Origin of the sequence: Pantoea sp. X85, assembly GCF_029623675.1 — a bacterium.
GTDB classification, from domain to species: domain Bacteria; phylum Pseudomonadota; class Gammaproteobacteria; order Enterobacterales; family Enterobacteriaceae; genus Pantoea; species Pantoea leporis.
The window spans coordinates 2,360,283-2,475,625 of the sequence record NZ_CP121108.1 but is presented as its reverse complement, the minus strand read 5'-3'; the positions used below and the strand labels follow the sequence as shown (position 1 = coordinate 2,475,625).

General features: G+C 54.7%; 103 protein-coding genes, 1 tRNA gene and 2 pseudogenes (2 of these 106 cut by a window edge). 68 read left to right on the top strand and 38 right to left on the bottom strand.

Annotation, left to right across the window (positions count from 1 at the left end; genetic code table 11):
* The 37 genes and pseudogenes from phoH to P6287_RS11345 form a co-directional block, all read left to right on the top strand.
* Positions 1 to 583, top strand: partial view of a phosphate starvation-inducible protein PhoH gene (phoH, locus tag P6287_RS11525; protein WP_101764056.1) — the 3' portion only. It extends 206 nt beyond the left edge of the window; 583 of the gene's 789 nt are visible here — the last part of the coding sequence; its start codon lies beyond the left edge, outside the window; it ends in the stop codon at positions 581 to 583.
* 368 nt (positions 584 to 951) lie between these two features.
* Complete coding sequence (gene tssB, locus P6287_RS11520) at positions 952 to 1,449, top strand: type VI secretion system contractile sheath small subunit (RefSeq protein ID WP_101764057.1); 498 nt, start codon at positions 952 to 954, stop codon at positions 1,447 to 1,449.
* A gap of 29 nt (positions 1,450 to 1,478) precedes the next feature.
* Positions 1,479 to 3,026 (top strand): type VI secretion system contractile sheath large subunit, encoded by a 1,548-nt coding sequence (gene tssC / locus P6287_RS11515; protein WP_154157405.1) that lies wholly within the window; start codon positions 1,479 to 1,481, stop codon positions 3,024 to 3,026.
* A gap of 15 nt (positions 3,027 to 3,041) precedes the next feature.
* Positions 3,042 to 4,378 (top strand): annotated as a pseudogene (gene tssK, locus P6287_RS11510) (type VI secretion system baseplate subunit TssK).
* Complete coding sequence (gene tssL, locus P6287_RS11505) at positions 4,375 to 5,028, top strand: type VI secretion system protein TssL, short form (protein ID WP_192411618.1); 654 nt, start codon at positions 4,375 to 4,377, stop codon at positions 5,026 to 5,028. Before tssK ends, tssL begins: the two are co-directional and overlap by 4 nt.
* Positions 5,025 to 6,686 carry an OmpA family protein gene (locus P6287_RS11500; RefSeq protein ID WP_277973735.1) on the top strand — a complete coding sequence of 554 codons (1,662 nt, stop codon included), beginning with the start codon at positions 5,025 to 5,027 and terminating at the stop codon, positions 6,684 to 6,686. The genes tssL and P6287_RS11500 overlap by 4 nt, the downstream gene beginning before the upstream one ends.
* Positions 6,687 to 6,690: 4 nt before the next feature.
* Positions 6,691 to 7,182, top strand: coding sequence for a type VI secretion system effector Hcp (gene hcp / locus P6287_RS11495; protein ID WP_064741351.1), 492 nt, complete (start codon positions 6,691 to 6,693; stop codon positions 7,180 to 7,182).
* Positions 7,183 to 7,565: 383 nt separating this feature from the next.
* Positions 7,566 to 10,169, top strand: a complete 2,604-nt coding sequence (tssH, locus tag P6287_RS11490) for a type VI secretion system ATPase TssH (RefSeq protein WP_277973734.1) — start codon at positions 7,566 to 7,568, stop codon at positions 10,167 to 10,169.
* A 35-nt stretch (positions 10,170 to 10,204) separates the two neighbouring features.
* Positions 10,205 to 10,642: an inner membrane protein YiaA gene (gene yiaA / locus P6287_RS11485; protein ID WP_277973733.1), complete on the top strand. Its 438-nt coding sequence runs from the start codon at positions 10,205 to 10,207 to the stop codon at positions 10,640 to 10,642.
* Positions 10,643 to 10,727: 85 nt separating this feature from the next.
* The gene (locus P6287_RS11480; RefSeq protein WP_277973732.1) at positions 10,728 to 11,276 is read left to right on the top strand and encodes a type IV secretion protein Rhs; all 549 of its coding nucleotides are present in this window, start codon (positions 10,728 to 10,730) and stop codon (positions 11,274 to 11,276) included.
* Complete coding sequence (locus tag P6287_RS11475) at positions 11,270 to 11,719, top strand: putative T6SS immunity periplasmic lipoprotein (RefSeq protein WP_277973731.1); 450 nt, start codon at positions 11,270 to 11,272, stop codon at positions 11,717 to 11,719. The genes P6287_RS11480 and P6287_RS11475 overlap by 7 nt, the downstream gene beginning before the upstream one ends.
* Positions 11,720 to 12,276: 557 nt before the next feature.
* Entirely contained in the window at positions 12,277 to 12,726 is a 450-nt protein-coding gene (locus P6287_RS11470; RefSeq protein ID WP_347343275.1) for a putative T6SS immunity periplasmic lipoprotein, read from the top strand.
* Positions 12,727 to 12,884: 158 nt separating this feature from the next.
* Positions 12,885 to 15,746 carry a type VI secretion system Vgr family protein gene (vgrG, locus tag P6287_RS11465; protein WP_277973729.1) on the top strand — a complete coding sequence of 954 codons (2,862 nt, stop codon included), beginning with the start codon at positions 12,885 to 12,887 and terminating at the stop codon, positions 15,744 to 15,746.
* Positions 15,743 to 16,183, top strand: coding sequence for a hypothetical protein (locus P6287_RS11460; protein WP_192411626.1), 441 nt, complete (start codon positions 15,743 to 15,745; stop codon positions 16,181 to 16,183). Before vgrG (P6287_RS11465) ends, P6287_RS11460 begins: the two co-directional genes overlap by 4 nt.
* Before the next feature lie 27 nt (positions 16,184 to 16,210).
* A complete protein-coding gene (locus P6287_RS11455; RefSeq protein ID WP_277973728.1) occupies positions 16,211 to 18,238 on the top strand; it encodes a lipase family protein in 2,028 nt (675 codons plus the stop codon).
* Positions 18,231 to 18,989: a hypothetical protein gene (locus P6287_RS11450; RefSeq protein WP_192411628.1), complete on the top strand. Its 759-nt coding sequence runs from the start codon at positions 18,231 to 18,233 to the stop codon at positions 18,987 to 18,989. Before P6287_RS11455 ends, P6287_RS11450 begins: the two co-directional genes overlap by 8 nt.
* 171 nt (positions 18,990 to 19,160) lie before the next feature.
* Positions 19,161 to 19,571, top strand: coding sequence for a hypothetical protein (locus P6287_RS11445; protein ID WP_277973727.1), 411 nt, complete (start codon positions 19,161 to 19,163; stop codon positions 19,569 to 19,571).
* A gap of 10 nt (positions 19,572 to 19,581) precedes the next feature.
* Positions 19,582 to 19,776 carry a hypothetical protein gene (locus tag P6287_RS11440; protein ID WP_277973726.1) on the top strand — a complete coding sequence of 65 codons (195 nt, stop codon included), beginning with the start codon at positions 19,582 to 19,584 and terminating at the stop codon, positions 19,774 to 19,776.
* A gap of 365 nt (positions 19,777 to 20,141) precedes the next feature.
* The gene (locus P6287_RS11435) at positions 20,142 to 20,408 is read left to right on the top strand and encodes a PAAR domain-containing protein (RefSeq protein ID WP_192411631.1); all 267 of its coding nucleotides are present in this window, start codon (positions 20,142 to 20,144) and stop codon (positions 20,406 to 20,408) included.
* 6 nt (positions 20,409 to 20,414) lie between these two features.
* Positions 20,415 to 21,563, top strand: coding sequence for a type VI secretion protein (locus P6287_RS11430; RefSeq protein ID WP_277973725.1), 1,149 nt, complete (start codon positions 20,415 to 20,417; stop codon positions 21,561 to 21,563).
* On the top strand, positions 21,547 to 24,936 hold the full coding sequence (locus tag P6287_RS11425; protein ID WP_277973724.1) for an ImcF-related family protein: 3,390 nt from the start codon (positions 21,547 to 21,549) through the stop codon (positions 24,934 to 24,936). The genes P6287_RS11430 and P6287_RS11425 overlap by 17 nt, the downstream gene beginning before the upstream one ends.
* Entirely contained in the window at positions 24,933 to 26,516 is a 1,584-nt protein-coding gene (gene tssA, locus P6287_RS11420) for a type VI secretion system protein TssA (protein ID WP_277974929.1), read from the top strand. Before P6287_RS11425 ends, tssA begins: the two co-directional genes overlap by 4 nt.
* 17 nt (positions 26,517 to 26,533) lie before the next feature.
* The gene (locus P6287_RS11415) at positions 26,534 to 27,244 is read left to right on the top strand and encodes a hypothetical protein (RefSeq protein WP_192411634.1); all 711 of its coding nucleotides are present in this window, start codon (positions 26,534 to 26,536) and stop codon (positions 27,242 to 27,244) included.
* A 727-nt stretch (positions 27,245 to 27,971) separates the two neighbouring features.
* On the top strand, positions 27,972 to 28,283 hold the full coding sequence (locus P6287_RS11410; protein WP_277973723.1) for a hypothetical protein: 312 nt from the start codon (positions 27,972 to 27,974) through the stop codon (positions 28,281 to 28,283).
* Between the two features lie 166 nt (positions 28,284 to 28,449).
* On the top strand, positions 28,450 to 31,179 hold the full coding sequence (vgrG, locus tag P6287_RS11405; RefSeq protein WP_277973722.1) for a type VI secretion system Vgr family protein: 2,730 nt from the start codon (positions 28,450 to 28,452) through the stop codon (positions 31,177 to 31,179).
* Entirely contained in the window at positions 31,176 to 33,020 is a 1,845-nt protein-coding gene (locus tag P6287_RS11400) for a phospholipase D-like domain-containing protein (RefSeq protein ID WP_277973721.1), read from the top strand. Before vgrG (P6287_RS11405) ends, P6287_RS11400 begins: the two co-directional genes overlap by 4 nt.
* 2 nt (positions 33,021 to 33,022) lie before the next feature.
* Positions 33,023 to 34,303, top strand: a complete 1,281-nt coding sequence (locus tag P6287_RS11395; protein ID WP_192411638.1) for a DUF6396 domain-containing protein — start codon at positions 33,023 to 33,025, stop codon at positions 34,301 to 34,303.
* Between the two features lie 101 nt (positions 34,304 to 34,404).
* Positions 34,405 to 34,542: a hypothetical protein gene (locus tag P6287_RS11390; protein WP_192411639.1), complete on the top strand. Its 138-nt coding sequence runs from the start codon at positions 34,405 to 34,407 to the stop codon at positions 34,540 to 34,542.
* Positions 34,539 to 36,401, top strand: coding sequence for a phospholipase D-like domain-containing protein (locus tag P6287_RS11385; protein WP_277973720.1), 1,863 nt, complete (start codon positions 34,539 to 34,541; stop codon positions 36,399 to 36,401). The genes P6287_RS11390 and P6287_RS11385 overlap by 4 nt, the downstream gene beginning before the upstream one ends.
* A gap of 86 nt (positions 36,402 to 36,487) precedes the next feature.
* The gene (locus tag P6287_RS11380; protein ID WP_277973719.1) at positions 36,488 to 37,684 is read left to right on the top strand and encodes a DUF6396 domain-containing protein; all 1,197 of its coding nucleotides are present in this window, start codon (positions 36,488 to 36,490) and stop codon (positions 37,682 to 37,684) included.
* 76 nt (positions 37,685 to 37,760) lie between these two features.
* Positions 37,761 to 38,024, top strand: a complete 264-nt coding sequence (locus P6287_RS11375) for a PAAR domain-containing protein (protein WP_277973718.1) — start codon at positions 37,761 to 37,763, stop codon at positions 38,022 to 38,024.
* A 2-nt stretch (positions 38,025 to 38,026) separates the two neighbouring features.
* The gene (locus P6287_RS11370; RefSeq protein ID WP_277973717.1) at positions 38,027 to 39,262 is read left to right on the top strand and encodes a hypothetical protein; all 1,236 of its coding nucleotides are present in this window, start codon (positions 38,027 to 38,029) and stop codon (positions 39,260 to 39,262) included.
* Positions 39,263 to 39,284: 22 nt separating this feature from the next.
* Positions 39,285 to 41,048, top strand: coding sequence for a type VI secretion system baseplate subunit TssF (tssF, locus tag P6287_RS11365; RefSeq protein ID WP_277973716.1), 1,764 nt, complete (start codon positions 39,285 to 39,287; stop codon positions 41,046 to 41,048).
* A complete protein-coding gene (gene tssG / locus P6287_RS11360) occupies positions 41,003 to 42,100 on the top strand; it encodes a type VI secretion system baseplate subunit TssG (protein WP_277973715.1) in 1,098 nt (365 codons plus the stop codon). The genes tssF and tssG overlap by 46 nt, the downstream gene beginning before the upstream one ends.
* Complete coding sequence (tssJ, locus tag P6287_RS11355) at positions 42,075 to 42,608, top strand: type VI secretion system lipoprotein TssJ (protein WP_192411648.1); 534 nt, start codon at positions 42,075 to 42,077, stop codon at positions 42,606 to 42,608. Before tssG ends, tssJ begins: the two co-directional genes overlap by 26 nt.
* A 2-nt stretch (positions 42,609 to 42,610) precedes the next feature.
* Positions 42,611 to 43,051: a type VI secretion system baseplate subunit TssE gene (gene tssE, locus P6287_RS11350; RefSeq protein WP_192411649.1), complete on the top strand. Its 441-nt coding sequence runs from the start codon at positions 42,611 to 42,613 to the stop codon at positions 43,049 to 43,051.
* 36 nt (positions 43,052 to 43,087) lie between these two features.
* A complete protein-coding gene (locus tag P6287_RS11345) occupies positions 43,088 to 44,437 on the top strand; it encodes a VasL domain-containing protein (RefSeq protein WP_277973714.1) in 1,350 nt (449 codons plus the stop codon).
* 117 nt (positions 44,438 to 44,554) lie between these two features.
* Here P6287_RS11345 and P6287_RS11340 read toward each other — a convergent pair.
* A tRNA-Ser gene (locus tag P6287_RS11340) sits at positions 44,555 to 44,642 on the bottom strand.
* A 244-nt stretch (positions 44,643 to 44,886) separates the two neighbouring features.
* Here P6287_RS11340 and phoA point away from each other — a divergent pair.
* The gene (gene phoA, locus P6287_RS11335) at positions 44,887 to 46,293 is read left to right on the top strand and encodes an alkaline phosphatase (protein ID WP_277973713.1); all 1,407 of its coding nucleotides are present in this window, start codon (positions 44,887 to 44,889) and stop codon (positions 46,291 to 46,293) included.
* Positions 46,294 to 46,331: 38 nt separating this feature from the next.
* Here the strand turns inward: phoA and gap are convergent, their stop codons facing one another.
* Both gap and P6287_RS11325 read right to left on the bottom strand, forming a co-directional pair.
* Entirely contained in the window at positions 46,332 to 47,342 is a 1,011-nt protein-coding gene (gene gap / locus P6287_RS11330; RefSeq protein WP_101764088.1) for a type I glyceraldehyde-3-phosphate dehydrogenase, read from the bottom strand.
* A gap of 78 nt (positions 47,343 to 47,420) precedes the next feature.
* On the bottom strand, positions 47,421 to 48,401 hold the full coding sequence (locus tag P6287_RS11325; protein WP_277973712.1) for a helix-turn-helix domain-containing protein: 981 nt from the start codon (positions 48,399 to 48,401) through the stop codon (positions 47,421 to 47,423).
* A gap of 244 nt (positions 48,402 to 48,645) precedes the next feature.
* On the opposite strand from P6287_RS11325, the pseudogene P6287_RS11320 reads away from it, so the two are divergent.
* Both P6287_RS11320 and P6287_RS11315 read left to right on the top strand, forming a co-directional pair.
* Positions 48,646 to 48,762 (top strand): annotated as a pseudogene (locus tag P6287_RS11320) (Bcr/CflA family drug resistance efflux transporter); the annotation flags it as partial.
* A gap of 222 nt (positions 48,763 to 48,984) precedes the next feature.
* Positions 48,985 to 49,263, top strand: coding sequence for a hypothetical protein (locus tag P6287_RS11315; RefSeq protein ID WP_101764090.1), 279 nt, complete (start codon positions 48,985 to 48,987; stop codon positions 49,261 to 49,263).
* Between the two features lie 43 nt (positions 49,264 to 49,306).
* Here P6287_RS11315 and P6287_RS11310 read toward each other — a convergent pair whose 3' ends face one another.
* Entirely contained in the window at positions 49,307 to 49,516 is a 210-nt protein-coding gene (locus tag P6287_RS11310) for a CsbD family protein (RefSeq protein ID WP_007892931.1), read from the bottom strand.
* A gap of 332 nt (positions 49,517 to 49,848) precedes the next feature.
* On the opposite strand from P6287_RS11310, the gene P6287_RS11305 reads away from it, so the two are divergent.
* Both P6287_RS11305 and P6287_RS11300 read left to right on the top strand, forming a co-directional pair.
* Positions 49,849 to 50,442 (top strand): TetR/AcrR family transcriptional regulator, encoded by a 594-nt coding sequence (locus tag P6287_RS11305; protein WP_277973711.1) that lies wholly within the window; start codon positions 49,849 to 49,851, stop codon positions 50,440 to 50,442.
* A 61-nt stretch (positions 50,443 to 50,503) separates the two neighbouring features.
* The gene (locus P6287_RS11300) at positions 50,504 to 50,707 is read left to right on the top strand and encodes a hypothetical protein (RefSeq protein ID WP_101764092.1); all 204 of its coding nucleotides are present in this window, start codon (positions 50,504 to 50,506) and stop codon (positions 50,705 to 50,707) included.
* A gap of 74 nt (positions 50,708 to 50,781) precedes the next feature.
* On the opposite strand, the gene P6287_RS11295 is transcribed toward P6287_RS11300, so the two are convergent.
* The 4 genes from P6287_RS11295 to P6287_RS11280 are packed head-to-tail and all read right to left on the bottom strand — an operon-like array spanning position 50,782 to position 54,758.
* Entirely contained in the window at positions 50,782 to 52,095 is a 1,314-nt protein-coding gene (locus tag P6287_RS11295; RefSeq protein WP_137385988.1) for an MFS transporter, read from the bottom strand.
* Positions 52,088 to 52,723, bottom strand: a complete 636-nt coding sequence (locus P6287_RS11290; protein WP_101764094.1) for a DUF4286 family protein — start codon at positions 52,721 to 52,723, stop codon at positions 52,088 to 52,090. Before P6287_RS11290 ends, P6287_RS11295 begins: the two co-directional genes overlap by 8 nt.
* Positions 52,724 to 52,725: 2 nt before the next feature.
* Complete coding sequence (locus tag P6287_RS11285; protein WP_277973710.1) at positions 52,726 to 54,069, bottom strand: amidase; 1,344 nt, start codon at positions 54,067 to 54,069, stop codon at positions 52,726 to 52,728.
* A gap of 8 nt (positions 54,070 to 54,077) precedes the next feature.
* Positions 54,078 to 54,758: a DUF2848 domain-containing protein gene (locus P6287_RS11280; protein ID WP_277973709.1), complete on the bottom strand. Its 681-nt coding sequence runs from the start codon at positions 54,756 to 54,758 to the stop codon at positions 54,078 to 54,080.
* Between the two features lie 115 nt (positions 54,759 to 54,873).
* Here P6287_RS11280 and P6287_RS11275 point away from each other — a divergent pair, with 115 nt between their 5' ends.
* Positions 54,874 to 55,548, top strand: coding sequence for a GntR family transcriptional regulator (locus tag P6287_RS11275; RefSeq protein WP_137385984.1), 675 nt, complete (start codon positions 54,874 to 54,876; stop codon positions 55,546 to 55,548).
* Here the strand turns inward: P6287_RS11275 and P6287_RS11270 are convergent.
* A complete protein-coding gene (locus tag P6287_RS11270) occupies positions 55,545 to 55,952 on the bottom strand; it encodes a cupin domain-containing protein (RefSeq protein WP_101764098.1) in 408 nt (135 codons plus the stop codon). The two genes, P6287_RS11275 and P6287_RS11270, sit on opposite strands and share 4 nt — an antisense overlap.
* A gap of 193 nt (positions 55,953 to 56,145) precedes the next feature.
* Here P6287_RS11270 and P6287_RS11265 point away from each other — a divergent pair, with 193 nt between their 5' ends.
* Genes P6287_RS11265 through P6287_RS11255 form a run of 3 tightly spaced genes read left to right on the top strand, consistent with a single transcriptional unit; the run spans position 56,146 to position 59,512 of the window.
* The gene (locus P6287_RS11265) at positions 56,146 to 57,384 is read left to right on the top strand and encodes an MFS transporter (protein WP_277973708.1); all 1,239 of its coding nucleotides are present in this window, start codon (positions 56,146 to 56,148) and stop codon (positions 57,382 to 57,384) included.
* Between the two features lie 16 nt (positions 57,385 to 57,400).
* Positions 57,401 to 58,474, top strand: coding sequence for a sugar phosphate isomerase/epimerase family protein (locus P6287_RS11260; RefSeq protein ID WP_192411659.1), 1,074 nt, complete (start codon positions 57,401 to 57,403; stop codon positions 58,472 to 58,474).
* Positions 58,475 to 58,531: 57 nt separating this feature from the next.
* Complete coding sequence (locus tag P6287_RS11255) at positions 58,532 to 59,512, top strand: LacI family DNA-binding transcriptional regulator (protein WP_137385980.1); 981 nt, start codon at positions 58,532 to 58,534, stop codon at positions 59,510 to 59,512.
* A 76-nt stretch (positions 59,513 to 59,588) separates the two neighbouring features.
* Here the strand turns inward: P6287_RS11255 and P6287_RS11250 are convergent, their stop codons facing one another.
* On the bottom strand, positions 59,589 to 60,521 hold the full coding sequence (locus P6287_RS11250; RefSeq protein ID WP_192411964.1) for a ribokinase: 933 nt from the start codon (positions 60,519 to 60,521) through the stop codon (positions 59,589 to 59,591).
* An 11-nt stretch (positions 60,522 to 60,532) separates the two neighbouring features.
* Complete coding sequence (locus tag P6287_RS11245) at positions 60,533 to 61,414, bottom strand: SIS domain-containing protein (RefSeq protein ID WP_137385979.1); 882 nt, start codon at positions 61,412 to 61,414, stop codon at positions 60,533 to 60,535.
* A gap of 323 nt (positions 61,415 to 61,737) precedes the next feature.
* Between P6287_RS11245 and P6287_RS11240 the strand changes: the two genes are divergently transcribed.
* Together P6287_RS11240 and P6287_RS11235 are read left to right on the top strand one after the other, a co-directional pair.
* Positions 61,738 to 62,691, top strand: a complete 954-nt coding sequence (locus P6287_RS11240; protein WP_101764104.1) for a sugar phosphate isomerase/epimerase family protein — start codon at positions 61,738 to 61,740, stop codon at positions 62,689 to 62,691.
* A gap of 62 nt (positions 62,692 to 62,753) precedes the next feature.
* The gene (locus tag P6287_RS11235; protein WP_101764105.1) at positions 62,754 to 63,989 is read left to right on the top strand and encodes an MFS transporter; all 1,236 of its coding nucleotides are present in this window, start codon (positions 62,754 to 62,756) and stop codon (positions 63,987 to 63,989) included.
* Positions 63,990 to 64,058: 69 nt separating this feature from the next.
* Here the strand turns inward: P6287_RS11235 and ychF are convergent, their stop codons facing one another.
* Entirely contained in the window at positions 64,059 to 65,150 is a 1,092-nt protein-coding gene (gene ychF, locus P6287_RS11230; protein WP_008107633.1) for a redox-regulated ATPase YchF, read from the bottom strand.
* Positions 65,151 to 65,261: 111 nt separating this feature from the next.
* Positions 65,262 to 65,849: an aminoacyl-tRNA hydrolase gene (gene pth / locus P6287_RS11225; RefSeq protein ID WP_008107639.1), complete on the bottom strand. Its 588-nt coding sequence runs from the start codon at positions 65,847 to 65,849 to the stop codon at positions 65,262 to 65,264.
* Positions 65,850 to 66,106: 257 nt separating this feature from the next.
* Here pth and ychH point away from each other — a divergent pair, with 257 nt between their 5' ends.
* The gene (gene ychH, locus P6287_RS11220; RefSeq protein WP_061723496.1) at positions 66,107 to 66,382 is read left to right on the top strand and encodes a stress-induced protein YchH; all 276 of its coding nucleotides are present in this window, start codon (positions 66,107 to 66,109) and stop codon (positions 66,380 to 66,382) included.
* On the opposite strand, the gene P6287_RS11215 is transcribed toward ychH, so the two are convergent.
* The 4 genes from P6287_RS11215 to lolB form a co-directional block, all read right to left on the bottom strand.
* Positions 66,379 to 67,554, bottom strand: coding sequence for a GGDEF domain-containing protein (locus P6287_RS11215; protein WP_192411661.1), 1,176 nt, complete (start codon positions 67,552 to 67,554; stop codon positions 66,379 to 66,381). The genes ychH and P6287_RS11215 overlap by 4 nt on opposite strands.
* Before the next feature lie 227 nt (positions 67,555 to 67,781).
* Positions 67,782 to 68,729, bottom strand: a complete 948-nt coding sequence (prs, locus tag P6287_RS11210) for a ribose-phosphate diphosphokinase (protein WP_006118899.1) — start codon at positions 68,727 to 68,729, stop codon at positions 67,782 to 67,784.
* 124 nt (positions 68,730 to 68,853) lie between these two features.
* Positions 68,854 to 69,723 (bottom strand): 4-(cytidine 5'-diphospho)-2-C-methyl-D-erythritol kinase, encoded by an 870-nt coding sequence (gene ispE, locus P6287_RS11205; protein WP_192411662.1) that lies wholly within the window; start codon positions 69,721 to 69,723, stop codon positions 68,854 to 68,856.
* Positions 69,720 to 70,343 carry a lipoprotein insertase outer membrane protein LolB gene (gene lolB / locus P6287_RS11200; protein WP_101764109.1) on the bottom strand — a complete coding sequence of 208 codons (624 nt, stop codon included), beginning with the start codon at positions 70,341 to 70,343 and terminating at the stop codon, positions 69,720 to 69,722. Before lolB ends, ispE begins: the two co-directional genes overlap by 4 nt.
* A 216-nt stretch (positions 70,344 to 70,559) precedes the next feature.
* Between lolB and hemA the strand changes: the two genes are divergently transcribed.
* The 6 genes from hemA to kdsA are packed head-to-tail and all read left to right on the top strand — an operon-like array spanning position 70,560 to position 75,871.
* Complete coding sequence (hemA, locus tag P6287_RS11195) at positions 70,560 to 71,816, top strand: glutamyl-tRNA reductase (RefSeq protein WP_061718543.1); 1,257 nt, start codon at positions 70,560 to 70,562, stop codon at positions 71,814 to 71,816.
* Between the two features lie 41 nt (positions 71,817 to 71,857).
* Positions 71,858 to 72,940 (top strand): peptide chain release factor 1, encoded by a 1,083-nt coding sequence (prfA, locus tag P6287_RS11190; protein ID WP_101764110.1) that lies wholly within the window; start codon positions 71,858 to 71,860, stop codon positions 72,938 to 72,940.
* Positions 72,940 to 73,779 carry a peptide chain release factor N(5)-glutamine methyltransferase gene (prmC, locus tag P6287_RS11185; protein WP_222233307.1) on the top strand — a complete coding sequence of 280 codons (840 nt, stop codon included), beginning with the start codon at positions 72,940 to 72,942 and terminating at the stop codon, positions 73,777 to 73,779. Before prfA ends, prmC begins: the two co-directional genes overlap by 1 nt.
* 2 nt (positions 73,780 to 73,781) lie before the next feature.
* Positions 73,782 to 74,180, top strand: a complete 399-nt coding sequence (locus P6287_RS11180; RefSeq protein ID WP_101764112.1) for a SirB2 family protein — start codon at positions 73,782 to 73,784, stop codon at positions 74,178 to 74,180.
* Complete coding sequence (sirB1, locus tag P6287_RS11175) at positions 74,177 to 74,986, top strand: invasion regulator SirB1 (protein WP_101764113.1); 810 nt, start codon at positions 74,177 to 74,179, stop codon at positions 74,984 to 74,986. The genes P6287_RS11180 and sirB1 overlap by 4 nt, the downstream gene beginning before the upstream one ends.
* A 30-nt stretch (positions 74,987 to 75,016) precedes the next feature.
* Entirely contained in the window at positions 75,017 to 75,871 is an 855-nt protein-coding gene (gene kdsA / locus P6287_RS11170; RefSeq protein WP_277973707.1) for a 3-deoxy-8-phosphooctulonate synthase, read from the top strand.
* Between the two features lie 119 nt (positions 75,872 to 75,990).
* Here kdsA and chaA read toward each other — a convergent pair whose 3' ends face one another.
* Complete coding sequence (chaA, locus tag P6287_RS11165; RefSeq protein ID WP_101764115.1) at positions 75,991 to 77,076, bottom strand: sodium-potassium/proton antiporter ChaA; 1,086 nt, start codon at positions 77,074 to 77,076, stop codon at positions 75,991 to 75,993.
* 367 nt (positions 77,077 to 77,443) lie between these two features.
* Here chaA and chaB point away from each other — a divergent pair, with 367 nt between their 5' ends.
* Positions 77,444 to 77,674, top strand: coding sequence for a putative cation transport regulator ChaB (chaB, locus tag P6287_RS11160; RefSeq protein WP_101764116.1), 231 nt, complete (start codon positions 77,444 to 77,446; stop codon positions 77,672 to 77,674).
* 237 nt (positions 77,675 to 77,911) lie between these two features.
* A complete protein-coding gene (locus tag P6287_RS11155; RefSeq protein ID WP_168197458.1) occupies positions 77,912 to 78,583 on the top strand; it encodes a gamma-glutamylcyclotransferase in 672 nt (223 codons plus the stop codon).
* A 6-nt stretch (positions 78,584 to 78,589) separates the two neighbouring features.
* On the opposite strand, the gene P6287_RS11150 is transcribed toward P6287_RS11155, so the two are convergent.
* The 8 genes from P6287_RS11150 to P6287_RS11115 all read right to left on the bottom strand — a co-directional run bounded on the left by P6287_RS11150 (position 78,590) and on the right by P6287_RS11115 (position 87,571).
* The gene (locus P6287_RS11150; RefSeq protein ID WP_277973706.1) at positions 78,590 to 80,005 is read right to left on the bottom strand and encodes a serine/threonine-protein kinase; all 1,416 of its coding nucleotides are present in this window, start codon (positions 80,003 to 80,005) and stop codon (positions 78,590 to 78,592) included.
* Between the two features lie 66 nt (positions 80,006 to 80,071).
* On the bottom strand, positions 80,072 to 81,022 hold the full coding sequence (locus P6287_RS11145) for a hypothetical protein (RefSeq protein WP_277973705.1): 951 nt from the start codon (positions 81,020 to 81,022) through the stop codon (positions 80,072 to 80,074).
* 13 nt (positions 81,023 to 81,035) lie between these two features.
* Positions 81,036 to 81,812: a PP2C family serine/threonine-protein phosphatase gene (locus tag P6287_RS11140; protein ID WP_277973704.1), complete on the bottom strand. Its 777-nt coding sequence runs from the start codon at positions 81,810 to 81,812 to the stop codon at positions 81,036 to 81,038.
* Positions 81,809 to 82,921, bottom strand: a complete 1,113-nt coding sequence (gene tagH, locus P6287_RS11135) for a type VI secretion system-associated FHA domain protein TagH (RefSeq protein WP_277973703.1) — start codon at positions 82,919 to 82,921, stop codon at positions 81,809 to 81,811. Before tagH ends, P6287_RS11140 begins: the two co-directional genes overlap by 4 nt.
* Positions 82,922 to 82,954: 33 nt before the next feature.
* On the bottom strand, positions 82,955 to 83,653 hold the full coding sequence (gene tagF / locus P6287_RS11130) for a type VI secretion system-associated protein TagF (RefSeq protein ID WP_110866339.1): 699 nt from the start codon (positions 83,651 to 83,653) through the stop codon (positions 82,955 to 82,957).
* Positions 83,654 to 83,666: 13 nt separating this feature from the next.
* Positions 83,667 to 85,781 (bottom strand): type VI secretion system membrane subunit TssM, encoded by a 2,115-nt coding sequence (gene tssM / locus P6287_RS11125; RefSeq protein ID WP_277974928.1) that lies wholly within the window; start codon positions 85,779 to 85,781, stop codon positions 83,667 to 83,669.
* Positions 85,781 to 86,995 (bottom strand): type IVB secretion system protein IcmH/DotU, encoded by a 1,215-nt coding sequence (gene icmH / locus P6287_RS11120; protein WP_101764124.1) that lies wholly within the window; start codon positions 86,993 to 86,995, stop codon positions 85,781 to 85,783. Before icmH ends, tssM begins: the two co-directional genes overlap by 1 nt.
* A gap of 84 nt (positions 86,996 to 87,079) precedes the next feature.
* On the bottom strand, positions 87,080 to 87,571 hold the full coding sequence (locus P6287_RS11115) for a hypothetical protein (RefSeq protein WP_101764607.1): 492 nt from the start codon (positions 87,569 to 87,571) through the stop codon (positions 87,080 to 87,082).
* A 487-nt stretch (positions 87,572 to 88,058) separates the two neighbouring features.
* Between P6287_RS11115 and P6287_RS11110 the strand changes: the two genes are divergently transcribed.
* The 10 genes from P6287_RS11110 to P6287_RS11065 all read left to right on the top strand — a co-directional run bounded on the left by P6287_RS11110 (position 88,059) and on the right by P6287_RS11065 (position 103,759).
* A complete protein-coding gene (locus P6287_RS11110; protein ID WP_101764125.1) occupies positions 88,059 to 89,279 on the top strand; it encodes a nitrate regulatory protein in 1,221 nt (406 codons plus the stop codon).
* 264 nt (positions 89,280 to 89,543) lie between these two features.
* A complete protein-coding gene (locus P6287_RS11105) occupies positions 89,544 to 90,797 on the top strand; it encodes a CmpA/NrtA family ABC transporter substrate-binding protein (protein WP_277974927.1) in 1,254 nt (417 codons plus the stop codon).
* Between the two features lie 11 nt (positions 90,798 to 90,808).
* On the top strand, positions 90,809 to 91,681 hold the full coding sequence (ntrB, locus tag P6287_RS11100) for a nitrate ABC transporter permease (RefSeq protein ID WP_101764127.1): 873 nt from the start codon (positions 90,809 to 90,811) through the stop codon (positions 91,679 to 91,681).
* Between the two features lie 10 nt (positions 91,682 to 91,691).
* Positions 91,692 to 92,480: an ABC transporter ATP-binding protein gene (locus tag P6287_RS11095; protein ID WP_101764128.1), complete on the top strand. Its 789-nt coding sequence runs from the start codon at positions 91,692 to 91,694 to the stop codon at positions 92,478 to 92,480.
* Between the two features lie 10 nt (positions 92,481 to 92,490).
* Complete coding sequence (nirB, locus tag P6287_RS11090; RefSeq protein ID WP_277973702.1) at positions 92,491 to 96,558, top strand: nitrite reductase large subunit NirB; 4,068 nt, start codon at positions 92,491 to 92,493, stop codon at positions 96,556 to 96,558.
* Complete coding sequence (locus tag P6287_RS11085; protein ID WP_277973701.1) at positions 96,555 to 99,158, top strand: nitrate reductase; 2,604 nt, start codon at positions 96,555 to 96,557, stop codon at positions 99,156 to 99,158. Before nirB ends, P6287_RS11085 begins: the two co-directional genes overlap by 4 nt.
* 11 nt (positions 99,159 to 99,169) lie before the next feature.
* Positions 99,170 to 100,033 carry a uroporphyrinogen-III C-methyltransferase gene (gene cobA, locus P6287_RS11080; RefSeq protein WP_137385963.1) on the top strand — a complete coding sequence of 288 codons (864 nt, stop codon included), beginning with the start codon at positions 99,170 to 99,172 and terminating at the stop codon, positions 100,031 to 100,033.
* A gap of 87 nt (positions 100,034 to 100,120) precedes the next feature.
* Positions 100,121 to 101,272 (top strand): flagellar biosynthesis protein FlhB, encoded by a 1,152-nt coding sequence (gene flhB, locus P6287_RS11075; RefSeq protein WP_101764132.1) that lies wholly within the window; start codon positions 100,121 to 100,123, stop codon positions 101,270 to 101,272.
* Positions 101,265 to 103,352, top strand: coding sequence for a flagellar biosynthesis protein FlhA (gene flhA, locus P6287_RS11070; protein WP_101764133.1), 2,088 nt, complete (start codon positions 101,265 to 101,267; stop codon positions 103,350 to 103,352). Before flhB ends, flhA begins: the two co-directional genes overlap by 8 nt.
* The gene (locus tag P6287_RS11065) at positions 103,352 to 103,759 is read left to right on the top strand and encodes a flagellar protein FlhE (protein ID WP_277973700.1); all 408 of its coding nucleotides are present in this window, start codon (positions 103,352 to 103,354) and stop codon (positions 103,757 to 103,759) included. Before flhA ends, P6287_RS11065 begins: the two co-directional genes overlap by 1 nt.
* Positions 103,760 to 103,804: 45 nt before the next feature.
* Here P6287_RS11065 and P6287_RS11060 read toward each other — a convergent pair whose 3' ends face one another.
* The 8 genes from P6287_RS11060 to galB all read right to left on the bottom strand — a co-directional run bounded on the left by P6287_RS11060 (position 103,805) and on the right by galB (position 111,267).
* On the bottom strand, positions 103,805 to 105,118 hold the full coding sequence (locus tag P6287_RS11060) for a cytochrome c (RefSeq protein ID WP_277973699.1): 1,314 nt from the start codon (positions 105,116 to 105,118) through the stop codon (positions 103,805 to 103,807).
* A gap of 10 nt (positions 105,119 to 105,128) precedes the next feature.
* Positions 105,129 to 106,730 carry a GMC family oxidoreductase gene (locus P6287_RS11055; RefSeq protein WP_277973698.1) on the bottom strand — a complete coding sequence of 534 codons (1,602 nt, stop codon included), beginning with the start codon at positions 106,728 to 106,730 and terminating at the stop codon, positions 105,129 to 105,131.
* Positions 106,723 to 107,250 (bottom strand): sugar dehydrogenase complex small subunit, encoded by a 528-nt coding sequence (locus P6287_RS11050; protein WP_271459654.1) that lies wholly within the window; start codon positions 107,248 to 107,250, stop codon positions 106,723 to 106,725. Before P6287_RS11050 ends, P6287_RS11055 begins: the two co-directional genes overlap by 8 nt.
* Positions 107,251 to 107,265: 15 nt before the next feature.
* Positions 107,266 to 107,721 (bottom strand): heme-binding protein, encoded by a 456-nt coding sequence (locus P6287_RS11045; RefSeq protein WP_101764138.1) that lies wholly within the window; start codon positions 107,719 to 107,721, stop codon positions 107,266 to 107,268.
* Positions 107,722 to 107,837: 116 nt separating this feature from the next.
* Positions 107,838 to 108,722 (bottom strand): DUF1932 domain-containing protein, encoded by an 885-nt coding sequence (locus tag P6287_RS11040; RefSeq protein ID WP_277973697.1) that lies wholly within the window; start codon positions 108,720 to 108,722, stop codon positions 107,838 to 107,840.
* Positions 108,722 to 109,813: a 4-oxalomesaconate tautomerase gene (locus tag P6287_RS11035; RefSeq protein ID WP_217546387.1), complete on the bottom strand. Its 1,092-nt coding sequence runs from the start codon at positions 109,811 to 109,813 to the stop codon at positions 108,722 to 108,724. Before P6287_RS11035 ends, P6287_RS11040 begins: the two co-directional genes overlap by 1 nt.
* A gap of 3 nt (positions 109,814 to 109,816) precedes the next feature.
* Positions 109,817 to 110,530, bottom strand: a complete 714-nt coding sequence (locus P6287_RS11030) for a 4-carboxy-4-hydroxy-2-oxoadipate aldolase/oxaloacetate decarboxylase (RefSeq protein ID WP_192234132.1) — start codon at positions 110,528 to 110,530, stop codon at positions 109,817 to 109,819.
* Positions 110,527 to 111,267 (bottom strand): 4-oxalmesaconate hydratase, encoded by a 741-nt coding sequence (galB, locus tag P6287_RS11025; RefSeq protein WP_277973696.1) that lies wholly within the window; start codon positions 111,265 to 111,267, stop codon positions 110,527 to 110,529. The genes P6287_RS11030 and galB overlap by 4 nt, the downstream gene beginning before the upstream one ends.
* Before the next feature lie 130 nt (positions 111,268 to 111,397).
* Here galB and P6287_RS11020 point away from each other — a divergent pair, with 130 nt between their 5' ends.
* A complete protein-coding gene (locus P6287_RS11020) occupies positions 111,398 to 112,624 on the top strand; it encodes a LysR family transcriptional regulator (RefSeq protein WP_176971731.1) in 1,227 nt (408 codons plus the stop codon).
* Here P6287_RS11020 and aroQ read toward each other — a convergent pair whose 3' ends face one another.
* The 4 genes in view from aroQ to P6287_RS11000 are tightly spaced (at most 18 nt apart) and all read right to left on the bottom strand, a layout consistent with a single transcriptional unit that may run on beyond the window.
* Complete coding sequence (gene aroQ / locus P6287_RS11015) at positions 112,625 to 113,056, bottom strand: type II 3-dehydroquinate dehydratase (protein ID WP_277973695.1); 432 nt, start codon at positions 113,054 to 113,056, stop codon at positions 112,625 to 112,627.
* Complete coding sequence (locus P6287_RS11010; protein ID WP_277973694.1) at positions 113,053 to 113,892, bottom strand: amidohydrolase family protein; 840 nt, start codon at positions 113,890 to 113,892, stop codon at positions 113,053 to 113,055. The genes aroQ and P6287_RS11010 overlap by 4 nt, the downstream gene beginning before the upstream one ends.
* The gene (locus tag P6287_RS11005) at positions 113,892 to 115,151 is read right to left on the bottom strand and encodes a gallate dioxygenase (RefSeq protein ID WP_192411680.1); all 1,260 of its coding nucleotides are present in this window, start codon (positions 115,149 to 115,151) and stop codon (positions 113,892 to 113,894) included. The genes P6287_RS11010 and P6287_RS11005 overlap by 1 nt, the downstream gene beginning before the upstream one ends.
* 18 nt (positions 115,152 to 115,169) lie before the next feature.
* Positions 115,170 to 115,343, bottom strand: the 3' end of a protein-coding gene (locus P6287_RS11000) for an aromatic acid/H+ symport family MFS transporter (protein ID WP_110866319.1). 1,206 nt of this gene lie beyond the right edge of the window; 174 of the gene's 1,380 nt are visible here — the last part of the coding sequence; its start codon lies off the right edge, out of view — the gene reads right to left on this strand; it ends in the stop codon at positions 115,170 to 115,172.

The window sequence follows — 115,343 nt, the reverse complement described above, 5'->3', positions numbered from 1 at the left end:
TGCCATAGAAACGAAACAGCTTATTTTCGCCACCGGTGAAGCCGGCTGCGGAAAAACCTGGATTAGCGCAGCCAAAGCGGCTGAGGCCCTGATCAATAAGGATATCGAAAGGATTATCGTAACGCGCCCGGTTCTGCAGGCAGATGAAGATCTCGGTTTCCTCCCCGGAGATATTTCCGAGAAATTCGCGCCTTATTTCCGACCGGTTTATGACGTTCTGGTTAAACGTCTCGGCGCTTCCTTTATGCAATACTGCCTGCGGCCCGAAATTGCCAAGGTAGAGATCGCGCCCTTCGCCTACATGCGTGGACGTACCTTTGAAAATGCGGTGGTGATCCTTGATGAGGCACAAAACGTCACCGCTGCACAGATGAAGATGTTCCTGACCCGCCTGGGGGAAAACGTGACGGTTATCGTCAACGGCGATATTACCCAGTGCGACCTGCCATCTCACGCCAGGTCTGGCCTTGCCGATGCGTTAGCGCGCTTCGAAGAGGATGAAATGATCGGCGTGGTGCGTTTCGGCAAAGAGGATTGCGTCCGTTCAGCGCTGTGCCAACGCACGCTGCACGCTTACAGTTAACCGTTTGATTGAGAATGTAGCTTAAGTAAAACCCGGCGCGCGCCGGGTTTTTTATTGTGTACCTCCTCGGCTCGACACCATCCCCCTGCGGTAACAATTAGCGCCATTGTATTATTGATACCTGTAAAAGTATTTCTGGTGATAAATGGCACTCCCAGTCAAAAATAATTTTAAGAACAATCCTAGTCACTTTATCAGTGTTCATCAGGGGCTTAACTCAAATCATAAGAAATTTCCTATATAAATCAGACCGCAAAGATCATCTCGCTTTATTGCCTTCCTAAAATTCCAGCTATATATTCGCGCGGTAACACACAGGGAAAGTGTGCCTACGCGTGCTTTCCGCGCCATTTTTACAAGGAGTAAACATGAGCAACTCTTACCAGAATGAAATCCCTAAAGCCCGTATCAACCTCAAGCTAGACCTGCACACCGGTGGAGCGGCGAAGAAAACCGAGCTCCCTCTCAAGCTGCTGGTGACCGGCGATTTCAGTAACGGCGCGGAAGACCGCCCGCTGTCTGAACGCGAAAAAATCAACGTCAACAAAAACAACTTCAACAGCGTGCTGGCCGATATCGCGCCAGCGGTGTCATTTGCCGTGCCGAACACCCTGGCCGGTGACGGCAGCGAAGAGAACGTTCAGCTTAACTTCCGCGACATGAAGGACTTCGAGCCGGAGCAGGTTGCCCGCCAAATCCCTCAGCTGCGCGCCATGCTGGCGATGCGCAACCTGCTGCGCGACCTTAAATCCAACCTGCTGGATAACGTCACCTTCCGCAAAGAGCTGGAAGCCATCCTGAAAGATCCGGCACTCAGCGATGAACTGCGCAGCGAGCTGTCTGCGTTAGCCACCGATCAAGCCTGATCATCCCCGTAACGGACTATAGAGAGAGAATGCTGATGTCAGTTCAGAATGAAACCCATGCCAATGGTGCAACCACCGTGCTGGATCGCCCGGCTGCGGGCGGCGTCTACGCTTCGCTGTTTGAAAAAATCAACCTCAACCCGGTGTCAGAGCTGAGTGATCTCAACGTCTGGCAGGACAATCAGGCGATGTCTGATGCCACCGCCGACGAGCGCGTCACCGCCGCGATGCAGGTGTTCCTGACGCGTCTGAAAATCAGCGGTGCGAAAGTAGAGAAGCTGGATAAAAATCTGCTGGATCACCACATCGCCGAGCTGGACCGCCAGATCAGCCGCCAGCTCGATGCGGTGATGCACCATGATGAATTCCAGAAAGTGGAGTCGGCGTGGCGCGGCCTGAAGTCGCTGGTGGATAAAACTGACTTCCGCCAGAACGTGAAAATTGAAGTGCTGGACGTGTCGAAAGACGACCTGCGTCAGGACTTTGAAGACGCGCCGGAAATCATCCAGAGCGGCCTCTATCTGCAAACCTACGTCGCCGAATACGACACGCCGGGTGGCGAGCCGATTGGTGCGGTGATTTCAGCTTACGAGTTCGATGCCTCGGCGCAGGACGTGGCGCTGCTGCGCAACCTGTCGAAAGTCGCGGCGTCAGCACACATGCCGTTTATCGGTTCGGTCGGCCCGCAGTTTTTCCTCAAAGAGTCGATGGAAGAAGTGGCGGCGATCAAAGACATCGGCAACTACTTTGACCGCGCTGAGTACATCAAGTGGAAGTCATTCCGCGACACCGATGACTCACGCTACATCGGCCTGACCATGCCGCGCGTACTCGGTCGTCTGCCGTACGGCCCGGACACCGTGCCGGTGCGCAGCTTCAACTACATCGAAGAAGTGAAAGGTCCGGATCACGACAAATACCTGTGGACCAATGCCTCGTTCGCCTTCGCCGCCAACATGGTGCAGAGCTTTATAAGCAACGGCTGGTGTGTGCAAATTCGCGGCCCGCAGGCCGGTGGTGCGGTGCAGGATCTGCCGATCCATCTGTACGATTTGGGCACCGGCAACCAGGTGAAAATCCCGTCCGAAGTGATGATCCCGGAAACCCGCGAATTCGAGTTTGCTAACCTCGGCTTTATCCCGCTCTCTTATTATAAGAACCGCGATTACGCCTGCTTCTTCTCGGCCAACTCAACGCAAAAACCGGCGCTGTATGACACCGCCGATGCCACCGCCAACAGCCGCATCAACGCGCGTCTGCCTTACATCTTCCTGCTGTCGCGCATCGCTCACTACCTGAAGCTTATTCAGCGCGAAAACATCGGCACCACCAAAGACCGCCGCCTGCTGGAGCTGGAGCTCAACACCTGGGTGCGCACGCTGGTGACCGAGATGACCGATCCGGGCGACGAGCTGCAGTCTTCACATCCGCTGCGCGATGCGAAAGTGCTGGTGGAAGATATCGAGGACAACCCGGGCTTCTTCCGCGTTAAGCTGTTCGCCATCCCGCACTTCCAGGTGGAAGGCATGGACGTGAACCTGTCGCTGGTTTCTCAGATGCCGAAAGCTAAAGCGTAAGGCGCAGGAGGCGCGATGAAAATCTACCGACCGTTATGGGAAGACGGGGCGTTTCTGACTCCGCAGCAGTTTCAGCAGCAGTCACTGTGGGACGCCCACGTCGCCGACACCGTGGCGCGCATGGGCCTGGCGTATCCGTGGGGCGTATTACACGCGAGTTCGACGACGGCGCGCTGGCGCTGTCTCGTCTTAACGCCACCCGCTTGACGGTGCGCTTTCCCGACGGGACGCTGACGGACACCGCGCTCTCCGACAACCTGCCACCGGCCTGCGACCTGTCTGTTGCAGCCGGTCAGGAACTGGTTGAAGTGGTGCTGGCTTTGCCGTTGCTGAGCGCCAATGGCGGTAATCTCGACGACGGCAGCGACAGCGAACGTCCGCGCCGCTGGGTGGCCGGTCGTGAAGAGGTGCAGGAGCTGGCGGGGCAGGAGCGCACCGGCATTGCCGTGCAGCGTTTTGCTCTGCGTCTGCGTCTCTCTAATCAGGAAAACGGTGCGTATCTCACCTGTCCGGTGGCGCGCCTGGTGCGTAACGCGCAGGGACAGTGGACACGCGACGCGTCATTCATTCCGCCGATGCTGTCGCTGTCGGCCAGTCCGGCGGTGCTGACTGCACTCGGCGATCTGCTGCATCGCCTTAGCGCGCGCCGTCAGCGGCTAATGGCGCTGCGACGCGAAAGCAACGAGCGCATGGCCGATTTTGCTGTCGCCGACGTCTCGCTGTTCTGGCTGCTCAACGCGCTGAACAGCGCCGAGCCGGTGTTGCTGGAGTTGTTCCAGTCGCCAACCCGCCATCCTGAACTGCTGTACCGCGAGCTGGCACGTCTTGCTGGCGGTCTGTTGACCTTCTCACTCGAACACGATGCCGGAGATATTCCGGCCTATCGCCACGACGCACCGGAGCAGGTGTTCCCGCCGCTGTTTGCGCTGCTGGATTCACTGCTGGAAGCCAGCCTGCCGTCACGCGTGGTTGCCATCGACCTCAGTCGTGAAGGCGTGCTGTGGAAGGGCCGATTCCACGATGCGCGGCTGCGCGAAGGGGCCGACTTCTATCTGTCGGTGCGCTCCTCGCTGCCGAATCACGAGCTGCAGAGCCGCTTCCCGCTGCTATGTAAGGCAGGCAGCCACGACGACGTGTCGGAGGTGGTCAACATCGCGCTTAGCGGCATGACCATCCGCCCGCTGCCGCACGTGCCTGCCACCATCCCGCTGCGCCTGGAGAACCAGTATTTCGCGCTCGACCTGTCAACGGGGGCTGCGCGCGCGATGCTCGACTCCGGCGGCTGCACCTTCTACACCCCGGAATCACTGGGCGAACTGAAACTTGAACTCTATGCGGTACTGCGCTCATGAACAGCAATAATGCGCTGACCGAACGCCTTTTCTTCGCTGGCTGGCTGATGGTCAGCCAGCTACGCTGCGGTCAGCAGATTGACAACGGCGATGCGCTCTACCGCCGCGCTACCGGCTGGGTAAACGACGCCCGGCAGGCGCTGACGGAGGCGGGTTTTAGCGAAGCCAATCGCGACCACATGCTTTACGCCTTTTGCGTGCTGCTGGACGAAGCGGTACTGAACCGTGGCCAGCAGGACGACGGCTGGCTGCGCTGGAGCCGAGACCCGCTGCAGGTGCGTTTCTTTAACTCGCTTAACGGCGGCGAAGCACTGTGGGAGCGCATTCGCGAAATGCTGCGCGAACCCGCAGCGGACGAGACCGTGCTGACCTGCCTGTATCGCACGCTGCAACTGGGTTTTGTTGGCCATTACCGCGCGCAGGATGACGAGCGTCGCGAGGACGTGGTGCGCGAACTGGCCGCACGCGTGCCACCGTTTGCCCTGGCGCAGGATGCGCCGCTGGTAGTGCGCCCGGCAGGCATGCGCACCGGACGCCGTTTTTACTGGATGAGCTGGGTGGCCGCCGCCGTGCTGCTTGGCGGCCTGTGGTTCGTCCTCGACGGCTGGCTGGCGCAGATGGTGTCCGGCATATCGGGGATGGGCAAGTGAGACGCGGCATCGGTAATTATGCGCTGATCGTGCTGGCCCTTGTGCTTACATTGTGGCTGATCCTCGGCTTCTGGCCGCTGTCTGGTATCACGGCAGCAGCACTGTGCCTGCTGGCGCTGCTGGTCGCCGGGCTGATGCTGTGGCGGCAGTCACGCCAGCGTGATGTGGAAATCGATGTGGCCGATGATCGTCTGCCGCCTGAAGATTTTCGCGGCGCGGTAGTGCTGGTGTGTGGCGACAGTGCATCGCTGTTCTCAGGCAACCAGCCGCGTGAAACCGCGCAGGGCTGGTATCTGCCGGTTGATGCACCCGGGCAACTCGCTGCGATGGCTGACTACATCACCACTCAGCGTCCGGCACTGCTGCCACAGGTCTCGCTGCTGCTGGCAGTGGTGCCGGAGCAGCACACGTCTGCTGAAGACTTCACTTCCCAATTTCACAGCTGGCAGCGTGCGCTGCTGCAGTGCCGCCGCGTGCTGAAGTGCGCACCACCGCTGTGGACTGCATGCTGGGTATCACATCCGAACCACGAAACAGAATGGTTCAGCATCACGCCGGGCCTGGGTGAGCTGCAGGCGTGTACCGCAGGTAATGACACTATGCCACTGCCTGAATGGTTCCGGGAGCAGCCGTCGCGCCTGATGCAAATGCAGTGGCTGGACAGCCTGCTGATGTGGCAGAAAAAGCACATCACGCCACTGACGCAGATGAAGCCATGCCGCGCCGGGATTTGCCTGACGCCGGTAACGGCGCTGGCGGACAACCTGTGGGCGCAGCATCTTACTGGGCTGACCACGCTGCCTTATGCACCCGTAGGCACCGATGTCGCGCTGCCATTGCCGGATGCGCTGCTGGCTGGCTTGCCGCGCAGGCAGGGCGTCAGCCGATGCCTGAGGCTGGCGCGCGCGGCGGGCATGATTGTGGCGGTGTTTCTGGCGCTGGCGCTGCTGGCGTCGTTCCTCAACAACCAGCGGCTGATCCGCACTATTGGTGACCATCTGACGCTGTGGGCACACCTGTCTGGTGAACCGGCAGAGCCGAAGGTTCACGCGCGCGCGCAGTTAATCGCCGACCGCACACTGCTTGATGGCTGGCAGCGCGGCGGTGAACCGCTGGGCCTCGGCCTGGGACTGTATCAGGGCATGCGCCTGTTCGCGCCGGTCGACGCCGCCATCAACAGCTGGGCGCCTCCTCCGCCACCGCCGCCGGTTATCCAGCAGATTGTTGAAGGGCCGAAGACCGTGCGCCTCGACAGCCTGTCGCTGTTCGACTCCGGTAAATCCGAGCTGAAAACCGGCTCAACCAAAGTGCTGGTCAACGCGCTGGTCGGCATCAAGGCGAAGCCGGGCTGGCTGATTGTGGTGGCGGGCTACACCGACGATACCGGCAATCCGGCGCTGAACCAGCGCCTGTCGCTGAAGCGCGCCGAATCCGTGCGCGACTGGATGCGCGACACCGGCGACGTTGACGAAAGCTGCTTCGCGGTGCAGGGCTTCGGTCAGAGTCGCCCGATTGAAAGCAACGACACGCCGGAAGGCCGCGCGGTCAACCGGCGGGTAGAAATCAGTCTGGTGCCGCAGGCCGACGCCTGCCAGGCAGCGGACGCAATCCCTCCGTCATCACAGGATGGTGACGGCAATCATGAAGAAAAGGAGTAACAACATGGCAATTCCGGTTTATCTGTGGCTGAAGGACGACGGCGGTGCGGACATCAAGGGCTCGGTGGACGTGCAGGACCGTGAAGGCAGCATCGAAGTGGTGGCACAGCAACACAACCTGTACATCCCGACCGACAACAACACCGGCAAGCTGACCGGCACGCGCATTCACACGCCGTTCCTGTTCACCAAGGAAATCGACTCGTCCAGCCCGTACCTCTACAAAGCGGTTACCACCGGCCAGACGCTGAAGTCTGCCGAGTTCAAGTGGTATCGCATCAGCGACGCCGGTCAGGAAGTGGAGTACTTCAACACCAAGCTGGAAAACGTGAAGGTGGTGAAGGTCAATCCGGTGATGCACGACGTTAAGGATCCGTCGAAAGAGAAGCACAACCATCTGGAGCAGATTGAGCTTCGCTACGAAAAAATCACCTGGACCTACAAAGACGGCAACATTATTCATTCCGATTCCTGGAACGAACGCGCCACCGCCTGATTACGCGTCATATTTCGCGCCGCAGGTGCATTGGCTGCGCTCGCGCACCCCGGTCACTTACTTATGTAAGCTCCCGGGGCTGCACTCGCTTGCCGCCTTCCTGCGACACGAACTATTTAGCGTAATCCCTCCGCCGGGCTGTATTTTTGCAGCCCGGTGGATGCTGGCAACAGGGATTGCAGGGCGCACATTCTGTAGCGGCGCGATTCATTGCGCGGTGTTGACCTTCAAAAATAACTGACGCTATGCGACCAAGCCAGATGCCTGGTGATTCCATCCGAAGCGAGTGAAATCACAAGTCATTTCCCATTTTTCTTGCTGCCTTATGCGCTTTGGTTCACGGCGACGGGCGGTAGCGTGCCCCCAATCTGGAGAATTTTGCTATGGACAGTCAGTCAGCCGCTTTACTGCGTCGCCTCAATCCGTTCTGCGCGCAGGCGCTGGAAGCCGCCGCGTCGCTGTGCCAGACCCGCGCTCACGCTGAAATCCAGCCGGAGCACTGGCTGCTTAAGCTGCTGGAGCAGGGTGAAGGCGACATCACGGTGATTGCGCGCCGCTACGAGTGGGATATGGATGCTATCTGGCAGGATTTGCTGGCGTTTCTCGACCGCCAGCCACGCGCGGTGCGAGGGCGTCCGCAGCTTTCTTCTTCGCTGGAAGCGCTGCTGAAGCAGGCGTGGCTAATGGCCTCCGCATCTGATAATTCCCCGCAAATTCGCAGCATCCATCTGCTGATGGCGCTGTCCGAGCAACCAAAACTTGCACAGTGCGAAGGTCTGTGGCCGCTGCTGAGCCTGCGCATGAGCCAGCTGGAGCGTTTACAGCCGATGCTGGAAGCGCAGTCCGACGAGCGTGCCGAAGCGGAGCAGCCGGAGATGCCGGTCAGCACTATCGAACAACCTGCCACCGCAGGTGAGACCAAAGCCGCATCCACCGAAGCCCTGACCCGCTTCACCCGCGACGTCACCGCTGACGCGCGAAGCGGTAAAATCGACCCAGTGTTTGGCCGCGACAACGAAATCCGTCAGATGGTGGATATCCTGTCGCGCCGCCGCAAGAACAACCCGATTCTGGTTGGCGAGCCGGGCGTCGGTAAAACCGCGCTGGTCGAAGGGCTGGCGCTGCGTATTGCCGAGGGCAACGTGCCGGACAGCCTGAAGCCGGTGAGCGTGCATACGCTGGACCTCGGCATGCTGCAGGCGGGCGCGGGCGTGAAAGGCGAGTTCGAGCAGCGCCTGAAGAACATCATCACAGAGGTGCAGGCCGCGCCGAACCCGGTGCTGCTGTTTATCGACGAGGCGCACACCATCATCGGCGCGGGCAATTCAGCGGGCGGCGCGGACGCGGCCAACCTGCTGAAACCGGCACTGGCGCGCGGCGAACTGCGCACCATCGCGGCCACCACGTGGAGCGAGTACAAGCAGTATTTTGAGAAGGACGCCGCGCTGGAGCGACGCTTCCAGATGGTGAAGGTGGACGAGCCGGACGACGACACCGCGTGCCTGATGCTGCGCGGACTCAAGCCGCGCTACGCCGACCATCACGGCGTACACATCACCGACGCGGCGGTGCGCGCCGCCGTCACGCTGTCGCGCCGCTACCTTACAGGCCGCCAGCTGCCTGACAAGGCGGTTGACCTGCTCGACACCGCCGCCGCGCGCGTGCGTATGAGCCAGGACACCACGCCGGAGGCGATAACCCGCTTAAGAGCGAAGCTTGATGCGCTGAACATTGAGCAGCGCGCCATCCTTGACGATGAAGCGCTCGGCGGCGCGGTGTCGCAGGAGCGGCTGGCTGAAATTGCCTCGCAGATTGCATCCACCGATGAAGAGCTTGAGGCGCTGGAGCAGCGCTACGCTGACGTGCAAGAACGCATGCAGCAGTTGCTCGAAGGACGCAAAGACGCCAGTCAGAAACACAACATCGCACAGCTCCAGACCGACCTTGACGCGCTGCAGCCCGGCGAGCCGTTGCTTACCGCCGACGTTGACGCGCGCATCGTGGCGGGCGTGATTGCCGACTGGACCGGCGTGCCGCTCTCCTCATTAATGAAGGACGAGCAGGCTGAACTGCTGGCGCTGGAAACCCAGCTCGCCACCCGCGTGGTCGGGCAGGACGCGGCGCTCAGCGCCATCGCGCAGCGCCTGCGCGCCTCGAAAACCGGACTCACCTCCGAAAACGGCCCGCAGGGCGTGTTTCTGCTGGTCGGCACCAGCGGCACCGGCAAAACCGAAACCGCGCTGGCGCTGGCCGATTTGCTGTACGGCGGCGAGAAGTCGTTAATCACCATCAACCTCAGCGAATATCAGGAAGCGCACACCGTCAGCCAGCTCAAAGGCTCGCCGCCGGGCTACGTCGGCTACGGCCAGGGCGGCATTCTTACCGAAGCGGTGCGCAAACGTCCGTACAGCGTGGTGCTGCTCGACGAGGTGGAAAAAGCGCACCGCGACGTGATTAACCTGTTCTATCAGGTGTTTGATCGCGGCTTCATGCGCGACGGCGAAGGGCGCGAAATCGACTTCCGCAATACGGTGATTTTGATGACCTCCAACCTCGGCAGCGACGCGCTGATGCAGCTGCTGGAAGAAACGCCCGAGGCCACCGAGTCAGACCTGCAGGAGTGCCTGCGCCCGATCCTGCGCGACCACTTCCAGCCGGCGCTGCTGGCGCGCTTCCAGACGGTGATTTACCGCCCGCTGGCGCGCGAGGCGATGCGGATCATCGTGGAGATGAAGCTCAGCCAGGTCAGCCAGCGGCTGCAACGGCATTACGGCATCCGCACCACTATCGGCGACGGCCTGTACGACATGCTAACTGACGCCTGCCTGGTGCCGGACACCGGCGCGCGCAACGTCGACAGCCTGCTCAATCAGCAGATCCTGCCGGTGCTGAGCCAGATGATTTTGCAGCACCGCGCCAGCGGCACCTTAAGCAACATCCTGACGCTGGACACCAATGAAGAAGGCGAAGTGAGTTTTATATTCTGAACACGTGACGTTCTTTTTAATGACAAGGAGTGTGTATGAAAACCCAAAATATCCCCGTTTCACCCGCGTTTATCGCGATTTCATGGATTGCTATGCTCGGTGGCACATTGGTTTATCTGGCGGGCCTGTGGCGCGCAGATATGGAGCTGAATGAAAAAGGCTACTACTTCGCGGTGCTGATCCTAGGACTGTTCGCGGCGGTTTCGCTGCAGAAAACCGTACGCGACCGGCTGGAAGGTATTCCGACTACGCACCTTTATCACATGGTTTGCCTGCTGGCCTTCACTATTGCCGTGGTGTTGCTGGTTGCTGGGCTGTGGAATGCAACGCTAATGCCGAGCGAAAAAGGCTTTTACGGCGTGTCGTTCTTTATGGCGCTGTTTGGTGCGGTAGCGGTGCAGAAAAACACCCGTGACAGCATGCACAGCGTGAGCAGCAGCGTGGATGAAACGCCGGCGGAGCCTCAGGCCTGATATTACCGGACTCTCACGCTGCCGTCGCCGTGGTGGGAGAACGTTGACGCCATGACGGCGGTGTAATGATTTTTGGTGAATAAGCATGACAGATAAAGCTAAAAAAGCGGCTATCAAAGAGGGGAGCCTGCGCTTATTAACATCAGGTGAGATTGCGCTGGCAAAATCTGTCTATGGTGAAAAGATCAATTACAGTAAGGTCTGGATTCATCACGACAGTTATTTGCCATTTGGCCTCCAGCATGAGCGTGTAGCCATGACACCACAGGGCGAAATCTATTACCGCACATTTCTCTATAGAGATGATTATTCTAAAACTTCTTCGGGTGAACAACACACATTCATTCATGAACTCTGTCATGTCTGGCAACGAGACAGGGGGATGTGTGTTATCTGTCGAGGCCTCGTCAGCTGGATAGCTTCTTATCGCTATAAACTGGACGGGCGATTGCTGAGTGAATATCCGATGGAGCAGCAAGCTCAAATCGTCGCTGATAATTTTATTTTGCGTGAATGGGGTTATGAATCATTTTTATGGTTGCATGGTAGAGAATCCGTGACGCTTGATGGCGAATTAAGTCTTCCTTTAATAGAACAACGCTATAAAAATGCACTCAGAGGATTTCCATGGTGAAGAATTTTAACCTCAAAAAAATCGCAGCTATTTGCACTTTACTCATGAGTTCAGTATTTCTCTTTGGTTGTCCGGGCGTTAGTGACAGAGGGTGGCACGATGAAACAACGGAAGCAGTGCGAGAAGGGCAAGAGATTTGCTTTCCCATAAAACAATCACAAGGGTATATCCCGACTTACCTGGCAATTAATCAGAGAGATACCCCGCGAACAGAGCAACAAAACAGGATTGTTGGTGACGTTGAAATTTCTGATGGCATGCTATGTCTTCCCCCGGATGAGTTCACGCCTGCTGAAGGCAAAGAGTATGTAGTTAAATTTATTCTTAAAAACGGCGGGGGCATTGATTCAATAAGAAGCTTTGTCGTTGCTGTTAAAGTGGTTAATGGAAAATTGGGTAGCTATCAGTTACAGGATTCTGAAATATCGCGAGGCTATAAATAAGTAAGTGGGTGTGTAGTCAGCGCCTAAAACGGCCACCAAGATAAATGGTTCAAATGTTGAAGCATATTCGAAAGACGATGATAAGCACATTAATATGCTTACTTGTGACCGGGTGTACGTTGGGAGAAGAGCAGGTTGGATTTGAGCGTGATAACAGGGTAAGTCTGGTTAACGATATGCTTTGTATCAGCACGCCCCCAGAGAAAACGTATTATCTGAGCGTCATTTCGATAAAAAATAAGGATGATTCAGGGTTGAGGGAAACGTATGCGGGAAGTGAATTGTTGGCAGTTCACAACAAACGTTGCCTTTCACCATCACAGTGGCCTGTTACGGAAAATCGGGCCTATACTATTCATTACACTCTGCTGTCTACTTTGAAGATACGTCCATCTTTTAGAAAGGTCGCATCCATTAAGATAAGTAAAGGCCAGATAATATTTTTGCCATTGAATAACGCAGACTATCTTCCCAGCCTTATTCCAAATGATTTTTAGTGTTATAATTACAGATTGAAATCTATTTTATTCTTAAGTATTCATTTGAAAGAAACCATAATGAGATGCTATCAGTTTTATAAAGCAGGTGTTTACTCCACTCTAATAATGAGTTCCGTCTTTCTCACTGGCTGCATTGGCGATAAGGTGACGTTTTCAGAAATGGCGAATATTACTCGAAGAGAAAATGCAGCATGCTTTGACGTGCGACGAGCCAGCGACTACACGCTAAAATCCATGAGTATATTCAGAAGGGGGCATGAAGATGATAGACAATCTTTAATGCCCAACAATACCAATTTAAAGGATGGGCGATTTATCTGTCTTTCCGAATCAGTAATTGACGAGTTTGGCGATGGAGAGTATGTGGTTAGATTTAGTTTGAAGCCAATTAAAAAGCTTCAAAATTCGAGGGTGTTTTCAAATGCCATACAAATTGATGGGCGTCAGGTTAAAAACATCCCACTGCAGGAGAATGAAATTACGCATTACCTCGGTAACAATTTCTAAATTAATGGTAACTATTCGTGGAAATGCGGTCTCGTAATAGCATCAAAACAATTTATCCAGCCGCTGTCAGAGAACATTAATAAAGCCCAGAGAAAGTCGTCAACGTCCCCACCAGTGATAGAGACGTTGTGGCCGGCTGTCATCAAGGAGTGAATGACATGAACATAACTGATTTACTGCAAGGTGCATCCTCGTTAATAAACGGGACGTTGAACCGTTACCAACTTTCAATTCCCTCTTGCTCGTCCAGTATTGACGTCGAGAACTTCAACGGCGCAGAAGCGTTGAGCGAGAACTATCACTACGATGTGCTCTTTACCAGCTCGGATAAAGATATCACGGCCGCGCAGATGTTGCGTAAACCAGCGACGCTGACCATGGGCACGGGCGAGTTGATGGGGCTGTCGGGGCAAAAAATGGTGCATGGTTACATCACCGATTTTCACCGTCTGACGGGTTCTGCCGATCAGGTGACTTATCTGGTGGTTATTGAGCCGCGCCTTGCATTGCTGGATAAGCAATATCGCTCCCACCGTTTCTTTGTGAATAAATCGGTTCCGGAAGTGGTAAGCCAGATACTGGATGAACACGGTTTTCAGGGCTGGGAATATGAATTCAGCCTGAAGCACGAATATCCCAGGCGTGAGCAGATAAATCAGTACCAGGAAAGTGACCTTCAGTTTATTCGCCGCTTGCTGTCGGAAGTCGGCATCTTTTACATGTTCACGCTCCAGCCAGACACCCAGACTGAAGTTGTTCGGTTTGGTGATGCTCAGTCTGCGCTTATTCAGGGTAAGCCGTTGCCACTTAACAGCCCTTCCGGCTTGGAAGATAACGGACAGGAATCGATCTGGGGACTGAATATCACCCACAAAGTGGTCGAAGCAGGGGTGGTCGCGAAAGATTACAACCATCGCGAGGCGCAACGTATTTTACGTTCGGTTCAGGCGGATATGTCGCGCGGCGATGGTGATGATATCAACTACGGGCAGGTTTATCATTACCGTCCGCGTCATCCTGACAGCGGCGATAAATATGTGCCCGCGCCGGAGACTGCGAACTATTACGCGCGCCTCGATCACGAACGTTTTTTGTGCGGCCAGACGCTGATTACTGGCATCAGCAATGACGCATCGCTGGCTCCAGGCAAGGTGCTGACCATTATTGATGGCCTTTTGCCAACGCTGCCGGAACAGCTTCAAAATCCGGTCGTCGTCACGCGCATTAACCTCAGTGCCAGCCGCAAGTCGGCGTTACAAATCAACCTTAATGGTGTGCCTTACAGCGAAACGCTGTGCTGGCGCCCAAGGTTGTTACCACGCCCAAAAGTCAGCGGCACCATGACAGCGCGTGTTACTAGCGCAAAAGACAATGATATCTATGCCTGGCAGGATGCCTCCGGTCTGTACCGCGTGGTGTTTGATGCAGATGAAGAGAGCAAAGATCGCGGCCAGGAAAGCATGCCGGTGCGCCTCGCCAAACCTTATGGCGGTGATATGTATGGTTTCCACTTCCCGCTGATACAGGGCACGGAGGTAGCGATTGCCTTCCGTGAAGGGGATCCTGACCAGCCCTACATTGCTCATGCGCTGCATGACTCGAGACATGTGGATCATGTAACAGAGAAAAACAGCACCCGCAACGTCATTCGGACCGCTGGGCTGAATAAGCTTCGCATGGAAGATAAGCGCGGTGAAGAGCACATCAAACTCAGTACCGAATATGGCGGCAAAACTCAGCTGAATCTGGGGCATAACGTTGATTCAAAAAGAGTGTTACGAGGGAAAGGTGCGGAGCTAAGAACTGATGAATGGGTCAGCGTCCGCGGTGGCAAAGGGATTCTTTTATCAGCTGATTTTCAGCCCGATGCCAGCAGCACCATGCTGGAGATGGATGGAGCAATTGAACAGCTTGAGCAAGCACTTACCTTGGCCAGAAGCCTGCAAACAGCCGCTAAAGGCTCTAAAACCATTCCTGCTGATATCAATGGGCATCGAGCACTAAACGAATCATTGAGATATTTAAAAATGTCCGGGCTGGTGGCACATGCACCCGCTGGTGTAGGGATATTGAGCCCTGAAGCCATTCGACTCGCTTCTGGTGAGAAAAGTATTGGATTGATGTCGGGCAAAAATACCGACATTAGTGCCGGAGAGTCATTTACGGTTACAGCTTCAGAATCGGTAAGCCTTTTTGCAGCAGATGCAGGCATGCAACTCTTCGCAGGCGCAGGGAAACTGGATATCCAGGCGTTGGGCGGTGAGCTGAACACTACTGCTAAGGAAAACATCAGCATCAGTAGTGGTGAAGGCAGTATTACTGTTAGTGCAAACAGTGAACTTGTACTGCTCTGCGGTGGAGCCTATATCAAACTGAGTGATGGAAATATCGAGATTGGCTGCCCAGGTAATATATCGCTTAAAGCAGCCAATGTGGATCAGACCGGGCCGGGTTCGCTGGATAGTGAACCGATTGTTTTTCCGAAAGGCTATTCCGGTTCTTTCACTCTCAAAGATCCAGAGTCTGGAGAAATAAAACCTTTCACCAACTATCGAGTTACCACCGCAGAAGGTGAAGTATTAACCGGTATTTCGGATTCATCAGGAAAAACCAGCCATCTGTACTCGTCAATGCCCGGCGAAATGAAGATTGAGTTTCCGGATAATCGAAAGGAAGAGGGGCCGGGACATTGGATCACTGTTGACCATGATTTTCATGGATTAAAGAATTCGGCAATATTTGCAATCAATCGATTAACTTCCATGGGGGATGAAGGTCGTTTATTTGGCTCCGATGGCAAGGATTATATGAATACCAAAAAGGATAAAATTCAGGAATGGAGCCCTTTACCTTCAGATGCAACGGAAGAAGTAATCAATAAGTCAGCTATTCATCGTTACGGCGAAAAACGCAAAATTACGCAAACCTTCCTTGAAGGTGATGATGTCTGGGCCGTAGGCGGAAAATCGTGGCACTGGCAGCCGGTAACTGCCGATGATGTATACGAGGAGAAAAAATGAAGCTGACATTTAAATTCAGGCATGTTTTATTTTTTTGGGCAGCATTCGATTTTATATACATTATTCGTTTCATATGGCTGAACCTTTCACAAGGTCGAATGCCACTTATTGATGACATTATCTCTTTTAGTGAGTTATTTGTTACGCAGGGGTTTTATACATTAATCCTTTTCTCACTTTCCTTGTTATTGAATATATCGATTGTTTTATCTGCTGTACTGCTTTTAGCAGGATGGCGGCATGTGCAAAAAGTTGTCTATACACAGACGTTATTACGAATCATGTTTATAGTGCCCTCACTTTCCGTTTTGCCATGGATTTTGAAAAATGCATCGATAACTAATGGAGTGGTATTTTTACTCGCGACAATAATTTCAGAAATATTGAAAGTCGGTTCAATTTATCTGTTCAAAAAGACGGCTATGGATAAGCATTAACCAATTTAAAGGACTGAAGAGGTTTTTATGGCAAATAACTCATTAGTGACTTCCGTTACTCATAGTAATGCGGACGTATTGGTCGGGAAGCAAAAGCCTTATTGGGTTGAAGTACAACTGGTTGATGAGCTGGGGAATGCTGTCGCAAATATTCCCTGGAAAGCGGAAAGTCACCATCCAAATGAAGGACGAATAAAGCAACTCACTTACTCAGGAGTGAGTGATGCCGAGGGGCTAATAAGAATTGATATGCCGCATGGATTGGAAATGCGGTTATTTTTAGAAGCTGATCCTTTGGCAAAGGAGATGGAAAAACGCTCACTTCGTGTAGGTAGAGATGCAGAAGCTGACTCAACTGTTCGACTCGATGCATTAGGAAAGGGTTATAAATGGCATTATGCAACTATTGGTGAGTTATGTAGGGCTGTTCCCTCTGCGTATGATTTAAGAAAAGGTGAGGTGTGGCCGATATTCCATTTCCCGCTGAATACCAGATTTAAAGGTTTTACTATCAGGACAAATGAGCTTGAAGTGCGCCATGTCCTTGAAATATGTCCATTCAGAGCTTGGGAACTAGTATTACATCATCAAAAGGACTATTCGATAGCCAATGCCTTAAACTTAGGTGTGGCAGCAACCCTTGCATATGCCGATGATAATGCTTTAGACACGGTATCAATTACACAATTTTTTATAAATCAGTGCCAAGATCTCTCACGGTTACCGCAACTTCATAAAGATGGTTCTTCCTGGAATGTCCTGGCGCAAGATGTTCCCTTTAACGAACGTTATTATCCGCCGGTATTTATGGATACGTCTCGTGAAACATTAGTAGAAGTGAAAAAAAATAAAGACGAGCCTCTTTCGGATAAAAATCAGACAAAAGTTATAAAACCAGATGGGGATACTCAACTTTTTTATGTCTACAACACAGATGAAATTATAGTTTCGTGGCGTGGAACAGCAAGTCGTTTCGATGCGGGAACAGATCTAGCGTTTAGACCAGTGAAAACGGAGTTCTGTGATGAAAATAAAACCCAATGTAGCTCTCTACTTACTTCAGGAAAAGTTCATACAGGATTTTGGAGTGGTTATAACAGGGTCGAGAGTAAATTCAAAAAAGAAATAGAAATTTTGAGTGATTTGACTGAAACTTTGGATTTGTTTATCTGTGGGCATAGTTTAGGAGGTGCTTTAGCACTTATACATTCTGTAGTTTTAAAAAGTAGGTCACCTCTTTTATATACTTATGGGATGCCAAGAACGTTTACAAAGGAAGCCATTTCACAATTGTCTGATATTACTCATTTCAGGCATGTAAATGATAGTGATCCTGTGCCTGCAGTTCCACCTGAAGCTAATTTAGATAACGAACTGTATAGAATATGGGGACCATTAGGCGGAACTCTTGGTTTTTTTTGGTCGTTAGGTGAACTAATTACTTATCAGATGATTTCCTGGGGGGACTGCTTCTGGCATCATGGAAATCCAGTTGTTTTTCTTACTACTGAACAAAGCAGGGAATGGGGGGAGTGTAAAATAAACCTACCTAATCCGGCTGGATGTATATCTATTAGACGTTTACTACCTTTAAAAACTAAAATTTATCTAGTTCCTTCATTGGCAGAGCAAGAAATGCAGGATGCAGGTAAGAACCAAAAAGAATTTATTGAGTCCCTGACGAAAGTGGATTTAAGAGAGTATTTTCCCAAAGGAGGCAATCCTGAGCGTGGGGCAAATATAAAGGTTTACGAACATTTTATGACTTCTTACATGCCTTTCATTAACAATAAGCTACTAGAGTTAATTGATAAAAGTGGAATTACTGAAAGGAGAACGTTTGTTGAGCATTCATATAATGTTGATCTTTTTAAAAAACAAATGAAAGAAAATGTTAAAGAGATTCCAGTGAAAGAATATGTCAGAAATGAAATCCTACTGAATATTGAAGGGTTGCTAGATGTATCGCTCTCTCCTATGTTATCTCTATCAAGCGGAATTAATTCATTAGTTCGTTATGCTAACTATGGTGGAGAGGTTATTGAATATGTTTAAAAAAATTAATATTTTAAATTTTATTTTTTTATGTTCTGTAGTAGGATGCAGCAATACTATCGATAAAACTATCTCACCTCCAGAAAACTCCAAGTTGGTAAGCGTAAAAATAAAAAATCCATCTATTTATACAAAACCATTTCCACTTGCAGTTAGATATATTTCTCAAGAGTGTAAAAAAAGAAGAATTAGTGGTTTTGACGGTTCGGTTATTATTGAGCCAAGTTATAATGTTATCCAGGCTACTTTAAAGCAGAAAGATAATGATATATGGATTGCTCAGATCGCTACTATTGGTGGAGGGAAATGTCGTTGGATGTTAAGTGCTATTACTCTTGGCATAGAATATAGTGATGCAATTCACTTAAGAAAAGATCTTACTCTTGGAAGTGCGGCAGGGATGATTATAGCTTTTGATAATGATGCTTCTAGAAATGGACAATATTCGACAATCAAAGGTGACATAAATGTATCTCCTAAATATTACCCTTACATTAGGGAGAAAAAAATAGATAAAATTGAAAATACTCTATCCTTGCTAGGCAAGGAAAGCTTTATCACACTACGAGCTATCGAATCATGGAATATTGTTTTTTCACCAAAGCTGGATGAGAATAAAATCGTTATATTTGAAGGTATAGAGAAGAAAGAGAAAGGCGTATATCCAAAGATAATTTATCCAGATGGAACAATTGCACCACCGAAAACTCTCTTCCCAGACTTTGATAAAGTTGACAAAATGAAGTTATAGTCTTGTCTGTTTTATATTTAAATTAAGGGCTTCTGATATGTATAGAATTGGTTTGTAATTATATTGTTATTTTTTTTCAGGTCGTAATCGTGATGTAAATGTGGATTTTTTGCCCCCGCATGATTAAAAATTGATAACTGTAGAGATAAAAAAAACCCCTCTGAATATACAATGCCATTCCCACTAGAGATTAGATATATTTCATATCAGTGCCAAAAGAAGAGGGTTAGTGGCTTTAATGGTTCAGTTATTACTGAACCTGGTTATAATGTTATTCAACTTCCATTGCAGAAAATAAATAACGACACTTGGATAGGTAAGGTTGCAGTAAACGGTGGTGATTCATGTAAGTGGTCGTTGAGTGCAATTAATCTTGGCATTGAATATATCGATGCAAACCATCTTGGTAAGGATTTAGTGCCTGGAACTGCGGTAGGCGCATCAATTGCATTTGATAATGATGCTTCTCGTAATGGGCAATATACATCGATTCAGGGGGATTTAACACTATCACCAAAATATTATCCATATATTTTGGAGTGGAATATAATGCGAAAGAAAAAAATTAACGCTTTTAGGTAAAGAGGATTTCATGTCCTATCGAGTGTTTAATCTTAATACAATACACTACTCTCCAGGTTTAGATGAAACTAAAGTTGTGCGTTGGATTGAGCCTGAAAAAAAGGTTGATGGGGTTTACTCAAAAATAATTTATCCTGATGGAACTGTTGCTCCTGAAAAAACTCTTTTTCCAGACTTCAATAAGGTTGACAAGATGAAGTTGTAATTATCTGGATGAATGTGACCAGGATAATGATTGGGGAATTTGAATGGAAATGTTAATCACGAAGTAACATTCGCAATGTGAGTCTTAATAGTGAGTCAGTATGAAAGTATTTTTGTTTTTATTTACACTGACGTGCATTTTGCTATGCTCTTTGTCATTGATTTCAGTTATGTTGTATTTTCTGTATAAGCATCTCAAGTTGCGTCAGCATAAAATCATTGTTTTTCCTATTGTGATATCAATGTTTATGCTAGGCGTTGGTTTTGTCTTTATTCTCTGGATTTATGTGCCGGAGTTATGGAGTTTAATATCTATGTTCTATTTTTCGTGATGTTATTTGATGCATTTTACTGTGAGGTAAGTCCGTGAAAAAAGGTGTTGTTGTTATTGGAGATAAAACCACTCATGGCGGAGAAGTTATTTCTGCATCCTCAAAATACACAATCAATGGTAAACCCGCGGCCTTGGTCGGCGATAAGGTCAGTTGTCCAATTCCGGGCCATGGAACCAATCAAATCGTAGAAGGATCGCCAAGCAGGACGTGCGGTGGTCTTGCCGTGGTTGTTGATGGCTGTAAAAGCCAATGCGGCTGCCAGGTGATATCTAGCGTAACCAACAGCACAGTGAGTTGATAAACAATGGCTTGGGTAAGAACAAAAGCAATAATAACAGAGTTATCCCCTGCGCCAAATTTAATTGGATGGCTAATAGTCGGGGCATTAATAATTGTCGTCGCAGTTTTAATATTTATTCTTCATGCATCAGGTTCGTTTAAACCTCTCACTGTATTAAATATCTGGCTGGTCTCTCTAACCTTGCCGTTGTGCTGGTTTATCGCCTTCTGCGCGCGTTACTGGTTAAGACAGCGAGAAATAGACAAGCATCTGTTCCTGCAGCACGAGGCAGAGCGCGGACAACAGCAATGGGAGCAATGGGCACAGCGCTATATTGCTGTGTTAGGCAGCAGTATCCAACTGCCTGATGGCATCACAGCGGCTGCGGTTCTTGAATCTTCGCCTGATGCGTTCCCATCAAGAGGATCATTGGCAAGGCGGATTGAAGGCGTTCAATCTCCGTTAAAATCCTGTTTGTTAGGGGTGCAATCCGAACTGAAATCATTGCCACCCACGCTACCGCTGCGAATTAGTGTTTTAACTGATAGCGATCCCGTCCAGCTTAACGAAGAATTCCCCGATGTATGGGCGTCTGTTTTTCCCGAACTTATAGCACCAGTCGATGTTGTCATCTCGAAAACACTTTCGATGGCGCACCTTGAAGAACGCCTCAAACAGCCCACCATGACTGTCGATCTGATTATTGTGATGCAGCTTCATGGTGAAAAATTCTATTCCGATGGCCTGGCGACTTTGCTGCTTACCAGCGACGACGTTGCGGAGAAATATCAATTATCTCATGCCACTCGCTTGCTGCGTCCCATGCCGCTAGCGATGGCGATGTTTGAACAGGATTTTATTCTTTTTCTTGAAACACAAACTACGGCTTGTCTCACATCACGCGTAGTTGCAGATGTTTTGGATTGGGAGAAAGTATCTGCATCGTTAATGTCCACAGGGGGGCAGTTCGATGCTAAGTGGCAACCAGCAGAAAGACTGAATCTTGAAAAAATCACTGGCATACCAGGAAAGGGTTCTCCCTGGCTTCTTATCGCATTGACTGCGGATCTGGTCAGCCTACGTAAAGAATCATTACTGACACTTTTCTCTAGCGGAACCGAGCAGTACATCAGTACCCACACCACAGGACGTGAATATGAACAAACCGGGTAATCTTATTTTTGGCCGCCTCGGGATAGTTGGATTAATCATTGCTGGAATTGTCTTGATATGGCTACTGATTAACCAATATGGCACTTATGCAGGCATTGATACTACAAAAGACAAATTACTGGCTCTTTTAGCAATCTGCTTGGGCATCGCTTTCCTCTGCTATCTCCCTGCAATGGCGAAGGGAGTTAAACAGTCTTATCATCGTCGTTTTTCTAAAGAAACTCATGCTCTTCCTGCCGAAGAATCCAGGCTGGAAAAAACGTCTCCACGCAACATCACTATCGATGAAATCCGCCACGCACTGCGCCAGCATTATGGCCACTTCTGGAAACGCAAAGTCCGCATCCTGCTGGTCACCGGAAGCATGGCTGATGTTGAACGCCTGACGCCAGGCCTGACTAACCAGCTCTGGCAGGAAGATCGCGGAACATTATTACTGTGGGGCGGCGATCCTGCATCCTCACCAGATGAAAGTTGGCTGACCGCCCTAAAACGTCTGCGTCGTCGTCCGGCTGATGCGATGATCTGGGTTACCTCCGCCATTGATCATCTTGCCGACACTTCGGGCGTCCCTGCCACAGCATTACCTTCTGCCGCCGCGATGGATGCCACCGCCCACGCGTTATCGGCACGCTATGAGAAGCTGGGCTGGCGGTTGCCGCTTTATGTATGGTCACTGCATCCGCGCGCCGAAAAGCAGCTGGGCCGCATGATTCAGGCTGTGGGCATTCAGACACTTACTACAGGTAAAATAGACAAGTTGCTGGCGGAGTTGGCAGCGCAGCTCACCACCCAAGGCATTCAGCAGGCGGCAGGTTCGCCGCAGCATCGTTTCCTGCTGAGCCTGGCAGACCAACTGACGCGTGAACCTGAAACACTCAACGCGCTGATTGCACCACTGCAGAATCCGTATCGACCGCTTCCGCTGGCGGGGCTGGTATTTAGTCCAGCATCTGAAGGTGCAGAGCGCGCAGTACCCAATCACTGGGGCCGCGATAACCGCTGGGATGCGCTGCCGTCTACATTCACGTCGCTGCCGGCGCACCTGCGTCCGCAGCGTCGCGGCTTTTCCTGGTCGCGCCTGCTGGCATCCGTGGCGTGCCTGGCGGTGATTGCCTGGGGCGCGGGCCTGCTGGTGTCGTTCACCACCAACAGCAGCGTTATCAGCAACGCTCATACGCAGGCGATGCAGGCGGCCGATACTGGACAACCGCTGCAGCAGCGTCTGATGGCGCTTTCTGATCTGCAGAAAACCATGCAGCGCCTGCAACATCGTGCGGAGCACGGTGCGCCCTGGTACAGCTGTCTTGGGCTGAATCAAAACGGCGCGCTGCTGGCGGCACTGTGGCCGCGTTACGCGCAGGCGGCGCTGCCGTTACTGCGCGATGCGGCAGCCACGCATCTGCGTAAGGAGCTGCAGACGGTCGCTGACCTGCCGCCTGACAGCCCGCTGCGCGACACGCTCGCCAAACCAGCTTACGCCCAGCTCAAGCTGTGGCTGATGCTGGTGCGCCCGGAGCGTATGGATTCAGCATGGTTCAGCCAGGCGCTGATGCAGGACTGGGCGCAGCGCGCAGATGTGGCTACAGGTTACTGGCAGGGCAGAGCGCCCGGCTTACTGGCGTTTTACGGCGCAGGTCTGGTTACGCATCCTGAATGGAAACTAAAGGCGGACCCGGAACTGACCGGCCAGGTGCGCGCGCTACTGGTGCGTCAGCTTGGCGTCAGCAACAGCGAATCACGTCTGTATCAGCAGGTGCTGGCGCAGGTGTCGCGCAACTATGCCGATATGCGCCTTACTGACATGACTGGCGATACCGATGCGGCGCTGCTGTTCAGCACTGATGAAGTGGTACCGGGTATGTTCACCCGTCAGGCATGGGACGACGGCGTGAAACCCGCGATTGATAAAGTGGCCAATGCCCGCCGCGAGGAGATGGACTGGGTGCTGGGCGACAATCCGCCCGCGACCGGCAAATCCTCCTCGCCCGACGTACTGGAAGCGCAGCTCACTAGCCGCTACTTCGCCGATTACAGTGCGGCCTGGCTGAACTTCCTCAACAGCCTGCGCCTGCAGCCCGCGCCGACGCTGTCGGATGCCATTGACCAGCTGACGCTGATGGCCGACGTGCGTCAGTCGCCGCTGGTGGCATTGATGAACACGTTGAACGTGCAGGGGCGTACCGGTCAGACCGGCGGGGCGCTGGCCGACTCGCTGGTGAAGTCGGCGCAGAACCTGTTTAGCAAAGAGAAGCTGCCGGCAATTGATCAGAATGCCGGGCCGAGCGGTCCGCTGGATGCCACCTTTGGTCCGCTGCTGTCGCTGACCGAAGCGCAGGGCAGCTCGTCGTCAATGAATCTGCGCACTTTCCTCACCCGCGTCACGCAGGTGCGCCTGCGTCTGCAGCAGGTCACCAACGCCGCCGACCCGCAGGCGATGACGCAGACGCTGGCGCAGACGGTGTTCCAGGGCAAAACCGTCGATCTGACTGAAACCCGCGACTACGGCAGCCTGATTGCTGCTGGTCTGGGACAGGAGTGGAGCGGCTTCGGGCAGACAGTGTTTGTGCGCCCGATGGAGCAGGCCTGGCAGCAGGTATTAAGTCCGGCGGCGGAAAGCCTCAACGTCCAGTGGCAACAGGCGGTAGTGAGCGAGTGGAACAGTGCCTTTGGCGGTCGCTATCCGTTCAAAAACGTCAGCAGCGAAGTTTCTCTGCCGCTGCTGGCGAAGTATCTCAACAGCGATACCGGCCGCATCACCCGCTTCCTGCAAACGCGACTTAACGGCGTGCTGCACCGCGAAGGCACACGCTGGGTGCCGGACAGCATCAACGCGCAGGGGCTGACCTTCAACCCGGCATTCCTGAAAGCGATTAACCAACTGAGTCAGATTTCCGACGTGGTTTTCACCACCGGTGAAGCGGGACTGCACTTTGAGCTGCGTCCCGGCACGGCGGCAGGCGTATCGCAGACGACGCTGACCATCGACAGCCAGAAGCTGGAGTACGTGAACCAGATGCCGGCCTGGAAACGTTTCACCTGGCCGGCGGATACCGAAGCGCCGGGCGCAACGCTGAGCTGGGTCAGCACCGAGGCGGGTACACGATTATATGGCGACATGCCGGGTGGCTGGGGCTTAATCCGCCTGCTGGATAAGGCGCAGGTCACCGCTAATCCAGGCATCAGCAGCAGCTGGCAACTGAGCTGGGCCGCGCCCGATGGCCGCACGCTGAATTACATTCTGCGCACCGAAGCCGGTGATGGCCCGCTGGCGCTATTGCGGCTGCGCAACTTCACGCTGCCATCCGATATTTTTCTCCAGAGCGCCACAACTATCGCGCCGGAAGACCTTAACGTCACGGAGGACGAATAATGCCGCTTAAATCTCTTATCAGCGCCTGTGGTGAAGACGCTGAGACGCTGCGCGCTCAGGCAAAACAGCAAATCGCACTGTGGAATAACTGGCTGCAGCCGGTATCGGCGGACAATCCCGCTGGTGAGGACCCGACCTATCACGACGGTTTTCAGCAGATGCAGGAGGAGGTGAACCGCCTTTCCGGGGCGGACACCGCGCTTATCTGCGAGCTGGCGGAAAACCTACTCACCTCTGTTACGAAAGACATCCGCGTGGCGGCCTGGTACAGCTGGGCACGCCTGCAACTTGATGGCGAAGCCGGGCTGGCTGATGGCTTGTCATTAATGGCCGGACTACTGACGCAGTTTGGCAGCAGCCTGCATCCACAACGCGCGCGCAGCCGTGAAGCCGCGCTGCGCTGGCCCGCCGGTTCGCGCATGCTCGACACACTTTCACTTTATCCAGAAGTCACCAAACAGGATGCGTTGCGTATCGCTGGCGCACTGTTGTTGATTGAGGACGCGAGCCTGGAGCACGGCGGTGCCGGGCTGGGCAGTCTGTATGCGGCGCTGGAAAATCGCCTGCTTAAAGCGGGTGGCCCGGATGCGGTGGTGCCACAGGCGGCGGGTGAGGGTGATAAGCATCAAACCAGCGGTCCGGCTGCGCCACAGATGGGGGCGATAGCCTCCGGACGCGAGCTGCTGGATCAGGCGCGCACGCTGTCGAAATACCTGCGTGATCAACCCGGCGGCTGGCTTGCTGCGCACCGTCTGATGAAATCCCTGCGCCACGATACGCTGCTGCAACTGCCGCCGCTTTCCGGCGACGGCAAAAGTCGTATCGAACCGCCTAAGGCAGACCAGCGCGCTCAGCTTAAACGTCTTTGGCTGCAGCAGAGCTGGCAGGAACTGACCGAGCAGGCTGACAGCCTGTTCTCGCGCGGCGGCAACCACTTCTGGCTTGACCTGCAGTGGTACATCCATCAGGCGCTGACGCGCGCCGGCAACACCACGCTTGCCGCCATCGTGCAGGACGATCTTAAAGGACTGTTGTCGCGCCTGACCGGGCTGGAAACGCTGGCGTTCAGCGACGGTACGCCGTTTGCCGATGAGGTGACGCTCGGCTGGATACAGCAGCAGGTCATGAACACCGAACCCGGTTGGGGCGAAGGGGCGTCAGCTTCTCCCGGTGCCAGCAATGAGGATGACATTCTGCAACTGGAAAGCGAAGCCGTAGAGCTAGCCGATCGCGAAGGTATCGAAACGGCGCTGACATGGCTGCAGCATCGGCCGGGAACTGCTTTACCGCGACAGCAGTGGCTGCTGCGTCTGCTGATGGCGCGCGTCGCCGAGCAGTTTGGCCGTCAGGAAATGGCGCTACACCTGCTTAGCGGGCTGGATAACAGCGCAGATGACATGACGCTCGGTCAGTGGGAACCGTCACTGCTGTTTGAAGTGAAATCAAGAAGGCTGAAATTAATGCGCGCCCGCGTTGGGCGCAGTGAAGCGGATAAAGCGCGAGTGCAGCCGGAAATGGAACAACTGTTAGCTGGGCTGGTTCATATCGATGCGGCACGCGCTGTGGTGTTACTGGGTTAAAACAAAAGGGATTTATTATGCTGATTTTACGCGCGATTATTGTAATGATGGTTTTTTCATTAACAGGCTGTACTTATTACTTATGGAGCTTAAGTGACACCCGATCAACAACTGTGCGAGAAATGAATTTCTCTGATCGAATTAGCGGGATGTTTGAGTATAAAAATGTAAATCTGACTGAAGAAGATAATGGCACTGGAAAAGACATTATCAGACTTCCAGATGAAGGCGTAGGATTCGTTGGGGACGATAATATCTATTTTGTGACGGTTAACGGTAATGAATTATTGGCATTGAACGATTTGATGAAGAAAGTGCCATTAAGAATGAACAATGATGATAAATTTATCGATATGAATCTCAAAGGCCACTACAGTAAGAACACTAATGCAGAATTCCAACAAACAATGAGCGTTAGAACTCGAAAACCTGTAACTGCATTAACTCAATCACAAAAGAAAGCGCTTGAGGATAAGCGGTTTTCATCAGTGGACGGTTATTTACAGCGTTCAGTGACCGTTGAGGGCATCATTATCAATAGAATGAGGTTAGGTTCATCTTTCCCTCAGACAACATCACTCGATGAAAGCTATCAGGTGCGATTTTATTCATCATATCGTTACGATAAGTTCGACAGTGGCTCGTTAGCCTTAAAACTTGCATTGACACCTGTCACGTTAATTGGGGATGTTGTTTTTATTCCGCTATATCTACTCACTGCAAAGTAGTAATAGGATAGGGATATTCATCAATCTAATAAGAGGGTGAGATGATTAGATGCATCATCAGATGTTACATCGGTGGGGGGCGAAACATATTTAATTATAATGGATGCGCAAGTCGGAAAGAGTTTTGGGTTTTCATTCTGATAAATTTATTAGCTTTGAATTTATATTCAGCAATAACTGGAATGCTGACTCTGACCGGCAGTGGCATAGTTGATGTCTTGTTGTTTCTTTCAATGTGTTTTTCTCTTCAACTGTTATTTATATGCATCCTGATCATCCCTGTTATGTCTTAGGGCGTAAGAAGAATGCATGATATTGGTCGGAGTGGCTGGTGGTTTAGTAGCCTGCTACTTAGCAATATTTTTATTATTCCTGTATTACTTGGTGTTCTGGTCAACAGTATTGCAAATCGCTTTCCATGGGATATCGAACTCTCTATATCGATTTGGGCAAACCTGGTATTGAATTTGAGCGTTATTTTTTCCCTGACATATCTGTGCTGCAAACCTTCAGTAGAGCCATCACCGCTTCCACATTAACGCAATAAAAAAACAATCAGAGTGCCGTAATGAAAGATCTCACCCTGCGCTATTACGACACCGAAATGCGCTAGCTGCATAATGCCGCTAAGGAATTTTCCGCCACGCAACCTGATAGCACTAAGAAGGACAAAATAGACCGGGCTGGCGCGCCGGATCCGATAGGTGGGTTAACTGTTAGGGATTAAATGATGAACGACCGCTTAGCGGAATGTTACGCCGGAGCCTGGCGTAAAACATTCGATTATAAAAACTGCACCACGCGCAAGGAATTCTGGTCATTTATTCTGGTCAGCACGCTCCCATCTTTATGCTCAGGCGCCGTGCTTCTTATTGCTCTTATTTGGGTTGATTTATGGGTGATTAAATTTTGTGGGATTGGTCTTGCGACTGTTATGTCATTTTTCAGCGTAATCATTATTTTTCTTTTATGTCGCTGGGAATTCGACGCATGCACGATATTGGCCGCTCAGGTTGGTGGTTTGGCTTCCTGTATATAGGAAGTGTTTTTTTCTTTCCTGTAAGTCTGTTTTTATTATACCTATGCAGTAAGCCTTCGCTCCATCAGCATCCGGTTTATCTCTGAATAAATAATTAGAGCTCTGTGTAGGATGTTTAAGATTCACTATGTAACTTAATTATCAGTATCTTTACGTCATGGAGGATATGATGAATACATCCGGTATTCTACAGAAAGTTTTGTCGGTCTCATTAAATCGCTATTATCTCGATTTACCGGGCAGCACCTTTAGTACTGATGTTGAAGAGATTGAGGGAAAGGAGGAGATGAGCGAACTGTATTGTTACACAGTTCGTTTCACCAGCGATGCTGGCGACATACAGCCTCAGCAGATGCTGCGGAAAAAAGTCTGGTTAAATATGCAAGCTTCCTCAGATGAGCTGAAATCGGTATTTCCTGAAAAAATCGTTAAAGTCATACACGGAGTGATAACTCACTTTCGGCGATTGCAAGGTTCACGCGATCAAGTAAGCTATGAAATTATTATTGAGCCATTTGTTTCACTGCTAGGTAAACAATTCCACAGTCATCGATTTTTCGTCAATAAATCAGTGCCTGAAGTGGTAACGAAAATACTTACTGAACATGGTCTGGAAGCCTGGCAATACCAATTTAGCCTGAAGCAAAGCTATCCAAAGCGCGAACAAATTAATCAGTACCAGGAAAGTGATCTAAAATTTATTCAACGTTTACTGGCTGAAGTAGGAATTTTTTTCTACTTTCGCTTACAGGAGGATGCGCGCACTGAAGTAATCCATTTTGGTGACAGTCAGGTGTCGTTTAATACTGTCAAATCGCTGCCGCTTAACAGCCCTTCAGGTATGGATGATGGCGGAAAAGATTCGATCTGGGAACTAAATCTTAATCATCAGGTTGTGGAAGCTAGCGTATCCGCTAAAGATTATAACCATCGTGAGGCGCAATATATTTTACGGTCTGCGGAAGCGGATATGACACGGGGCGATGGCGATGCAACTAATTATGGCAAGGTTTATCATTATCGACCTCGCCATCCCCAATCTGGTGACAAGTACACACCAGCTGCAGAAACCGCAAACTTCTATGCACGTTTGGATCATGAACGCTTCCTCGCTAGCCGAACATCCATTACAGGAATAAGCACCGATCCCTCTCTGGCTGCTGGGCAAACGCTGATAATAACCGACAATAGTGTTCCTTCAACCTTGCCAGAGTTGCTGCATAACCCACTGGTAATTATAAAGTTGAAGTTCGTTGCCAGTCGGGAATCAGCCATGCGAGTGACGATTGGCGCCGTGCCATACAGTGAAACTATTTGCTGGCGTCCAGCAATGCTTGTACGCCCTAAAGTCAGCGGCACCATGACAGCGCGAGTCACTAGCGCAAAAGATAATGATATCTACGCCTGGCAGGACGCTTCAGGTCTTTATCGTGTGGTGTTTGATGCGGATGAAGAGAGCAAAGATCGCGGGCAGGAGAGCATGCCAGTGCGACTCGCCAAACCTTATGGCGGCGATATGTATGGCTTCCACTTCCCACTGATTCAGGGAACGGAAGTAGCGATAGCCTTCCGCGAAGGTGATCCTGACCAGCCTTATATTGCTCACGCGCTTCATGATTCGCGCCATGTCGACCACGTCACCGAAAAGAACAGCACACGCAACGTTATCCGCACCGCAGGTTTAAACAAACTGCGCATGGAAGATAAGCGCGGTGAAGAGCACGTCAAACTCAGCACCGAGTATGGTGGTAAATCACAGCTAAGCCTGGGGCACCTGGTGGATTCCTCGAGAGCCAAACGCGGTGAAGGTTTTGAACTGCGCACGGACAAGTGGGGCGGGATTCGTGCTGGAAGCGGTATTTTTATAAGTGCAGATAAGCAACCTGGCGCTGGTGCAGAAGTGCTTGAGATGCAGGATGCACTTAACCGCTTGCACAATGCAGGCAATCAAATGCAGCAGTTAGCTGATGATGGAAAAGCCGCAGGCGCAGAACCTGCGCAAGTGGAAACTCAACTTAATTTCATGCGCGAAGAGTTAGAACAGCTCAAGCAAGCAGTCGCACTGCTTAGTGCGCCGCAGGGAATCGCGTTAACCAGCGGTAAACATTTACAGCTTGCAGCGGCAAAGAACTTAATCGCCACCGCAGAGGCAGACGCTGATGTTGGCATCGTCAAACGCATGTTTATCGGTGTGGGCGAGGGACTGAATGTATTTGTGCGCAGGATGGGTATCAAGCTATTAGCAAATCAGGGGCCGGTTTCGATTCAGGCGCAGAACGATCAATTGCAATTGCTTGCAAGGCAAGGACTGGAAATTACCAGCACCGAAGAAGAAATTCATATCATTGCTAAAAAGAAAATCGTGCTGAATGCCGGGGGAAGCTACATTACGCTGGATCCGTGCAAAATTGAGTTGGGCACCGATGGTGACTTTGCGGTGAAATCAGCAGATTTCGCCTATAGCGGACCGGCAAGTATGACGGCGGAACATCCTGAATATCCCGAAATCCAATCCACCGCTAAGCAATTATTGAATCTCAAAGTACCAATGTCACCTGATGCAGAAGCCGGAAGCTGGGCTGGCATGCCGTATACGTTGTACGCCGATGGAGCAGCGATAAAACAGGGCGTGCTGGATAACACCGGCAATTTACCGGTTGAACATCAAACCGTGACGAAATCTTATCGCTTGGTAATGGCAAACGGTGTTAGCTACCAGATTCCCGTCGCCGCCACTTATCGCAATCCAGAGCAAGGTGTTCTAGCGAATCGCGGCATTCATCATCATCACTCGCAACCTGCAGAAGAAATTAATGCTCCGGATTCGCACACCGGGCACCGTTCGCTCTATGCCGCATTACTTGATGGTATTAATGACAGGGAAAAAGACGCATGAGTCAGTCAGATATCGTTTCACCTATTGCAACTGATATAACCCATCAATGTGTGATTACACCGCCGTGGTTTGTACAGGGCAGCGAATATCAACCTTTACCGGCGACCTATTTTCCGCTGATTAATGGTGAGGAAGCATTTGGTGCGGTGCATCATGCCATCGAAAATGCGCGAAAATCAGTGGATATTATTTGCTGGGGTTTTCAACCTTCAATGTATTTTGTGCGTGATGGTCAAGCCCCCTGTATTGGGCAACTATTAGAAGATCTTGCACAGAAGCGTGACATTGAAGTGAGGATCCTAGGTTGGGAAATGCCGTTTAATACCGCTGGATTTGGTGGTGAAGCTAATTTGCCGGGTAAATTTATTACTGGAGTTAAAAATAGAGCGGGTCAAACCTCGACTAATGATCAATTTTCTTTTGATCAGGATTGGTTTGAAAAATATGCGCTTGCTAACACCATTAAAGAGATATCGCGTGGAATAGGAACTACACCAAAAAAACTGCAGCAGTTCCCACAATTTGTCAGCCGTGGCTTTAATGTAGATGAGCGTGCGGAAATTGCTTATCAGATTAAGTTCAATAGCCTTGATAAAAATCTGAGCAATATGAGCACTGCTACTATGGCAGCGAGTGTTACACACCATCAAAAAACAGTGTTAGTGGATTATGAACTGCCGGAGAGAGCGGTTGGTTTTGTAATGGGTCACAACATGCTGGACGAATACTGGGACACAGACGCGCATTCAGCTGCTAATCGAGGTGAGAATAGACTCCCACCGAATAAAGGTGCGACTGGTGCACTGCCACGTCAGGACATTTCCAGCCGGGTAACCGGACCAATACTAGAGCATCTGCATCATAATTTCGCGACTGCATGGAAGAGAGAAACCGGGCAGGATCTCTTGTTGCAGCGTCACGCCAGTGAAGTGGCTAAAAAAATGAAGCCGCAAAGATCGCTTGGTGCTCCATTAATGGCACAATTGCTGCGCACTCAGGCGCAGGAAGGTAAGCGAGATATTGAGAAACTCTATTTGCAGGCAACAAACAATGCAACGCAGTTTATCTATATTGAGAACCAGTATTTCCGCTGGCCTCCACTGGCAGAATTGATCAAGAAAGTCGCAGCAGATCAGACTCGTGAAGGACGCGATCCAGGAAAACACGGATCACTATATCTTTTTGTTACAACCAATGTGAGTGAGCAGGAAATTGGGCCTGGCAAAGTGAATACGCAACGTATGCTCGAGAGTTTGGGGCGTGCTGATACTATACCTGGAATTACCAAATTAAGACGTAAAGAGATGTTGTGGAATGAAATGCCAACTCCACCATCTATTGATGCAACCTACGCTGATAAATTAAAATATATTCAGGGGCGAGATAAGAAAAAAGCTGAAATCAGAGCAAAAGAAAAGGAAGTTGATAATAGTGTGGTTGTTCCAGTAGAACATCCCGGGTTAAAAATTCATGTCTGCTCTTTAGTTGCACCTGACTCTGATCCAAATGATTGGATGCCAGTATATATTCACTCTAAGTTAATGATCATCAATGATGTATTTACCACGCATGGGTCGGCCAATATCAATACTCGAAGCATGCAGGTTGATAGTGAAATGAATATTGCTCATTGTAATACATCAGTAACAAAGGTGATGCGGAAGAGATTGTGGAATTTGCATACTAATAATTTAGGTGGGCAGGATGATGCAGGGGAAGCATACATAGAATGGGATAGATTAATTCAAAGTAATAAGGTTTTTGAAGGTGAACATCACCCTCCAGAAGTTTCTCTTATTGAGTTTTACTATGCTGAAACAAAGTTAACCGATTTGGATTAATCATGAAAAATATTTTGTGTTTTATTTTACTGCTTATTGCCTGCGATCAGAGCAGGGGACATGCTTCATTGATAGGTAAAGGCACCATGGATTCATTGTTAAATTTAAATTATAAAAAAGAGTTTGTTTGCAGCCGGCAAAAAATGATTGAGTCATCGCCTGATGCAGAGGTTATATTTAACTATGCGCGTTGGATGCAAAAAAATAATCAACTTAAACAAGATGAGAACGTGTACTCTCAAGTAGAACGCCTTTATCGTATTGCTTCAGAGAATGGTAATGCTAAAGCTAACATAAACTTACAAAATGGTTCACTTAGAGGATATTTTTATTTAAAAGATGATGAGCGTTTGCGTATGAGTCAGGAGTTAATTAATCATGGCATTGGTGCTGGGTATTATTTTGTTGCGATCTATCTTCAGCATGGTGTTGCAGGTTTACAGAAAGACCAAGAGATGGCTTTACGATATATGCGTAAAGCTGCTGATGAAGGAAATCCACAAGCGCAGGCTTATGTTGGTGATAAATTAGCACCAAAAGATATTGCTCCTGAGATTGGTTTACAACTCCGCCGTTGTGCAGCAGAGCAAGGAGAAGGAAGGTCTGCGCTTTCCTTAGGGATTTACTATCAATTAAACAAGCAATTTGAGGCTGCCATTGAAGCATTCCAATTAGGCGTTTCTGCAGGTGATGCAGCTTCTGCAAGCTTCCTAAAACATGGTTTTGACGGTCCGACAATATCAGAAAAAATTAATTATTTAGGGCAACAAAAAGATACTGAACGTACTAAAAGATATGAAATTATAAGTACAATTCTGAATGATTATTCTTATGCAAACCCTTCCATTCCAGAAATAGATGAAATTGTGCCACTTCCACCCGCACCGTTACCCGCCTGGGATGGAAAATTGAAATGGCTGGAAGAAAGAGAAGCCAATATTCCACCTGAAAAGCCCAGTGAAGCACTGATTAACCAAATGGCACGAGATAAACAACTCGATCCTGCTACCGGCAAACCATTACCAGAGTCACCACATTTTGTTCGTGATGATTCCATCAAGCTATCATGCCGTAATGGTGAGGTGTGTCCCGTGAGTGGATATTGGGAAATGGAATGGTGGGATTACAATAGCCTTAATACTCAGAGGATAGTGCGTTTTAATCAGGGAGATATTCTGCCAGCTGACAGAGTACGGCGCGTGGTCACTCGTCCCTGGCCATTCGAGGACAAAATTGTGATTGAAGAGAAAATGATGGCGTGGCGTTTAATCGCTGAAGCTTAAGGTGTTCTTTTAAAAGTTCTGATGTTACCTAACTTTGACGTCCGAAGTCTGGCGGCATGCCATAAACGTTACATTTTAATTCTTCAGTAATAAAGAGGGTCATGCTGGCAAATCGCGGCATTCATCATCATCACTCGCAACCTGCAGAAGAAATTAATGCTCCGGATTCGCACACCGGGCACCGTTCGCTCTATGCCGCATTACTTGATGGTATTAATGACAGGGAAAAAGACGCATGAGTCAGTCAGATATCGTTTCACCTATTGCAACTGATATAACCCATCAATGTGTGATTACACCGCCGTGGTTTGTACAGGGCAGCGAATATCAACCTTTACCGGCGACCTATTTTCCGCTGATTAATGGTGAGGAAGCATTTGGTGCGGTGCATCATGCCATCGAAAATGCGCGCAAATCAGTGGATATTATTTGCTGGGGTTTCCAGCCTTCGATGTATTTTGTGCGTGATGGCAAAGCACCCTGTATTGGGCAATTATTGATTGATATTGCTGAAAAGCGTGGCGTTGAAGTAAGAATACTGGCCTGGGAAATGCCATTTAATACTGCCGGATTTGGTGATGAAGCAAATTTACCTGGAAAGTTTTTGCCGATTGTAAGAAACCGTGCAGGTCAGACTTCTACCGATACACAATTTGATTATGACTGCTGGTGGTTTAAAACCTCTGCGCGCTTTAATACCATGAGGGAGATGGTCCGGGGAAAAGAAAGCACGCTTGAGAAACTTTATCCTTTTCCTCATTTTGTTAGCCGTGGTTTTAATGCGAGGGATCGTGCTGAAATTGCATACCAGGCAAAATTTAAGGCTCTTGATAAAAATCTGAGTAACTCAACGATTGCTACTATGGCAGGAACTGTCACACATCATCAAAAAACCGTAATAGTGGATTATGAACTGCCGGAGAGAGCCGTGGGTTTTGTGATGGGCCATAACATGCTGGATGAGTACTGGGATACTAATGCACACTCAGCCAGAAATCGGGGTGCTCATGCACCCGAACCGAATAAAGGCGCGACCGGTGCTCTGCCACGCCAGGATATTTCCAGTCGGGTAACCGGACCAATTCTTGAGCATTTACATCATAATTTCGCGACCGCCTGGCAGAAAGAAACCGGGCAGAATCTCTTGTGGCAGCGTAATGCCAGTGAGGCGGCTAAAAACATGCGGCCGCAAAAATCACTTGGCACGCCGATTATGGCGCAATTGCTGCGCACCCAGGCGCAGGCAGGTAAGCGCGATATTGAGAAACTCTATTTACAGGCAACAAATAACGCCACACAGTTTATCTATATTGAAAACCAGTATTTCCGCTGGCCACCACTGGCAGAATTGATCAAGAAAGTCGCTGCGGATCAGACCCGTGAGGGACGCGATCCAGGAAAACACGGATCACTTTACCTCTTTGTTACGACAAATGTGACTGATGGCGGTATTGGAGCAGGTACAGTAAACACGCAACGTATGCTGGAGAGTTTAGGCCGGGCAGATACCATTCCAGGTATTACCAAATTAAGACGTAAAGAGGCGCTGTGGAATGAAATGCCAAGTCCGCCATCGATTGATGCCTCACTTGATGAAAAAATAAAATATATTAAGGAAAGGAAGGATAAAGAGGCGGAAGTCAAAGCGAAAATGCAGGAAATAGACAATAGTGCCGTTGTCCCCGTAGAGCATCCGGGATTAAAAATCCACGTCTGTTCGCTGGTGGCACCTGATTCAGAGGGAAATAACTGGATGCCAGTATATATTCATTCAAAACTGATGATTATCAATGATGTTTTTACCACCCATGGTTCAGCCAATATCAACACACGAAGTATGCAGGTCGATAGTGAAATGAATATTGCGCATTGTAATGCGCCAGTAACCAAGAAGATGAGGAAGCGATTATGGAATCTGCATACGAATAATTTGGGTGGGCAGGATGATGTTAAGGTAGCCTTTAAGCAATGGGAGGATTTAATGGCGCAAAATTCTGATCGAATTAAATCAAGTCAGCATGGCGAAGGCTTGATGAATCCATTATGCTCAATTATTGAATTTCAATACAATGAAAATACATTAAGCGATCTAGATTGATGATGAGACTAATTCTTTGTGTTGTTTTTTTTCTTACGGCATGTGATGAAATAAATATTAACTCAGCTTTCAATGAGACTAAGAAAATGAATGCATTAAGTTCAGTTAAGATGAAATTAGAATTCACATGTAAGCATCAGATGATTTCTGATTCAAAAAATGAATCAGAAAAATTGTTTGCATATGCTCGTTGGTTACAGAAAAATAATCAACTTAATCAGAATGTTTCAATTGAGGCTGAAGTATCTCGCCTTTATCGTATAGCATCTGAAAACGGAAATTTAAAAGCAAATATAAATCTTCAAAATGGTGCATTACAAGGCCGATTTATTATTAATGACGAAGAACGACTGCGTTTGAGCCAGCAGTTGATAGACGCAGGTGTAGGAGTTGGGTATTACTTTATTGCAATCTATCTTCAACATGGCATAGCTGGGTTGCAGCGGGATCAAGAGATGGCATTACGTTACATGCGTAAAGCTGCAGATGAAGGTAGCCCTCAGGCTCAAGCATATGTCGGAGAGAAATTAGCACCAAGTAATGTGGCACCTGATATTAGTATTCAATTTCGCCGTTGCGCAGCTGAGCAAGGTGAAGGTAAGACTGCTCGTAATTTAGGTATTTATTACCAGAATCGTGCAGATTTTAATTCTGCACTGAAATTTTTTCAACTTGGAGTTAAAGCAGGAAACTCGAGTGCAGCTAGCTTTCTATCAAGTGGTTTTGATGGGCCAGAGTTAAATAATGAACTTTACTATATGGGGCAGGAGATGGATAAGGAGCGAGTAAGGCGCTACGAAATAATATGGGATGTTCTTGAGAGATACTCCTATACCAATCCTACAGTCCCAGAAATAGATGAAATTGTGCCACTTCCACCCGCACCGTTACCCGCCTGGGATGGAAAGTTGAAATGGCTGGAAGAAAGAGAAGCCAATATTCCACCTGAAAAGCCCAGTGAAGCACTCATTAACCAAATGGCGCGGGATAAACAGCTCGATCCTGCTACCGGCAAACCATTACCAGAGTCACCACATTTTGTTCGTGATGATTCCATCAAGCTATCATGCCGTAATGGTGAGGTGTGTCCCGTGAGTGGATATTGGGAAATGGAATGGTGGGATTACAACAGCCTAAATACTCAGAGGATAGTGCGCTTTAATCAGGGAGATATTCTGCCAGCTGACAGAGTACGGCGCGTTGTCACTCGTCCCTGGCCATTTGAGGACAAAATTGTGATTGAAGAAAAAATGATGGCATGGCGTTTAATTGCTGAGATTTAAATATTATGGTTTGTTTTATTTAAATGTATTGCCGCAAAAAAATGTTGGCGTTTTCTCAGTTTAAAGGAGTGATTTAATGAAAGGAATTATCCGTTTAGGCGATAGCCATAATGGTGGCGGCACGGTGTTGGAAGGTTCAACCACAATGAAATTTTCTGGTATCGGCGCAGCACGTAAGGGGGATGCGGTTATTTGTCCTATTATTGGTCACGGTAAGAATTTTATTGCTGAGGGCCATGCTACGTTTAAAGATAATGGTGTGCCAGTGGCATTTCAGGGGCATCGGTGTGCGTGTGGTTGTGAATTAATCTCCAGCCTGACACAAGCTGTGGCAGAGTAATTATGGCAATCAACCTCAGGCAGGTACCTACTGCGCTCAAACAACCTGAATTACCAAGATGGTGGATCTGGCTATTATTACTCGCTCTGTTTTTGGTATCAGGCACCGCTTATCAAATGTCAGTAAACCTGGAAAATAAAGCCATCGATGCTGAAGCCTTTTGGGAAAAAGCATTAGTGATTCCAGCCGCTATTTGGTTGACACTGTTAGTCTTGCGAATGGTTTATTATTCCTGTGATATTGCAACAGTGGATAAACTGAATGCTAAAAGAGAAAAGGCTATTCAGCATCAAGTGCAATTGGGTCAGCGCTACCTCAACATCTTAGACGTCAGCCTTCATACTGCATTGCGTTTTCCTGATGATCAGGATGGTAAAAAACAATGGCAGGCGATCCAACAAAAACAGCAGGCACTGAAAACCCAGCCTTCATGGCAAAGCGAACGTGGTATTAGACATAGCCGGTTAAATGCCACGGCTGATCAATCGCCGGAGCAAATACTTAACCAAACAATGAGCGCAACAATTAATCAATTGAGTAAGACGTTAGCATCGTTTCCATCTGATTTACCGCTGCATCTACTACTGGAAAATCACATCGGCATGCCGGATATCAATTTTCAAAAAATGTGGCAGCAACATTTTAACGATGCTCACATCCAGCAAGCGATTGAATGGCTGCATGGTTCTGGACTTCAAGCTATCGATGAGTGGCTTGATCATCGCAGCAATAAATCCTCATTGCTTTTAGTATTAGCCGTCAATTTTTCCCCTATACAGCTGGAAGGATCGGCTGAATCGCTAGTTTATTTACTGCTGGCAAATCCGGGTTTGCCAGATTCGCCCAAACCGCTAGCGCAATTGCATCGACCTGAACAGGCTTACAGTGTGACTGAGGAGGATCTGAACTATGCGGTGCAACATGCTGCGCTGTGGGGAGATGCCACGACTGAACAAATCAAAAGCGGATGGTTGGTTGGCATACATTCTTCATGGCAGCAGAGGGTGGCAATGGCTCTTAAAGCGCTATCGTTACCGCTCAATATTGGACAGGATCTGCACGACATTAACAGCACGTTGGGTTATCCGGGGCCTGCTGCATGCTGGCTTACTATCGCTTGTGCCAGTTCCTCCTTAAATGAAGGCCCACAGATTATGCTGAGTGGAACGGGATTAGAAACCGAGCAATTGTGGGCCACGCTGATCGTGCCAGCTAAAGACCAAAACTCTAATACTTAACGCAACAACTCATGGCTCAATAATGAAAGATCTCACCCTGCGCTATTACGATACCGAAATGCGCTACCTGCGTGATGCCGCGAAAGAATTTGCCGCCACGCATCCCGATCGCGCTGCGATGCTTAACCTTGATCGCGCTGGCGCGCCGGACCCGTTTGTTGAACGTCTGCTGGAGGGCTTTGCCTTTTCCGTCGGTCGCCTGCGTCAGAAAATTGATGACGATCTGCCGGAACTGACTGAAGGGCTGGTCAGCATGCTGTGGCCGCACTACTTGCGCACCATTCCGTCGCTGTCGGTGGTGGCGCTGACACCAGACCTGCCAAAAATGAAAATGGCGGAGGTGGCGCCAGCCGGACTGGAGGTCTATTCGCGTCCGGTTGGCCCGAAAAATACCGTATGCCGCTACCGCACCACGCAGGCGCTAACGCTGAATCCGCTGGAAGTCGCTGGCGTGACAATGGCAACCGAGCCGGATGGGCGTTCGCTGCTGCGCATCCGCATCAACAGCAGCGGTCAGGCTGACTGGAATCAGACCGACCTGAGCCGCCTACGCTTCTGGCTGGGTGAAGACGTACCGTTCAGTAACGCGCTGCACCAGATGCTGACGCGTCGCCAGGCGGCGTTGTATATCCGCCTTGCGGGTCAGGAAGAGCGTGCGCGGCTCGACGGCTGGTTCAGCCCCGGCGGATTTGGCGACGATGACCGGCTGTGGCCTAAGGGCGACAGCGCCTTCAGTGGCTATCAGCTGCTGCTCGAATACTTCACCTTCCCGGAGAAATTCCGCTTTGTTCATCTCAACGGGCTGGAGAAAATCACGCTGCCGCCGGGCCTTGCATATTTCGATATTGAGGTGGTGTTTAGCGCGCAGTGGCAGAGCGATCTGCCGGTGACGGATGAGTCTCTGCGGCTGCACTGTGTGCCGGTGATCAACCTGTTCACGCTGGAGGCCGATCCGCTGACGGTGAGCGGACTGGAGAGCGAATACCTGCTTCGTCCGAAGCGACTGCAGGACGGCCATACCGAAATCTACGCGGTGGATGCGGTTAACGGTTCGGGCATTGGCGGCAGCGCAGATTACGTGCCGTTCTCGAGTTTCCGCCACAAGGGCGGCATGATGCGTCGACAGGCACCTGAGCGCTACTTCCATACCCGCGTGCGTAAAGGCGTGAGCGGGCTACACGATACCTGGCTCATTCTCGGCGGCCAGCAATGGGAAGCGGGGCAGGAGCTGGCCAAAGATACGCTGTCGCTGCGCATCACCGGCACTAACGGTCAGCTACCGCGCCGGGCGCTGCAGAGCACGCTGCTGGATCGCTGCGAACAGGTATTACAGACGCCGGTAACGGTGCGCAACCTGTGTCGTCCAACGCTGCCCGCTTATCCACCGGCAGAAGATCGCTTTCACTGGCGCGTGCTGAGCCATCTCGGCTCTGGCTTCATCAATATGATGAGCAGTGCAGAAGTGCTACGCGGCACGCTTGCGCTCTACAACTGGCAGGATGACGAGCTGTGTAACCGCAAGCTCGACGCCATTCTTGACGTGCAGCATCACCGTCTGCAGCGCTTTGAAAACGGTTATCTGCTGCGTGGTCTCGAAGTGGAAATCACGTTGGACAGCAATGGCTTCACCGGTGACGGTGACATCAACCTGTTCGGCGAGATGCTCAACCGCTTCCTGTCACTTTACGCCGACATGAATCAGTTCATTCAGCTCTCCCTCATCATCCGGCCAGAAGGAAAATGCATCCGGTGGAAAGAGAATCACAGCCAGCGCCTGCCCGGCTAATTGCGCAGCTGGGTGACCGGCTGCCGTACATGAACTTTTACCGCTTCTGCCAGCTGCTTGAGCAAAGCGATCCCGACGCGCCAGTGCCCGGCAGCGGCTGGCAGGTGCGCCATGAACCGGTACGCTTCCGTCCGCATCCGGGCATGGGCTTTCCGGCGGGCGAAATCCGCGGCTATGAAAATCCTGCCCGTCCCGGTTTGCCGCCGACTGTGCGCGTCAACTTTATGGGGCTGTACGGCACCGAATCGCCGTTGCCAACGCGCTATATCGATGACATCGCTCTGCGCCGCGATGGCCATGAGGCGATGCAGGATTTTCTCGATATCTTTAATCATCGCCTGACCACCCAGTTCTATCGTATCTGGCGCAAGTATTCCTATCCGGCAACCTTCGCAGAAGGCGGTCGCGATAATACCTCGCAGTATTTGCTGGGACTGGCCGGACTCGGCATTAAAGGCTGTGCAGAAAACGTCGCCACGCCGGTATCGCGTTTCCTGGCGCTTCTGCCAGTGATGTTGCTGCCGGGGCGCACCGGTGAGGGTGTGAGTTCGCTGGTCACCCTGCTGGCGCCGGATACGCGAGCGGAGATAAAGCCTTGGGAGCCGCGCCGCATTGAGCAGCGAAACGTCCTGGCGATGAGTGTACGTAAGCCGGTGAGCATGAAGAATCGCCCGGTGATGGGGACGCACGCCACCGACGTCAACGGCCAGGTGCTGATTCGGCTGTTCACGCGCAATCGCGACGAAGTCAGCGGTTGGCTGCCGGGTGGACAACTGCACGGTGATTTTATGGCGATGCTGCACGTTTATCTCGGGGCGAAGCTCGATGCCCGGCTAGAGCTGTGCGTGGAGCGCAGCCTGCTACCCGATGCGCAGCTAAGCTGCCGTGAAGCTGATGCGGTGCTGCTGGGACGCACTGCCGTGCTGCCCCAGTTGAGCGCATCACATTCTAAAAGAGATGACGTTATTACTATTCAGCTCGGCCGCTATGAGCGCGTCCGGGTCAACACATCAAGGATTGAGACCGATGAAGAAGGCGATTACCGCTGGTAAAACCCTGCTCCCTATAATATTCGCGCTGGCCGTCAGCGGATGCGGACTGACGCAGAAAGTGTCGGACGGCACTGTTTCGATGACCAGAGCCATTTTCTACAAACAGATTAAAACGCTGCACCTCGACTTTGTCGCGCGCGAAGGTGTTAACCGCAATGCTCAGGGCGCAGCGTTGACCACCGTGGTGCGCGTCTGGCAGTTGAAGGATCGTAAAGCGTTCGACAGCTCGGACTATCCATCGCTGCTGGCCGCCGACAGCCAGGCGCTGAAGACCGATTTAGTGGCGGAGAAATCGGTGAGCGTGCGTCCCGGCGAGTCAGTGAGTATTGATGTGCCGATGGAAGAGAATGCAAAGTTTGTCGCAGTAGCGGGCATGTTTTTGTCACCGGACCAGCAGAATGAGAAATGGCGGCTGGTGCTAACGCGTGACGACCTCGATCCCGACAAGGCGCGCATTATTGAACTGGGCGACGGTACGTTGACGTTGCTGGCCGTGAAGAAGGAGTAATCATGACACCTTCACTTTACGACATTCTGTACGGCAATTTTGAAGGTGATCTGGAGCTGGAACGTGTTGGCGAAGAGAACCAAGTGATTTTGTCGGTGCTGGATAACATGCAGCGCATTCTCAACAGCCGCGCCGGTTCGCTGGCGCACCTGCCGGATTACGGCCTGCCGGATATGACGCGCATCCTGCAGGGCATGCCCGGCACCGCGCACCAGTTGATGCACACACTTTCCGGCGTGCTACTGAAATATGAGCCGCGTCTGAAGCGGGTTGACATTGTGATGTTGGAGCAAACGCAGCCCGGCGAATTGCGCTACGCGATTGATGCCGAGTTAAAGGAAGTAGGACTGGTGCGCTTCGGCACCGAATTTATGCCGGAAGGGCGCGTGATGATCCGTCACATGAAACAGCAGCAATATCTGGATGCCAGGGCATCTGTTTAATTTTTTTGCCTGATTAAGGCTTTTCGGAACACAGCAATGACTTCATCTCAACCTCGCTACGTTAAAACCGGCGGCGATCCACGTGCGTTTGCCGAATATGCCGCGCTGCGCCAGGAAATGCAGAAACTCACGCATCCGGCGCGTCCGGATGTCGATTGGCCGCACGTCTCCATGCTCTGTTTAACGCTGTTCGAAAAAAACGGTGTCGAGCTGCAAAGTGCGGTCTGGTACACGCTATCGCGCGCGAACACGGCAGGAACGGCAGGTATAACGGAAGGCCTGGCGGTGCTAGTAGCATTGATTACCCGCGATTGGCCGACGTTATGGCCGCAACCGGCACATTCACGTATCGAACTGCTGGCGGGACTGAGTCGTCGGTTGCAGCAATTCCTGCGTACTCAAACGATAACCGATGCAGACTTGACGGCGCTGAGCCAGGCGGCGCGCTTGCTCAGCGAAGCCGGCGATCATCTGCAACGTCTTGAACTGCGTCAGCTTAGTCAGATTGATCCGCTGCTGGACCGCATTCGCAGTGCGGTGGTGATGCTGGAACACTGCGATGTTTCAACATCTGATGCTGTGGCTAAGCTGCCTGAAGTCGTTCCGATTGAGAAGCCCGCAATGGCGTTAGCTAGTGCAGAAGTCAGTGGCTGGGTGTACGTTCCGTCTCCGGGTGTGCCTGCACAGGATGTGAGGCGGCTGCGCCGTCGGGCATTTGTGAGTGGCGTTGGCGCGACGCTGCTGAGCGTGTCACTCATCGTCGCCACTGGCTATTTCGTTGAGCAAAATACTGAGCAGGAATCTCCGTTGCAGCAGGCATTACAGGCTTCAGTATCACCAGTTGCTGCGCCTCTCACACCGGAAATGATGGCTGAGCTCCAGGCGAATCCCCCCGAATGGCTGAACGACGGAGCATGGCTGGAGCAAATGCAGCAGCAACTGAACTGGCTGCAGGGCGCATCGCCGGACTGGAATCTGCAGCATGGTAATGCGTTAGTGATGCAGGCCAGCCAGTTGTTGCCTGATTCGGATGCGGTTAAAACGATGAGCGCACGCTGGAACAAGCAGCTTAACGCGGCAGCAATGCCAGCAGATAAAATGCAGGGATGGCAACAGGGCATGGAGCAGCTCAACACGTTGTCGCAGCGCCTGAATGGACTTGACGAGAAGCGCGGCAAATATCTGACAGTGAGCGAACTGAAAACAGCGGTCTACAATATGACGCAGGCGTTCAACGAAACGGTGCCACTGGAAGAGGAACTGCGCGTGTTGCAGCAATCGGACGATGACGCTACACAGAATCAGTTAACACAAGCGGAAATGCACCTGAAGCAGCTTATCGCCAGTTACCAAACGATAGCTACATCGTCAAAAGAGCAGGAATAGCAAAATCCGCAGCCAACCGGTATTCGCAGCTATCAAACTCTGCGGGGGTTTGAATCCCCCTCGCAGAAAACAGGCAAAAAAAAGCCTGAACTTTCGTTCAGGCTCTTCTTTAGAATGTGGCGGTGAGAGGGGGATTCGAACCCCCGATACGTTGCCGTATACACACTTTCCAGGCGTGCTCCTTCAGCCACTCGGACACCTCACCACATTTTTTTGTCAACCGCGCTGGGTCAACGGGGCGCTACTATAGGGAGATCGCTGAAAAGGGTCAAGCGCTATTTTCTCCTTTTGTTCTATTCGCTTAAGCTCTGAGCGTATTGCCGTTGGCCTGCTCATCATGGCGATTCTGTCATCAAATCATTCCCTCTCTGTCACAAAAATGTCACCGCACTGTCGCAGACTTGTCCGCGGAAACATTTGGTTATATCTATGGAAAAGGATGCTTATAAATGAAACAGATACCTCTCTTTACGGTTACGCTGCTGGCTTCTCTGATCGCGACATCGGCAGTGGCAGACGATGCACACTATTCCCGCGCTGCTACCGGCGATGTCACCGAGCACGGCGGCGCGCGTCGTCTCACCGGCGACCAGACCGAAGCGCTAAGAGCGTCATTAAGTAATAGCACCGCAAAAAACGTGATTCTGCTGATTGGTGACGGCATGGGAGATTCGGAAATCACCGCCGCGCGTAATCAGGCGCGGGGCGCAGGCGGTTTCTTCCCCGGCCTTGATGCGCTGCCGCTCACCGGTCAATACACGCACTATTCACTGGATAAGAAAACCCACAAGCCGAATTACGTGACGGATTCCGCCGCGTCGGCCACCGCGTGGGCCACCGGCACCAAATCCTATAACGGTGCGATTGGCGTCGACGTGAACGGCAAAGATCAGGTAACGATTCTTGAGCTGGCGAAAGCCGCCGGTAAAGCCACCGGCAACGTTTCCACTGCTGAACTGCAGGATGCCACGCCAGCAGCGTTGATCGCGCACGTCACTTCGCGCAAATGCTACGGCCCGGAGAAAACCAGCGAATTGTGCCCCACTAACGCGCTGGAGCAGGGCGGTAAAGGATCGATTACCGAGCAGATGCTGAAAACCCGCGCGGACGTCACGCTGGGCGGCGGCGCGAAATCCTTTAGTGAAACCGCCAAAGCTGGCGAGTATCAGGGTAAAACCCTGCGCGAACAGGCACAGGCGCTGGGTTATCAGTGGGTTGATAATCTCGATGGCATGAACGCCATTCAGCAGGCCGACCAGAGTAAACCGGTGCTTGGCCTGTTTGCCGACGGCAATATGCCGGTGCGCTGGCAGGGACCGAAAGCCAGCTATCATGGCAACATTGATAAGCCGGTGGTGACCTGTGAAGTGAATAAAGAGCGTCCCGCTTCGGTACCGACGCTGGCGCAGATGACCAAAAAAGCCATCGATCTGCTAAGCACTAATGAGAAAGGCTTCTTCCTGCAGGTGGAAGGCGCGTCAATTGATAAGCAGGATCATGCGGCCAATCCATGCGGTCAAATTGGTGAAACCGTTGATCTGGATGAGGCAGTGCAGCAGGCGTTGATCTTTGCGCGCGAACATGGCGACACGCTGGTGGTGGTGACCGCCGACCACGCGCACAGCAGCCAGATCGTAGAAAACGGCACCAAAGCGCCGGGTCTGACGCAGGCGGTGAATACCAAAGATGGCGCGGTGATGACCATCAGCTACGGCAATTCAGAAGAGGATTCGCAGGAACACACCGGCACGCAGGTGCGCATTGCGGCGTACGGCCCGCATGCGGCTAACGTGGTGGGCTTGACCGATCAGACCGATCTGTTCTTTACCCTGAAGGATGCGATGGGGTTGAAGTAGCCAGGATAACGGTCGCCATTAACGGCGACCGTTATACCTTACAACCCGCGTTTTGCCATCAACCGCGCTAAATCCACCAGACGATTGGAGAAGCCCCATTCGTTATCGTACCAGGCAAGGATCTTCACCAGATTGCCGCCAATCACCAGCGTCGAAAGCCCATCAATAATCGATGAACGGGCATCGCCCTGATAATCGCTTGATACCAGCGGCTCGTCGCTGTATCCGAGAATACCCTGCAGCGGACCTTCTGCCGCCGCGGCTTTAAACGCGTCATTCACCTCTTCTGCGGTCACGTCGCGTTTCAGCGTTACGGTCAAATCCACAATCGACACCACCGGCACCGGCACGCGCAGGGAATAGCCGGTCAATCGACCCTCCAGCTCCGGAATCACCCGACCGAGCGCCTTCGCCGCCCCGCTTGAGTAAGGCACAATCGACAACGCCGCCGCCCGCGCACCGCGCAGATCTTTCTCCGGCTGATCGTGCAGCACCTGGCTGTTGGTATAAGCATGCGTGGTGTTCATTAAACCGTGCTCAATACCAAACGCCTGGTGCAGCACCGCCGCCGCTGGCGCTAGGCCGTTGGTGGTGCAGCTGCCGTTACTCACCACAAAGTGCTGCTGCGGATCGTAACGTTGATCGTTCACGCCCAGCACAATTGTCAGGTCATCGTTCTTGCCCGGCGCGGAGATAATCACGCGCTTAGCGCCACCGCTGGTGATGTGCACTGCGGCTTTGTCGCGTTCGGTGAAGAAGCCGGTGGCTTCAATCACGATATCCACGCCGACATCGCGCCAGCGAATATTCGCCGGATCGCGCTCGCTGAACACGCGCACCGCTTTGCCATCAATGCGCAATTCGCCTTCACCGGCTTCCACTTCCGCCGGTAGCCTGCCGAGCAGGGAGTCGTGTTTCAACAGATGCGCGAGGGTTTTACTGTCGGTGAGATCGTTGATGGCGACGATTTCAATATCATCGCTGCCCAGCGCTGCACGAAAAACGTTACGTCCGATACGGCCAAAGCCGTTAATGCCGATCTTAGTCATGATTGACTCCTTTTCCGAAGATACTGGAGTCACTCTAAGCCGATGGCGAGATGGCGTAAACGCCAAAAAAGGATCACTTTACGCCAATTTCCGGCAGTGGAAGCGCTGGCGATATTCGCCCGGCGTGAGATGCAGTTGACGCTCAAAGCTGCGGCGTAAATTGATGCTGCTGCCAAAACCGGTCTGTTGCGCGATGCGATCCAGCGTGTCGTTGCTTTGTTCCAGTTGTTCACGCGCGGCGGCGAGACGCGCTTCGGCCACATAGCGCGCGGGCGGCGCGCCGGTTTCACGGGTGAACACGCGGGTAAAGTTGCGCGGGCTCATGGCGACGCGCTCCGCCAGTTTCTCGACTGAGAGATCTTCGGCGAGGTTGGCGCGGATCCAGCGCTGCAATTCACCGATCGGGCCAATGCCGCTCGGCGTTTGCAGATGAAAACGGCTGAACTGCATCTGTCCGCCGGGACGGCGCAGATACATCACCATATCCTGCGCGATATCACGCGCCACGCTATAGCCGAAATCCTCTTCCACCAGCGCTAATGTCAGGTCAAAGCCCGAGCTGACGCCGCCGGAGGTCCAGATCGGTCCGTCCTGAATAAACAGCGGGCCGCCTTCCACCTGAATCTCTGGATAGCGCGATTGCAAGGTATCGAGCAAGCGCCAGTGCGTGGTGGCGCGGCGACCTGCCAGCAAGCCGGATTCCGCCAGCAGCATCGCTCCGCCACATACCGAAACCACGCGCCGCGCCTGCGGAGCCGCCAGCTTGATGAAATCGACCACCATATTGCCTTCTTCCGCGCTGTCGCCGCGCCCGGTGATCATGATGGTGTCCCACGCAGTGCGCGGATCGAGATCGGCCAGCTTGAGATCGGCTAATAGATTGAGGCCGGATTGGCCGTGGATCACCTGATGCGATTGGGTGGTGGCGAGGCTAACGCGATAGCGCTGCTGATCGGCGCCAACCGGCAGATGCTGATTGGCGCGCATCAGGATATCGGCGATACCCGCCGCTTCAAACAGCATGCCGCCGTCGGGCACAATAATCAGAAAGGTTTTCATGGCGTGAAATAGACATTTTGACAGGATAAGCCAGAGTGTCTCATGGCATCTGGATTATTTCCAGGCATAGCAGATCACGATATGCGGCAACTTTGATTAATGATTTTCCTCCCTGGCGCAACGTCATTTCACGCCATTATCTTCACAATCACATCCGCTAACATGGATGAATTCGATCTCGCTGGAATTCAACATGGATCACGCCTCAATGCGTACGTAATCCTTTACCGTCAAGTCGAGTGGTTTGCCGTTTATCCTCATTCTGAGTGGGTTAATGGTGATCACTTCGTTTTCCACGGATATCTATCTGCCCGCCATGCCGATCATGGCGCGCGAGCTGCACGGCGATGCGGAACTTACAGAGTGATTGTTGAACGTTATCCTGCTGCTCTGCAGGAGCGGGTTGGCGGCTAAGCCAGACTAACGTTTGCGGCGTGACGTTCAGCTGCCGCAAGCGTTGTATGTCGAAGCATTTTCGATTGCATCGACATTTTTTTGTATTTGACGTTTTTTTCTCAGTGGGTATGCTCAGCCACGTCAGGATCCTCCGGCCAGGGTTGGTTGAGACGATTACAGAGAGCCCATGAAAAACAGTAATGACAAACAGTTATGCGACATCGCGATTGGTGATGCGGTGATGGAATTATTTAACCAGGATGCGCCGGTTTCGCGTACCACGCTGCTCGCGCAATTAGAGAAGATGATACATGCGGGTGTGACGGCGGAAGAGGTACGGATCGCCAGACTGGCTTTAGAGCTGGTGACGAACAGCAGCACAGCCGACAAGGTTGAACAATCGGAAGAGAACGTGATGAGCTTTAGAGCGAAAAACGTTTCGGCGGATGACTCAACACAGCACTGATCGCTGTATGCCGGACAAAGTTGTCCGGCATAACGGCGCGGCGTTACCAGCGGTACTTATTCGAATCTTCCCACTCTTTAACTTCTTTTTCCGCACGGTCTTTTTCATAACCGTAGCGTTCCTGGATTTTGCCGACCAGCTGATCGCGTTTTCCTTCAACCACGGTCATGTCATCATCGGTCAGGTCGCCCCATTTTTCCTTCACTTTCCCTTTGAACTGCTTCCAGTTGCCGCTAATACGATCTTCGTTCATGTTGATCTCCCTATTTCGTGGTGACTGTGTGCTGCCGTTCGCTGGCCTGATGCCAGCGGGTGAATTAATCCTGGCACAGGATTTGCGCTTTGCTTGCCTGAGCTGTGAGCTGACTCATAAATTTGCGATTGTGTGAGCCAGCGTGGAGAAAAAAAGCCGTTAATAGCAAAAAGTAATTCTCTAACTCTTTGCTATATAAGGCATTATGTTTTCCCGGCTATACAGGCAAGGGTGGGTTGCGATATAGTAACCGCCGATAAGACATTTCCGTCAACTTTTGGAAACCCGCATTCCCTGATGCCATCCGTATGAGTAAAACGCAACCCACCGACATGAAAAGCAGAGAACGTGGCCGCCCCAGAGAGTTCGATATCGAACAGGCTCTGGACAAAGCCATGATTGTTTTTCGTCAGAAAGGGTTTCATGCGGCTTCACTTAACGATCTGGGCGAAGCGATGGGGTTAACTGCGGGCAGCATCTACAAGGCTTTTAAAGATAAGCGCAGTTTGTTTCTGCTGGTGTTTGAACGCTATCTTTCGGTGCGCAATGCCGATCTGCGCCAGCGTCTGGCACAGTTCACCAGCGGCCGTGAGAAGCTCGGCGAGCTGCTGCAGTTTTACCTTGATTCCGCGCGGGCGGTGGAAGGTCGCACCGGCTGTTTAGTGGTGGGCAGCGCGGTAGAGCTGCAGGTGCTGGATGACGATCTTTCGCAACTGGTGAGTGAAGCGGTCATTCGTAATAAAAACTTCCTCGCCTCGCTGCTCAAACTGGGCCAGGAAGATGGCTCAGTGACGCCCAATCTGGATGTGGACACCGCCGCGGGATTGATCCTCTGCATCGCCTTTGGCATGCGCGTTGTGGGCAAGATCACCGATGTAAAAGATGAACCAGAAACCATCAAGTTAGTTATGAAGCTGCTGGACTAAAATTTGTCTAATTAGGAGTCGGATACTTCCTAAATAAGCGAAGCGTAAAGACGGAGGGCAAGTGAAAGACGAAGATTCAGATATTACGGAAGAGATTCGCGCATTGGTGGGCAGGGTAGTGACACGTATCCTGCGTCCTGATGAAGCGCTTACCGTTCAGGAACTCATAGGCGCGTTGTATCGCCTAAGTTTGCGCTCCACCGACAGCAAAACCAAAGTCGCCTGCGAGAAAGCCATTCGTATCCTGGCGAAAAAACTGCACTAATAGGGTCGCGCGTGCCGCGCCTTGTTGTTCTCCTCTGCTGAAGTCTGGCAATCCCTCGCCAAACACCTCTCTGATTAAAGCGGGCGATGCGCGGTCTCTTTCGCCTTCCACAACGCAAACAGCGTGATCAGCAACGCCAGGCTGACATACAGCGATACCCACAGCGTGCTGCCCATCTCTTTATACAAGGTCGTGATGATCAGGGGCGCAAAGCCACCGCCAATGATTCCTGCCAGCGTGTAAGCCAGTGACGATCCGGCGTAGCGCACGTGGCTGGGGAACTGTTCGGTGACAAACGCCGCCTGCGGTCCGTACATCACCGCATGAATCAGCAAGCCGCCAATGACCGCCAGCACAATCAGCACCGGCTGTGAGCTATCCAGCAGCACAAAGAACACAAACGACCAAACGATTGCCAGCAGCGCACCGGCAATGTAGACCGGACGACGGCCGAGCTTGTCGGAGAGCGCACCAAACATCGGCACCGTAATCGCATTGCCAATCGCGCCGAGCATGGTGGCCATTAGCGCCAGCGGACGCGGCAGTTGCAGCACGGTGGTGACGTAGGTAAGGGTGAACACCACCACCAACGCATACAACACGTCGGAGCCGATACGTGAACCGCCAGCGATCAGTAGCTCACGTGGATAGCGAACAAACACCTCTTTCAGCGGCGTATGCGTGGTTTTCTCCGCCTGCTGCATCGCGACAAAGGTTGGCGTCTCTTCTACGCCGCGACGCAGCCATAAGCCAAACATCACCAGCAGCAGACTCAGCAGGAATGGAATGCGCCATCCCCACTCCTGAAACTGCTCGCCGCTCAACGCTACCGTTACCAGCGTGATAAATCCGGTGCCAATCAAGGTACCGCACGAGGGACCTACCTGCGCAAACGAGGCGTTACGGCCACGTTTGTCGGCATCGCCATGCTCCATCGACAGCAACACTGCACCGGCCCATTCGCCGCCTAATGCAATACCCTGAATAAAGCGTAAGGCCACCAACAGCACCGGACTCCAGATGCCCCACACCGCATAGCCAGGCAGCAGGCCCATCAGCGCGGTGGTGACGCCCATAATCACCAGGGTGGTGATCAATACCGCTTTACGCCCGGCGACATCGCCGAGATGACCAAAGATAAAGCCGCCAACCGGACGGGAAATGTAGCCGACCGCATAGGTGGAAAACGCCAGAATGGTACCGACCAGCGGATCAAAGCTGGGGAAAAACACGTGGTTAAACACCAGCGCCGCCATGATGTTGTAGACCGTGAAGTCATACCACTCCAGCGCGGTACCGATGGAGCTGGCCGCCGCGAGGCGACCGGTTTTGCTGTGGCTGGCGCGCGCGCCTGACGCGTGCGGCAACGTTGAATCGGTATTAGCCATGAGCCATCTCCTGTTGGGTTAACTGCCAGCTGAGGGAGTAGAGCTGTACGTCCGCGTTGAGTGCCTGCGCGGCATCGGCGGCGAGGGTTTTACACACTTGGGCGTCGCGGCAGGTCAGCAGCAGCATCGGATGCATTGGTCGCGTTGCGCTGGTTTCCCGTGGCAGCGGCGAGCTCAGCGTGGTGTCAGGCGTCAGCAAACGTGAGGCGATATAGCCGGGCGTTTGCTGCACGCTGCTTTGCCAGCTGCCCAGCGATGCAACATCTGTACCCGCTTTTAAGGTCAGCACCGCCAGATGGCTACCGGTGCCTTGTCCATGCTGATGCGAGATGGCGCAGACGCGGCGCATCGGATTGACCATTTTGTTAAGGTTCTTCACCGACCATTCGGTCTGGCGCGTGAAGGCGGCGTGATAATCGGCGCTGGTAAAGGCTTCCAGCGATGCGGTTTCATACAGGCCGAGGTATTTGCGTTCGGCATCCACCGCCTGATAACGCGTGCCGCTAAGAAAGCCGCTAATGGCCACGCGCTCTTCAACGTGTTCGTGGTCGTACCATTGGTTGAAATCCGCTTCATCTGCAGCATCGATATGGGTGGCGACAAACAGCATGCCGTGGGGTTGAGTCATGATCAGCTACTCCGTTTCAGGGTGGTTTCAATCGCGGCAGCCCAGCTGAGTAATGCAGCATCGTTGCCATGGGTGGAAGAGAGCATCAGGCCAACCGGCGCAGCGCCGGGCTGATGACAAGGCAGAGAAATCGAACAGCCATCCAGCATGTTGATCACGCTGGTGTTGCGCAGCATCAGCAGGTTGACTTGCATGTAGCGCGCGGGATCGTCGAGCTCAGTCAGCGTCGGCGCGATCAACGGCACCGTCGGCATCAGGATGCCGTCGAAGGGCGCAACCGCCTGCTCGACGCGCTGTTTCCAGTCGGCGCGCAGTTGGTAAAGTTCGGCGGCATCCTCTTCGTTCAGTAAGCTGCCGCGATTAATGCGCGTCAGAACCTGCGGATCGTAGGCTTCTGGCTGGGATTGGGCGTAATGCTGATGCCATTGCCAGGCTTCCCACGCGGTAATGCCGCCGCGCGCGTTAATGGAATCCAGTTCTGCCAGCTCTGGCAGCGGCAGCTCGGTGATTTTCACGCCCTGCGCGCGCAGCACATCGAGCGCATGCAGCCAGGCGGCGCTGACGTGTTCGTCAAGGCCAGCCAGCACGCGCGTCTGCGGGATAACGAAATGCGCTTCTGACAGATTCCGCTCATCGATTGTGAGGGGCCGATCGGCGATCACGCTATCGAGCAACCAGCAGCTGCGCACGTCGTGAGCGATCACACCGATGCTGTCGAGCGATGCCGCCAGCGGCAGCGTTCCGCGTTGATCTATGCGGCTGGCGCTCGGTTTGAAGCCGGTTAAGCCGCATAGCGCCGCCGGAATGCGCACCGAACCGCCGGTATCGGTGCCAACCGCCGCCAGGCACATGCCGTCGCTCACCGCCACCGCTGCACCGGAAGAGGAACCGCCCGGAATGCGCTGCTGCGCGCGCTGCCACGGATTGGCGGGTGTGCCGTAATGCGGATTGACGCCGAGGCCGGTGAAGGCGAACTCGCTCATATTGGTTTTGCCAACGATGACGGCACCAGCCTGCTGCAGCCGATCCACCATGCTGGCGTTCGCCGTGGCTGGGCTGGTGTTGCTGAGCAAGCGGGAACCGGCGGTAGTGACTTCTCCGGCGACATCAAACAGATCTTTAATGCTGATGGGCAGACCATCAATCGCGCTGCGTGGCTGTTGCTGCTGCCAGCGCGCGCCGGCTTGTTCGGCCTGCTGGCGCGCAGCAGCGGTATACACCTTGGTGAAGACGCGTTTGCCTTCTCCGCTTTCCGCTGCAATTGCACTCAGTGCATGCTGGGTCGGGGTTTCAGGGCTGATTTGCCCGGCGAGCAGCTGCTGGCTCGCTTGCCATAACGTTGTCATAGAGAACCTCAGGCGATAACCGGCAGCGAGCCCGTGATGTAAGTGTGTTCCAGCGTGCGGTTCAGCACCGGATCGTGCAGCGCCATACGGAATTCACTGGAAGGACGGATCCCGCCGATGGCGCTGAGCGTGCCGCACGACATGGCGAAACCTTCCTCAACCTGGCCCGCGGCAAAATAGCGGCTTAGCAGATCAAGTGGCGTCAGCAGCGAGGAGAGGGCGCCTTGCTGATAAGTCACCCAATCACCGTTGACGTTGATCCAGGCGCGCAGCTCCAGCTGATCCCAGTGCGCTTTGACGTCCGTCATGCGCCACGCGTGACCGGCCACCGGTTTGATGCACGCCTGTTTCGATAGCGCCACGCTGAACGTTTCCAGATGACGATCGGTATGATCAGAAATCAGCGAAACCCAATATTCGCCGCGATGGAAAAACACGAAGGGTTCAGCTTCACCGGACGTCTGATCGCCGACCACTTCCAGCTGCGTTTCCTGAGTTAATTGATTGGTTGCGACACGATAAAACAGCGGCACTGCACCAGGAGCGGGCACGCCCAGCGCTTCCAGCTCCCTGATATGGTGCAGCACCGCTTCCTGATCGCGTCCTACCCAGCCCGCGATAACAAGTTGATTAATCTCAACATCCAGTACTGCCGCATCGGCGTAATCTGTTGTAAACCGTAATTGCATGGGATCGATCTCCAGGTGAGAAATGCGTGTGAAATTTCACTGTCATTTCAATCTAGCCATTTTCATGCCAGGTTTTTGTGTAATATGTCTCAGTTACCTAATAAGGATTTGCGTGATGAGTAATGTGATGGCTGAAAATGTGAGCTCGCCGACGACCCCGAAAAGCATTTCGCTTAACGAGCGCGCCTATCTGGCGTTCAAGCACCGGCTGATCACGCTGCGCTACAAACCGGGCGACTATCTCAATATCGCGCAGGTGATGGATGATCTTGAGATGGGCAGAACGCCGGTGAATCAGGCGGTGCATCGGCTGGAGACGGAAGGGCTGTTGCAGATTATCCCGCGCAAGGGCGTGATGGTGTCGCCGCTGTCAATTGATGATGCGCTGGAGTTAATTGAGGTGCGTCTGGTGAATGAGGCGCTGTGCTTGCGGCTGGCTTCGCAGCGGGTCAATGCGGCGCAGATCGTCTATCTGCGGGAGATGAATCAGCGCATTGCCAATGCCAGCGCCTCACGCGATCGCGAACAGATGATGCTGCTGGACCGCGAATTTCATCAGGTACTGGCGGACATCGCCGCCAACGGTCGGCTGGCCGATATTCTCAGCATTATCCACGCGCAGGCGCAGCGCTTCTGGGCCACCACGCTTTCCAGCGCTGCGCACATGAACGAAGTCATCGCCGAACACGAAGCGATCATTGCGGCGCTGGAGCAGGGAAATGCCGAGCTAGCGGAAGAGGCGGCGCGGGTGCATATCTATTCGTTTAAACAGGCGCTGCTGAATAATTAATATTCGGCTTCTTCACCCGGCAGCGGAATAGAGAGTTCCATGCCCTCAACCCCGGCGTAGAAAATAATCAGCTCGGCACGCTGATCCGTGGTGAAACCACGATGGGCAATGTCGATGGATTCATTAAAGGCTTCGCCAGCGTTAAACGTTTTAGTCTCGCCGCTGGCTTTGTCTTCGATAGTCAGCGATCCCGATAAAATATACGCGGTATTCGGCATAGGATGCGTATGCCACGGCAGCTCGGAATGTGCAGGAATGGTCATCTTCATCACCGTGATCTCGGGCTTACCGGCTGGATAGTGTTCAATATGCTGGCCATTCCAGGCTTGCCCGCTTTGCAGTAGCGTTTCTGCACTGTTTTCATGTTCGTTATCGGCGCTCATCCCATTCCTCTGAATCGTCATTAAAATCTCTCCCGCACAGGATAGTGCAAATCAGCAAGGCTGCGCGTGCAATCACTGTCAGCCTAAGCCGCTCGGTGATGCTCGGGTCACTTGTAAAAGAATTGTGATCGGTCACCAGGAACTGCTCAAAGTAATCGATTACTTTGTTTCTCTCTGTGGAATGTAATCGATTTCTTTTTGGCGCGAGGTCAGCATGGTTTCGACAACTACAGGTTCTGAGATTGCGGTGAGGCAGCAGCGTCTGCTGATTCCCCGCTTGTCATTGATGATGTTCATGCAGTTTTTCATTTGGGGAAGCTGGTCCGTAACGCTCGGGCTGGTGATGACGCAGCACAACATGTCATTGCTGATTGGTGATGCTTTCTCAGCAGGGCCGATCGCCTCAATACTGTCGCCGTTTGTGCTGGGCATGTTGGTTGACCGCTTCTTCCCTTCACAGAAAGTCATGGCGGTGATGAACCTGGCGGGCGCGGTGATTTTATGGTTTGTCCCGGGCGCGCTGGTGGCCGAAAACGGCGCGCTGCTGATTGGCTTGCTGTTTGGCTATACGCTGTGTTTTATGCCGACGCTGGCGCTCTCTAACAACATTGCCTTTCACAGCCTGGCCAGCAGTGACAAAAGTTTTCCGGTGGTGCGGGTGTTCGGCACCATTGGCTGGATTGTGGCGGGCATCTTTATTGGTGTTACCGGCATCGCCTCCAGTACCGCGATTTTCACCCTGGCCGCAATCTGCTCGGTGGCGTTGGCAATTTACAGTCTCACGCTGCCGCATACGCCTGCACCGGCGAAAGGCATGCCGCTAAAAGTGCGCGATCTGTTCTGCGCGGATGCCTTTGCGCTGCTGAAAATCCGTCACTTCTTCGTCTTTGCTCTCTGCGCCACCTTGATCTCCATCCCGCTCGGCACCTATTACGCCTACACCGCGTCCTGGCTGGCGGATGCGGGCGTGAGTAACGTCAGTACTGCGATGTCATTTGGTCAGATGTCGGAAATCGTCTTCATGCTGGTGATCCCGCTGCTGTTCCGCCGCCTTGGCGTCAAATACATGTTGCTGGTCGGCATGGTGGCGTGGTTTGTGCGCTACGCGCTGTTTGCCATGGGCATGAACGATGAAAGCCGCGCACTGATCTACATGGGCATTCTGCTGCACGGTGTCTGTTATGACTTCTTCTTTGTGGTGGGCTTTATCTACACCGACCGCATCGCCGGCGAGAAAGTGAAAGGGCAGGCGCAGAGCATGGTGGTGATGTTCACCTACGGTATTGGCATGCTGCTGGGTTCGCAGATCTCGGGCGCGCTGTATAACCGCCTGATTGCCGGACAGGGCACGGCGCAAAACTGGGCAACATTCTGGTGGATCCCCGCGATTGCCGCGGCGGCGATCGCCGTTCTTTTCCTCTTCACCTTTAAATACCGGGATGAAGCGGTTTGATTGACGGGAGGTGTAGGTGAAAACGTTAAAAGGACCGGGAATTTTTCTCGCGCAGTTTATTGGGCAACAGCCACCATTTAATTCGCTGGCAGGGTTGGCGCAATGGGCCTCTGCGCTCGGTTACAAGGCGCTGCAGATGCCTTGTAATCACCCGCTAATTTTTGATCTGCCGCGCGCCGCAACCAGTCAAACCTATTGCGATGAAGTGACGGGTTTGCTGGCCAACTACGGCTTGCAGATCAGTGAATTATCGACGCACCTGGAAGGCCAGCTGATTGCCGTCCATCCGGCGCACGATCGCGCCTTCAACGGCTTTGCCCCCGCCGCCTTGCACGGCGACAAAGAAAAGCGCACCGCGTGGGCGATTCAGACGGTGAAGCTGGCAGCGGCCGCGTCAGCCAACCTGGGATTGCAGGCCCACGCGACGTTCTCCGGTTCGCTGGCTTGGCCATATCTCTATCCGTGGCCGCCACACAATCCTCAGCTATTGAGTGAAGCTTTCTCAGAACTGGCGCGGCGCTGGCTGCCGGTGCTGGACGAGTTTGATCGCTACGGCATTGATGTCTGCTACGAGATCCATCCCGGTGAGGATTTGCATGATGGCGTGACGTTTGAACGCTTCCTGGCGTTGGTGAACAATCATGCGCGCTGCAACATCTTGTTCGATCCCAGCCACTTGCACTTGCAGCATATCGATTATCTGCAGTTCATCGATATCTACCATCGGCGCATTAAGGCCTTTCACGTTAAAGATGCCGAATATCTGCCGAACGGACGTAGCGGCGTGTATGGCGGTTATCAGCGCTGGATAGATCGTGCTGGTCGCTTCCGCTCACCCGGTGACGGACAGATCGATTTTCCGGCCATTTTCAGCAAGCTGGCGCAGTACAATTATGCCGGGTGGGCGGTGCTGGAGTGGGAGTGTTGCCTGAAAGAGGCGGAAACCGGCGCGCGCGAGGGCGCCGACTTCATTCGTCGCCACATCATTCCGGTGGCCGAACGTGCATTCGATGACTTTGCCGCACAACCGCAGCAGGCAGCCAGCATCCGCGCGCAGTTGGGGCTGAGTGCGGCAGAGTCGCATGATTAAGGCGGGCGCGAAATTATGCTAGCCTCCGTAGTATCTGACTGAGCAAGAGTTGCAAGCATGTCCATCCAAAAAATCGCCCGCTTAGCGGGCGTTTCTGTGGCAACAGTTTCACGGGTACTGAATAACAGCGATACGGTAAAAGCGCTGAATCGTGAGAAAGTCCTGCACGCTATTAAAGCGAGTAATTACCAGCCAAATTTATTAGCGCGTCAGTTGCGTACTGCGCGTAGCTCAATGATTCTCGTGATGGTGTCGGATATCTCCAATCCCTTTTGCGCCGAGTTGGTGAAAGGCATTGAGGAGCAGGCGGAGAAAAACAGTTATCGCATTCTGTTGTGCAATTCTGGCTCAGACATCGAGCGCTCCCGCTCCAGTTTGCAATTGCTGGCCGGGAAAATGGTGGATGGCATTATCACTATGGATGCGTTCAGTAAGTTGCCAGAACTGGCGCAGCTGATTGGCGAAACGCCGTGGGTGCAATGCGCGGAATACGCCGATGCCGGTGATGTCTCCTGCGTGGGCATTGATGATGTGCAGGCATCAAAGCACGTCGTGGCGTTTCTGGCGGGCAGGGGACGACAGCGTATTGCCTTAATCAACCACGATCTCAGCTATAAATATGCGCAGCTGCGGCAGGCGGGTTATCAGCAGCAACTTATCCATGAAGCACGCAGCTGGCAGGCCATCACGTACGCCACCGAGCTGAGTTTTAATGCCGGTAAACAGGCGATGGAAGCCTTGCTGAGAGCGCCCGAGCGTCCAGATGCCGTGTTCGCCGTGTCGGATACCTTAGCGGCGGGCGCGCTGTCAGCCATTCATGCCGCCGGGCTACGCGTGCCGCAGGATATAGCGGTGACGGGATTTGATGGATCCGACCTCGCCGAAATGGTCACGCCGCCGCTGAGCACGCTGGCGCAGCCGTCGCGCGCTATGGGGCGCAAGGCGTTTACCTTGCTGCTGAATAAGATCGATCAACCTGATTCGCCGGCTCAACGCATTATGATGGACTGGCACTTTGTGGCGCGCGCCAGTACTTAATCGGCGTTTACGAAGGTTGCGAAGTTGATGGTCTGATGATGTAAAGGTGCCGCTCAGAGCTTCAGGTCCGTATTTTTCAACCAAACAGGCGCTGGCGGTTTTGCGTCAGCGCGTGCGCCACATCAGGCAGCATCGGGAAAGAACTCTGACCGCCATATTTCTGGATTGAGCAGGAACTGATTTCAGCCGCGAAAGGAATCGCTTCTTCCAGATCGATGTTGTTCACCAGGCAATAGGCGATACCGCCAATAAAGGAATCTCCTGCGCCGGTGGTATCCACCACATCCGGACAGAACACGGCAGGATAATGTCTGGCACCGGCATCACCGGATAACACCGCGCCTTTCTCGCCCAGCGTGATAATCACCCGGCCATTCACCTTCTGCTGTAGCGCTGCCGCACAGGCCATCGCCTCTTTAACCGAAGTGACAGCGGTTTTACTCATAAAGCTGGCTTCGGTCTCATTCACCACCAGTAAATCGACCTGACTCAGCGCCTGCGGAGAGATTTCGCGCGCCGGCGCGTTGTTGAGCAAAATCTGGCAATCATGACGGCGTGCCACGCTGATGGCTCGTTCAACCACACGATCGGGAATTTCCGACTGCAGGATTAACAGAGGCCGATCGCTAAATAATCCATCGTGAATATCGGGTTCGCTAATCAGGTAGTTTGCGCCCTTAATAATGGTGCTGCAATAATCGCCGGATTCCAGAATCTGCACGATGCCAATGCCGGAGGTTTTTCCGCGCTGGCTAATGTTATCTACCGATACCCCGTTTTCATTCAGCGATTTTATGAGTTCGCTGCCATAAATATCATTGCCCACACAGCCCACCATATTGACGTTCAGCCCCAGCTTGGCGCACTGAACCGCCTGGTTTGCCCCTTTACCGCCCGGCATCAACATTAATTCGTTGCCGGTAAACGTCTCCCCAATTTCCGGCAGGCGATCCTGCTGGACAAGAATGTCGTAGTTAAGACTGCCAATAACAACAATATTATGTTTCATCATTTCGGCCCTTAATTGGCGGTGCGCTTGGACGCAACCGCATTTCTGGTGTTGTGTAAACTGGTCTGACTTTTTTCGCTGGTCTTGCTGGCGATAAGGGTAAAGATGGCATCCAGAATATTCAGATGCACAATGCGCGTGGTGGCGTTCTCTCCGGTAATCGGATTGTTTTTAACCGACGAGATAATCGAGTGCCGGGCAATTAAACTCAGTGGGCTGTTGGGATAATTGGTCAGGCAGATGGTTTCTGCGCCGTTCTCATTCGCCGCTTTTACCATCTGAATAATGTCCGTGGTTTGGCCGGAGTGAGAAATCGCCAGCAGGATATCGCCGGGTTGCATCAATGAGGCGGTCATCAGCTGCTTGTGGCTGTCACTAAACACCGACGAGAAGATGCCGATCTTCAGCAGCTTATGATTGAAGTCATCACAGATAGAACCTGAACCACCGCACCCGGCAATAACTATGCGTGCGCTTTCTGGTTTATTAATAAACAGATACGCCACTGCTTTTATCACGGCACTGTTAATCACGCTCAGGGAATCCTGCAGTGCCAGCACCGAATTTAAAAAGGTGCTTTCAATCACCTGCTCGACATATTTTTCTGAATCCGGGATTACCGGAATATCGATGATATCTTCCTGCGTGCTGACTTGCCGGGCGATATTGATTTTCAGATCGTGAAAACCGGTAAAACCGAGTTTCTTCGATACTTTAGTAATGCTCGAGACGCTAACATTCAGATAATTCGCAATATCAGTGATGCACATTTTAGATAAAGACTGCGGATTGTCGTCAATAAAACGTGCAATTGAACGTTCCTTTTTTCCCAGCTCAGGCGCAAGGGTGCGAGCCAGCAGGAATATCTCATTGCCTTTAAGTCGATTATGCATTTTGCGCGCCCATTAAAAAAGTTGTCGCTAAGCTAGCATGGCATTTAGGGGAAAAGTGTTAACTGGATCACACACTGTAAAACGTTTTACTGATGCATTTTACTGTTAGTAAAATAAAAGTATCCTTATTGCGACTGTTATTTCATTAACAGTAAAATGGCCATTTAACCTATTGTATTACAATGATTTTTCTAGCAGTAAAATTTTTACTATTATAAATCTATCGTTTATTTTATTAGCGGTAGTATTTAGCTGATCGCATTTACCTGATGAATATTCTCATTTATAAGGAAATGGAAATCCCATTAAAGGTAATTTAAAAAATGAAATTCTCATCACGTATAAATTCATTTCGCTCCAGAGCCGATCTGTTTGCGGCGAAGAACAACATGGATACTTGCGATCTTATTACGCGTATGGGTAGCGTTGCGGGCTTGACGCATATTGAGCTGAATTATCCGGAGCACTTTATTGGTCAGGATAAAGCGCTGATTAAACAGACCATCGCTGATAACAATTTGCAGGTGGGCGGCATCGCTCTGCGTTATAACAAAGAGTTCATCGAGGGTGAATTCACCAATCCTGATGCCGCACTGCGTAAAAAAGCGATCGAAATTACCCTCGAAGCCGCAGAGATGTGCAAATACCTCGGCGGCAATACCGTCACGCTGTGGTTTGGCTATGATGGTTACGATTATCCATTCCAGCAGGATTACTTCCGCGCCTATGAGTGGCTGGTCAGCGCACTACAGACCGTGACCCAGGCACACGCGGATATGCAATTCAGTTTTGAATATAAGCCGTATGAACCGCGCACCTTCTCCTTTATTGGTGATGTCTCTTCAACGCTGATGCTGATTGATGATGTAGGCTCCGACAATCTCGGTATTACCCTCGATTTCTGTCACATGATCATGAAGAAAGAGAATCCCGCTTTCTCACTGTTCCAGTCGGCACGCAAAAACCGTCTGGTGGGCTTCCACCTGAATGATGGTTATGGCCATTTTGATGATGGATTGATGCTGGGTTCCGTGCACCTGATGCAGACGCTGGAATACATCTATTACGCAAAACGCGTTAACTTCAGCGGCCTGATCTATTTCGATACCTTCCCAAGCCGTGAAGATCCGGTTGCCGAATGCGCGCAAAACATTCGCATGTATAAAGCGCTCTCCAGCTTTATTGATCGCCTGAGCATTGATGAAATCGATCAGCTGATTAAAAGCCAGGATGCGCTGAAAGTGCAGGGCATGCTGATGAAAATCATCGCTGAATAAAAACAAAATCAAAACTTACCTCTATTAACTACCACCAGTCAGTGTCTGACACGGGGGAAACTATGTTCGACAAAATAGGTTTGCCTAAAAACTTGCTTTGGGGCTATATCGGCCTCGCGATATTCATGATCGGCGATGGTGTAGAACAAGCGTGGATTGCCATCTGGCTGGTGGATAAAGGGCTGTCTGTCGCGCAAGCCTCTTATCTGATCACCGCATACGGTGTCACCGTGACGCTGGCGGCCTGGGTGACCGGCGTACTGGTGCAAACCCTCGGCCCGCGCAAAGTGATGCTGTATGGGTTGATCACCTTTGTTATCGGCAGTATCGGGTTTATCGGCGTTGGCCTCAAGACCATGCACATGGCCTGGATGCTGCCGTTTTATGCCATTCGCGGCATCGGTTATCCACTGTTTGCCTACTCGTTTCTCATCTGGATTAACTACAGCACGCCGGTGGAGCGCCGTTCTACCGCAGTGGGTTGGTTCTGGTTTACCTTCTCGCTGGGTTTGAGCGTCATCGGTCCGTTCTTCTCCTCGCTGGCATTGCCGGTGATGGGCGAAATTCATGTGCTGTGGGTCGGCATGGTATTTGTGGTCGTCGGCTCCGTGTTAGGCATTTGGGTGAACCGCGACGTGGTTCCGGCATCTGAAATTCATCCCTTCAGCGCGGCGGAGTTAATTAAAGGCATCACCATTTTGCAGCGTCCGGTGATTGCGATGGGATTGGTGGTGAAATCGGTCAACGGCATCGCCCAATATGGTCTGGCGACCTTCCTGCCGCTCTATCTGATCAGTTTCGGCTACAGCAAAACCGAATGGCTGCATATGTGGTCGGCGGTGTTCCTGGTGGCGATTTTCGCCAACCTGTTCTTTGGTTTCTTTGGCGATAAGTTTGGCTGGCGTACCACTATTATGTGGGTCGGTGGCTTTGGTTATGCCGCCGTGCTGATTCTGGTTTGGGCGGTGCCGCAGGTGCTGGGCCACAACTTCTATGTGATGGCGTTCGTGCTGTGCCTGTGCGGTATTACCATGGCCGGTTATGTGCCGCTGTCGGCGCTGTTCCCGTTGCTGGCCCCGGACAGCAAAGGCGCGGCAATGTCGGTGCTGAATCTGGGTGCAGGTCTGGGCGCGTTTATAGCTCCTGCTATCACCGCACTGTTCTACTCATCGCTGGGTGCGGGTGGGGTGCTGGGGATTTATGCCGGGCTTTATGTTTTGAGCGGGGTATTGACGCCATTCCTGAAAACGCCTGAAGAGCTGGATGCGCGAGTGGCGATGACGGACAAAGCGGCCTGAAAGACGTGAGATTTTGGTTATAAAAAAAAGCCCAGTTAATTAACTGGGCTTTTTATTGCGGTTAAGAGATTAGACGTTGAACAAGAAGTTCATCACATCGCCATCTTTTACAATGTACTCTTTACCTTCTGAGCGCATTTTACCGGCTTCTTTCGCGCCTTGTTCGCCTTTAAACGCGACGAAATCTTCAAATGCGATGGTCTGAGCGCGGATAAAGCCTTTCTCGAAGTCAGTGTGGATTTTACCCGCCGCCTGTGGCGCGGTGGCTCCAACAGGAATGGTCCATGCACGCACTTCTTTCACGCCTGCGGTGAAGTAGGTTTGCAGGTTGAGCAGCGCATAACCGGCGCGGATCACGCGGTTCAGGCCCGGCTCTTCCAGGCCCAGTTCAGCCATAAACTCGTCGCGCTCGTCATCTTCCAGCTCAGCGATATCAGACTCAACGGCAGCACACACTGGCACCACCACCGAACCTTCGGCTTCGGCAATCGCACGCACCTGATCGAGGTACGGATTGTTTTCGAAACCGTCTTCGTTGACGTTAGCGATGTACATGGTTGGCTTCAGCGTCAGGAAGCTGAGGTAGCGGATGGCCGCTTTCTCGTCAGCATCCAGATTCAGTGCGCGCAGCATGCCCGCTTCTGACAGATGCGGCAGGCACTTCTCCAGCGCAGCCAGCTCGGCTTTGGCATCTTTGTCGCCGCCTTTGGCTTTCTTCTGGCAACGCTGAATCGCACGTTCGCAGGTGTCGAGATCCGACAGCGCCAGCTCGGTGTTGATCACGTCAATATCTTCCGCCGGGTTAACTTTACCCGCTACGTGGATGATGTTGTCGTTTTCGAAGCAGCGCACCACGTGACCGATGGCTTCGGTTTCACGGATGTTGGTCAGGAACTGGTTGCCCAGGCCTTCACCTTTGGACGCGCCTTTCACCAGACCGGCGATATCGACGAATTCCATGGTGGTGGGCACGACGCGCTGTGGCTTAACAATCTCGCTCAGCTGATCGAGGCGCAGATCGGGCATTGGCACCACACCGGTGTTTGGCTCGATGGTGCAGAACGGAAAGTTGGCTGCTTCGATACCCGCTTTAGTTAGCGCGTTGAACAGGGTGGATTTACCGACGTTCGGCAGGCCCACAATACCGCATTTAAATCCCATGGTCTGATTACCTTTCTCACTGAGTGCGCAGCGCTATTAAATAGCGCCGACAGATTCAAAAAATTTCGCGCATTATACACAGAATTGCCTTCTGCGGCGCGGGAATTGGCCTTAGCCCGCCTTGAACGCGTGCAGGCGGTTCATCGCCTTAATCTTGTCTTCTTTCAGCCACAGTTCGGTGCAGCGCACCGCTTCGTCTACGGCATCATCAATCAGCTTTTGTTCGCTGGCTGGCGGCTTACCCAGCACGAAACCAGTCACTTTATTGCGGTCGCCAGGATGGCCAATACCCACGCGTAAACGGTGAAAATTATTGTTGTTGCCCAGCTTGCTGATGATGTCTTTCAGGCCGTTATGGCCGCCGTGGCCGCCACCTTGCTTGAATTTCGCCACGCCCGGCGGTAAATCCAGCTCATCGTGCGCTACCAAAATCTCTTCTGGCGCGATGCGATAAAAAGTCGCCATCGCCGCCACCGCTTTGCCGCTGAGATTCATAAAAGTGGTGGGCACCAGCAGGCGCACATCTTCTCCCGCCAGCGACAGGCGCGCGGTGTAGCCATAAAACTTTGGCTCGTCTTTTAACGACTGATTGTTGCGGCTCGCCAGTAAATCGACATACCAGGCGCCAGCGTTATGGCGGGTTGCGGCGTATTCAGCGCCGGGATTGGCCAGCCCCACAATCAGTTTAATGCTGCTCACGATGTTTATCCTGTCTTGCTGCGGAAAGGGCGGTAGTTTACTGCCTGGCGGCACGGATGACAAAGGCCATGCGCCATAGATAATGTCTCTACGTGACTAATCATTTTCTATCGAAATCAAGGCGCTGGCGGTAAAGATTTGTCAAAGGTTGTGAAGGATATGTGACCCTGTACGCAACTTAAGCGGCAGGTATTGCCTAAGCTTATGGCTAGTTAACCATACGTGCTGTTTTGCTTTTAAAAGGATGGAGGTGGATCATGAAACGTCAAAATTGCCGCTTTGTAGGTAACGGTTTGATGTGTTTGGGTTTACTGACGATGGTATTAGGCGTCGGCTATTCCATTATCAACCAGCTTCCTTCACTCAACCTGCCGCAATTCCTTGCGCACGGTGCGATGTTCAGCATCTTCGTTGGCGCTTTACTGTGGCTGGTGGGCGCGCGCGTCAGCGGACGTGAGCGCGTGGAAGATCGTTATTACTGGTTACGTCATTACGGCGATAAGCGTTGCCGTCGCAATCACTCATCACATTAAGTGAGTACGGTTTGCTGCAGCGGCTGTAACTGCGCGAGATAACGTTCGATGCGGTTACGGCCGCTGGCTTTTGCACGGTACAACGCTTCATCGGCCAGCGCCAGCAACAGCGGGAAGGGTTCGCCAGGCTGCAGCGCGGTGGCATAACCGATGCTGACGGTATAACGCACATCGTTAGGTTGCGACAGCTGTGTCGCTAAACGAATACGTTCACACACCCGCTGCGCCTGCTCGGCATCGCCGGGAATGATCGCCGCGAACTCCTCGCCACCCAAACGGGCAAAATGGCCACTCTCCGGCATCAACGCCTGCACCACCTGACAAAAATCGATTAATACTTGATCGCCTTGTTGATGGCCGAAACGGTCATTGATGCTTTTAAAATGGTCCAGATCGAACAGCACCGCGCTATAGACAAAGTGTTGTGACTGTCGCGCGCTGCGCAATATCATTTTATCGGCCTGCTCGAACAGCGCGCGGCGATTCCACACGCTGGTGAGCGGATCGTGCATTGATGCTAGCTTGTGGGCGATTTGCGTGCGTTCGTTGACCATCGCCAGAATGGTGAAACTCAGGCCAATAACAAACAGGATCGATTCAAGAATCACATACACCGAGAAGCTGGAACCGCCAATCGCACCGCGCACCGGCGTCGCCACCGCATCGTCCAGAAAGATACGCGCCACGTGAAACAGCAAATGGATCCATAGCAGGATTTGCGCCGGCCAGAAGGTGACGGTCAACGACGCGCGCACGCGCCACAGCAAGCGGATTAGCGCGCCGGTATAGATGATGCACAGCAGGCAAACCACCAGCACGCGCTTCGGCTGGCTGTGATAAAACGCGGGGAACAGGCACAAAATCGCCCACAACAAACCGCCGCCTAACCAGCTGAGGCCAATCGCTTTTCCGCAGAAGATGCGGAAGGCATTGAGCAGATTGCCATAAGCCAGCAACAGCATGACGTTGCCGACCGCGACCGGTAAAAAATGGAATCCCGCACTGCGTAAGCTGCTAAGGAACACCGCCGCCAGGGTTAAAACCAGCGCCAGCGTGGTGCAGCCCAATACGCGATCGTACTGCGCACCGATCCAGGCAAAAATCAAAATGATACTCAAAAACCCCAGCACAAAGAGCTCGCAAACAAACAGCGTGTAGAGGTCGAGAGTCATAGTGGTCGGAGCTCGGGGAAAAAGTGGGAAGAAAATAGCATTAAACATTGGACCGCTAAAGGGCGGCAATGCGAGTCACCAGAAAAGAGTGGATGGCAGCGAGAATAGCGAGATTTAACGAAATTTATCGCGCAAATATCAATGGGGAAAGTGGCTTAATCGGTGAGTCAGATTGAGGGCTGGGTGCAAAGAAAAACCGGGCACGAGGCCCGGTTTCACGCGATGAATTAATGCTCAAACATCGCGGAGATTGATTCTTCGTTGCTGATACGACGAATCGCTTCGGCCAACATGCCAGACAGCGTCAAAGTACGCACGTTTGGCAGAGATTTCATCTCTTCAGACAGCGGAATGGTATCGCAGACAATCACCTGGTCAATCACCGACTTACGCAGGTTTTCCACCGCATTGCCGGAGAAGATTGGGTGAGTAGCGTAAGCGAAAACACGTTTCGCGCCGCGCTCTTTCAACGCTTCAGCCGCTTTGCACAGCGTACCGCCGGTGTCGATCATATCGTCGACCAGTACACAGTCACGACCCGCAACGTCACCAATAATGTGCATCACCTGCGAAACGTTCGCGCGCGGGCGGCGTTTGTCGATGATAGCCATATCGGTATCGTTGAGCAGTTTGGCGATGGCGCGGGCACGCACTACGCCACCGATGTCTGGGGAAACTACAATGGGATTTTCCAGGCCAATTTGCAGCATATCTTCCAGCAGGATTGGGCTGCCGAAGACGTTATCCACCGGGACATCAAAGAAGCCCTGAATCTGTTCAGCATGCAGGTCAACGGTGAGAACACGGTCAACGCCCACGCTAGAAAGGAAATCGGCAACCACTTTGGCAGTGATCGGTACACGAGCAGAACGCACACGGCGGTCCTGACGCGCATAGCCAAAGTAAGGAATGACAGCAGTAATACGACCAGCAGAAGCCCGACGCAAGGCGTCGACCATCACAACCAGCTCCATCAGATTATCGTTGGTGGGGGCACAGGTGGACTGGATGATGAAAATATCACCACCGCGTACATTTTCGTTAATCTGTACACTTACTTCACCATCACTGAAACGGCCAACAGCGGCGTCTCCGAGGCTAGTGTAAAGGCGGTTGGCAATACGTTGTGCTAGTTCCGGGGTGGCGTTACCAGCAAATAGCTTCATATCAGGCACGAGAAGAACCTCAGGCTTGGCGTCCAGAGAATGAACGGCTCTAGAGTAACCGGCGAATACCAAAGAGCATGTTCATACGGGTGTGTTAATGCGCAACATGCAGTGTCTGGAACGGGTGACACTGTCACGTAGACGCTTTTAGCCCAGAAAGTGTGCGCTGCAACGGCGAGAGGTTAAGCCCGCGCGCCACAAATCCGCAAATCCATTTCGGGGCAAGCTCCAGCACCTGACGTGCGTCGGATTCGGTGTCAAATTCAGCAAACACACAAGCTCCGGTCCCAGTCAGGCGCGACGGCGCGTATTCTAGCAGCCAGGAAAGCAGCTCATCAACCTTACGAAAACGTTTTCTTGCCACAGCCTCACAATCATTGTGAAAAGGACGCTGTAACAGTTCATCTAATGTGCGGATTGGTGAATCGCGCGTCAGTTCGGGATCGCGGAACAGATCAGGCGTCGCGATGCTCACGCCTGGATGCGCCACCAGATACCATTTTTCTGCCGGTTCAGCCGGCTGCAATAGTTCGCCCACGCCTTCTGCAAAGGCCGCGTGACCTCCAATAAACACTGGCACATCCGCGCCCAGTTTGATGCCAATCGTCGACAGCTCGGTAACGCTTAATCCGGTTTGCCACAGATGATTCAGCGCCACTAACACCGTTGCCGCATCTGAAGAGCCGCCGCCAAGCCCGCCGCCCATCGGCAAAACCTTCTCCAGCGCGATGCTGGCACCGGCCTGCGCGGGCAAGGTGCCACGCGCAGCGGCAACGGTTTTTAACGCCTGCGCAGCACGCACAATCAGGTTCTCGTCATCCGGCACGCCAGTCAGCGGCGTCAGCAGCGTTATCTTGCCGCTGCTGTCCGGTGTGATTTCCAGCGTGTCACCGTAATCGAGGAACTGAAACAGCGTTTGCAGATTGTGGTAGCCGTCAGCACGACGGCTAGTGATATACAGGAACAGATTCAGTTTTGCTGGCGCGGGCCACGTGGTGATCATTGAGTGGTCCAGCTATCCATGCGTAATTTAATGCGCTGACCGCCTTCAGACAGCTCCAGATTCGCCGGCAGCGGCGGATTCACTTTGCTGTCGTAATCAGAAATGTTCACTTTCCACTGCTGACCGTTGCGGCTGTAGTTGAGGCTTTGCAGCTGGTAATTGTTATTCAGCTGATAATCGCTGGCATCGCCCGGCAAGCCCATCATCCACTGACGCAGATTGGCGAGCGGAATATCCATGCCGGTAAGCTGTGAAATCATCTTCTCGGCATCGTTACTCACGTAGCGCTTGCCTTTGTTATCCACGATCTGCACCACGGAACCTTGCGCATCCAACTGCAATTCGGTGCTGCCGAGCGGATTGGTCAGCAGCAGGCGATAGCGATCCGCAGCGGTTTGCTGCCAGTTAAAGCGTGCATACACTTTTTGCTTATCCGACAGGTAAGCGAACGCACCGCGCGTCTGATACTGGCTGATTTTCGCCACGGCTTGCTGATGCTGCTGCCATTGCGGTGATGTGGTGCTTGGGCCCGGACCTTGTGGTTTGTTAATGGTACATGCAGCCAGTAACACGCTGGCAAGGGGTAAAAGGCGCAGTAACTTGCGCGGGGGCAAATGCATCACGTGGTCATCTCCTCAGACACGTTTTTACTTCGTAACCGGTAACGCTAACCATCCGCATGTAAGCCGTCAATGCTGTTATGGCAATAATTGCGCACGATCAGTTTAATCTTATTACTGTCATAGGCTTTGTATGGCTTTTCTTGACCTGTGGCATCTTGTAGAATGCGCTGCACAAAACCCTGACAACACTTGGGATATCCCAACCCGAATCACATGACGCTGCTTGCACTCGGAATCAACCACAAAACTGCACCTGTTGCGCTACGCGAACGCGTTGCGTTTACACCAGACACGCTGGAACTGGCGCTGAATAGCCTGCTGTCCCAGCCGATGGTGCAGAGCGGTGTGGTCCTTTCGACCTGCAACCGTACGGAACTCTACCTCAGTGTAGAGCAGCAAGCCGACCTGCAGGAGAAGCTGGTGCGTTGGCTGTGTGACTATCACGATCTGCGTGAAGAGGATGTGCGCAACAGCCTCTACTGGCATCAGGACAACGCGGCGGTCAGCCATCTGATGCGCGTGGCCAGCGGGCTGGATTCATTGGTGTTGGGTGAACCACAGATTTTAGGTCAGGTTAAAAAAGCTTTTGTTGATTCGTCACGCGACCACGCGCTGAGCAGTGAACTGGAGCGCATGTTCCAGAAAACCTTCTCGGTGGCCAAGCGTGTGCGCACCGAAACCGAGATTGGCGCCAGCGCCGTATCGGTCGCCTTCGCTGCCTGTTCACTGGCGCGTCAAATTTTTGAATCGCTCAGCACCGTTAACGTGCTGCTGGTCGGCGCTGGTGAAACCATCGAGTTAGTGGCGCGTCATCTGCGCGAACACTCCGTCAAGAAGCTGATGATCGCCAACCGCACCCGCGAACGCGCTCAGCTGCTGGCCGATGAAGTGGGGGCAGAAGTGATTGGCCTCGGCGATATCGAAACCCGTCTGGCCGATGCCGACATCATTATCTCTTCCACCGCCAGCCCGCTGCCGATTATCGGTAAAGGGATGGTGGAGCGCGCGCTGAAAGCGCGTCGCAATCAGCCGATGCTGCTGGTGGATATCGCCGTACCGCGCGATGTCGAGCCGGAAGTGGGCAAGCTGGCGAACGCCTATCTCTACAGCGTTGATGATCTGCAAGCGATCATCGAGCAGAACATGGCGCAGCGCAAAGCCGCCGCCGTGCAGGCTGAAAGCATTGTGGTGCAGGAGAGCGGCGAATTTATGGCCTGGCTGCGCGCGCAAAGCGCGGTTGAAACCATCCGTGAATACCGTTCGCAGGCCGATCAGGTGCGCGCCGAGTTACAGGAACGCGCGCTGGCCGCGCTGCAGCAGGGCGCTGACGCCGAAAAAGTGCTGCAGGAACTGGCACACAAGCTGACCAACCGTTTAATTCATGCACCAACCAAATCACTGCAGCAGGCCGCGCGCGATGGCGACAGCGAACGCCTGCAGATCTTACGTGACAGCCTCGGTTTAGAGTAATCTGGTCAGTCACGACCTATCACTGGGATACCCGCTATTACATGAAGAGCTCTATTGTTGCCAAGCTGGAAGCGCTCCAGGAACGCCACGAGGAAGTGGAAGCGTTGCTGGGCGATGCCGGCGTGATTGCCGATCAGGATCGTTTCCGTGCGTTATCACGTGAATATGCCCAGCTTAGCGACGTCACCCGTTGTTTCCGCGAATGGCAGCAGGTGCAGGAAGACGTTGAAACTGCCGAAATGATGCTGGAAGACCCGGAAATGCGCGAGATGGCGCAGGAAGAATTAAAGCTGTCACGCGAGAAGCGTGAAGCGCTGGAACAACAGCTGCAAGTGCTGCTGCTGCCGAAAGATCCCGACGATGAACGTTCGTGCTTTGTCGAAGTGCGCGCCGGTACCGGCGGTGATGAAGCGGCGATTTTTGCCGGCGATCTGTTCCGTATGTACAGCCGTTACGCCGAAGCGCGTCGCTGGCAGGTTGAGATCATCAGCGCCAACGAAGGTGAGCACGGCGGCTATAAAGAAGTGATCGCCCGCATCATCGGCGATGGCGCGTATGGCCGCTTTAAGTTTGAATCGGGCGGCCATCGCGTACAGCGCGTGCCAGAAACCGAATCGCAGGGCCGTATTCACACCTCGGCTTGTACCGTTGCGGTCATGCCGGAACTGCCCGAAGCGGAAATGCCGGAAATCAACGCCGGCGATTTGAAAATCGACACCTTCCGTTCTTCCGGTGCCGGTGGTCAGCACGTTAACACCACCGATTCCGCGATTCGTATCACCCACTTGCCAACTGGCATTGTGGTGGAGTGTCAGGACGAACGTTCACAGCACAAAAACAAAGCCAAAGCCTTGGCGGTGTTGGGTGCGCGTATTCACGCGGCGGAAACGGCAAAGCGTAATGCCGCTGAAGCTTCGACGCGTCGTAACCTGCTCGGCAGCGGCGACCGTTCGGATCGTAACCGCACCTACAACTTCCCGCAGGGCCGCGTCACCGATCACCGCATCAACCTCACGGTTTACCGTCTCGATGAGGTGATGGAAGGCAAGCTGGATGCGCTGATTGAGCCGATTGTGCAGGAGTATCAAGCCGATCAGCTGGCCGCGCTGGCTGGACAGGACTAATGATCATCCGTCGCTGGCTACAGCAGGCTGTGGTAGCGCTCTGTGGCGGCGACAGCCCGAAGCGCGATGCGGAAATATTGCTGGGTTTTGTGACGGGCAAAGCGCGCAGTTGGCTGATTGCCTTTGACGATGCGGAACTGGACGCGCAGCAGTTGGAACAACTGAATGCGCTGCTGGCGCGCCGCGTCAACGGCGAGCCGATTGCGCATCTGGTCGGCGAGCGTGAATTCTGGTCGCTGCCGTTGCGCGTCAGTGATGCCACGCTGATCCCGCGTCCGGACACCGAAGTGCTGGTGGAGCAAGCGCTGGCACATCTGCCGGCCGCCGCGACGTCTCTGTTGGATTTAGGCACTGGCACCGGCGCGATTGCGCTGGCGCTGGCCAGCGAACGGCCAGGCTGCCAGGTTATCGGCTGCGATCGCATCGCGGCGGCGGTGGAACTGGCGCAGGACAATGCGCAGCGTCTGCACATTGATAACGCCCGCTTCATCCTCAGCAACTGGTTTAACGATCTTCCCGCCCAACGTTTTGATCTGATTGTCAGCAATCCGCCCTATATTGATGCCGCCGATGAACATCTGCAGCAGGGCGACGTGCGCTTTGAACCGCGCAGCGCGTTGGTGGCGGACGATCAGGGTTTGGCCGATTTACGTTTTATCATTCACACCGCACCGCACTGGCTGCACGCTGGCGGCTGGCTGCTGCTGGAACATGGCTGGCAGCAAGGTGCAGCCGTGCGCGCCATCATGACGCAGCACGGTTATCAGGCGGTGAGCACCGTTGACGATTACGGCGGTAATCCGCGCGTCACACTAGGACAATTTTTTAATAAGGAATAACGATGGCGAGCTGGTATCCCCTGATTAAACATTTTCACTTGCTGACCGTTGCGCTGACGATTTGTCTGTTTTTGCTGCGCTTCTACTGGCAAACCACCGGCTCAGCGATGCTGCAACGCCGCTGGGTGCGCATTGCGCCGCACGTTAACGACACCTTTTTGCTGTTAAGCGGTGCGCTGCTGGTGATGATTACGCATTTTTATCCGTTCACACCGCAAGGAAGCTGGCTGACGGAGAAGCTGTTAGCGGTTATTATCTACATCGCCTTAGGTTCCGTGGCATTGAGCCGTCGCCCACGTAAAATGGGGACACGTTGGATCGCCTTCCTGATTGCAATCGTAGCGTTGCTGTTTGTGATTAAGCTGGCGATGACCAAAATGCCGTTATTGGGGATTGTATGACCTCGCCAGAGCAACTCGATTACAGTAAAACACCGCTGAGTGAAGCGGTGATTGGCGCCACATGCGCCATACGCAATGATTTTTCCGCGCCTTCTGTGCAACAACAGTTGGCGGCGCTGGTAGATGAAGCCCGTGAGTTTGTCAGCAGCGAACAGGACGCCGATTTGCAGTTGGGTAAGCTGCTGGAGCTGTTCTATCGTCAGTGGGGATTTGGCGGCGCCAGCGGCGTCTACAATCTCTCCGACGCGCTGTGGATCGACAAAGTCTTGAAGAGCCGTCAGGGCACGGCGGTGTCGCTGGGCGTGATCCTGCTGCACATCGCCGATGAGCTGGAATTGCCGCTGATGCCGGTGATTTTCCCGACACAGCTGATTCTGCGTGCCGACTGGTTAGATGGCGAAATGTGGCTGATCAACCCATTCAACGGCGAAACGCTGGATACGCATACGCTGGAAGTGTGGCTGAAAGGCAACATCAGCCCAACCGCCAAGCTGTATAACGACGATCTCGACGAAGCCAAGACCATCAACGTGATGCGCAAGATGCTCGACACCTTGAAATCCGCGCTGATGGAAGAGAAGCAGATGGAGCTGGCGCTGAACGTCAGCAAAGTGCTGCTGCAGATCGATCCTGACGATCCTTACGAGATTCGCGACCGTGGTTTGATTTACGCGCAATTAGAGTGTGAACACATCGCGCTGAATGATTTGACCTATTTCGTTGAACAGTGTCCTGAAGATCCGGTCAGCGAGATGATTAAAGTGCAGATTCACGCAATTGAACAGAAACAGGTAACGCTGCACTAAGCGTTACCCGATAAAAGGAAAGGAAAGGGCATGACACAGAAAGTAGTGAATATCGGCGATATCAAGGTCGCAAACGATCTGCCATTCGTTCTCTTCGGCGGCATGAACGTGCTGGAATCGCGCGATCTCGCCATGCGCATCTGCGAACACTACGTTGAGGTCACCGACAAACTCGGGATCCCTTACGTATTCAAAGCCTCTTTTGATAAAGCGAACCGCTCTTCAATCAAATCTTATCGTGGTCCTGGCCTGGAAGAGGGCATGAAGATTTTCCAGGAGCTGAAGCAGGCTTTCGGCGTGAAAATCATCACCGATGTGCATGAAGCATCGCAGGCGCAGCCTGTGGCTGACGTGGTTGATGTGATTCAGCTGCCGGCCTTCCTCGCGCGTCAGACCGATTTGGTGGAAGCGATGGCGAAAACCGGCGCGGTAATCAACGTCAAGAAGCCCCAGTTTGTTAGCCCAGGCCAGATGGGTAACATCTACGACAAATTCGTCGAAGGCGGCAACGATCAGGTTATCCTGTGCGATCGCGGCAGCAACTTCGGCTATGACAACCTGGTTGTCGATATGCTCGGCTTCAACGTGATGAAGAACGTCACCCACAATAGCCCCGTGATCTTCGACGTTACCCACGCGCTGCAAACGCGCGATCCGTTCGGCGCTGCGTCTGGCGGTCGTCGTGCGCAGGTCGCCGAGCTGGCGCGTGCCGGCATGGCGGTTGGCATTGCTGGCCTGTTCATCGAAGCGCACCCAGAGCCAAACAGCGCCAAATGCGACGGTCCATCCGCGCTGCCGCTGGATAAGCTGGAACCCTTCCTGGTGCAGATGAAAGCCATCGACGATCTGGTGAAGAGCTTCCCAGAGCTGGATACCAGCAACTGATTGTTTTGAAATGTGAAAAAGGCGCCGATGGCGCCTTTTTTATTGGCTGGTCGCCATAAATGGCGATCCTACAACATGCACGATTTCCGTAAAGTTGGCATTTATGCCGACCGCTAGTCTCACAGCATAATCGTCAACAAATACCCGGCAAACAGCGCCAGATGCGCGGCACCGTTCAACACGTTGGTGCGGCCCGTTGAGAACGAGATGTGGCACAGGATCAGCACGGCGCTCATGATCACCATCTGCGGTGGCTCAAGGCCGAACACCAATTGCTGGTCGGTCAGGGTAGCGATGATGGTCACTGCAGGCACCGTCAGTGAAATGGTCGCCAGCACCGAACCGAAGAACAGATTCATAGCACGCTGGACTTGATTCATCAGTACCGCTTTGATTGCACCTAAACCTTCCGGTGACAGGATCAACAGCGCCACCAGGAAGCCGGTGAACTGCGCCGGGGCGTTCAGTTCTGTCAGCAGACTTTCCAGCGGATTGGCGTTCATCTTGGTCACGCTAATCACCGCAATCAGATGCACGATCAGCCATGCGGTGTGCCACAACGAGCTGTGCGCAGAGGGCTTACCGTGGTGCGGATCGTCGCCATCATCTTCATGCTCATAAACGAACAGGCTTTGGTGAGTTTTGGTTTGAATCAGCAGGAACACGCCGTACATGGCCGCAGAAATCGCCGCGATGATCAGCGCCTGCGTAGTCGTGAAGTTACCGCCAGGTAACGCATTGGGGAACACCAGTACCAGAATCGCCAGCGGGAAAATGGCGATCATGTACTGTTTTACGCCCGCCAGATTAACGTACTGCGTGGCAAACTTGCGTCCGCCCAGCAGCAGGGCAAAGCCGACTAAACCGGCGGTCACAATCATGATGATCGAGTAGAGCGTGTCGCGCATTAGCGCGGGCGCGGCATCACCGGTGGCCATCAGCGCGGAGATCAGACTCACTTCAAGTATAACGACGGAAAGACTGAGAATCAGCGAGCCATAAGGTTCGCCTAAACGGTGTGCCAGCACGTCGGCGTGACGCACGACGCTGAAGGCGCTAAACAGAATGGCAACTAATGCCAACAGGTTGATGCCGATAACCGGCAGAAGCGCTGTCTGGTTGCCGAAGAAGCTCAGCACCGCCAGCGCAGCAACGGGGAAAATCAGTGAGTACTCGGTATGGCGGGTTTTCTCATGTCCAGGCATTTACCATCCTCTCCGGAAAAAGTACAAAGCAGGCAATCATTGCCTTATAAATATAATGAGTTTTCTGACGTAACGCAGTGTAACTTTTCATCAGCTGTGCTGCTGTGACTTTACGCGATTTTACCAAAAGCGTTTATTATGCATAACACGGCAAAAGAGTGTGTTATCGCTGGATTAATGCCTGTATTCATTATGTTGCATGAGTCACTCACCCAATTAAAGATGAGATTGGTCTGGTTAATCGTTGTATAGGGTGAAGTTTATAGAGGTTTAAACCTGTTTTACGCCATCTGCCAGTGAAAGTACCAGTTTGCGTTTTGACCCAGATGATCCAGACTTAAACCCTGGGTATGAAACAGGAGGAAATATGCCTTATTCATCAAACAAAGAGCTGCCAGACAGCGTGCGTCATGTCCTGCCGGCTCACGCACAAACCATCTATCAAAAGGCCTTTAACAGCGCCTGGGACCAATACAAAGATCCCGACGACCGGCGTGGCGATGAGTCGCGCGAAGAGGTGGCACACAAAGTCGCCTGGGCAGCAGTCAAGCATGAGTACTCAAAAGGTGACGATGACAAGTGGCACCCTAAAAACTAGTTTGTCTTGCGGGCCGGTGCGGCCCGCCTCGCACTTTTCCCTTCGCCATTCAAGTTCCTCACCAGGCAGCCGATGCTATTTACACAGAATTTCCCTTTTGTGATCGGGGTCAATCTTGAATGTTTTGTTAAAAATGAATTAATGTCTTCTCTTAAGACGATGCAATGAGCGTCGCCTGTAGACATCAGTTTTGAGGAACCACACCGGCAAGATGTCAGCGTAGTAGAGGAGACCACAGTGTTAACGCGGGAATTTTTGTTAAAAGCAGATTGTAAAACATCGTTTGGCGATATTGATGAAGCGTTGTTCTGGAGCTGTGAAAAGCGTGCGGCATCGCTGTCCGCGACGCTGGCCTGTCGTCCTGACCAAAGCCCGGTGTGGATTTTTGGCTACGGCTCGCTGATGTGGAATCCCATTTTTGAAGCGGCCGAAGTGGCGCCGGGTCGTTTAGAGGGCTGGCACCGTGCGTTTTGCCTGCGTCTGATTGCCGGTCGCGGCACCGTAACCGCGCCTGGCCGTATGCTGGCGCTGAAAGAGGGCGGTTCCACCAGCGGACTGGCGTTCCGTTTACCGGAATCGCGTTTGCATGATGAGCTGGAGCTGCTGTGGAAGCGTGAAATGATCACCGGCTGCTATCTGCCAACCTGGTGTGAACTGGAGCTGGAGGATGGACGCAACGTCACCGCGCTGGTGTTTATCATGGATCCGCGTCATCCGCTGTATGAAACCGATTCCTGCCGCAGCACCATTGCGCCGTTGATTGCCCAGGCCAGCGGTCCGCTCGGCACCAACGCACAATACCTCTACGCGCTGGAGCAGGAGCTAGGCAAACGTGGCATGCAGGAAGCGGCATTGACGCGCCTGGCAGCAGATGTCAGAGCGCTGCAGAGTCATTCGGCAGCGCGCTGATACGGATTACTGCGCCGGATTAATCAGCCAGGTTCCCGGCTTATCGATGGTCAGCGATTGGCTATGCACCTGGTTGCCGTTACGCACCTCAATGCGATAGTTCCCCGCCGCCAGATTCAGTGAAGCGAATCCGCTGGAGGAGGGCTTCACATCGCGGGCTTCGCCATTCAGCATCACATTCTCACCCGCCTGCAAACGCAGATAAACCGTCGCCACCGTCGGTGCGCTGCTCGCTACACTGTTGCCTGCTGCGGCAGGCGCAGCGGGCGCAGTGCTGGCGGCGACCGGTGGTGCTTCGCTGTGATGATTCGCTTTCCAAACCACCACCACAACCGCCAGCACCGCAATCGCAGCGGCCACCACTAAACCTGGCGACAAACGACGCACGTTGCGCGGCGTCAAAGGTTCAACGGAGGCAGCAGCATGATTGACGGCCAACACTTGCGGTTCCGGCGTTGCAACACTCGGCTCCACCGGCACAACCGGCTCAGCCACGAGCGGAATAGTGGTGGAGAGCGCTTCGACATCGCTGACCGGCAGATCGATCAAGCTGGCAAAGGCATCAATGCTTTGCGGACGATCTGCTGGCTTCATGGCTAACGCGCAGTCAATGGCGTGCAGCAGCGGCAGCGAATAGCCTTCCGGCTTGCGCTCCACCAGCGGCTGATAGTTATCCTCAATGCAGCGCACCACGCTCACCGGCGGTGCATGGCCGGTGATCAGGTTGTGCAGCACTGCGCCTAGCGCATAGATATCGGTCCACGGACCTTGCTCTATTTCGCCTTCTTCGCTGTACTGCTCAATCGGCGCAAAGCCGGGCTTCAGCATGATCTCGGTTTCATCCGAGAGGTTGCCGATCTCTTTGCGCGCCGAGCCAAAATCAAGCAGCACCGGCAGCTGGTTTTCCTGAATCTGGATGTTATCCAGCGAGATATCGCGATGCAGATAACCGGCGGCGTGGATAGTATCAATGGCGCCAAACAGCGGCGGTAGCAGACGACGGATCCAGTTCTCGTCAATGCTGTCCGGACTGGTGATCTGCCACTCTTTCAGCGTCATGCCGCTGTAATAAAGCGTGCCCATGTAGGCGGTGCCGTTTTCTTCCCAGAAGCGCAACACGTGTAGCAAGCCGGGATGATTGAAGCGTGCCAGCAGGCGCGCCTCCTGAATAAAGCTATTACGACCGGCGGTAAACAGCTTATGGAAACGCTCTCCGCGCAGTTCCAGCGACATATCCGCCGCACGCACCGCCAACGAGACGGGCATGTACTCTTTGATCGCGATGGTGCGTTCCAGCTGATGGTCCCAGGCACGATAAACAATGCCGAAGCCGCCGCCGCCAATCACTTCCTTGATTTCAAATTCATTAAACCGGTAGCCCGCAGGGAGGGCGTTAGGTGTATGGTTTTCGTTTGCCGACATAGTGAACTCTCTGAACACGTCCTGTAGCGCCCCGTCATCACGATGACGGCAGGCAACGACCGCTAATTAATTAATGTTACGCCAGGCACCAATCGCCGGATCGGCGAGATCCGCATGCAGGGTGTCAATCAGTAACACAGTCACTTTTTGCTGTGGCATAAATTGCGGCGACCAAACGCCGCGTAACGTCTCAACCCGCTTTTTCAGCACATCGCTGCCCTGATCGGCGGTTTTGTCCATCTTCACCAGTAGTGTGCCGCTAAAACGCCACACATGCTGTTGTGCATCAAACGGCAGCACTAACCAGCTATCATCGGCATCCGGACGCGTAACAATCATGCGCTGGTTATTCACCGAGACCACTTCCAGCGGCGGACCGCTCATCTTTAAATCTGCAATCGGGTAGCCCTGATAGAAGTTCAGCGCCAGATTATGGGTTTTGCCAGCGCTCATCAGCGTCATTTCGCTCGGGCCTTCCAGCCAGCCTTCGGTGGAGCAGTGCTGATTCGGGTTATCCGGGATAAACAGCGATTCGCCTTTGTCATCCCACCAGGTACGGAAATGGCAGCCGCCCGGCAAGGCAAAGTGCTGCAGCGGCGTGCTATCCGCCGGGCGTGACAAATCGAGCGGCGCGGCGTTGCTGGTGGTGGCGCTGGCGGTGGCATCGTTCAGCACGATCGGGCGCCAGTTCTGTAATTTGGCTGCGCTGCCGTTAGCCAGCACGCTGCCCTCTTTATTGGTCATCTGCCACGGCAGTTCATCCAGCAGACCGCACTGATTCGCCAGCAGCGTACCGACGCGCGGCAGGAAGCTGGTCAGGATGCTGGAGTCGGTGCTTTTGCCCGAGACGATGCGCAGCGGCAGCGTCTCTTTGCACCAGTCGTTGGGCGCTTTGCTCGCCACGTCATCAATGTAGACTTCTAATGACAGGCTCGGGGAATACACCACGCGATAATCTTCTGCCTGCGCATTTACGGCCAGCAACAGGGTTACGAAGCCCGTCAACCACACTTTCATAAGCATCCTTGGATCAATAACGTGACGGCAGAAAACGTGCCGCATCAGCCTGGGAATAAAGCAGCGTCGCTTCCTGCGGTTCGCCAATCCAGACGGCCAGAGCGCTGAGATTGTCGCTTTTAACACTGCGGTTAACGGCTTGTTCCATCAAAGTCAGCCACTCTTCGCAGGCATTCACCATGCGCAGGGCCAGTTCCATTTCATGGGTGGTGAGATTGAGCCAGAATCCATCGCTGCAAACCAGAAACGCATCGCCATCGGCCAGCGTAATCACCTCGCTAAAAGTGGCCGGACGGGCAGGCTCAACACCGAGCGCATTATAGAGTAAATTACTGTTAATGCCGGTATTTTCATAGCCCGCCTCGCGTAACTGCTGGGCCAGACTGTGGTCACGCGTCACCTGATTTAGCACCCCATGACGGAAGTGATAAACCCGGCTGTCGCCAGCGTGCGCCCACCATGCGCGCTGTTTTTCGCGGTCGATAAACAGCGCGGCGAGCGTGGTGCTCATACGTGAAAAATTCGGATTGTTTCCCTGTGCCTCAATCAGCACCTGCTGGCAGTGTTCAATGGCGGCGCGCGTGCTTTCAGGGGTGAACGTCACACTGTGCTGCAGCTGCGTTAGCAGCGTATCGCGCACCAGTTGCGCGGCGATATCACCGCCAGGCAAACCGGCGACGCCGTCACACACCAGAAAACAGGCTTTGCGATCGTCCAGCTCGGCGCCGGTACGATCCTGATTTTCGTCGCGCATGCCTTGCTGGCAGCGGCTGGCAAACATCATCTTCATGCGTCTTCGGTCCGCGTTTGAGAATCTTTGTATTGATTCACTTCCATATCATAGGCATGCAGGAAGGCTTCGCCGAACAGCGTATGGAAGTCATCCTCAATTTCGCCAGCGGTACGTTGATAGTGGCGTGAGAAGTAATCCCACAGCGCCGCTTTGCGTCCGGTACTGAACGCCATTTTGGGCAGCACGCCATCTTTGCGTGCTTCTTCTTCTAAGCGCTGCGGGTTAAACGATTGCAGCATGGCGGCAATAATGGCGCGGATACCGGCAATCATGCCGAGCTGATGCGCCTGCAAATCCACCAGCGCATCGCGCACCGCCGGTTCCGGCGGCATAAAGCCCGGCATCTGGCTTTGATACATCTGCATCAATACGGTTTTACCGGACGGCAGAATTTTGAACGGGTTATTCGCCTCATTGAGAATCATCGTCATGTCGGCTTTCACGCCGCGCTTGAGGATCGAGCGCGAGGAGAGCAGGGCGACGGTACCTTGCGAAAACAGGCTCAGCATGCGACCGGTTACACGCATCTGCTCTTCGGTGATGTTGGTTTGATGGCCATTGTTGAGCCCCATCCCTTCCAGCAGCGCGGCAATCAGTTTGTCCTGAGAGACGCCCGGCAACGTGGCGGGCAGCGTCGGCGCATCGCTTTGCGGATCAATCGCCAGACGCGGATCGTTGCGGCGCTCCTGACGCGCAACCGGCTCGGGAATCACCTCCGACTCCTGCATCATACCGAGCGGGTCGTCGCTGCTGTCGGCAAAGAACGCCAGCGGATCGTCCTGGCGGGCTTTCAGGTTGTTAGGATCGCGTACTTCGAGCCCATACTCACCGATTTGCAGCGTGTCGCCATCCTGCAACGCCACTTGCGAGCCGCGTTGCAACGCGACGCCGTTCAATACCACCGACGTGACGCTGCCCTGATTGGTCAGGCGGCACTCGCCCTCCGGCGAAAGATGCACCAGCGCCTGCAGACGCGATATGGCGCGCGATTCGTCAGGCAGCACCAGATCGTTATCCTGACTGCGGCCGATGGTGCCGCCGGGCGGTTTAAAGGCTACCGTCCTGGCGGGCACATCCGTATTGCACTGCACAATGGTAAATTGCATGAGTCATCCCGTTAACAAGGCAAACGCCACGGCCTATTCAAACATCGGTGGATAGAGGCCGTTGCGGCCCGGCTGTGCACCAGACGCCGGGTTAAACAATAATGAAAAAAGTTGCGCAGTCAGCGGGCCACTGTGTTTATGGGTGGCATGGCTAAAACCGTCACTGCGATTACTCCACCAGTAGCTCATGTGCTGCTGCGGATCGAATCTGTCAGCCACTTCACGCCAGCTCAGCGTGCAGGGTAAATCATCAAAACCAATCACATCCATGATGTCGCTGCGCTGCGTATCCGGCACCAGCAGCGGTGACAGGCGCTGCATCTGCTGCTCCAGCGCATCGGGATTGAGTCGATCGCGCACCGCGTGCAGCAGCAGCGCGCCCAGTTCCTGGAACCAGTCACCGGACATCGCCAGCTGCGCGCTGTGCCAGTGGCTCAGCGGGAAGCTGCGCAGCGCCAGGAGCGGCCAGCTGCGGCCCACGCGATCGCAAGACGGCAGCAGGCAGCCCATCTGCACCTGCTGACGCAGCGGCGAAAGCGGTAACACAAAATTCCACACCGGCGCACGTAAAAACTGTGCGGTGCTGGCATCGGCTTGCTGATGCCAGTGCAGTAATCCTTGCTGAAACCAGTGGCTCCACGGCGTCACGGTATTTTCGCTCAGACGCTGGCGCAAAAAATCGCCGGTGGCCGGTAACTTGCCGTACCAGCCCGGCGCAGTGTGTGTCGGCATGATTACCTCACCATTACTCACTGTGTCTGGTCAATCGCTGCGAAACAACGTGCGGCGCAATCGCCAGCGTGTTGCTGCTGTCACCGGCATTTTTCAGATTCTCCGCAAGCTTGCGCATCATCAACGCATTGTCACGTGCATACGGCGAAGACTGAATTTGCTGATCCAGCAGCTGGCTCAGATGCCAGTCGAGCTGCTGCAAATCGCGCGCGCTGACATCATCCGGCAGCGTGCGCTGCAGGTTTTGCATCAGCCAGCCACGCAGGAACTCGCCGTCATAATTGCGCGGCTGATAGAGCATCTGATAGGCCCGCAACGCATTGCGACTGTAATCGTTATCGGTGCCCGGATCGTCACGCAGCAAATTGGTGATCTGCTGCGCCACGCGCGGCAGCAGTAAAGACTTAAGCGCATTTTGATAAAGCGCCCACGCCGCATCGCTGACCTGATTGCCGCGATACAGCCCAACGCGCATGGTAAGCGGTGGATTGTCGAGGGAAAAACGCTCGGAGAGCGGCAGTTTCACCAGGTTATTTAAGAAGGGTAGCAGATCAAAAATATTATCGGCGGGCTGATGGATCACCTGCTGACTCTGGGTGGTGATCGGCGCGAGGCGTTCGGCAACCTGGTCCAGATAACGCTGATTCTGAATATAGCTGGTGAGCCACAAACAGGAGAGCAGCAGCAGTGCGCCGGTCAGCACGCCATAACCGATCCAGTGGAACAGGCGGTTGCGGTATTCCCAATGGCGATTGCTGCCCGCCAGGCCGCTCTCGCGGAACACTAAATCGCTCAGCAAATCGCGGATAAAGAAACTCTGTCCTTTGTTGCCGGGGATCGGACTGCTGCGATCGACGCTATTCCACGCGGCGAGGCTGCTTTCACCGGTATGCGGCAGCTGCAGCTTGCGGTTCAGCTCGCCCATGATGCGGTCAAACGGTAAACCTTCCTGCGTGCCGCTGGTGAAGAACAGGCCGCGCGCCGACCAGGCGATCGGCTCCTGATGGCTGGTAAACACCACATCGAGATACTCATTCAGCAGCGGACGCAGCGAACTGAACTCTTGCGGGAACAGGAAGCTGTCGGCGCGCTGGGTGAGATCGCGCTCGCCGGCCATGACGTCGGCCAGTTGCTGCTGTAAACGCTGTTCTAAGTGCTGATATTGCTGGCTAAAGCTGCGGTGCCAGTCGTCTTTATGCGGTTTGCCCGGTTCCCACGGGAAAGTGAAGCCCCAAATCGCATCGCGCTGCGGCTTGCTGAGCGTGCCGTAAAAACTCATAAACCCTTTCAGCAGGTCGGTTTTGGTCACCATCACATACACCGGGAAGTGAATGCCGGTGTGCTGATGCAGCTCCGCCATGCGTTCTCGTAGCGCGCTGGCCTGCGCATGGCGCGCTTCGGCTGAATCGGTCAGCAGATCGGAGACGCTGATGGTCATGATCACGCCGTTGATCGGCTGACGGGTGCGATAGCGCTTTAGCAGATTGATGAAACTGTGCCACTCCGCGCCATCGCGCGCGCGTTGGCTCTCCTGCAACGCGTAACGTCCGGCGGTATCGATCAGCACCGCGCTGTCAGTGAACCACCAATCGCAGTGGCGCGTGCCGCCCACGCCGCGAATTGCCGCTTTGCCGAGGCTGTCAGTGAGCGGGAATTGCAGGCCAGCGTTGAGTAGTGCGGTAGTTTTACCGGCGCCCGGCGCGCCAATCATCACGTACCACGGCAGCTGATAAAGGTAGTGACTTTGAAAACGTGCCAGCCAGCTCTGCTGATGACGACGACCAAACTGGGTGCGCTTTAAACGCAGCGCTGCTTCACTGAAGCGCTGCGCCAGCAGGGTTTCGGTGGCCTGACGATCGGATAACTCTTCCTGGCTCATCTGCTGCAGACGGTTGAGCAACTTGCTGTTAAACCAGCCGCGCCACAGTGCAGGAATAAACTGGAACAGCAGCCAGAGCAGATACAGCAGTCCCACCGCTAACTGGCGCGGCAATACTGGCTCGAGCGGGCGCGTATCGCCCCAGCTCCACAGCGGTCCGAGCATCCACAGCACGCAGCTCAATGCCGTGACGCCAATCAGGCTCCACAGCAGGCGATGGGTTAACAGATGTTGCAGTGATGCGCGCATCATTGGCCTCCCTGATGATTGCCGAGGGTTTCCGGTGTCACAAACAGGGTGATTTCCACCCGACGATTGCGGGCGCGGTTTTCATTACTGTCGTTCGGCAGCAGCGGATTGCTGTCGCCGCGACCTTCCGCTTTCACGCTGTGACCTTCCGCGAGCTGCGGATTAAGCAGCTGCATGATGGCGCGTGCGCGCGCAGAGGAGAATTCGTAGCTGGAGGCGAAACGGCCATCGACCGGGCTGTTATCGGTATACACCGACACCAAAACCGTGCCTTTAACGGTTTTCATTGCGCTGGCGACATGCGCCAGCAGCGCCCGTCCCACCTGATTCACCACCGTGCCGTCGCTGGAGAACAGTTTGTCAGCGGGGATGATCACTTTGCTGCCGAACGCGCCGTCGCTCACTTCCAGCTGTCCGGCGGCAATCACATCATTCAGACGTTGATGCAGATCAAGCAGCGCTTGAGGGGAAGTAGGGCGACGTCCTGGCGTGATTTGTGGCAGAGGGGTTTGATAGATGGTGCGCAGCAGCGGTTCGGCGGCATTGCCGAGTCGCCAGTTCAGTCCGCTGTAAATCAGGCTCGCCACCAGCGTGGCCAGGGTAACGCAGGCCCAAAGCGGCACCATCGGACGCGTCAGGGTGCTGACCAGCGGATGCACTTCCACCAGCGGCACCGCCGGATTGGCGCTCGCCGGGCGATGTTCCGTAATGAGTTGTGCCAGGCGTTTGCGGATGGCTTCACACTGCGCGCGGCCGCTGTCACTGCCGCGATAACGGCCTTCATAACCAAGCAGCAGGCAATAGTGGATCAGTTCCAGCAGCCACAGATGCTGCTGCGGGCTTTGCGATACGCGCGACAACAGCTGGAAAACTTTCTCTCCGCCCCAGCTTTCATTGTGAAAGGTGACCAGCATGCCGTTGCCGGACCACACGCCGCGCGTGCCCCACGGCGTTTGCGCTGCGGCTTCATCCAGTACGCTGCACAGGCAGTAGCGCGCGCCGATAATCATCTCAAAAGGTAAGCCCGCTTGTTTACAGCGTTGTTCGAATTGGCGGATCTCTTCGATCAGTAACTGGCGCAATCCGGCAGGATCGTCATGTGTCGCGGCCTGCCGTATACGTACCACGGCATTCAGGATGGGTGCTGCGGCATTAAGCAAAAGGTTATCATTGCCCGCGACAATGCCATCGCGAGCAAGGGAATCCTGAGTCATTAAATCTTGGTTATCCAGGCAAGGGCGAAAATCACAGCCCGCAGAGCAAGCGCTTCTGCGGGCATTGTGCGCCGGATTGCATTATCAGTCTAAAATCCAGGTCGCGGTATCGTTAGTGCGACAAGCCTTGCTGGCGCCGCCAACGGCCACACAAACCTGTTTGCTGTTGCGGCGGGGGCGCGGACGATCGCTTCGAATGGTCGCGTCGTAACGGCTGCTCTCCACGCCCGCTTTCGGCGGAATATAGCCAATTAACTGGCCGTTAGGCTCATCAGCCACTGCCAGCCAGCTGTGTTCAACACGGCCGAGCACTTCAAACGGTTTGGCGTTATCAAGATAGCGCACTACCTTGCCACCATAATCAGGCGTGGTCATTACCGAGGCAGCATACAGCGCGCGATAACTCTCATTGACCGGCGTGAATTCGCCAGGTGCTGCCACCGCATGACGATGGACCAGTTGGACGCCATTCACTTCACTGGTTACCAGCGTGTCATCTGTAACGGGTGGCGGTGGCGCTTTGCAAGCAGCCAGACTTAATACCGCCAGCAACACAAGCACGAGACTCTTATTCACCATGATCCTCAAATTTCATCAGATTAGCTGCAGAGTAATCTGCGGCACGGGCCGTTAAGGCAGGCAGATTAAGCAGCGAGAAAGCCATCAAAAAAACAGACAGATTACAGAAAGATAGTGCTGAACTAAGTCTACCTAAGACTTTTGAGAATTCAAACCATTGCACCATGAGAAATCCCGTGCTAGCGGGCGAAAAAGCAGCGCAGGCCGATGATATAAAACACATAGTCACGGTGATAGATAAGCTGAGTTAATTTATTCGCTGCAGTTAACGATGCGAGGCAGCGCAACGGCATTTGGTCGCTGTTAGTACCAAACGAAAATGGTAAATAAGATTAATCTATTTGTATGAAGCAAAAAAGATTGCCTTGCGAAACAATTTTCTCAATTTCGGAATTTCCGGGCCCAATTCTGCCACGTTTAAACGCAGCACGGCATGGCTTTTGCTTGACCCTCTGTTTACACCGCTAAACCGCTGGAGAAAGCAATGAATCGGGCTTTGAACTATCTACGTGCTAGCCGCGCCAGCGAGATTGCGAGCCTGCAACGGTTGCTGCGGACCGGCGAACAGATTACCGCCATCAGTGAATTGATCCATGTGCTGCAGCGTGAACGTGGAGCCAGCAATATCTGGCTGTGCTCGGCTGGTCGACTGTTTGGTGAAGAGCTAGCACAGCGCGCTGCGGAGGTAGAACTGCGCGAACAGCGTGCAATGGCGGTGCTGCCGGAAGCAGAGGCGCAGCCCGGCTATAGCCGATTTTGCATGCTGATCGCGACTGCGCTTCAGGCGCTGGACAGTCTGCCGGCGCTGCGTCAGCAAGTACACAGCCGCACCGTGACGCAGGCGCAGGCGATGGATGCGTTTAATCACATCATCTGCACCTTACTCAATCTGGTATTTGAAGCGGCGGATACCGCCAGTGAGCCGGACATCTCGCGTGCGTTAATCGCGCTATTTAGCTTTATGCAAGGCAAAGAGCTGGCCGGACAGGAGCGCGCCACCGGTTCAGCGGGATTCGCTGCCGGTGAATTTACCGAGACGCAACGGCAGCGCATTCAGGTGTTGATCGCTGCGCAGGAGCAAAGCTTTGCGACTTTCAGCCAATTTTCTGATGCGGAAAATCTACAACGCTGGCAGGCGATAGCCGATGCCGGCAGCCAAATTGAGCGGCTAAGACGCATCGCCTGCACCGGCGCACAGTGCGGTGAAAATGGCGTGTTGCAGTGGTTTAGTCTGCTCAGTTCGCGTCTCGATCAGATGAAACAGATTGAAGATACGCTGTGCGCCACGCTGATGAATCGCTGTCAGTGTGCGATTGCGGCTGCCCAGCACAGTGAATCTCCGCCGATAGCCATCGGAGAAGAGGCCAGTTTCTCGCTTTATATCGCGGGTGCCAGCTGGCTGTCAGGCGTTGAAACCACGCTGGACAGCAATGGCCTCGCGCCCCAGCTCGGGCGTTCGGTGCTGGCGTTGATCCGTGAGCAGTCGCAGCGTCTGCAGACGCAGGCCGATGAACTCGCCTCGATGCGCGCGTCACTGGATGAACGCAAAATTATCGATCAGGCGAAAAGCTGGTTGATGCAGCAGCACGGTTTCAGCGAGCAGGATGCGTGGCAGGCGCTGCGTAAGAGCGCCATGAACCAGAACAAACGGGTGCTGGAAATAGCCCTGGCGGTGCTGGCGGTTGCCGCCACGCTCAAGGCATAACTCGAAGGAGGTAGCTGCACAAACCCTGTGCGTAGAGTGCGTCAGCGCAGTGCAAAAACGACGCATCATCAGCGCATTTATAGCGCCAGCCTTGATAAAACGGCCTGATATTTTTGGCACAGGCTTTGCAATACCTTACAGACATTGCGCATTTGTTTCGCCAACGGCGGTGAAGCGAGTGCTTTGGATAAAGGCGTCCGGCCCCATGTTTTTGCGACATGCGGGAGGACGCCTTTTTTTATTCTTTTTTTCAGGATGCGCATGATGAGCAAAACGCGGTTCACATTGTCACGACGTCAATTTCTCCTGGGTAGCGCGGCGGTCGGTGGCAGCTATCTACTGCCGGGATTACGCAATGCGGTATGGGCTGCCGGTTCCGATGCGCCCGAAAAGAGCAACATTCGCGTCGGCTTTATTCCGCTCACCGACTGCGCGCCGGTGGTGATGGCGTCAGTAAAAGGCTTCGATAAAAAATACGGTCTGACGCTGCAACCGAGTAAAGAAGCCAGCTGGGCGGCGGTGCGCGACAAGCTCACCGCTGGCGAATTGGATGCCGCGCACGCGTTGTACGGCATGATTTATGGTCTGCAGTTGGGCATTGCCGGGCCTCAGCATGAGATGGCTAACCTGATGACGCTCAACAACAACGGGCAGGCCATCACCCTGGCGAATCAGCTTAAAGATCAGAAAGTTACTGATGCGGCCAGCCTGCAAAAATTAATCGCCAGCCAAGCCAAAGGCAGCTTTACCTTCGCGCATACCTTCCCAACCAGTACACACGCCATGTGGCTCTATTACTGGCTGGCCAACGCCGGTATCGACCCGTTTGAGGATGTGCGCACCGTGGTGGTCCCGCCACCGCAAATGGTGATGAACATGAAGATGGGCAACATGAGTGGCTTCTGCGTTGGCGAGCCGTGGAACCAGCGTGCTATCAGCGACAACATCGGTTTTACCGCCACCACCACACAGCAAATTTGGCCGGATCATCCGGAAAAAATTCTCGCCACGCGCGCCGCCTGGGTGCAAGAGAACCCCAATACCGCCCGTGCGCTGACCGCCGCAGTGCTGGAAGCCGCGCGCTGGATCGATGCCTCCGACGCTAACCGCAAAGAGACCGCGCAGGTGCTGGCCGGACGCGCGTGGATCAACACCAAAGTGGAAACGCTGGAAGGGCGCATGCTCGGTCAGTACGAAAATGGCCTCGGTCAGCGCTGGCAGGACGCGCACGGTATGCGCTTCTTCCGCGACGGTGAAGTGAGCTTCCCGTGGATTTCCGACGGCATGTGGTTCCTGACGCAGATGAAGCGCTGGGGCATGCTGCAAACCGCGCCTGATTATGCAGCAGTGGCGCGTCAGATCAACCGTATTGATATCTACAAACAGGCCGCCAGCGCGGTGGGCGGCATTAGCGTCCCAGCCGGCGAGATGCGCAGCAGCACACTGTTCGACGGCAAAGTATGGGACGGCAGCAATCCAGCCGCTTATGCCGACAGTTTTGCCCTTAAACGCCGTTAAGTGAGGTCATGATGAAATCTGAAGCACGCTCGCTCAATACCGCGCCGATCGCCGCGCCACCGGCGCAGGTGATTGCACTCAAGGTAACGCCCGCACCGCGTCGGGGTCAACGCTGGCTCCGTCCCCTGCTGCAGCGGCTAATCCCCGCCAGTTGCGGCCTGATTCTGCTGCTGTTTGTCTGGCAACTGGCTTCAATGTCCAGTAAAGGCTTCCCCACGCCATATGCCACCTGGCAAGCCGCCGTCACGCTGTTTGCCGATCCGTTTTACAACAACGGGCCCAACGATCAGGGCATCGGCTGGAACGTGGTCGCCTCGCTGCAGCGGGTGGCAATCGGCTTTGGTCTGGCGGCGCTGGTGGGCGTTCCCGCCGGATTCCTGATTGGCCGTTTTACCTTTATCGCGCACATGCTCAACCCGATCATCGCGTTGCTGCGTCCGGTCAGTCCACTTGCCTGGTTGCCGATTGGCCTGCTGCTGTTCCAGCGCGCTGAACCGGCATCAAGCTGGACCATTTTCATCTGCTCCATCTGGCCGATGGTGATCAACACCGCCGAAGGCGTACAGCGAATTCCGCAGGATTATCTCAATGTGGCGCGCGTGCTGCGGCTCAATGAGTGGACAGTGATGCGCCGCATTCTGTTCCCAGCGGTGCTGCCTGCAGTGTTAACCGGTATGCGTTTATCGATGGGCATCGCATGGCTGGTGATTGTCGCTGCGGAAATGCTAACCGGTGGGCTCGGTATCGGTTTCTGGATTTGGAACGAGTGGAACAACCTCAATGTGGAAAACATCCTGATTGCCATCGTGGTGATTGGCGTGGTCGGTTTACTGCTCGAACAGGCGCTGATGTTACTGGCACGCCGCTTTAGCTGGGAAAAATAAGGAGCCGATGATGAATCCAATTATTCGCGTACAGCAGGTCAGCCAGCGCTTCAATACCGCAGGCGGCGAGTTCCTCGCCCTCGATAACGTCAGTTTTGATATCCACGAAGGTGAAACCCTCAGCCTGATTGGTCACTCCGGCTGCGGAAAGTCCACGCTTCTCAATTTGATAGCCGGGCTGACGCAGCCGAGTAGCGGCGTGTTGCTGTGTGACAACCGCGAAATCAGCGGTCCCGGTCCGGAGCGTGCGGTGGTGTTCCAGAACCATTCGTTGCTGCCGTGGCTGACCGCCTACCAAAACGTGGAGCTGGCGGTGCAGCAAGTGTTCAAAGGAAAAATGAGCAAAAGAGAGATGAGCGAGTGGATCGAACACAACCTCAATCGCGTGCAGATGAGTCACGCGCTGCATAAGCGTCCGTCGGAGATCTCCGGCGGCATGAAGCAGCGTGTCGGGATTGCGCGTGCGCTGGCCATGCAGCCGCGTGTGCTGCTGCTGGATGAACCGTTCGGTGCGCTGGATGCGCTAACGCGCGCTCATCTGCAAGACAGCGTGATGCGCATCCAGCAGGAGCTCAATACCACCATTGTGCTGATTACGCACGATGTCGATGAGGCGGTGTTGCTGTCAGATCGCGTGTTGATGATGACCAACGGCCCCGCCGCGCAGGTCGGTGACATTCTCAACATCGACCTGCCGCGTCCACGTTCACGGGTAGCGTTAGCCGACGAGCCGCGCTATCACCAGCTGCGTCAGCGGATTCTGCATTTCCTGTATGAAAAGCAAACGGCTGTGGCGTAAGGGGACAACCATGTTGCAGCGACTGGTAGTGATCGGGAACGGCATGGCGGCGATGCGCATGGTGGAAATCTTGCTGCAACGTGCACCGGGTCGCTACGCCATCACGGTGATTGGCCGTGAGCCGCACGGCAATTACAACCGGGTGCTGCTGTCGCCGGTGCTGGCGGGCGAAAAAGCCTTTGCTGACACGGTGCTCCACGAACCCGAATGGTATGCGGCACATCAGGTGCAGTTGCTTATGGGGGAAGAGGCGCTGCAGGTGGATATCCCTACGCGCACAGTACTAACCGACCAGCGCACCCTGCACTGGGACAAGCTGGTGTTCGCCTGCGGTTCGAGGCCGCGCATGCCGGATCTGCCCGGCATCCATCGCCCACAGGTGCAGGGTTTCCGCACGGTGCGAGACGTGGAGGCCATGCTCGCGCAGCAAGGTCCGGTGGTGGTGCTGGGCGGCGGATTGATTGGCGTGGAAGCCGCAGCGGCGCTGCGTCAGCGTGGACGTGACGTAACGCTGCTGCATCATCGTCCGTGGCTGCTTGATCGCCAGCTGGATGCCAAAGCGGGTGCGCTGTTGCAGCAGCATCTGGCACAGCGCGGTATTCGCTGTCGGCTCGGCGTCACTTTGCAGGCCATTGACGCCGAAAGCGTCACGCTCGGCGATGGGGCGGTTATCGCAGCGGAGCAGGTGGTGATCGCCATCGGCGTGCTGCCGGAGATCGCGCTGGCGCAGGCGGCGGGCGTGCCTTGCCAGCGCGGCATTCTGGTTAACCGTCAACTGCAAACCGCGCTTCCGCATGTGTATGCGCTGGGTGAGTGCTGCGAAATCAGCGGCGAAACCTTTGGCTTGATTGCGCCTTGTCTGACGCAGGCCGCCGTGCTGGCAGCACAACTGGCGGGTGAACCCGTGGCCGACTTTCACTATCAGGAAAACGGTACGCGGCTGAAAGTCAGCGGCATTGAGATGTTCAGTGCGGGCGATATCAGCGAAGGCGACGCCATCAGCAGCTTTGACCCGCTGCACCAGCACTATCGCCGACTGTTTTTGCGCAATGGCGCACTGCGCGGCGTGCTGCTGTTTGGCGACAGCCAGGCGGCAGGCACGCTGCTACCACAACTTCAACAGGCCGCGCAGGTGGGCATTAACGCACTGTTCGGTCTTGACGACAACACAACGCAGCCAAGCGCTGCAGGAAGCCAGATGATGAGCAAACCTCTTCTCGCCGTGGTTGGACATGGCATGGTCAGCCACCATTTTCTCGAACAGCTGGTGAGTCGTGAACTGCATCAGCACTATCACATCGTGGTATACGGCGATGAGCCGCAGATGGCCTACGATCGCGTGCATCTTACCGAATACTTCAACGGTAAAAGCGCGGACGATTTGTCACTGGTCTGCGATAACTTCTTTCAGCAACACGGCATCGAACTGCGCAGCGGTTGTGAAGTGGTGGCAATTGACAGTGCAAAACGCAGCCTGCGTGATGCCAGCGGCGCGGAATTGACCTGGGATAAACTGGTGCTGGCGACCGGCTCGGTGCCGTTTGTACCGCCGGTTCCCGGCCACGATCACGCGCGTTGTTTTGTATACCGCACACTGGCCGATCTGGATGCGATTGCTGACTGTGCCCGTAATGCGACGCGCGGGGTGGTGATTGGAGGCGGGCTGCTCGGACTGGAAGCCGCCAACGCATTGAAACAGCTCGGTCTGGAAACCCATGTGGTGGAGTTCGCGCCGCGTCTGATGGCGGTGCAATTGGATGACGGCGGCGCGCAGATGCTGCGCGGCAAAATCAGCGCGCTGGGCGTTCAAGTTCATACCAGCAAGCAAACTGAAGCGATTGAGAGTCTGCCGGATGGCAGCCTGCAGCTGCGTTTTGCCGATGGCAGCCTGCTGGCAACGGACCTGCTGGTATTTTCAGCGGGTATTCGTCCGCGTGATGCACTGGCGCGCGCCGCCGGTCTGCAACTGGGTGAACGCGGCGGCATTCTGATCAACGACGCTTGCGCCACCAGCGCCGCAGATGTCTATGCGATTGGTGAATGCGCGCTGTGGCAAGGGCAAATTTTCGGTTTGGTTGCGCCGGGATATCAAATGGCGCGCGTACTGGCGGCGCAGCTGGCGCAGGAAGAACTGGCGTTCAGCGGTGCCGACATGAGCACGAAACTGAAACTGCTCGGCGTGGAAGTGGCGTCATTTGGCGATGCGCACGGGCGCACCGCTGACAGCCAAAGTTATCAGTGGATCGATAATCCAAAGGGCATCTACAAAAAACTGGTGGTGTGCAAAGATCGCAAAACGCTGCTTGGCGGCGTGCTGGTGGGCGACAGCGCAGATTACGCCAGCCTGCTGCAGATGATGCTGAATCAGTTACCGTTACCAGAAGAGCCGGAAAGCCTGATTTTGCCCCAGTTAGCGGGTGCGCCGGCTAAAGCGCTGGGTGTCGCGGCGTTGCCAGACAGCGCGCAAATCTGCTCGTGCCATAACGTCAGCAAGGCGGACATTTGCGGGGCAGTGCAGGGCGGCTGCGGTGACATGGCGGCGATCAAAAGCTGCACCAAAGCGGCAACCGGCTGCGGTGGGTGTAGCGCATTAGTCAAACAGGTGATGGAGTTCCAGCTCGCCAGTCAGGGCGTGGAAGTGAAGAAGGATATCTGTGAACACTTTGCCTACTCGCGTCAAGAGCTGTATCACCTGATCCGCGTCGGCAACATCACCACCTTTGAGCAGCTATTGCAGCTCAACGGACGCGGACAGGGCTGTGAAGTGTGCAAGCCGCTGGTGGGATCATTGCTGGCATCATGCTGGAATGACTACTTACTGAAGCCCGAACATCTGCCGCTGCAGGATACCAACGATCGCTACTTCGCCAACATCCAGAAAGATGGCACCTATTCGGTGGTACCGCGTGTGCCAGCCGGTGAAATTACGCCGCAAGGGCTAATTGCGATTGGTGAAGTAGCCGCTCGTTACGATCTCTACACCAAAATCACCGGCGGTCAGCGCATCGATCTGTTCGGTGCGCGGCTCGATCAGTTACCGGATATCTGGGAACACTTAATCGCGGCGGGTTTTGAAACCGGTCACGCTTATGGCAAATCGCTGCGCACGGTAAAATCCTGCGTGGGGTCAACCTGGTGCCGTTACGGCGTGCAGGATTCTACCGCCTTCGCCATCGCATTAGAGAATCGCTACAAAGGGCTGCGCGCCCCGCACAAAATTAAAATGGCGGTTTCCGGCTGCACGCGTGAATGCGCTGAAGCGCAGAGCAAGGACATTGGCGTAATCGCCACGGAAAAAGGCTGGAACCTGTATGTCTGCGGCAACGGCGGGATGAAACCGCGTCATGCCGATTTGTTCGCCAGCGATCTCGATGATGAAACGCTGCTGCGCTACGTTGACCGCATCTTGATGTTCTATGTGCGCACCGCCGATCGTCTGCAGCGCACCAGCGTGTGGATGGATAACATGGAAGGCGGACTCGACTACCTGCGTCAGGTGGTGATCGAAGATTCACTCGGTATAGCCGTGCAACTGGAGCAGGAGATGCAGCGCGTGGTGGAGCGCTATCAGTGCGAATGGCACAGCACGCTGCAGGATCCTTCGCGTCGCGCCTTGTTTACCGCCACCGTCAACAGCGAGCAGCCTGACGAGACGCTCAACTATGTGCAGGTGCGCGGTCAGCGTCAGCCCGCGACGGCGGACAGCATTCCCGTTACCACGTTGCCGGCAGAACCCTGGAGTGCCATTTGCCTTGTCGACGCTATCCCGCCGTCTGCGGGCATGGGTGCGCGGTTAGGCGGTCAGCGTGTGGCCTTGTTCCGCTTGGGCGAGGCGATTTATGCGCTGGAAGATATTGAGCCCGGCACGCAAGCCAGCGTGCTGTCGCGTGGCATTCTCGGCGACGTAGCGGGCGAGCCGGTGGTGATATCACCGCTCTACAAGCAGCGCGTGCGGCTGCGCGACGGACAAAGTCTCGATAACGCCGAGCATCAGCTGCGCTGCTGGCCGGTGCGCGTGGAGGGCGGCAAAGTGTGGCTCGGGCATCAGCCGATTATTGCGCTGGCGGCGGCCTCATGAAAACCACCTGTCCGTACTGCGGCGTGGGCTGTGGCGTGGAGGTGAAAGCCCTCGATGCGCCGGTGAGCGGCGACCGCCAGCATCCGGCTAATTTCGGTCGGCTGTGCGTCAAAGGTTCAGCGCTGGGCGAGACCCTGATGCATGACGGTCGTTTGCTCTGGCCGCAGATTGATGGTCAGCGCGTCAGTATCGATGCCGCACTGGACCATGTGGCGGCGGGTTTCCGGCGCATCATCGATCAACATGGCCCGCAGGCGGTGGCCTTTTACGGCTCCGGTCAACTGCTAACGGAGGATTATTACACCGCCAATAAGCTGATGAAGGGCTTTATTGGCTCTGCCAACATCGATACCAATTCACGGCTGTGTATGGCTTCGGCGGTGGTGGGTTACAAACGCGCTTTCGGTGCCGATGCGGTGCCGTGCTGCTATGACGATCTTGAACAAGCCGATGTTGTGGTGTTAGTCGGCTCCAACGCGGCATGGGCGCATCCAGTGGCGTGGCAGCGGCTGGTGCAGGCCAAAGCCGAACGCCCTGAGATGCAGCTGGTGGTGATCGATCCGCGTCGTACTGCCAGCTGTGACCTTGCTGATGTTCATCTGGCGCTGCAACCGGGATCTGATAGCGCGCTGTTTGCCGGGCTGCTGAACTGGCTGGCGCACCATGAGGGTATCGATGCCAGTATGTTGCCGCATCTGGCCAATGTGGAAGCGACCTTAGCCGCCTGTGAGGCGTGGGATGTGGCGACGGTCGCCGCTGCCTGCCAGATGAGTGAGCATGACATTGTGGCATTTTGGCAGCTGTTCGCAGCGCAGCCGCGCGTGCTGACGCTGTGGTGCATGGGCATCAATCAGTCACAAACCGGCAGCGATAACAACAACGCCATCCTCAATGCGCATCTGCTCAGCGGCAAAATCGGCCGTGCGGGCTGCGGACCGTTTTCGCTGACCGGACAGCCCAACGCCATGGGCGGCCGTGAAGTGGGCGGCTTAGCCAATCAGCTGGCGGCGCACATGGGCTTTAGCGCAGCAGAGGTTGATCGTGTTGCGCGCTTTTGGCGGAGCGATCGTGTTGCGCAGCAGCCGGGACTGACGGCAGTTTATCTGTTCAATGCCATCGAACGCGGCGACGTCAAGGCAGTGTGGATCATGGGTACCAATCCTGCCGTTTCGATGCCGGAAGGTAACCGCGTGGCACACGCGCTGGCGAAATGCGAGCTGGTGGTGGTGTCGGAAGTCAGCGCCCACAGCGACACGGCACAATTTGCTGATGTGCTACTGCCGGCGCAGGCATGGGGCGAGAAAAACGGCACCGTGACCAATTCGGAGCGGCGTATCTCACGCCAGCGCAGTTTTATTGCGCCAGCCGGTGAGGCCAAAGCGGATTGGTGGCTGCTGGCGCAGGTGGCGCAGCGACTCGGTTTTGGCGCGGCCTTTGCCTGGCAGCATCCAGGCGAGATTTTCGCCGAGCATGCCGCGCTGTCTGGTTTTGAGAATCGCGGCACGCGCGCCTTTGATATCAGCGCGCTGGCAACCATCACGCGTGAGCAATATGACCAGTTAGCCCCGGTGCAGTGGCCGATCACTGCCGCGTCACCCAACGGCACCGCGCGGCTGTTTGCCGATCGCCGCTTTTACCATGCCGATGGAAAAGCGCGTCTGCTGCCGCCCGCGATACCGGTTAAAACCCTCATGACCACTGATTATCCGCTGCTGATGAATACCGGCCGCATCCGAGATCAGTGGCACACCATGACGCGCACCGGCAACGTGCCGCGACTGATGCAGCATTACGATGAACCCTTTGTCGCGCTAAATCCGCTGGATGCGGCGGCGTACGGCTTGAGCCACGGCGATGTGACGCGCGTGCAGTCGGCGCTGGGCTGGTGCAGTGGACGCGTCACCCTCGACAGCGGCCTGCAGCGTGGGCAAATCTTTGTGCCGATGCACTGGACAAGACAGTTCAGCGGGCAGGCCAACGTCGATGGATTAGTCGCGGCCAGCTGTTGTCCCGATTCCGCTCAGCCAGCGTTAAAACAAACGGCGGTGCGCTTGCAACTACTGCGTCCAGCGTGGCAAGGCTGGCTGTGGCTGCCGGACATCATCACGCCGCCTGCACTACTCTACTGGTCGCGAGCCCCACAGCCCGGCGTGCAGCGCTATGTGCTGGCGGGCAGCGCTCATGCTGGCGAATGGCTGATGCAACTGCCGGGCATGTCCGCATTGCAATGGCAGCAGGCGCAGGCGGGACAGCAATTGCACTGGCTTGGCTGGCGCGAGGGCAAGTTGGCATGCGCCTTTTATGCCGCGCCCTGGCTACCAGACATCGATCACCCATTTATCGCGCGGGCCTTCAGCCAGCCGCCCGATTTGCCGCAGCAGCGACATGCGCTGTTGGGCGGGCGACCGGCGCAGGGCGGCAGCCACGGACGTACCCTTTGCAGCTGCTTTGGCGTCGGTGAAGTGGCGATTCGCCGGGCCATCGCTGAGGGCTGTGATTCCCCGGCAGCGCTCGGCGCGGTGTTGAAATGCGGCACCAACTGTGGCTCCTGTATCCCGGAGCTCAAACAACTGCTCTCATCTCTGCGCGTGGCGCAGTAACGGAAAACATCATGACGCAAGCCAGTGAATCCCTCGACAAGCTGTTTAATCCGCGTGACGGCGAACACGCGCAAGGTGGCGTCTGGCTGGTTGGGGCTGGGCCGGGAGACGTAGAACTGCTCACCTTAAAAGCATGGAGGCTGATCAACAGCGCCGACGTTGTGGTGTATGACCGGTTGGTGAGCGAGGCGATCATGGCGGAAGTGCCGCCGGAGACGCTGGCGATTGATGTCGGCAAGAAGCCCGGCAGCCACGGGTTAAAGCAGGCGCAAACTAATCAGCTGCTGGTGGATTTAGCCCGCAGCGGGCGGCAAGTGGTGCGGCTCAAAGGCGGCGATCCCTTTATTTTCGGGCGCGGCGGTGAAGAGATGCTCTATCTGCAACAGGCGGGAATAGCCTGCCAGATCGTGCCGGGTATTACCGCCGCCGCCGGATGCGCGGCAGCCAGCGGCATTCCGCTAACGCACCGTGATTGCGCACAGTCGCTGCGGTTAATTACCGGTCACGGCAAAAGCGGTGAACCGCAGCTGGATGATGCCAGCCTCGCCGCCAATAACCAGACGCTGGTGTTTTATATGGGGCTGAAGTGGAGCGCCAGCATCAGCGCACAGCTGCAGGCGCAGGGCCGCAACGCGCAGACGCCGGTGGCAATCATTGAGAATGGCACGCGTGCCGATCAGCGGGTGATGATCACTACGCTGGCTGAGCTGGCACACACTGTTGAGGTGCAACAAGCCCAATCGCCGGCGTTATTGTTGGTGGGTGACGTGGTGCACTTTTATCGCCAACCGGTCAGGATTAATGCACATTCGAGCAATGTAGCGGCGCCATTTATGGCGACCAATCAGCCCGCAATTTCACTTATGGCTAAATAAGCTCACATTTCCCCCCTTTAATCCGCGCTTTAGCCTGTCAGGGTTTTGGCATTCTATGCTCAGAATTCCTGCCAGCTGAGGTAAGTCGTGGCTGAAGAGAGTAACGAGGACAAAACAGAATCGCCCACGCCCCACCGACTTGAAAAAGCGCGTGAGGAGGGGCAGATTCCGCGTTCGCGCGAGCTGACTTCAGTGATGATGCTGTTGATTGGATTGCTGATCCTGTGGGTCGGCGGCAACAGCATGGCGGAGCGTCTGGCCAGCATGGTCGCCACCGGATTTCGTTTTGATCACGGCATGGTAAACGATGACAAAGTGATCATTGGTCATATCGGCAGCCTGATTAAGCAGGCGGTGATCGCGCTGCTGCCGCTGATGGGCGGCTTAGTGGTGGTGGCGATTGCCGGGCCGATGGCGCTGGGCGGCCTTAACTTCAGCGGCAAATCCATTAAGTTCGATCTCAAAAAGCTCAACCCGCTCACCGGTATTGGCCGCATGTTCTCCGGCCAAACCGCTGCAGAGCTGGTGAAATCGATCATGAAAGCGGTGCTGGTTGGGCTGGTGGCTGGCTGGTACATCTGGAGCCATTGGGAAGAGATGCTGCGTTTGATGAGCGAATCGCCGATCAACGCGCTACATCATGGTTTGTCGATGATCGCCGCCTGCTGTGGGCTGATCATGCTGGGCCTGTTCCCGATGGTGGGTTTTGATGTGTTCTGGCAGCTCTACAGCTACTTCAAAAAGCTGAAGATGACGCGCCAGGAAATTCGCGACGAACACAAACAAAACGAAGGCGACCCGCACGTTAAAGGGCGTATTCGCCAGGCGATGCGCGCGGCGGCACGCCGTCGCATGATGGCCGATGTACCGAAAGCCGACGTTATCGTCACTAACCCGACGCACTACTCGGTGGCGCTGAAGTATCAGGAAGGCAAGATGAGCGCGCCCAAAGTGGTGGCCAAAGGCGCGGGCGATATCGCCCTGAAGATTCGTGAGCTCGCCAAAGAGCACCGCATCCCGATTCTTGAAGCACCGCCGCTGGCGCGTGCGTTGTATCGACACACCGAAATTGGTCAGTTCATCCCCGGCGCGCTGTATGGCGCGGTAGCGGAAGTGCTGGCCTGGGTTTGGCAGCTGCGACGCTGGAAGCGCGAAGGCGGCCTGATTCCAAACAAACCAAAAAACCTGCCGGTTCCGGCAGACATGGACTTTGCAGGAGAGAACACTAACGATGGCTAATTTAGCCGAGAAGCTGCGTTTACCGGGCAACTTTAAAGACACGCAATGGCAAGTGCTGGCGGGCCCGGTACTGATCATGTTGATCTTGTCGATGATGGTGCTGCCGTTACCCGCATTCATTCTTGACCTGCTGTTCACCTTTAACATTGCGCTGTCGATCATGGTGCTGCTGGTGGCAATGTTCACCCAGCGCACGCTGGAGTTCGCCGCCTTCCCGACCATTCTGCTGTTCTCGACGCTGCTGCGTCTGGCGCTGAACGTTGCGTCAACCCGTATCATTCTGTTGGAGGGCCACACCGGCGCCGATGCGGCCGGACGCGTGGTGGAAGCCTTCGGTCACTTCCTCGTTGGCGGTAACTTCGCCATCGGTATCGTGGTGTTCATCATCCTCGTTATCATCAACTTCATGGTTATCACCAAGGGTGCGGGACGTATTGCCGAAGTCGGCGCGCGTTTTGTGCTGGATGGGATGCCCGGTAAGCAGATGGCGATTGATGCTGACCTCAACGCCGGCTTGATTGGCGAACAGGAAGCCAAGCAACGCCGTACCGAAGTGACGCAGGAAGCCGATTTCTACGGCTCAATGGACGGTGCGAGTAAGTTCGTTCGTGGTGACGCCATCGCCGGCATCCTGATCATGGTGATCAACATCATCGGCGGCCTGTTGGTCGGCGTGGTGCAGCACGGCATGGATCTCGGTCACGCCGGTGAAACCTACACGCTGTTGACCATCGGTGACGGCCTGGTAGCACAGATTCCGGCGCTGGTGATCTCCACCGCCGCAGGTGTCATCGTAACGCGCGTGGGCACCGATCAGGACGTCGGCGAGCAGATGGTAACGCAGCTATTCAAGAACCCGCGCGTGCTGATGCTGAGCGGCGGCGTGATTGGTTTGCTCGGCCTGGTGCCGGGCATGCCAAACCTGGTGTTCCTGCTGTTTACCGCTGCGCTATTAGGGCTTGCCTGGTGGTTACGCGGTCGCGAAATGCAGCCGAAGAAACCGGCGGAAGCCTCCAGTCTGGTGAAAACCCAGGAAACGCCGGCCACGGTGGAAGCGTCGTGGACCGATGTGCAGCTGGAAGATTCGCTCGGTATGGAAGTGGGTTATCGCCTGATTCCGATGGTCGATCACCTGCAAAACGGCGAACTTTTGGGGCGTATCCGCAGTATTCGTAAGAAGGTGGCACAAGAGGTGGGCTTTCTGCCGCCGGTGGTGCATATCCGTGACAACATGGAGCTGCCACCCGCGCGTTACCGCATCCTGATGAAAGGCGTAGAAATTGGCAGTGGCGATGCTTACCCGGGCCGCTGGATGGCGATCAACCCCGGCACCGCCGCTGGTTCGCTGCCGGGCGAGCCAACCGTCGATCCGGCCTTTGGTCTGGCGGCGATCTGGATCGACAGCGCCCTGAAAGAGCAGGCGCAGATTCAGGGCTTTACCGTGGTGGAAGCCAGCACCGTGGTGGCGACGCACCTCAATCACCTGATTGGCCAATACGCCAGCGAGCTGTTTGGCCGTCAGGAAGCGCAGCAGCTGTTGGATCGCGTCACGCAAGAGATGCCGAAGCTGACCGAAGATCTGGTGCCGGGCGTCATCACGCTGACTACGCTGCACAAAGTGCTGCAAAACCTGCTGACCGAGCGCGTCTCGATTCGCGATATGCGCACCATTATTGAAACGCTGGCGGAACATGCGCCAGTGCAGAACGATCCGCAAGAGCTCACCAGCGTTGTGCGTGTGGCGCTGGGACGGGCGATTACCCAACAGTGGTTCCCGGGCAACGGCGAAGTGCAGGTGATCGGCCTGGATGCCACGCTGGAACGCCTGTTGCTGCAGGCGCTGCAAGGTGGCGGTGGACTCGAGCCAGGTCTGGCAGATCGCTTACTGGTGCAGGCGCAAGGCGCACTGCAGCAGCAAGAGATGGCAGGCGCGCCGCCGGTGCTGCTGGTCAATCATCCGCTGCGTGCGTTGCTGGCACGCTTCCTGCGGCGCAATCTGCCGCAGCTGATTGTGCTGTCGAATATGGAGCTGACCGACAACCGTCAAATCCGCATGACCGCCACCATTGGAGGCAAGTAATGCGTCGCTGGTGCTGGGCAGTAATGATGATGCCGTTGATGGCGCTGCCGCTGGCTGTTGATGCGTCCAGCGGTGCCTGGACAGCCAACGCCAGCGGCCCAAGCCTTGGCGTGCGCGGTAACTGGCTGATGACGCCTGCGCTGCGTGCGCCTTCCAGCGCGCCGGGCAATATTTCGCTGGTGTACTGGCGTTATCAGCTCAGCCGTCCTGAGCCCTCGGGTTTGGTGGTGCGCTTATGTGCGGGCGATCGTTGTGTCGAGATTGAAGGCGCCAGCGGCAGTACGCGCGGCTTAGCCAACGTGGCGGCGGAAGAGACGCTGCATCTTGCATTTGGCTTTCAGGGGAAGGGCGCATTGCCGCCCGGTTTACGCGTGGTGAGCAGTGAAGTGACGGTGAATTATCAGTAACGCGTGCTACCTCGGCGACGCGCCCTGCGCCGCCGAGTGCAGTAATTAAGGCTTGTCTCCCTGACCGTAAATCGGGGGTGAAGCCAGTTTTGCATCCTCTCTTAACCCTTTTACCTGCTTCGCATCCACTTTGGCCGCCGCCGGATTACCAAACTGCTGGGTAACAAAGTTACTGACGTCAGCCACCTGCTGGTCACTCAGCTCAGGCGCAAAAGGCGGCATAAAGACTTCGCCCTCGCGCATATGGCGATGCACACCGTTGAGGACCACCGATACCACGTTCAGCGCATCTGCCGCGCCGGTGCTGGTGTGGTGGAACAGCGACGGGTAGGCATGGAAACCGCTGCCCGATCCCGCACCTTCCGCGCCGTGACAGCTGGCACAGTTACCGGCAAACACCACCGCGCCGGGCTGAGCATGGCGGGTCGCATCATCGGCGCCGCGCAGTGCAATCAGCGCGGTGGAAGGTTGTCCCCAGCTGTCGCGCGCGCGGGTTTGCTGCGCGTCCGGCTGCGGCTTAACGCTGCGCAGATAGGTGGCGATGTCCTGCAGATCACTCTCGGGGAGATATTGCAGGCTGTGCTCAATCGCTTCGGCCATCGGTCCGGAGGCGCTGGCTTTGTTGGCGACAAAGCCGGTTTTCAGGTAGGTCACCAGCTGCTGCTGGCTCCAGTCACCGATGCCTGCCTGCTTATCGGGTGTGATGTTGTACGCCATCCAGCCGCCGAGATCGCCGCCGGCCAATGCTTTATCGTTGTCCATGCCCATGGTCAGATTACGCGGCGTATGGCAGGTGCCGCAGTGCGCCAGCGCTTCAACCAGATAGCGGCCGTTATTCCACTGCGCGCTCTGCTGCGTATCGTTCTGCAATTCGCCTTTATCGAAGTTAAACCATTTCCAGAAACGCATGCCCCAGCGTTGGTTAAACGGGAACGGCAGGTCGGTTTGCGGTGAAGCCTGATGCACCGGCGGCATCGACATGAGATAGGCTTTGATTGCCAGCACATCGTCGCGCTTCATTTTGGTAAAGGAGTCATACGGCATCGCCGGATAGAGCTGCTCGCCATTTTTGCCAATGCCGTCGCGCACCGCAGCAACGAACTGATCGTCACTCCAGCTGCCGATACCGTACTGCTTATCGGAGGAGATATTGCTGCCCCAGATCTGGCCGAAAGGCGTACTGACCGCAAAGCCGCCGCCAAACAGCGGGCCGTTGGTGGCGGTATGACAGGCGGTACAGTCACCGGCGCGCGCCAGATATTCGCCGCGCTTAATTTGAGCGGCATTGTCTGCCGCCTGCGCCACGGCGCACTGCATCAGGACCACCGCGATAGCGGCCTGAATCAATACAGGTTTCATCGGGTGCTCCTTACAAGCTTGCCAGAACGCTATCGGCCATACGCAGCGCCAGCGCGGTTCCGGTCAGCGTTGAGTTGACCGTCGAGGCCGACGGCATAATACCGGTACCGGCGATAAACAGGTTCGGGTGATCGTGGGAGCGACAGTGACCATCCACCACCGAATCCTGCGGATTGCTGCCCATGATCATGGTACCGGTGATATGTTGGTTGTTGTCGTAGACGCCGCGTTTACTGTAGACCGCCTCGGTGCCGCCCATCTCTTTCACCATGCGCTGGAAGTCGATCATCGACTGGTCATAGCCGCGATGCACATATTCCGGGAAGCGGTAGTAAACCTCGAGGCGGGGAATACCCCAGGCATCCTTCTCGGTTTTGCTCAGCGTGACGCGGTTCTGCGGCTCCGGCAGCATCTCCAGCAGGCACTTGAGCTGAACAAAACGCTCGGCCTGGAAGGCCAGCTTGTGGTTGAGCGCCTTGCCGTAATAGCCCTGACGCACCAGACGTTCGGTGAGATAACGCACCGGCGAGGTGTTGGCGAGGTCGATACGCAGCGCCGAGCGCTCACCACGGAAATCGCCGTCGCGCATATTGTTGATGCTGCCAGGACGCATCGGCCCACGGCCAAACCACACCGGCTCATCGGCGTAGAACTCTACCGACGATCCTGGATGATCCATCAGGTTGCGGCCCACCATGCCGGAACTGTTGGCGATGCCGTCCGGGTAGCGATCGCTGGTGGAGAGCAGCAGGATTTTCGGGCTTTCGATGCCGTTGGCGGTCAGGACAAACTGTTTGCCAGTGACGCGATGGCGCGCTTTGTTCTGATCGAGATAGTGCACCGCCTGAATGGTGCCTTTGTCGTCAGCCTCAATGCGGAACACCACCGCATTGGTGACGATTTTGACACCGGCATCCAGCGCCTTACGCGCGGCGATGCCGCCGTGGTACTGCGCATCGATCGGGCAAACCGGCATGCAGTTGTTGTTGCCGCAGCAGGCCGGACGCCCGTCATAGGCGATACTGTTACGCGCCTGCGGACCAATGCCCACCTCATAACCCAGCGGACCGAGTCGCTGCTTCAGACGATCGAAGCCATACGGCAGCGGAATGCCCGGCAACGGATAAGGGCGCGAACGCGGCGAAGCCAGATCGCTGTCACCGGACACGCCCATCTGGTATTCGGCGTCGCAGTAATAGGGTTCCAGCTCGTCATAGCTGATCGGCCAGTCGCGGCCAATGCCGTACAGCGACTGAATGCGCATATCGTTCGGCAACAGGCGGAACGCTTGTCCAGCCCAGTGCCATGTGGTGCCGCCGGTGCCGCGCAGATATTGGGCGCGATAGGGATCCGGGCCTTTTTGAATCAGGTAATTGTTATCGCTGGGAATGAATTTAGGCTGCGGTGCCCACGGCTGCGGCGGATACGGTTCGGTGAAGTCGCCCTTAAACGGCGAGTTGCGGAAATACTCCACCGCCTGATCGCGCTTAATCTCCGGGCCGGACTCCAGCATCAATACCGAAGCGCCTGCTTTGGCCATCTTCAGCGCCGCCAGTGAACCGGCAATGCCGGCGCCAATCACCACCACATCGGCGCTTAATGAATCAGACATGTGCTCTCCTTGCAGGCGGCTGCGTCCAGAAGTTAGGTTGCCCCGGCGCGTAGCTCGGTGGTAACAGGGAATCACGCACCAGCTGATAGCTGACGATATTCTCAAAAGCGATACATTGCGGGCGCGGCAGCGGGCCGACAACGCCGAGATACCAGCCGGAAACCAGCGCCTGATAAAGATCGTCGAGGGCTTTGGGTTGGGTACTCAGCAGCGTCAGCAGGCTGCTGCCGTTGGCGGCAGGTTGCTGCTGCAGTAGCGCGCTGAGCGTATCAAGCAGGCTGTCCAGCTGCGGGAAATGCGCGTGCAGCCAGCTGTAGAGGCGCTGCGCCAGCAAGGCATCCGGCTGGTCCAGTCCGGTTAATCGGACGGAAATCGCAGTAAAACTGGCGGACGGAGCCACTGCGGCGGCCAGCGGTGGCGAGGCGAAAGCCAGGCTGCCGGGGAGCGCCTGCGTCAGGACGCCAGCCACCAACAGGCCCGCCGTGCCGGTCAGCAACCGGCGGCGTGAAAGAGTCATCATGGAAATTCCCGAAAGTTATTTCAGCGCCTGAGCGGCAGCCTCTGAAGCCTGATTATCCAGATCCTGTTTGGGCGTGCTGACGCCAACCGCGCCGACCACTTCATTCTGCAGCGTGAGCGGGAAACCGCCGCCGAGCGCCACCGCGTGCGGGATGGCGAGAACCGTGGTTTCGCCGCTCTGCAGACGCTGCATAAATTTCAGGGAAGGGGCGTGATACAGCGCCGAGGTGCGCGCTTTACCAATGGCGGCATCGACGCAGCCCGGCGATGCGCCGTCAAGGCGCTGGAAGGCCAGCAGCGTACCGCTGGCATCAACCACCGCTACACAGCCGGTGCTGTGCTGCGCGCTGATGCTGTTTTTGACACTGGTCATTACCTGGTTGGTGTGGCTGGCGTCCAGCGCGGCGGCGCTGGCCTGGCCAATACCCGCTGCCAGCAGCAGGGAAAGGGCGACAGATGCTCTAATCTTCATGTTTTGCTTCCGATAGTTATTGTTTTAAAACCTGCTTCTCGTCTCGCTTACGCTACGCTGTAGCAAAAATGTAAACAATTGCCGATAAACAAAACGCATACCTCTATGCGTATAACTCATTGAGGGTGATAGATCTTATCCAGCGTCTGTTGCCAGACGAACGGCGTGAGTTGTTGATAGCGCAGGGAGCGGGCGTTTAACGCATCAATCAGCCCTTGCTGCGTGGCAACAATCGCTGCGCTCATGGCGGCCGGTACCTTGACGTCCTGCAGCGTTTTCACCACTTCCTGCATCTCTTCGGCGCGTCGTTGGCCGTGCTCCGCCACGCGGCTAATCAGGTAGTGCGGCAGCTGATCGTTCCAGCCCAGCGACGGGAAACTGGCGTGCAGCGAGTCGAGCACCGCTTGCTCTACGCCATACTGGCGCGCCGCGCTCAGGCATTCGGTGGTCAGCGCCTCGAGGCCTTTGATCATCACGCTGCGGCACATCTTAATCGCTGAAGCCTCACCCACTTCGCCACCCAGCAGGCGGCTGTTGAGGCCCAGCTGTTGCAGCAGCGGCTGCACCTGTGCAGCCTGAGCGCCACCAATCAGCAGCGGCGTGGCCAGCCGCTTAGGCGGCACCGGCGCCATCACCGCTACGTCGATATAGCTGGCACCCGCAGCGTGAATCACTTCAGCCGCGGCGCGTTTGGTGTGCGGTGCCACCGAGTTGAGATCGAGAAAGTGCTGCCCGGCCTGTAACCGCGCTGCCGCCTGCTGCGCCACGTTGAGGGCCTGCGACGCGGTAACGGTGGAGAACACCAGCGCGGCATCCTGCAATGCATCCGCCAGCGAAGCGGCCAGCCGCACGCCGCTCTGCTGCGCTTTTTGCTGCAGCGCGGGCAGGGTTTCTGCCGCGAGCGCTTTGCAATCCCATACCGTCACCGCATTGCCCTGCGCCTGTAAATCATGGGCGAGAATGCCGCCCGCTTCGCCAAAACCGATAAAGGTGATGTTCATCAATTACTCCTTGTTGAAGGCCAGACCGCCGCCGGAATCATGACTTCACCGGCGAAAATGGCACGCGCGGTGCGCAACAGACCGCAGCCTGCCAGCGGGTTATCGCCTTCGCGCTGTAGCAGCACGCTAAATTCACCGCTGGGATGTTCCACGCTCAGGCGCTGTTGAGGTTGCTGGCTGGTGCGTGCCAGTCCGTCGGCGACGCTGCCGGGGATCAGGCAGGCGCTGGCAACGCTGACCGCGCCAAGCACGCCAATTGAGGCGTGGCAGCGGTGTGGAATAAAGGTGCGTGAGCTGATGGCGCCGCCGTGACGCGCTTCGGCCAGCAGCGTGACTTTGGGCACCGTACGCTGGCTGACATCCCCTAAATTCATCCGCGGCCCGGCCTGCAGGCGGATCGACTCCAGCCGCTGCTTGAGCTCGCTGTCGTTATCTAACGCGTCGCGGCTTTCATAGCCACTGCGATTGACATCCGCTGCACGCACCAGGATCACCGGCATGCCGTTGTCGATGCAGGTGACGTCGATGCCATCAAAACGATCGCGCGGCTGACCGGTTGGCAACAGCGCGCCACAGCTCGATCCGGCAATATCTTTGAAGGTGAGGGCGATTTCGCCTGCGCTGCCCGGTACGCCATCAATGCGTAAGTCGCCGTCATAGTCGACTTCACCGTCGGGCGTGGCGAACACCGCCTCGGCAATCTGCCCGGTGTTCTGCATGAAAATGCGCACACGGGTGCGTTCGCTGCCTGCCTTGACCAGCCCGCGTTCGACGGCGAAAGGGCCGACGGCGGCGAGGATATTGCCGCAGTTTTGCCCGTAATCGACGCGGGCTTGATCGACGTTGACCTGGGCAAACAGGTAATCGACATCGGCATCGTCACGGTGTGAAGCGCTGACGATCGCCACTTTGCTGGTGAGCGGATCGGCCCCGCCGAGGCCGTCAATTTGACGGATATCGGGCGAACCCATCACCGCCAGCAGTACCCGATCGCGGGCCGCCGGTTCGGCTGGCAGATCCTGTGCCAGAAAGCAGGCGGCTTTGGAGGTGCCGCCGCGCATCAGTAAGCAGGGAATGCGACGCTGGCGCATGGTTTACTCCTCCAGTTGATCGAGCGTGTCGAGATAGCGCAGTCCTTTTTCCGCCAGGCGCGGGCGCATCTGATAGATATCCAGGCCCAGCTCACCGGCCGCTAAACGCAGGCGTTTGCTCTCTTCCAGCTCTTCACGCTGACGCGCTTTGGCCGCCACGCTGGCGGCTTCATCGCGTGCCACCACCACCACGCCGTCGTCATCGGCGACGATAACGTCACCCGGCCAGATCAGCTGCCCGGCACATACCAGCGGCACATTCACCGAGCCGAGCGTCTCTTTCACCGTGCCCTGCGCATACACCGCACGCGACCAGACGGCAAAACCCATTTCGCGTAACGTGCGGCTATCGCGCACACCGACATCCGCCACCAGCCCGCGCACGCCGCGCGCCTGCAGCGAGGTCGCCAGCAGATCGCCGAAGAAGCCGTCGCTGCACGGCGAGGTTGGCGCGACCACCAGCACATCGCCCGGCTGGCAGAGCTCCACCGCGACGTGAAACATCCAGTTATCGCCGGGTGCGACCAGCACGGTGACCGCGCTGCCCGCGATGGCACAATCCTGCTGAATCGGGCGAAGGGCGGGATCGAGCAAACCTTTACGCCCCTGCGCTTCATGCACGGTGGCGACGCCAAAGCGCGCCAGTGCGTCGATATCCGCAGCTACCGCGCGCGGGATGTGGCGCACCGCGACGCCTTTTTTCGCGATGATGCTCATGCCAGATCCTCCGTTACGCGCGGGAAGATGCTCTGATAACCTTCGCCATAAATGATGTCGCGGCGGGTGGTAATGCCGACGTTACGCTTGGCCTGCACACCGCGCTGCTGCGCTACGCGCGTGTAGTATTCCCACAGATGTTCCTGCCCGGCCATGCACTGAATCGCCTGATATTTTTTGTCCCACACCGAGGTGATATCCAGCAGCACATCCGGCTTCCAGTTGCACTGCTCAGGCTGGTGCGGTTCGAAGCAGTACACCGGCGGCGCACCGACGATTTTTTCGCCCGGACGGTAGCCTTCGGCTTGGGCAATAATGCGCGCCTCCTGCGCCAGATGCGTGGCCAGCGGGTGATCGTAGTTGTAGGGATCCTGCAAGGAATGGGTCAGAACAAAGTGCGGTTGCACCCGGCGATAGACGTCCGCGAGGCGGAACAGGGTTTCTTTATCGGCACGCAGCGGATAATCGCCGAGATCAAAAAATTCAATGCTGGCACCGAGGATCTCGGCGGCGGCCTGCGCCTCGCTGCGGCGGGCGGCTTTGACTTTCGCCTCGCTCATCTCCCCCTTGCGCCACAGCTTGGCCGATTCGCCGCGCTCACCAAATGAGAGGCAGACAACATGGACGTCATAGCCCTGAGCATGGTGCAGCGCGATGGCACCGCCGGCGCGCCAGACAAAATCCGCTGAGTGAGCGCTGACCACCAGCGCGGTTTTTTTTGGGGTGTTGTTAGTCATGGCATACTCCTCCGCTGTTTTTTTCCATGCTGTCACTGCCCACCTGGCGGCGATAATTCATTTCATTGCAGCGGGTATGCGTTTTATTTATATTGCGACATCGAACGGTGGTGAAAACAGGCAGGGAAAGATGGCGGAAAAGGGCACGCAGGAGCTGACAAATCTGATGCAAATCAGGGCATTTAGTCAGGTGGTAGCACAAGGCAGTGTCTCACGGGCAGCAGATGAATTATTTCGCACCCAGTCGGCCATTACCCGCGCTATTCGCGACCTGGAACTGACGTTAGGCGTCACGCTATTTGAACGTCACGCCGGCGGCATGATGCTGACTGACTTCGGTAAATGTGTGCTGCCGCGTGCGCTGCGGGCGATTGAGGAACTGCATCAGGTGCCGCAGCGGCTGGCTAAATTGCAGGGACGCGGTGCGCAGCGTAGCGATGCGGAACCGCTGTGGCTGTTTAACGTGCGTCGGCTGCAAATTTTTATCACCCTGTGTCAGACGCGGCATATGCAGACGGTGGCAGCGCGTCTCGGACTGAGCCAGCCGGCGGTGAGCGCCGCGCTGCGCGTGCTGGAAAACGGCGCGGGCATCGCGCTGCTGGAGCGCACGCCGCACGGCATGATGCCTTCACTGGCCGGACGTGAAATCGAAGCCAACGTGCGGCGTGCGCTCAATGAACTGCGCCACATTCCGGCCGACATCGCTGCCCGCAGCGGGATACTCGAGGGAACGGTGCGCGTAGGCGCATTGCCGCTGGGACGCACGCGTATCCTGCCGCAGGCGATCGTGATGCTGACGGCGCGCTATCCGGGCGTGCGCGTGGTCACCAGTGAAAGCGCCTTTGGCGTGCTGGCCTCGGAGATGCGCTCGGGCGATATCGATTTTATTTTTGGCGCGCTGCGCCGCGATGAAGATGCGCTGGACGTCACGCGCGAGACGCTGTTCTCCGAACGCATGGTGCTGCTGGCGCGTCACGATCATCCGCTGGTGGGACGTGAGCTCTCTACCGATGATCTGCGCGCGGCGCGTTGGGTGCTGCCGCGTTCGGCCACGCCAGCGCGTTATCTATTGAATAACAGTTTTCAGGCGATGGGCATTCCGGCACCCGATCCGGTGGTGGAAACCGGCGATCTGGCGTTGGTGCGCGGCTTGCTGATGCAGTCGGATATGCTGGCGGCGGTCTCCGCGCACCAGCTGGAAGTGGAACTGGCGTCCGGCGCGCTGGTGGCGTTGCCGGTGCCTTTGCCGGATACCGATCGCGCTATCGGGCTGACGGTGCGGGCGGGCTGTCTGCACTCACCGGCAGCGGATGCGCTGATCCGCTGCCTGCGAGAAGTGTGCGGGCAGGATGAGTAATCAGCCGACGCGCGCCGCTTCCATCAACGCATAGCGGTAACCGCGAATGCCGTAGCCGCAGATCACGCCTTGTGCGACGTCGGAGAGATAGGAGTGATGACGGAACGGCTCACGCTTGTGCACGTTGGTGATGTGCACTTCCCACAGCGGCAACCCCACGCCGGTGACCGCATCGCGGATCGCCACCGAGGTGTGCGTCCACGCCGCCGGGTTGATCACCAGCGCCTGCGCTTCGAGACGCGCCTGCTGAATCCACTCAATCATTTCCCCTTCGTAGTTGGTCTGGCGAAACTCAATCGCCACGCCCAGCTCGTCCGCCGTTGCGCGGCACAGCGCTTCCACGCTTTGCAGCGTGTCGGAACCGTAGGTTTCTGGCTCGCGGGTGCCCAGCAGATTGAGGTTCGGGCCGTTCAGTACATAGATGGTTTTCATCGTGACTCCTGTAATTCAGTAAAACCAAACAGCCGCTGTGGCGTGTGCCAAAGCACCTGACGGCGGCTCTTTTCATCGGGGATCAGCTGTTCGATCAGCAGCAGCTGCGTGCCCATATCCATGCGCTCACTGGCGCGCAGGAAGGGCCAGTCCGAACCCCAAATGCAGTTTTCCGCGCCGAAAGCGTCCAGCAATGCCAGCAAATAGGGATGTCCATCGCTGAAGGGATAGGGCTGCCGGGAGAATTTCGCCAGCCCGGAGAGCTTGACGCTGGTGCGCTGCTGGCCGGCCAGCGACAGCAGCGCCTGAAAGGCTGGTTGTGCTACGCCCTCGCTGACGTCAGGCCGACCGGAGTGATCGATCAGCAAACGCGTGCGGGTGCGTGACAGCAGCGGCATCAGCGCCAGTAGCTGATCGTTTTGCACCTGAATCTGGGCAAAGAGATCCAACTCCGCCAGCCTGCCCATTAGGGCATCAAGCTGGAGAAACGGCTCGGTGCCCAGCATCGCCACGTTAAGCGCAATGCCGACGATGCCTTGATCTTTCAGGCTGGCGAGCGTGTCGCTCTCCACGTCTCGCGGCGTGACGGCAATCCCTTTAAAACGTCCTGCACCGCGCTTGATGGTATCCAGCAGGCAGCGGTTATCGGTGTTATATCCCGACGTCGGGCCGACAATCAGCGAGTGGCGGATGTTGTACGCCTGCATCACAGCACGATAGTAATCCGGCGTCGCCAGCTCGTGTCCGTCCGGGTTATAGGCGCTCTCGGGCGCCCAGGGAAAGTTTACTGGATCAAAAACGTGGTGATGGCAGTCGATGACCGGTTGCGTAAACATCAGTCTGCTTTCCCCGCCACCGAGTAAAGTACCTGCTGATTGCGCGTCTGCTGGAACTGTTCCAGCGTTTCACCGCGCATCGCTGAGTAGATATGCAGGTTAGAGACGCCCACCACCGCACCCAGTTTTTCCAGCAGGAAGAAGCTGACGCCGTAATGGATCATGCCGCGCCAGTCGAGCTGGGTAATCAGCGTTTGCTCTTCAGCGCTCAGCCCGGCTTCCTGATACAACGCCTGTGGAGCTTCGCGGAATCGCTTGCGCCATTCTGGCTGAATCATGCGGTGCAGGAAGCGGTTGATGCGCAGCGCTTTCAGGCTGCGCGCCTGGGTGAACGGATAGGTGCCGGGCAGTTTTTCCACGCCGCTGAGCTGCAGGTTGATCTTATCGCGCTGACGCTGGTGCACATCGACCGGCGCTTCGCGTGACTGATTTTCGAGGATCAGCGTGGCGATCCCGGTCATCGAAGGCAGATAGTAATCCTGATGCAATTTCTCGACGTTGGCCGACAGCGCACCGCGCATGATCAGCCACATAATCACTTCCGCACCTTCCAGGCCGCCGAGCGTGGCGTATTCAGCCAGCGTTATTTCGGTCAGACGTTCGGGATCGTTAATCAATAGATCGATAAACTGCGCATCCCATTCGGGATTGTTGAAGCCGCAGCGCTCGCCGTGTACCTGATGTGACACGCCGCCGGTCGCGACCACCGCAACGTTCAGATCCTCCGGGAAACTCTCTACCGCACGCTTCAGTGCCTGACCGAGTTTATAGCAGCGACGCGCCGTCGGGATCGGGAACTGCAACACGCCGACCGCCAGCGGAACCACCTGCATCGGCCAGCCGCCTTGCCACGGTGCCAGCGCCGACAGCGGCGAAAACAGGCCGTGATCCAGCGCTTTGTCCTGGAAGAATGACATATCGAACTCATCCGCCATCAGGCTGGCACCAATATGTTGTGACAGCGCCGCATGGCCTTTTACCGGCGGCAGATCGCGCGGGCCGCCGCCTTCATCCGCAACGGCATATTCGTCATCAATGCCCAGCACAAACGCCGAGTAGTGATCAAAAAAGAAGGAGGTGACGTGATCGTTAAACACATACAGCAGCACATCCGGTTTTTTCTCCTCTAGCCAGCGCTGCATCGGGGCAAAGCCATCGAAAATCGGGGCCCATGCGCCTTCCTGCTGCTTGTTGTGATCAACCGCAAAGCCAATGGTGGGAGTATGGGAAACCGCTAAACCGCCTATGATTTTAGCCATAATTTTTTGACCTCTACTTCATCGATTATTGAGGGTACGCGACAGGGACGGCAGGTCGTTAAGGTCGATGCCTTTAACCTGACGGGCCACCTGTGCAGGGTGATGTCGGGTGATGGAAAGTGCCGCCAAAACTGCCGGGAGCGACAAAACGATAAAAATGGCTGTTTGCCCAGGGAACACGCCGAGCAGCAC

What these genes read in the sequence shown, in the direction of transcription:
- P6287_RS11275 (WP_137385984.1), top strand. Translation starts at nt 54,874, where the DNA reads ATGAGTAATGTGATGGCTGAAAATGTGAGCTCGCCGACGACCCCGAAA.
- cobA (WP_137385963.1), top strand. Translation starts at nt 99,170, where the DNA reads ATGACGCAAGCCAGTGAATCCCTCGACAAGCTGTTTAATCCGCGTGAC.
- P6287_RS11390 (WP_192411639.1), top strand. Translation starts at nt 34,405, where the DNA reads ATGCTGGCAAATCGCGGCATTCATCATCATCACTCGCAACCTGCAGAA.
- P6287_RS11315 (WP_101764090.1), top strand. Translation starts at nt 48,985, where the DNA reads ATGAAAAACAGTAATGACAAACAGTTATGCGACATCGCGATTGGTGAT.
- P6287_RS11010 (WP_277973694.1), bottom strand. Translation starts at nt 113,892, where the DNA reads ATGTTTACGCAACCGGTCATCGACTGCCATCACCACGTTTTTGATCCA.
- flhA (WP_101764133.1), top strand. Translation starts at nt 101,265, where the DNA reads ATGGCTAATTTAGCCGAGAAGCTGCGTTTACCGGGCAACTTTAAAGAC.
- P6287_RS11255 (WP_137385980.1), top strand. Translation starts at nt 58,532, where the DNA reads ATGTCCATCCAAAAAATCGCCCGCTTAGCGGGCGTTTCTGTGGCAACA.
- lolB (WP_101764109.1), bottom strand. Translation starts at nt 70,343, where the DNA reads ATGCATTTGCCCCCGCGCAAGTTACTGCGCCTTTTACCCCTTGCCAGC.
- P6287_RS11425 (WP_277973724.1), top strand. Translation starts at nt 21,547, where the DNA reads ATGAACAAACCGGGTAATCTTATTTTTGGCCGCCTCGGGATAGTTGGA.
- P6287_RS11305 (WP_277973711.1), top strand. Translation starts at nt 49,849, where the DNA reads ATGAAAAGCAGAGAACGTGGCCGCCCCAGAGAGTTCGATATCGAACAG.
- P6287_RS11410 (WP_277973723.1), top strand. Translation starts at nt 27,972, where the DNA reads ATGATGAACGACCGCTTAGCGGAATGTTACGCCGGAGCCTGGCGTAAA.
- ntrB (WP_101764127.1), top strand. Translation starts at nt 90,809, where the DNA reads ATGAAATCTGAAGCACGCTCGCTCAATACCGCGCCGATCGCCGCGCCA.
- P6287_RS11140 (WP_277973704.1), bottom strand. Translation starts at nt 81,812, where the DNA reads ATGAAGATGATGTTTGCCAGCCGCTGCCAGCAAGGCATGCGCGACGAA.
- hcp (WP_064741351.1), top strand. Translation starts at nt 6,691, where the DNA reads ATGGCAATTCCGGTTTATCTGTGGCTGAAGGACGACGGCGGTGCGGAC.
- tssL (WP_192411618.1), top strand. Translation starts at nt 4,375, where the DNA reads ATGAACAGCAATAATGCGCTGACCGAACGCCTTTTCTTCGCTGGCTGG.
- tssG (WP_277973715.1), top strand. Translation starts at nt 41,003, where the DNA reads ATGCATCCGGTGGAAAGAGAATCACAGCCAGCGCCTGCCCGGCTAATT.
- P6287_RS11395 (WP_192411638.1), top strand. Translation starts at nt 33,023, where the DNA reads ATGAAAAATATTTTGTGTTTTATTTTACTGCTTATTGCCTGCGATCAG.
- tssF (WP_277973716.1), top strand. Translation starts at nt 39,285, where the DNA reads ATGAAAGATCTCACCCTGCGCTATTACGATACCGAAATGCGCTACCTG.
- P6287_RS11265 (WP_277973708.1), top strand. Translation starts at nt 56,146, where the DNA reads ATGGTTTCGACAACTACAGGTTCTGAGATTGCGGTGAGGCAGCAGCGT.
- P6287_RS11110 (WP_101764125.1), top strand. Translation starts at nt 88,059, where the DNA reads ATGAATCGGGCTTTGAACTATCTACGTGCTAGCCGCGCCAGCGAGATT.
- P6287_RS11455 (WP_277973728.1), top strand. Translation starts at nt 16,211, where the DNA reads ATGGCAAATAACTCATTAGTGACTTCCGTTACTCATAGTAATGCGGAC.
- P6287_RS11150 (WP_277973706.1), bottom strand. Translation starts at nt 80,005, where the DNA reads ATGTCGGCAAACGAAAACCATACACCTAACGCCCTCCCTGCGGGCTAC.
- yiaA (WP_277973733.1), top strand. Translation starts at nt 10,205, where the DNA reads ATGAAAACCCAAAATATCCCCGTTTCACCCGCGTTTATCGCGATTTCA.
- P6287_RS11295 (WP_137385988.1), bottom strand. Translation starts at nt 52,095, where the DNA reads ATGGCTAATACCGATTCAACGTTGCCGCACGCGTCAGGCGCGCGCGCC.
- P6287_RS11085 (WP_277973701.1), top strand. Translation starts at nt 96,555, where the DNA reads ATGAAAACCACCTGTCCGTACTGCGGCGTGGGCTGTGGCGTGGAGGTG.
- P6287_RS11480 (WP_277973732.1), top strand. Translation starts at nt 10,728, where the DNA reads ATGACAGATAAAGCTAAAAAAGCGGCTATCAAAGAGGGGAGCCTGCGC.
- tssJ (WP_192411648.1), top strand. Translation starts at nt 42,075, where the DNA reads ATGAAGAAGGCGATTACCGCTGGTAAAACCCTGCTCCCTATAATATTC.
- P6287_RS11375 (WP_277973718.1), top strand. Translation starts at nt 37,761, where the DNA reads ATGAAAGGAATTATCCGTTTAGGCGATAGCCATAATGGTGGCGGCACG.
- P6287_RS11040 (WP_277973697.1), bottom strand. Translation starts at nt 108,722, where the DNA reads ATGAACATCACCTTTATCGGTTTTGGCGAAGCGGGCGGCATTCTCGCC.
- P6287_RS11270 (WP_101764098.1), bottom strand. Translation starts at nt 55,952, where the DNA reads ATGACGATTCAGAGGAATGGGATGAGCGCCGATAACGAACATGAAAAC.
- chaB (WP_101764116.1), top strand. Translation starts at nt 77,444, where the DNA reads ATGCCTTATTCATCAAACAAAGAGCTGCCAGACAGCGTGCGTCATGTC.
- P6287_RS11385 (WP_277973720.1), top strand. Translation starts at nt 34,539, where the DNA reads ATGAGTCAGTCAGATATCGTTTCACCTATTGCAACTGATATAACCCAT.
- P6287_RS11235 (WP_101764105.1), top strand. Translation starts at nt 62,754, where the DNA reads ATGTTCGACAAAATAGGTTTGCCTAAAAACTTGCTTTGGGGCTATATC.
- P6287_RS11440 (WP_277973726.1), top strand. Translation starts at nt 19,582, where the DNA reads ATGTCCTATCGAGTGTTTAATCTTAATACAATACACTACTCTCCAGGT.
- P6287_RS11215 (WP_192411661.1), bottom strand. Translation starts at nt 67,554, where the DNA reads ATGACTCTCGACCTCTACACGCTGTTTGTTTGCGAGCTCTTTGTGCTG.
- P6287_RS11310 (WP_007892931.1), bottom strand. Translation starts at nt 49,516, where the DNA reads ATGAACGAAGATCGTATTAGCGGCAACTGGAAGCAGTTCAAAGGGAAA.
- P6287_RS11450 (WP_192411628.1), top strand. Translation starts at nt 18,231, where the DNA reads ATGTTTAAAAAAATTAATATTTTAAATTTTATTTTTTTATGTTCTGTA.
- phoA (WP_277973713.1), top strand. Translation starts at nt 44,887, where the DNA reads ATGAAACAGATACCTCTCTTTACGGTTACGCTGCTGGCTTCTCTGATC.
- P6287_RS11050 (WP_271459654.1), bottom strand. Translation starts at nt 107,250, where the DNA reads ATGATGACTCTTTCACGCCGCCGGTTGCTGACCGGCACGGCGGGCCTG.
- P6287_RS11065 (WP_277973700.1), top strand. Translation starts at nt 103,352, where the DNA reads ATGCGTCGCTGGTGCTGGGCAGTAATGATGATGCCGTTGATGGCGCTG.
- P6287_RS11400 (WP_277973721.1), top strand. Translation starts at nt 31,176, where the DNA reads ATGAGTCAGTCAGATATCGTTTCACCTATTGCAACTGATATAACCCAT.
- P6287_RS11345 (WP_277973714.1), top strand. Translation starts at nt 43,088, where the DNA reads ATGACTTCATCTCAACCTCGCTACGTTAAAACCGGCGGCGATCCACGT.
- gap (WP_101764088.1), bottom strand. Translation starts at nt 47,342, where the DNA reads ATGACTAAGATCGGCATTAACGGCTTTGGCCGTATCGGACGTAACGTT.
- nirB (WP_277973702.1), top strand. Translation starts at nt 92,491, where the DNA reads ATGTTGCAGCGACTGGTAGTGATCGGGAACGGCATGGCGGCGATGCGC.
- prfA (WP_101764110.1), top strand. Translation starts at nt 71,858, where the DNA reads ATGAAGAGCTCTATTGTTGCCAAGCTGGAAGCGCTCCAGGAACGCCAC.
- icmH (WP_101764124.1), bottom strand. Translation starts at nt 86,995, where the DNA reads ATGACTCAGGATTCCCTTGCTCGCGATGGCATTGTCGCGGGCAATGAT.
- P6287_RS11470 (WP_347343275.1), top strand. Translation starts at nt 12,277, where the DNA reads ATGAGATGCTATCAGTTTTATAAAGCAGGTGTTTACTCCACTCTAATA.
- P6287_RS11250 (WP_192411964.1), bottom strand. Translation starts at nt 60,521, where the DNA reads ATGAAACATAATATTGTTGTTATTGGCAGTCTTAACTACGACATTCTT.
- vgrG (WP_277973722.1), top strand. Translation starts at nt 28,450, where the DNA reads ATGATGAATACATCCGGTATTCTACAGAAAGTTTTGTCGGTCTCATTA.
- P6287_RS11145 (WP_277973705.1), bottom strand. Translation starts at nt 81,022, where the DNA reads ATGAAAGTGTGGTTGACGGGCTTCGTAACCCTGTTGCTGGCCGTAAAT.
- P6287_RS11445 (WP_277973727.1), top strand. Translation starts at nt 19,161, where the DNA reads ATGCCATTCCCACTAGAGATTAGATATATTTCATATCAGTGCCAAAAG.
- vgrG (WP_277973729.1), top strand. Translation starts at nt 12,885, where the DNA reads ATGAACATAACTGATTTACTGCAAGGTGCATCCTCGTTAATAAACGGG.
- sirB1 (WP_101764113.1), top strand. Translation starts at nt 74,177, where the DNA reads ATGACCTCGCCAGAGCAACTCGATTACAGTAAAACACCGCTGAGTGAA.
- tssE (WP_192411649.1), top strand. Translation starts at nt 42,611, where the DNA reads ATGACACCTTCACTTTACGACATTCTGTACGGCAATTTTGAAGGTGAT.
- P6287_RS11060 (WP_277973699.1), bottom strand. Translation starts at nt 105,118, where the DNA reads ATGAAACCTGTATTGATTCAGGCCGCTATCGCGGTGGTCCTGATGCAG.
- P6287_RS11020 (WP_176971731.1), top strand. Translation starts at nt 111,398, where the DNA reads ATGGCGGAAAAGGGCACGCAGGAGCTGACAAATCTGATGCAAATCAGG.
- P6287_RS11370 (WP_277973717.1), top strand. Translation starts at nt 38,027, where the DNA reads ATGGCAATCAACCTCAGGCAGGTACCTACTGCGCTCAAACAACCTGAA.
- P6287_RS11415 (WP_192411634.1), top strand. Translation starts at nt 26,534, where the DNA reads ATGCTGATTTTACGCGCGATTATTGTAATGATGGTTTTTTCATTAACA.
- chaA (WP_101764115.1), bottom strand. Translation starts at nt 77,076, where the DNA reads ATGCCTGGACATGAGAAAACCCGCCATACCGAGTACTCACTGATTTTC.
- tssH (WP_277973734.1), top strand. Translation starts at nt 7,566, where the DNA reads ATGGACAGTCAGTCAGCCGCTTTACTGCGTCGCCTCAATCCGTTCTGC.
- P6287_RS11030 (WP_192234132.1), bottom strand. Translation starts at nt 110,530, where the DNA reads ATGAGCATCATCGCGAAAAAAGGCGTCGCGGTGCGCCACATCCCGCGC.
- aroQ (WP_277973695.1), bottom strand. Translation starts at nt 113,056, where the DNA reads ATGAAAACCATCTATGTACTGAACGGCCCGAACCTCAATCTGCTGGGC.
- P6287_RS11325 (WP_277973712.1), bottom strand. Translation starts at nt 48,401, where the DNA reads ATGAAAACCTTTCTGATTATTGTGCCCGACGGCGGCATGCTGTTTGAA.
- ychH (WP_061723496.1), top strand. Translation starts at nt 66,107, where the DNA reads ATGAAACGTCAAAATTGCCGCTTTGTAGGTAACGGTTTGATGTGTTTG.
- galB (WP_277973696.1), bottom strand. Translation starts at nt 111,267, where the DNA reads ATGACTAACAACACCCCAAAAAAAACCGCGCTGGTGGTCAGCGCTCAC.
- P6287_RS11290 (WP_101764094.1), bottom strand. Translation starts at nt 52,723, where the DNA reads ATGACTCAACCCCACGGCATGCTGTTTGTCGCCACCCATATCGATGCT.
- tssM (WP_277974928.1), bottom strand. Translation starts at nt 85,781, where the DNA reads ATGCGCGCATCACTGCAACATCTGTTAACCCATCGCCTGCTGTGGAGC.
- P6287_RS11280 (WP_277973709.1), bottom strand. Translation starts at nt 54,758, where the DNA reads ATGCAATTACGGTTTACAACAGATTACGCCGATGCGGCAGTACTGGAT.
- P6287_RS11245 (WP_137385979.1), bottom strand. Translation starts at nt 61,414, where the DNA reads ATGCATAATCGACTTAAAGGCAATGAGATATTCCTGCTGGCTCGCACC.
- P6287_RS11380 (WP_277973719.1), top strand. Translation starts at nt 36,488, where the DNA reads ATGAATGCATTAAGTTCAGTTAAGATGAAATTAGAATTCACATGTAAG.
- tagH (WP_277973703.1), bottom strand. Translation starts at nt 82,921, where the DNA reads ATGCAATTTACCATTGTGCAGTGCAATACGGATGTGCCCGCCAGGACG.
- kdsA (WP_277973707.1), top strand. Translation starts at nt 75,017, where the DNA reads ATGACACAGAAAGTAGTGAATATCGGCGATATCAAGGTCGCAAACGAT.
- ispE (WP_192411662.1), bottom strand. Translation starts at nt 69,723, where the DNA reads ATGATCACCACGTGGCCCGCGCCAGCAAAACTGAATCTGTTCCTGTAT.
- tssB (WP_101764057.1), top strand. Translation starts at nt 952, where the DNA reads ATGAGCAACTCTTACCAGAATGAAATCCCTAAAGCCCGTATCAACCTC.
- tssC (WP_154157405.1), top strand. Translation starts at nt 1,479, where the DNA reads ATGCTGATGTCAGTTCAGAATGAAACCCATGCCAATGGTGCAACCACC.
- P6287_RS11460 (WP_192411626.1), top strand. Translation starts at nt 15,743, where the DNA reads ATGAAGCTGACATTTAAATTCAGGCATGTTTTATTTTTTTGGGCAGCA.
- ychF (WP_008107633.1), bottom strand. Translation starts at nt 65,150, where the DNA reads ATGGGATTTAAATGCGGTATTGTGGGCCTGCCGAACGTCGGTAAATCC.
- P6287_RS11095 (WP_101764128.1), top strand. Translation starts at nt 91,692, where the DNA reads ATGAATCCAATTATTCGCGTACAGCAGGTCAGCCAGCGCTTCAATACC.
- prmC (WP_222233307.1), top strand. Translation starts at nt 72,940, where the DNA reads ATGATCATCCGTCGCTGGCTACAGCAGGCTGTGGTAGCGCTCTGTGGC.
- P6287_RS11055 (WP_277973698.1), bottom strand. Translation starts at nt 106,730, where the DNA reads ATGTCTGATTCATTAAGCGCCGATGTGGTGGTGATTGGCGCCGGCATT.
- P6287_RS11045 (WP_101764138.1), bottom strand. Translation starts at nt 107,721, where the DNA reads ATGAAGATTAGAGCATCTGTCGCCCTTTCCCTGCTGCTGGCAGCGGGT.
- P6287_RS11035 (WP_217546387.1), bottom strand. Translation starts at nt 109,813, where the DNA reads ATGCGCCAGCGTCGCATTCCCTGCTTACTGATGCGCGGCGGCACCTCC.
- hemA (WP_061718543.1), top strand. Translation starts at nt 70,560, where the DNA reads ATGACGCTGCTTGCACTCGGAATCAACCACAAAACTGCACCTGTTGCG.
- tagF (WP_110866339.1), bottom strand. Translation starts at nt 83,653, where the DNA reads ATGCCGACACACACTGCGCCGGGCTGGTACGGCAAGTTACCGGCCACC.
- P6287_RS11240 (WP_101764104.1), top strand. Translation starts at nt 61,738, where the DNA reads ATGAAATTCTCATCACGTATAAATTCATTTCGCTCCAGAGCCGATCTG.
- P6287_RS11005 (WP_192411680.1), bottom strand. Translation starts at nt 115,151, where the DNA reads ATGGCTAAAATCATAGGCGGTTTAGCGGTTTCCCATACTCCCACCATT.
- P6287_RS11180 (WP_101764112.1), top strand. Translation starts at nt 73,782, where the DNA reads ATGGCGAGCTGGTATCCCCTGATTAAACATTTTCACTTGCTGACCGTT.
- P6287_RS11105 (WP_277974927.1), top strand. Translation starts at nt 89,544, where the DNA reads ATGAGCAAAACGCGGTTCACATTGTCACGACGTCAATTTCTCCTGGGT.
- P6287_RS11285 (WP_277973710.1), bottom strand. Translation starts at nt 54,069, where the DNA reads ATGACAACGTTATGGCAAGCGAGCCAGCAGCTGCTCGCCGGGCAAATC.
- P6287_RS11430 (WP_277973725.1), top strand. Translation starts at nt 20,415, where the DNA reads ATGGCTTGGGTAAGAACAAAAGCAATAATAACAGAGTTATCCCCTGCG.
- P6287_RS11475 (WP_277973731.1), top strand. Translation starts at nt 11,270, where the DNA reads ATGGTGAAGAATTTTAACCTCAAAAAAATCGCAGCTATTTGCACTTTA.